Annotated in this window: 74 protein-coding genes, 1 tRNA gene and 1 pseudogene; 35 read left to right on the top strand and 41 right to left on the bottom strand. The window is 73.9% G+C overall.

Annotated features, from left to right (window positions below):
- The first annotated feature begins 122 nt into the window (after positions 1-122).
- The 3 genes from MLV88_RS15575 to MLV88_RS15565 are packed head-to-tail and all read left to right on the top strand — an operon-like array spanning position 123 to position 8,101.
- Positions 123-1,019, top strand: coding sequence for an ExeA family protein (locus MLV88_RS15575; protein WP_242340535.1), 897 nt, complete (start codon positions 123-125; stop codon positions 1,017-1,019).
- Positions 1,020-1,067: 48 nt separating this feature from the next.
- Complete coding sequence (locus MLV88_RS15570) at positions 1,068-5,003, top strand: translocation/assembly module TamB domain-containing protein (protein ID WP_243337917.1); 3,936 nt, start codon at positions 1,068-1,070, stop codon at positions 5,001-5,003.
- Positions 4,985-8,101: a POTRA domain-containing protein gene (locus MLV88_RS15565; protein ID WP_243337916.1), complete on the top strand. Its 3,117-nt coding sequence runs from the start codon at positions 4,985-4,987 to the stop codon at positions 8,099-8,101. The genes MLV88_RS15570 and MLV88_RS15565 overlap by 19 nt, the downstream gene beginning before the upstream one ends.
- Before the next feature lie 193 nt (positions 8,102-8,294).
- Here the strand turns inward: MLV88_RS15565 and MLV88_RS15560 are convergent, their stop codons facing one another.
- From MLV88_RS15560 to tolQ, 7 genes are all read right to left on the bottom strand, one after another.
- The gene (locus tag MLV88_RS15560) at positions 8,295-8,948 is read right to left on the bottom strand and encodes an MtnX-like HAD-IB family phosphatase (RefSeq protein ID WP_242340538.1); all 654 of its coding nucleotides are present in this window, start codon (positions 8,946-8,948) and stop codon (positions 8,295-8,297) included.
- A 13-nt stretch (positions 8,949-8,961) separates the two neighbouring features.
- Entirely contained in the window at positions 8,962-9,624 is a 663-nt protein-coding gene (locus MLV88_RS15555) for a class I SAM-dependent methyltransferase (RefSeq protein WP_242360645.1), read from the bottom strand.
- Positions 9,621-10,544 (bottom strand): Ppx/GppA phosphatase family protein, encoded by a 924-nt coding sequence (locus MLV88_RS15550; protein WP_242360644.1) that lies wholly within the window; start codon positions 10,542-10,544, stop codon positions 9,621-9,623. The genes MLV88_RS15555 and MLV88_RS15550 overlap by 4 nt, the downstream gene beginning before the upstream one ends.
- Positions 10,545-10,607: 63 nt before the next feature.
- Positions 10,608-11,909: a DPP IV N-terminal domain-containing protein gene (locus MLV88_RS15545; RefSeq protein WP_242360643.1), complete on the bottom strand. Its 1,302-nt coding sequence runs from the start codon at positions 11,907-11,909 to the stop codon at positions 10,608-10,610.
- Positions 11,910-11,933: 24 nt separating this feature from the next.
- Positions 11,934-12,692, bottom strand: a complete 759-nt coding sequence (locus MLV88_RS15540) for an energy transducer TonB (RefSeq protein WP_242340542.1) — start codon at positions 12,690-12,692, stop codon at positions 11,934-11,936.
- The gene (gene tolR / locus MLV88_RS15535; protein WP_242340543.1) at positions 12,693-13,151 is read right to left on the bottom strand and encodes a protein TolR; all 459 of its coding nucleotides are present in this window, start codon (positions 13,149-13,151) and stop codon (positions 12,693-12,695) included.
- Positions 13,152-13,163: 12 nt separating this feature from the next.
- Positions 13,164-13,901 (bottom strand): protein TolQ, encoded by a 738-nt coding sequence (gene tolQ, locus MLV88_RS15530; protein WP_242340544.1) that lies wholly within the window; start codon positions 13,899-13,901, stop codon positions 13,164-13,166.
- A 263-nt stretch (positions 13,902-14,164) separates the two neighbouring features.
- Here tolQ and MLV88_RS15525 point away from each other — a divergent pair, with 263 nt between their 5' ends.
- From MLV88_RS15525 to MLV88_RS15490, 8 genes are all read left to right on the top strand, one after another.
- Positions 14,165-14,953 (top strand): hypothetical protein, encoded by a 789-nt coding sequence (locus MLV88_RS15525; protein WP_242340545.1) that lies wholly within the window; start codon positions 14,165-14,167, stop codon positions 14,951-14,953.
- 81 nt (positions 14,954-15,034) lie between these two features.
- Positions 15,035-15,814 (top strand): glutamate racemase, encoded by a 780-nt coding sequence (gene murI, locus MLV88_RS15520; protein WP_242340546.1) that lies wholly within the window; start codon positions 15,035-15,037, stop codon positions 15,812-15,814.
- Between the two features lie 171 nt (positions 15,815-15,985).
- Positions 15,986-16,534: a hypothetical protein gene (locus MLV88_RS15515; RefSeq protein WP_242360641.1), complete on the top strand. Its 549-nt coding sequence runs from the start codon at positions 15,986-15,988 to the stop codon at positions 16,532-16,534.
- A gap of 22 nt (positions 16,535-16,556) precedes the next feature.
- On the top strand, positions 16,557-17,240 hold the full coding sequence (ftsE, locus tag MLV88_RS15510) for a cell division ATP-binding protein FtsE (RefSeq protein WP_242340548.1): 684 nt from the start codon (positions 16,557-16,559) through the stop codon (positions 17,238-17,240).
- A gap of 1 nt (position 17,241) precedes the next feature.
- The gene (locus MLV88_RS15505) at positions 17,242-18,126 is read left to right on the top strand and encodes a cell division protein FtsX (protein ID WP_242340549.1); all 885 of its coding nucleotides are present in this window, start codon (positions 17,242-17,244) and stop codon (positions 18,124-18,126) included.
- Positions 18,127-18,129: 3 nt separating this feature from the next.
- On the top strand, positions 18,130-19,236 hold the full coding sequence (locus tag MLV88_RS24640) for a murein hydrolase activator EnvC family protein (protein WP_243337914.1): 1,107 nt from the start codon (positions 18,130-18,132) through the stop codon (positions 19,234-19,236).
- Between the two features lie 73 nt (positions 19,237-19,309).
- A complete protein-coding gene (locus MLV88_RS15495; RefSeq protein WP_242339595.1) occupies positions 19,310-20,644 on the top strand; it encodes a S41 family peptidase in 1,335 nt (444 codons plus the stop codon).
- A gap of 225 nt (positions 20,645-20,869) precedes the next feature.
- Complete coding sequence (locus MLV88_RS15490) at positions 20,870-22,375, top strand: cellulose synthase family protein (protein WP_242339597.1); 1,506 nt, start codon at positions 20,870-20,872, stop codon at positions 22,373-22,375.
- 92 nt (positions 22,376-22,467) lie between these two features.
- Here MLV88_RS15490 and MLV88_RS15485 read toward each other — a convergent pair whose 3' ends face one another.
- The 3 genes from MLV88_RS15485 to ftsY all read right to left on the bottom strand — a co-directional run bounded on the left by MLV88_RS15485 (position 22,468) and on the right by ftsY (position 25,232).
- Positions 22,468-23,007 carry a GNAT family N-acetyltransferase gene (locus MLV88_RS15485; protein ID WP_243337913.1) on the bottom strand — a complete coding sequence of 180 codons (540 nt, stop codon included), beginning with the start codon at positions 23,005-23,007 and terminating at the stop codon, positions 22,468-22,470.
- 76 nt (positions 23,008-23,083) lie between these two features.
- The gene (locus MLV88_RS15480) at positions 23,084-23,782 is read right to left on the bottom strand and encodes an HAD family hydrolase (RefSeq protein WP_243337911.1); all 699 of its coding nucleotides are present in this window, start codon (positions 23,780-23,782) and stop codon (positions 23,084-23,086) included.
- Positions 23,783-23,840: 58 nt separating this feature from the next.
- A complete protein-coding gene (ftsY, locus tag MLV88_RS15475; protein WP_243337910.1) occupies positions 23,841-25,232 on the bottom strand; it encodes a signal recognition particle-docking protein FtsY in 1,392 nt (463 codons plus the stop codon).
- 570 nt (positions 25,233-25,802) lie between these two features.
- On the opposite strand from ftsY, the gene MLV88_RS15470 reads away from it, so the two are divergent.
- Positions 25,803-26,672, top strand: a complete 870-nt coding sequence (locus tag MLV88_RS15470; RefSeq protein WP_242360634.1) for a C-GCAxxG-C-C family protein — start codon at positions 25,803-25,805, stop codon at positions 26,670-26,672.
- Positions 26,673-26,897: 225 nt separating this feature from the next.
- Here MLV88_RS15470 and smc read toward each other — a convergent pair whose 3' ends face one another.
- The 17 genes from smc to rho form a co-directional block, all read right to left on the bottom strand.
- Positions 26,898-30,497, bottom strand: coding sequence for a chromosome segregation protein SMC (gene smc / locus MLV88_RS15465; RefSeq protein WP_243337908.1), 3,600 nt, complete (start codon positions 30,495-30,497; stop codon positions 26,898-26,900).
- 175 nt (positions 30,498-30,672) lie between these two features.
- A complete protein-coding gene (gene gspN / locus MLV88_RS15460) occupies positions 30,673-31,590 on the bottom strand; it encodes a type II secretion system protein GspN (protein WP_242372206.1) in 918 nt (305 codons plus the stop codon).
- A 5-nt stretch (positions 31,591-31,595) separates the two neighbouring features.
- On the bottom strand, positions 31,596-32,156 hold the full coding sequence (gene gspM / locus MLV88_RS15455) for a type II secretion system protein GspM (RefSeq protein WP_242339611.1): 561 nt from the start codon (positions 32,154-32,156) through the stop codon (positions 31,596-31,598).
- The gene (gene pilM / locus MLV88_RS15450; protein ID WP_242339613.1) at positions 32,157-33,758 is read right to left on the bottom strand and encodes a pilus assembly protein PilM; all 1,602 of its coding nucleotides are present in this window, start codon (positions 33,756-33,758) and stop codon (positions 32,157-32,159) included.
- A 3-nt stretch (positions 33,759-33,761) separates the two neighbouring features.
- The gene (locus MLV88_RS15445; RefSeq protein WP_243337906.1) at positions 33,762-35,225 is read right to left on the bottom strand and encodes a type II secretion system protein GspK; all 1,464 of its coding nucleotides are present in this window, start codon (positions 35,223-35,225) and stop codon (positions 33,762-33,764) included.
- Positions 35,225-35,872, bottom strand: a complete 648-nt coding sequence (locus MLV88_RS15440) for a type II secretion system protein GspJ (RefSeq protein WP_242339618.1) — start codon at positions 35,870-35,872, stop codon at positions 35,225-35,227. The genes MLV88_RS15445 and MLV88_RS15440 overlap by 1 nt, the downstream gene beginning before the upstream one ends.
- Complete coding sequence (locus MLV88_RS24635) at positions 35,869-36,459, bottom strand: prepilin-type N-terminal cleavage/methylation domain-containing protein (RefSeq protein WP_242339620.1); 591 nt, start codon at positions 36,457-36,459, stop codon at positions 35,869-35,871. The genes MLV88_RS15440 and MLV88_RS24635 overlap by 4 nt, the downstream gene beginning before the upstream one ends.
- Positions 36,456-37,229 (bottom strand): pilus assembly FimT family protein, encoded by a 774-nt coding sequence (locus MLV88_RS15430; protein WP_242339622.1) that lies wholly within the window; start codon positions 37,227-37,229, stop codon positions 36,456-36,458. The genes MLV88_RS24635 and MLV88_RS15430 overlap by 4 nt, the downstream gene beginning before the upstream one ends.
- Before the next feature lie 18 nt (positions 37,230-37,247).
- Entirely contained in the window at positions 37,248-37,661 is a 414-nt protein-coding gene (gene gspG, locus MLV88_RS15425) for a type II secretion system major pseudopilin GspG (protein WP_242339624.1), read from the bottom strand.
- Positions 37,662-37,663: 2 nt separating this feature from the next.
- Positions 37,664-38,893 (bottom strand): type II secretion system inner membrane protein GspF, encoded by a 1,230-nt coding sequence (gene gspF, locus MLV88_RS15420; RefSeq protein WP_242355897.1) that lies wholly within the window; start codon positions 38,891-38,893, stop codon positions 37,664-37,666.
- A gap of 3 nt (positions 38,894-38,896) precedes the next feature.
- Positions 38,897-40,696 (bottom strand): type II secretion system ATPase GspE, encoded by a 1,800-nt coding sequence (gspE, locus tag MLV88_RS15415; RefSeq protein ID WP_243337904.1) that lies wholly within the window; start codon positions 40,694-40,696, stop codon positions 38,897-38,899.
- Positions 40,697-40,730: 34 nt separating this feature from the next.
- Positions 40,731-43,472 (bottom strand): type II secretion system secretin GspD, encoded by a 2,742-nt coding sequence (gene gspD, locus MLV88_RS15410; protein ID WP_243337902.1) that lies wholly within the window; start codon positions 43,470-43,472, stop codon positions 40,731-40,733.
- A gap of 20 nt (positions 43,473-43,492) precedes the next feature.
- On the bottom strand, positions 43,493-44,524 hold the full coding sequence (gene gspC / locus MLV88_RS15405; RefSeq protein WP_242339631.1) for a type II secretion system protein GspC: 1,032 nt from the start codon (positions 44,522-44,524) through the stop codon (positions 43,493-43,495).
- 146 nt (positions 44,525-44,670) lie between these two features.
- Positions 44,671-46,095: a sigma-54-dependent transcriptional regulator gene (locus MLV88_RS15400; protein WP_242339633.1), complete on the bottom strand. Its 1,425-nt coding sequence runs from the start codon at positions 46,093-46,095 to the stop codon at positions 44,671-44,673.
- A 58-nt stretch (positions 46,096-46,153) separates the two neighbouring features.
- Positions 46,154-46,324 carry a hypothetical protein gene (locus MLV88_RS15395; protein WP_242371803.1) on the bottom strand — a complete coding sequence of 57 codons (171 nt, stop codon included), beginning with the start codon at positions 46,322-46,324 and terminating at the stop codon, positions 46,154-46,156.
- A 122-nt stretch (positions 46,325-46,446) separates the two neighbouring features.
- Complete coding sequence (gene rpmE, locus MLV88_RS15390; RefSeq protein WP_242339637.1) at positions 46,447-46,818, bottom strand: 50S ribosomal protein L31; 372 nt, start codon at positions 46,816-46,818, stop codon at positions 46,447-46,449.
- Positions 46,819-46,951: 133 nt separating this feature from the next.
- Positions 46,952-48,265 carry a transcription termination factor Rho gene (gene rho / locus MLV88_RS15385; RefSeq protein WP_242339639.1) on the bottom strand — a complete coding sequence of 438 codons (1,314 nt, stop codon included), beginning with the start codon at positions 48,263-48,265 and terminating at the stop codon, positions 46,952-46,954.
- Positions 48,266-48,565: 300 nt separating this feature from the next.
- On the opposite strand from rho, the gene ligA reads away from it, so the two are divergent.
- The 6 genes from ligA to MLV88_RS15355 all read left to right on the top strand — a co-directional run bounded on the left by ligA (position 48,566) and on the right by MLV88_RS15355 (position 58,197).
- A complete protein-coding gene (gene ligA, locus MLV88_RS15380) occupies positions 48,566-50,665 on the top strand; it encodes an NAD-dependent DNA ligase LigA (protein WP_242355893.1) in 2,100 nt (699 codons plus the stop codon).
- On the top strand, positions 50,665-50,946 hold the full coding sequence (locus MLV88_RS15375; RefSeq protein ID WP_242341392.1) for an acylphosphatase: 282 nt from the start codon (positions 50,665-50,667) through the stop codon (positions 50,944-50,946). Before ligA ends, MLV88_RS15375 begins: the two co-directional genes overlap by 1 nt.
- Before the next feature lie 209 nt (positions 50,947-51,155).
- Positions 51,156-53,846: a TIGR03960 family B12-binding radical SAM protein gene (locus MLV88_RS15370; RefSeq protein ID WP_243337901.1), complete on the top strand. Its 2,691-nt coding sequence runs from the start codon at positions 51,156-51,158 to the stop codon at positions 53,844-53,846.
- Positions 53,847-54,034: 188 nt separating this feature from the next.
- Positions 54,035-56,380, top strand: a complete 2,346-nt coding sequence (locus MLV88_RS15365) for an Rne/Rng family ribonuclease (protein ID WP_242355890.1) — start codon at positions 54,035-54,037, stop codon at positions 56,378-56,380.
- Positions 56,381-56,385: 5 nt separating this feature from the next.
- Positions 56,386-57,687, top strand: coding sequence for a YhjD/YihY/BrkB family envelope integrity protein (locus tag MLV88_RS15360; protein WP_242355889.1), 1,302 nt, complete (start codon positions 56,386-56,388; stop codon positions 57,685-57,687).
- A gap of 147 nt (positions 57,688-57,834) precedes the next feature.
- Positions 57,835-58,197 carry an HU family DNA-binding protein gene (locus MLV88_RS15355; RefSeq protein WP_243337920.1) on the top strand — a complete coding sequence of 121 codons (363 nt, stop codon included), beginning with the start codon at positions 57,835-57,837 and terminating at the stop codon, positions 58,195-58,197.
- Between the two features lie 81 nt (positions 58,198-58,278).
- Here MLV88_RS15355 and MLV88_RS15350 read toward each other — a convergent pair whose 3' ends face one another.
- The 11 genes from MLV88_RS15350 to MLV88_RS15300 form a co-directional block, all read right to left on the bottom strand.
- A complete protein-coding gene (locus MLV88_RS15350; RefSeq protein WP_243337899.1) occupies positions 58,279-60,303 on the bottom strand; it encodes a flagellar biosynthesis protein FlhA in 2,025 nt (674 codons plus the stop codon).
- Positions 60,300-61,331 carry an EscU/YscU/HrcU family type III secretion system export apparatus switch protein gene (locus tag MLV88_RS15345; RefSeq protein WP_243337898.1) on the bottom strand — a complete coding sequence of 344 codons (1,032 nt, stop codon included), beginning with the start codon at positions 61,329-61,331 and terminating at the stop codon, positions 60,300-60,302. Before MLV88_RS15345 ends, MLV88_RS15350 begins: the two co-directional genes overlap by 4 nt.
- Positions 61,328-62,104, bottom strand: a complete 777-nt coding sequence (locus MLV88_RS15340; RefSeq protein ID WP_243337896.1) for a flagellar biosynthetic protein FliR — start codon at positions 62,102-62,104, stop codon at positions 61,328-61,330. Before MLV88_RS15340 ends, MLV88_RS15345 begins: the two co-directional genes overlap by 4 nt.
- On the bottom strand, positions 62,101-62,367 hold the full coding sequence (locus tag MLV88_RS15335; RefSeq protein ID WP_242341604.1) for a flagellar biosynthetic protein FliQ: 267 nt from the start codon (positions 62,365-62,367) through the stop codon (positions 62,101-62,103). The genes MLV88_RS15340 and MLV88_RS15335 overlap by 4 nt, the downstream gene beginning before the upstream one ends.
- A gap of 5 nt (positions 62,368-62,372) precedes the next feature.
- Entirely contained in the window at positions 62,373-63,047 is a 675-nt protein-coding gene (locus MLV88_RS15330) for an EscR/YscR/HrcR family type III secretion system export apparatus protein (RefSeq protein ID WP_242341603.1), read from the bottom strand.
- Entirely contained in the window at positions 63,044-63,400 is a 357-nt protein-coding gene (locus tag MLV88_RS15325; protein ID WP_243337894.1) for a flagellar biosynthetic protein FliO, read from the bottom strand. Before MLV88_RS15325 ends, MLV88_RS15330 begins: the two co-directional genes overlap by 4 nt.
- Complete coding sequence (locus tag MLV88_RS15320) at positions 63,397-64,377, bottom strand: FliM/FliN family flagellar motor switch protein (protein WP_243337893.1); 981 nt, start codon at positions 64,375-64,377, stop codon at positions 63,397-63,399. Before MLV88_RS15320 ends, MLV88_RS15325 begins: the two co-directional genes overlap by 4 nt.
- 120 nt (positions 64,378-64,497) lie before the next feature.
- Entirely contained in the window at positions 64,498-64,824 is a 327-nt protein-coding gene (locus MLV88_RS15315) for a hypothetical protein (protein ID WP_242356211.1), read from the bottom strand.
- Positions 64,821-65,540 (bottom strand): secretion protein, encoded by a 720-nt coding sequence (locus MLV88_RS15310; RefSeq protein ID WP_242340350.1) that lies wholly within the window; start codon positions 65,538-65,540, stop codon positions 64,821-64,823. Before MLV88_RS15310 ends, MLV88_RS15315 begins: the two co-directional genes overlap by 4 nt.
- An 11-nt stretch (positions 65,541-65,551) precedes the next feature.
- The gene (locus tag MLV88_RS15305; protein WP_242340349.1) at positions 65,552-65,896 is read right to left on the bottom strand and encodes a hypothetical protein; all 345 of its coding nucleotides are present in this window, start codon (positions 65,894-65,896) and stop codon (positions 65,552-65,554) included.
- Positions 65,897-65,903: 7 nt separating this feature from the next.
- Positions 65,904-66,326, bottom strand: coding sequence for a hypothetical protein (locus MLV88_RS15300; protein ID WP_242340348.1), 423 nt, complete (start codon positions 66,324-66,326; stop codon positions 65,904-65,906).
- 143 nt (positions 66,327-66,469) lie between these two features.
- On the opposite strand from MLV88_RS15300, the gene MLV88_RS15295 reads away from it, so the two are divergent.
- Together MLV88_RS15295 and MLV88_RS15290 are read left to right on the top strand one after the other, a co-directional pair.
- Entirely contained in the window at positions 66,470-67,783 is a 1,314-nt protein-coding gene (locus tag MLV88_RS15295; protein ID WP_243337891.1) for a flavohemoglobin expression-modulating QEGLA motif protein, read from the top strand.
- Positions 67,784-67,915: 132 nt separating this feature from the next.
- Complete coding sequence (locus MLV88_RS15290) at positions 67,916-68,596, top strand: hypothetical protein (RefSeq protein WP_243337889.1); 681 nt, start codon at positions 67,916-67,918, stop codon at positions 68,594-68,596.
- A gap of 39 nt (positions 68,597-68,635) precedes the next feature.
- Here MLV88_RS15290 and MLV88_RS15285 read toward each other — a convergent pair whose 3' ends face one another.
- A complete protein-coding gene (locus MLV88_RS15285; protein ID WP_242340345.1) occupies positions 68,636-69,754 on the bottom strand; it encodes a VIT1/CCC1 transporter family protein in 1,119 nt (372 codons plus the stop codon).
- 98 nt (positions 69,755-69,852) lie between these two features.
- Here MLV88_RS15285 and hisD point away from each other — a divergent pair, with 98 nt between their 5' ends.
- From hisD to MLV88_RS15215, 14 genes and pseudogenes are all read left to right on the top strand, one after another.
- A complete protein-coding gene (gene hisD, locus MLV88_RS15280; protein ID WP_242340344.1) occupies positions 69,853-71,262 on the top strand; it encodes a histidinol dehydrogenase in 1,410 nt (469 codons plus the stop codon).
- Positions 71,259-71,876, top strand: coding sequence for an imidazoleglycerol-phosphate dehydratase HisB (hisB, locus tag MLV88_RS15275; protein ID WP_242340343.1), 618 nt, complete (start codon positions 71,259-71,261; stop codon positions 71,874-71,876). Before hisD ends, hisB begins: the two co-directional genes overlap by 4 nt.
- A complete protein-coding gene (gene hisH, locus MLV88_RS15270; RefSeq protein WP_242356206.1) occupies positions 71,873-72,487 on the top strand; it encodes an imidazole glycerol phosphate synthase subunit HisH in 615 nt (204 codons plus the stop codon). The genes hisB and hisH overlap by 4 nt, the downstream gene beginning before the upstream one ends.
- A gap of 9 nt (positions 72,488-72,496) precedes the next feature.
- Entirely contained in the window at positions 72,497-73,213 is a 717-nt protein-coding gene (hisA, locus tag MLV88_RS15265) for a 1-(5-phosphoribosyl)-5-[(5-phosphoribosylamino)methylideneamino]imidazole-4-carboxamide isomerase (protein WP_242340341.1), read from the top strand.
- A 9-nt stretch (positions 73,214-73,222) separates the two neighbouring features.
- On the top strand, positions 73,223-73,984 hold the full coding sequence (gene hisF / locus MLV88_RS15260) for an imidazole glycerol phosphate synthase subunit HisF (protein WP_242340340.1): 762 nt from the start codon (positions 73,223-73,225) through the stop codon (positions 73,982-73,984).
- A pseudogene (locus tag MLV88_RS15255) lies at positions 73,981-74,289 on the top strand (phosphoribosyl-AMP cyclohydrolase); the annotation flags it as partial. The gene hisF and the pseudogene MLV88_RS15255, both read left to right, overlap by 4 nt.
- Positions 74,290-74,342: 53 nt before the next feature.
- Positions 74,343-74,684 carry a phosphoribosyl-ATP diphosphatase gene (gene hisE / locus MLV88_RS15250; RefSeq protein WP_242340339.1) on the top strand — a complete coding sequence of 114 codons (342 nt, stop codon included), beginning with the start codon at positions 74,343-74,345 and terminating at the stop codon, positions 74,682-74,684.
- Between the two features lie 132 nt (positions 74,685-74,816).
- Positions 74,817-75,011, top strand: a complete 195-nt coding sequence (gene rpsU / locus MLV88_RS15245; protein WP_242340338.1) for a 30S ribosomal protein S21 — start codon at positions 74,817-74,819, stop codon at positions 75,009-75,011.
- A gap of 20 nt (positions 75,012-75,031) precedes the next feature.
- Complete coding sequence (locus MLV88_RS15240; RefSeq protein ID WP_242340337.1) at positions 75,032-75,481, top strand: GatB/YqeY domain-containing protein; 450 nt, start codon at positions 75,032-75,034, stop codon at positions 75,479-75,481.
- Between the two features lie 51 nt (positions 75,482-75,532).
- Positions 75,533-77,407 carry a DNA primase gene (gene dnaG, locus MLV88_RS15235; RefSeq protein ID WP_243337887.1) on the top strand — a complete coding sequence of 625 codons (1,875 nt, stop codon included), beginning with the start codon at positions 75,533-75,535 and terminating at the stop codon, positions 77,405-77,407.
- A complete protein-coding gene (gene rpoD / locus MLV88_RS15230) occupies positions 77,404-79,863 on the top strand; it encodes an RNA polymerase sigma factor RpoD (protein WP_242340335.1) in 2,460 nt (819 codons plus the stop codon). Before dnaG ends, rpoD begins: the two co-directional genes overlap by 4 nt.
- Before the next feature lie 38 nt (positions 79,864-79,901).
- Positions 79,902-79,974: transfer RNA gene (locus MLV88_RS15225), tRNA-Ile, on the top strand.
- A 21-nt stretch (positions 79,975-79,995) separates the two neighbouring features.
- Entirely contained in the window at positions 79,996-80,736 is a 741-nt protein-coding gene (locus MLV88_RS15220) for a zinc ribbon domain-containing protein (RefSeq protein WP_242340334.1), read from the top strand.
- 8 nt (positions 80,737-80,744) lie between these two features.
- Positions 80,745-81,506, top strand: a complete 762-nt coding sequence (locus MLV88_RS15215) for a ribonuclease HI family protein (RefSeq protein WP_242340333.1) — start codon at positions 80,745-80,747, stop codon at positions 81,504-81,506.
- A 54-nt stretch (positions 81,507-81,560) separates the two neighbouring features.
- Here MLV88_RS15215 and MLV88_RS15210 read toward each other — a convergent pair whose 3' ends face one another.
- Positions 81,561-82,928, bottom strand: coding sequence for an FAD-dependent oxidoreductase (locus MLV88_RS15210; protein WP_242340332.1), 1,368 nt, complete (start codon positions 82,926-82,928; stop codon positions 81,561-81,563).
- A 126-nt stretch (positions 82,929-83,054) separates the two neighbouring features.
- On the opposite strand from MLV88_RS15210, the gene MLV88_RS15205 reads away from it, so the two are divergent.
- Positions 83,055-83,405 (top strand): rhodanese-like domain-containing protein, encoded by a 351-nt coding sequence (locus MLV88_RS15205; RefSeq protein ID WP_255821495.1) that lies wholly within the window; start codon positions 83,055-83,057, stop codon positions 83,403-83,405.
- Positions 83,406-83,417: 12 nt separating this feature from the next.
- On the opposite strand, the gene MLV88_RS15200 is transcribed toward MLV88_RS15205, so the two are convergent.
- Positions 83,418-83,639, bottom strand: a complete 222-nt coding sequence (locus tag MLV88_RS15200) for an anti-sigma factor family protein (protein ID WP_242340331.1) — start codon at positions 83,637-83,639, stop codon at positions 83,418-83,420.
- Positions 83,640-83,811: the final 172 nt, after the last annotated feature.

The following is an 83,811-nucleotide window of genomic DNA, read 5'->3' as shown; positions in this document are numbered from 1 at the left end:
CGGCCCGGGCCGTCCGCCCGCCGACGCCGCCCGCGGCGCGCGCCCGCCCGCCGCGCCGCCGCGCCCGCCCGCACCGGGCGCCAAGAAGAACATCGGGTACCTGTAGCGCCGAAGGACGTCGCGTGAACTATCTCGAGTACTACGAGCTGTCGCAGGAGCCGTTCTCGAACGCGCCGGTCTCGCGCTTCTACTACTCGTCCGCCCAGCACGCGCAGGCGCTCCTGCGGCTCACGCACGCCGTCTCCGGGATGAAGGGGCTCGCCGTGCTCGTGGGCGACATCGGCGCGGGCAAGACCACGCTCGCGCGGCGGATGCTCGACGCGCTGCCGGAGGAGGAGTACGAGGCGGCGCTCCTCGTCATCATCCACTCGGGCATCACGGCGAGCTGGCTGCTCAAGCGGATCGCGCTCCAGCTCGGGGTCGAGAGCCCCGCGGACGAGAAGCTCGCGCTCCTCTCCCAGCTCTACCAGCGGCTCGTCCGGATCTACGAGCAGGGCAAGAAGGCCGTCGTCCTCATCGACGAGGCCCAGATGCTCGCCACGCGCGAGATCATGGAGGAGTTCCGCGGGCTGCTGAACCTCGAGGTCCCCGAGCGCAAGCTCCTCTCGTTCGTGTTCTTCGGGCTGCCGGAGATCGAGCAGAACCTGAAGCTCGATCCGCCGCTCGCGCAGCGCGTCGCGCTCAAGTACCGGCTCGAGCCGCTGTCGGGCGAGGCGACCGACGCGTACGTCCGGCACCGGCTGCGGCTCGCCGGGGCCCCGCGCGTGCCGTTCTCCGCGGGCGCCCTCGCGCGCATCCACGCCTACACGCGCGGCACCCCGCGCCTCATCAACACCCTGTGCGACAACGCCCTCTTCGAGGGCTTCGTGGCCCGCGCGCGAGAGCTCGACGAGCGGTTCGTCGACCGCGTCGCCCGCGACCTCGGCATCGAGGCCCCCGCGGCGGACGCCGGTCCGGTGGAACGCCCGGCGCGGCTCGACCTCGCCGAGATCGATCGCTACCTCGAGTCGCTCGAGTAGCGGCCGCGCGCTTGGTCCTGCGCGGATCGCGGTGGAGAATCGAGGCAGGTGAAGAAGCGCACCGTCGCCCTGGCGTTCCTCGCGCTCATCGTGGCCCTGGTGGGCGGCACGATCGCGGGGCTGCGCACGCGCTGGGCGGCGGATCGCATCTGCGCGCTCGCCGCCGAGCGCGTGGAGCGCACGACCGGCCTCGAGCTCGCCGTCGCGGCGTGCCGGATCCGGCCGCTCGCGCTGGAGCTCGAGGCGGAGGGCATCCGGCTCGGGCCGGCCTCGGCGCCGCTCTTCACCGCCGACGCGCTCGCCGCCCGGCTCGCGCCGATCCAGGCGCTGGGGCGCCAGCTCCACCTCGCCGAGCTGCGCCTCGTGCGTCCGCGGGTCGTGGTCCCCCCGCGCTCGCCGCGCAGCGGGGCGGGCGCCGCCGACGCCTGCCCGCCCCCGCTCCTCGCGCGCTTCGAGGTCCGGCACCTGGACGTCGAGGCGGGGGCGATAGACGTGGCGCTCGCGGGGGGCCGCCGCCTCGTCGTGGACCGCATCGACGTCCGGTCGCGCCCGCCCGCGCGCTCGCTCCGGGCGTTCGGCGCGGCGCACCGGCGCGCGCGCGTGGAGATCTCCGCGGGGCCGGCGCGCCTCACGGGGCCGGGGCGCGCCTTCGACGCCTCGTCCGTCTCCGCCGACGTGGAGGTGGCGCTCGATCTCTCGCGCCTGGTGGTGAACGGGGCGGAGGCCGACATCGGCGGGGTGCGCCTCTCCGCGCGCGGCGAGGTCCGCGACCTGTGCGACCCGTCGTTCGAGCTCACCGCGACCGCTCACGGCGGCGTCGCCGACGCGCTCGCGCTCGCGGGCGTGAACGCGGACGCGGAGGGGAGCGCCGAGGTCGTCGCGAGCGTGCGCGGCCCCGCGAGCGCGCCGGAGGTGTCCGCGACCGTCGCCTGGACGGGGGTCCGGATCGGCGCGCAGCGCGCCGGCGCCGGCCAGGCGGCGCTGCGGCTCGCCGGCGAGGACGTCGTGTTCGACCGGATCGAGGTCCCGCTCGCCGAGGGCAGCGCCCTCGCGCGCGGCACGCTCCGCCTCGCGCGCGGCGCGCCGATCGCGGCGGAGGTCGAGCTGCGCGGGGCCGAGCTCGCGGAGGTGCTCGATCGGCTCGGCGTCCGCGATCCCTGGGTGAGCCTCAAGCTCGACGGCCGGGCGGCGGTGTCCGGCACCCTGTGGCCGCCGGCGCTCGGCGGCGAGCTCGGGGTCGACGTGCGCGACCTGCGCGCGCTCACGCGCCCGTACCGCCAGGCGAAGGGCGACCCCGGCGTCGTGGCGTTCGCGGCGGGGCGGCTCGAGTCCAAGGTCCGCGTGGATCGGGAGGGGCTGTTCTTCGACGCGGGCCGGCTCTCGGTCGGACGCGGCACGGTCAGCGCCGACGCGGCGGTCCACTTCTCGGAGGCGCGCGGCTTCTCGGTCCACGCGCGCGGCGAGGCGGACCTCGACGCGCTCGGGCGCGTGGCAGACGTCCCCTGGGCCGGGCTCGCCCGCGTGGACGCGACGATCGAAGCGGCGCCGTACGGCAACCCGCACGTGGTCGGCCGCACCCGCATCGAGCGCTTCCGCTTCCTCGACGTCGATCTCGGGAACGTCTCGTCGGACTTCCGCTACGACGACTTCCTCCTGCGCTTCTCGGGCGCCGAGGGGGCGCGGAACGTGTCGCGCTGGAAGGGCGAGGGCGTCGTGGACCTCGACCGCACTCCGGCGCACGTCGTCTCCTCGCGGTTCGAGGCGAAGGGACGGATCCGCGACCTGCTCGACGCCGTGCGCGACTGGCTCCCGCGGTCGCGCTGGATGCGCGAAGTCGTGGACGGCGACGTGGAGGTGTCCGGCACCGCGACCGGCCCCGCGGACGCGGTGGACGCCGAGTTCGAGGCCCGCTTCGGCGCCGGGACGATCTACGGCCGCCGCTACGACTCCGGGCGGGCGGAGGGCCGCATCCACAAGGGCGTCGAGACGCGCCTCGATCGCGCGGAGCTGCGCCGCGGCACCGGGGTCGCGCGCGCCACCGGCACGTGGAGCGCCCTGCCGCCGTTCCCCTGGGACGTCGACGTCTCCTTCTCAGGCGTGCCGATCGCGTCGCTCGGGCTGCCGGGCGGCACGTGGTCCGGCACCGTCGCCGGGACCGCGACGCTGGAGGGCTCCGTGGACCGGCCGCGCGTGCGCTTCGCGGCGAACGGCGACGCGGTGCACGCGGAGGGGTTCGGCCTGGGGACGGTGCAGGTGGGCGGCACGCTCGAGGGCGAGCGGCTCGTCGTGACGGGCGGCGCCGAGGGCGTCTCGTTCGAGGGAGAGTCGACGCTCTCGGGACGCATGCCGTTCCGTGCGCGCGCGCGGCTCGCGATGCACGACGTGACGCGGCTGCTCCCCGACGGCGCGCCGGCGGGCTTCCGCGCCCGCGTCGCGGGGGAGGGGACCGCGGAGGGCGAGCTCGCGGACCTGTCGCTCGCGCGCGCGCGCGTGCGGCTCGACGAGGTCCAGGCCGGGTACGCGGACTTCCGCGTGCAGTCGGCCGGCCCGGCGGTGCTGGACCTCGACCGCGGCCGGGTCGAGGTGCAGGGGCTCGTCCTGCGCGGGACGAACACCGAGCTCGCGCTCTCCGGCGCGCGCGCGGCCTCGGGTCAGCTCGACGTCTCCGCGCGCGGCAACCTCGATCTGCGCCTCCTCGGCGGGCTCACGCCCGCGCTGCGCCGTCCGGCGGGGCGGCTGACGCTCGAGGCGCACGTGGCCGGCACCGCCGAGGAGCCGGTCCTGGTCGGCGCCGGACGCGTCGAGGACGCCGGGTTCGAGCTGCGCGAGATGACGCTCGCCTTCTCGGGCCTGCGCGGCGATCTCGCCTTCTCGCAGAACCGCATCCTGTTCGACGGGCTCGAGGCCGCGGTGAACGGCGGCCGCGCCCGGCTCGAGGGTGAGGTGCAGCTCTCGTCCTTCCGCCCGTCACGCCTCCGGGTCGAGGCGAAGCTCGACGAGATCCCGCTCGCCGTCCCGGCGTACCTCCCGGTCACCCTCTCCGGCCGGCTGGAGGCGACGGGCTCCCCGGACGCGACCACGCTCACCGGGCGCGTCCACGTCCTGCGCGCGCGCTACACCGCCGACGTCGACCTCGAGCGAAGCCTGCTCGAGGTGCGCCGGCGCGCGGTCGCGCCGCCCCGCGCCTACGATCGCGCGGGCGAGTGGCTCCGGTTCGACGTGCAGGTCGCGGTCGACGGCGACGCGCGGATCGACAACGATCTCGTGCGTGGCGCCCTCTCCGGCGAGCTGACCCTCACCGGCTCCCTCGCGGCCCCCGGCCTCGTCGGCACGCTCTCGATGGCCGAGGGGAGCCGCGCGATGTTCCGCGGCAACGAGTTCCAGCTCACGCACGCCATCCTGGAGCTCACCGACCGGAACCGGGTCGCGCTCGCGCTCGACGTGCACGGTGAGTCGCAGGTGCGGGACTACCAGGTCTTCATGCACGTCTTCGGGCCGATGAGCGACCCGCAGATCACGCTCACGAGCGCGCCCGCGCTCGCGCAGCCGGACATCATCACGCTCCTCTCGCTCGGGTTCACCCGGCGCGACGCGGCGGCGGGCGCCGGCGTGGGCGGCGTCGCCACCGCGGCGGCGGCGCAGGCGCTCTTCTCGGCGTCCGGGCTGGACGAGCAGGTGAAGCGCTTCCTGCCGCGCACCGGCGTCATGCGCGATCTGTCGGTCCGGATCACGAGCGCGTACTCGGAGGGGAGCGGCCAGGTCGAGCCGCGCGCGGAGTTCGAGTCGTGGTTCCTGCGCGACAAGCTGCGGCTCCGCTACCAGGCGCCGCTCGCCGGCGCGCGGGGGCAGAAGGCGCAGGCGGAGCTCCGGCTCGGCGATCACACCGCGGTGCAGTACCAGTGGGACAACGACAACCCCGACGTGGCAACCGGCGATCACGGGGTGGACCTGAAGCTGCGCTGGGAATGGACGGATCAGAAGTGACGGTCCGCGTCGATCCCTGCTCGCTGCGCCGCCTCGCGTGCCTGCTCGCGGCCGTGCTCGCCTGCGCGGCGCTCCCCGCCGCGGCCGCGCCCCCTCCAGCGCCGGCGGACGTGTCCTCGCCGCCGCGCGTGGTCGGCGTCGAGCTGCGGGTGCCCGAGACGGAGGACCGCGTCGCGCTCGCCGCGTTCGTGGACGTGCGGCCGGGGGAGGCGCTCTCCACTCGCGCGCTGCGCCGCACCGTGCAGCGCCTCTACCAGACCGGCCGGTTCCGCGACGTGGTGATCCGCGCCACCCCGGCGGCGCCGCCACCGAACCAGCACGGCGAGTGGGTGTCGCTGGTCATCGAGGCCCTCCCGGTCCGGATGCTCGCGACACTCGAGGTGCGGATCGAGGGGCCCGCGGTGCTCGACGCCGCCGGCGTGCGCGCCGCGGCGCGGCTCCCCACCGGCGAGCCGTTCGACGCCTCCGACCTCGACGCGGCCGCCGCGCGGGTCCGAACCCTGCTCGCGCGCCGCGGGTACCCCGAGGCGGCGGTGGAGGCGAGCGCGCTCCGCGACGACGCGGCGCTGCTCCGCGTCGCGGCGGGGGAGCCCGTGCGGATCCGCTCGGTGCGGCTCTCGGGGTCCGGCGAGGCGCCGCGCCTCACCTCCGCGCTCCGCTCGCGCGCCGGGGCGGTGCTGGATCGGGACGTCCTCGAAGCGGACGTCCGCGCCGCGCGCGCCTCCCTGTACGAGGGCGGATACCGGCGCGCTCGCGTCGGCACCCCCGTCGTGCGGGTCGAGGGTCGGCTCGCGGACGTGGAGCTCCCGGTCGACGCCGGGCCCAGGCTCGCCTTCGTCTTCCGCGGCAACCAGGAGATCGCCTCGCAGGTGCTCGCGAGGCAGCTCGCGTTCGAGGACGGCCAGCCGGTGGACGCGCCGGCCATCGCCGCCGCGGCCGACCGCATCCGGGCGTTCTACCGCCAGCGCGGGTTCGCGGGCGCGCGGGTCGAGCCGGAGGAGACCCGCCACGGTCGCCTCGCCGCGGTGGTCTTCCACGTCGAGGAGGGGCGCCGCTACCGGCTCCGGGAGGTCCGGCTCGACGGGGTGGAGCAGCGCGACGCCGCCACGCTGCGCGCGCAGCTCGCCGCGATCCTCGACGAGGAGGGCGGCAAGCGAGACGAGACGGAGGCCGACCGCGGGCGCGCGCTGCTCGTGTCGATCCCGGGCGTGCGGCCGCCGCGCGCCCCGCCCGCCGCGCTCGCGCCGAGCGAGGTGTGGGACGAGGCGTCCTGGGCGCGCGCCGCCGAGCGGATCGTGGACGACTACCGCGCCGACGGGTGGCTCGAGGCGGTCTACCTCGGCGCCTCCGTGTCGCTCGACGCCCGCGAGCGCGTGGCGGACGTGACGGTCCGGCTGCGCGAGGGCCCGCGCACGCACGTCGAGGCGATCTCGTTCGAGGGGAACCGGATCGTGTCGCTCGCCGAGCTCGCGCGCGAATCGCGCCTCGCGCCCGGCGATCCGCTCGTCTTCGAGCGGATCGAGGAGACGCGCGCCGCGATCCTCCGCCGCTACCTCGCGCGCGGTCACCTCTACGCCCGGCTCGACGCGCGCGAGGAGCTCGACCCCGAGCGTCACACGGTGGCGATCCGCTTCGTGGTGGACGAGGGGCCGCAGGTGCGCATCGGGCGCGTGCTGCTCTCGGGGAACCGGCGCACCCGCGACGACGTGGTCCGCGGCGCGCTCGCGTTCGCGGAGGGCGACGTCTACGACCCGGAGCGGATCGCGAAGAGCCAGGCGGCGCTCCTGCGGCTCGGCGTGTTCCGCTCGGTGTCCATCCGCGTGCAGGAGCCGGAGGCGCCGCACGCGACGAAGGACCTCGCCGTCGAGCTCGCCGAGCGGCCGTGGGCGACGCTGTCGCAGGGCGTCGGGTTCTCCATCGCGGACGGGCCGCGCGCGTTCGTGGAGTACGGCGAGCCGAACATCCTCGGCCGCGCGCTCGAGCTGGGCGCGCGCGCGAAGGTGAACTACCCGCTCGAGACGCCCTGGGTCGAGCGGCCGGACCTCGCGGGCAAGGCGCCCTCGGATCGCGTGGAGGGGCGGGCGGAGGTCGGGCTGCGCACCCCGACCCTCGCCTTCCTGCCCATCCCCGCGAGCGTCCGCACGAACGTCATCGGCGAGATGCTGCACCGCAAGGCCTACGCGCTCCGCCGCGCCTCGGCGATCGCCGGCGTGGACGCGGGGCTCACCTCCCGGCTGTCGGCCTCGCTCCAGTACGAGATCGAGGTGGACCGCATCGACCGCACGAACGCGGTCGGCTACCTCACCCAGGCGGACCTCGAGCGGCTGCGGTTCGACGAGGGGATCACCACGCTCCACGCGCTCCGGCCGTCGATCTCGATCGACGACCGCGACAACTCCGCCCACCCGCACTCCGGCTGGGCGGCCTCCGGCGCGCTCGAGTACGCCCGCTCGCTCGGCGCCGAGCGCGAGGGCCCGGACGACCGCGCCCTCTTCGGCCTGCTCCCCGCGAGCGGGATCCACACGAACATGCTGAAGCTCTCGGCGTCGTCGTCCGGCTACCTGCCGGTGGGGCGCGGCAGCGTGGTCGCGCTCTCCCTGCGCGGCGGCCGCGTGTTCCCGCTCGACCGCCGCTCGCAGACCATCATCCCGCGCCGCTTCTTCCTCGGCGGCGCGTCGTCGATGCGCGGCTACGGCGAGGAGGAGATGATCCCCGAGGACGTCCGCAGCGACCTCTCCGCCGAGGCGCGCCACTGCGCGACGAGCCCGACGAAGGTGGGCTGCACGGACCGCGGCAGCCGCATCGCCGCCGGTGACCGGCCGGTGTCCGAGGGCGGCGAGGCCTTCCTGCTCGCCAAGACCGAGCTGCGCATCCCCCTGCGCCGGAGCCTCGAGGCGGGCCTCTTCTTCGACCTCGGCAACCTGTGGCTCGACCCGATGCGCTACCGGCTCGTGGACCTGCGCGCCAACGCCGGCGTGGGCCTGCGGTTCGTGACGCCCATCGGCCCCGCCGCGCTCGACCTCGGGTTCAACCTCGACCCCGACCGCGCCGTGAACGAGCGGATCTTCGCCCCGCACTTCACGATCGGGTTGTTCTGAGCTGCCCGGCCGCCTCGGCGCTGCGCGAGCTCGCCGAAGGACGGAGCGCCTTCGGGGTGAGGCTCCGCGCGAAGCGCGGGGAGGGGCGAAGCCCCTCCCGGCGGGGAGCCGTCGCGCGCCGCCGAATTCGGGCGCGACGGCTCACGGGCCCCGCCGAGCAGGGGCGGGGGCGCACCCCCCGCGTGATCTCGGGTCAGCGCGGAAACCGCGCCATCACCTCGTCGAACGTCTCGAACACGTCGTGCCGGATCCCGCGCTCCGCGCAGTAGCGCACGAGGCTGGACCCGGCGCGGGCGAAGACGTGATCGGCGGCGTCGGCCGCGTGGCGGTCGCCGGTGCCGTCGCCGCAGAGGACGACCTTGTTGCCCGCGCGCTGCAGCTCGCGGACGACGTCGCCCTTGCAGAACCCGCAGAAGCCGCAGTCCGCGCCGTGGAACTGGACCGAGAGCCCCGCGGGCGAGAGCTCGGCGCGGTTGGCGCGGACCTCCACGTGCGCGCGCAGCGCGGGCGGGAGCCGCTCGAGCACCGGCTCGATGTAGGCGTCGAGGCCCGAGGAGACGACGAGGAAGGGCCGGCCGCTCGCCCGGCAGGCCTCGACGAGGGCCTCGAAGCCGGGCCGCAGCACCGCCCGCTCGCGCGCGAACGCGGCGATCTCGCCGCGGGAGGCCGTGATCGGCGCGAACACCTTCGCGAGCAGCACGCTGAAGGGGAACTCGCCGCGCTGGTAGTCCGCCGCGGCGGCGCGGTAGTTGGCCTCCCCCGCGAACCGGTAGGCGACGAGATCGCCGAGGTCCTCGGTCAGGGCGGTGCCGTCGAAGTCGCAGACGATGGCCCAGGGCGCTCGCATCGGGGCCGACGTTCTACTCCGGCCGCACGGCGATTGCCATCACCCCGAACCCGGAGAGCACCGGCCACGCGCGCGCCTCGGCGAACCCGGCGCGCGCGAGGAGCGCCGGGAGGCTCGCCTCGTCGTAGCGGCGGTGGAGCCGGGACATGCTGCGCCAGAGCGCCATCGCGAGGCCGTTGCGGGGGCTCGCCCGCAGCGCCTCGCGGAGCCGGGCGCGCCCGTCCCGCGGCTCGAGGAACGCGATGTGGCCGCCGGGCCGCACCGCGCGGCGCACCTCCCGGAGCGCCGCGGCCGGATCGTCGAGGAGGTAGAGGAAGCTGTGGCCGGTGGCGGCGTCGAAGGCGCCGTCGCGGACGGGGAGGGCGAGGGCGTCGCCGCGGACGAGCGGCAGCGCCACCCGCGCCGCGCGGGCGTGGCGCGCGGCGCGCCGCAGCATCGGCGCGGAGGTGTCGAGCCCCACGTGCCGGCGCGCGGGATCGGCGCGCGCCATCTCGAGCGCGCTGGTGCCGGGCCCGACGCCGAGGTCGAGGACGCGCGGCCCGCCGACGAGCTCGGCCATCGCGCGGCAGTCGCGGCGCCACGCCTCCTGGTCGGTGAGGAGCTCGTAGATCGCCGCGGCGCGCCCGAACGCGAACGCCGCGTAGACGCGGCCGGCGCGGGCGCGCAGGCGGCTCATGCCGGGCCGACGCGGTCGTGGAGGAGGCCCCAGCGGACCCCGCGGTCCGAGACCGTCAGCCGCTCGAACCCCGCCGCGCGCATCGCCTCGACCACGATGACCGCGCCGGCGAGGATCACGTCGGCCCGCTTCGGCTCCATCCCGGGCAGCGCCGCCCGCGCGCGCACCGTCAGCGCGGCGAGCCGGGCGAGGAGCGCGTCGGCCGCGGCGAGGGTGAGGGTGGCGCCGTGCACGCGCTCCGCGTCGTAGGCGGGCAGCGCCTGCTCGACGGCGGCGAGGGTCGTGACGGTGCCGGCCACGCCGACGAGGCGCGCCGGCCCGAGCCCCGCGATCATCTCCCGGAGGGGGCCGAGCGCCTCCCGCGCCGCGTCCCGCAGCACGGCGAGCTCCGCGCTCGACGGCGGGTCGCCCCGCACGTGCCGCTCCGTGAGCCGCACCGCGCCGACCTGCAGGCTCGTGCGCGCGCGCGGGGCGGGACCTTCGCCCACCGTGAATTCGGTCGACCCGCCGCCCACGTCGAGCACGGCGAGCGGGCCCGCGCCGCCGAAGTCGCGCCACGCGCTCGCGTAGACGAGCCGCGCCTCCTCGTCGCCCGAGATCACCTCCGGCACGAGCCCCGCCGCCGCGCGCGCCGCCGCGAAGAACTCCGCCCCGTTGGACGCGTCGCGCGCCGCGCTCGTCGCCACGCAGGCGACGATCTCGGCGCCGAGCGCGCGGGCCTCGGCGGCGTAGGCGGCGAGCGCCGCGACCGTCTCGCGGATGCCTGCCGCGTCGAGCCGCCCGCTCGCGTCCACGCCGCGCCCGAGCCGCGTGATCTCCGCGCGCTCGACGACCGGCGCGAGCGTCGCGCCGCGCCGCTCGGCCACGGTGAGGAGCACCGTGTTCGTCCCGACGTCGATCGCCGCGAACCGCTCGGTCAAGGCGTCCCCCCTGGACGACGGCTCGCGCCTCCGCGGTCGTCCCCGCGGGCTTGCGGGGCCGGGCTACTCGGCGAGCGGGCCCCAGGCCGGCGCGGAGAGCTCCCCGCCGCCGCCGGCGGAGATCACGGTCTGCTTCTCGCCGCGCGCGTCGGACACGACGAGCTGGAACCCGGCGCCGGCGCGATCGGTCTTGATCGCCAGCAGCCGCCCGTTGGGCGCCCAGGTCGGCTCCTCGTTCGTGCGCCCCTGGTCCTGCGTCACGCGCTGGATCTTGCCGTTGTCGGGCGAGACGACGAACACGTCGAACACCTTGCGCTCGTCGCGCGCGGTGAACGCGATGGCGTCACCGCGCGGGCTCCAGGCCGGCGTCTGGTTGTAGTTTCCCTGGAAGGTGAGCCGCTTCGGGCTCGAGCCGTCCGCGCCCATCAGGTAGATCTGCGGCGTGCCGCTCCGGTCGGAGACGAACGCGAGCCGCTTGCCGTCCGGGGACCAGGAGGGCGAGAGGTCGAGGGCGGCCTCGCGCGTGAGCCGCCGCGCGCCGGAGCCGTCCGCGTTCATCACCCACACGTCGCTGTTCGCGCGATCCGTGATGGTGAAGGCGATCTGCCTGCCGTCCGGCGAGTAGACCCCGCCGTAGGCGTTCGGGATGGCGGCGAGGCGCCGGAAGCCCTTGTCGGCGAGCGTGTAGAGCCACAGCTCGGGGCGGCCGTTGCGGTAGCTCGTGAGGAGCACCGCGCCGCCGTCCGGGCGCCACGCGGGCGCGAGGAGGATGGTGCGCTCGGAGAGGAGGACGCGCGGGTTCTTGCCGTCCGCGTCGAGCATCACGAGCTCGTAGGCCCCGCGGATCTTGCGGATCGCCACGAGCTTCGTCGAGAAGACCCCCGGCTCGCGCGTGTAGTAGCGGACGATCTCGTCGGAGATGCGGTGGGCGAGCCCGCGCGGATCGGACGCCTGCGCGCTGACGCGCTTCACCAGCACCTCGCGCCCGGCGCGCACCTCGTACAGGTGGAGCTCGCCCTCGAGCGTGCCCGCCACCTGACGCATGCGCGCCTTCACGAGCCCCTCCGCGCCGACGTCCGTCCAGCGCGCGAAGCGGATCGTCGGGGCGGCCCAGCCCTCCGAGGGATCGGCGAGGAAGCCGCGCGGGTCGAGCACGTCGAAGAGGCCGGAGAGGGTGAGGTCGCCCCGGACCACCTCCGTCACCTCGCCGGCGCGGGCGTCGCCGCCCTCGCCCTGGAACTGCGCCACGGCGATGGGGAGCGGCTGGAAGTTGGGCGAGCCGATGGTGAGGGTCGGGCGCTCCTGGGCGAGCGCGGGCAGCGCGGCCGCGAGGGCGGCGAGCGCGAGGGTGCGTGTGAGGGTCATGGGGGCAGTCATCACAAGCAGTCATCACAAGGTGAACTTCACCGGCTGGCCGGAGCGGCGATAGGACTCACGCGATGCGGCGGGGGGCGGAGGGAAGCGCGTCTTGCGGAGCGTCCGCTCGAGGGCGGCGTCGAAGGCGGAGTTGCCGGACGGCGTCTGGACCTGCCATCGGCCGATTCGTCCGTCGGGCTCGATGAAGATGACGACGATCGCGAAGAGGTGCATCCGCTCGCGCTCGGAGATCGTCGACGGCACGTCGTAGTTCGCGTGCAGCTCGCGGACGATCGACGCGAGGTACAGGTCGCCCTCCTCTCCCTCCTCGGAGTCGCCGAGGGGATCCCCGTCGGGATCGCCGTACTGCGGCTCCGCCTTCGCCGCGGACGCGCGCACCTTCGAGAGCACCGACGCGAGCGAGTTGCTGGTCGCCTTGCCCGGGTTCGGGCTCTGCGCCTTCGGCGGCGCGGGCTTCGGCTCGGCCTTCGCGATGGCGACGGAGGGGGCGGCGGGCGCCGGCGGCGCGGGGGCGGCGACCGGCGTCGGGGCGGCCTCCGCGGGCGCGGGAGGCGGCGGGGCCTCCTTGCGCGGGAGATACTCCTGCGGCTTCTTCGGGCCCATCCGGACGAGCTTCGCGACGATCGGCTTCTGCTGGAGGTCGATCGTGGGCGGCGGTACGCGCACGACCACCCAGACGATGAGCGCCGCGTGCACGGCCACGGAGAAGGTCGTCGCGGGCCAGAGCCGGTCCTTCCGGCGGAGCGCGGTCGTGACCGGGATCGCCGCCATCTACCGCCGGCCCTCCTGCCTCGCCTCGCGCACCTTGTCCGCGGCGGGGTTGGTGATCATGCCGACGTTGGTGATGCCCGCGCGCTGGACGGTGGCCATGACGTCGACGACGAAGCCGTAGGGCAGCGTCTTGTCGGCCATGAGGTAGAGCTCGCGGTCCTTCATGGCGCGGGCGTTCGCGCGCAGCTTGTCCTCGAGCGACTCGAACGGGATGCGCGCCGCGTCCTCGCTCGAGCCGAGGTACAGCGAGTGATCGGACTTGATCGAGAGGACGAGCTTCTGGTCCTCCGCCTCGACGGCCTTGGCGCGCGCCTCGGGGAGGCTCACCTCGACGCCCTGCTGGATGAGGGGCGCGGTGACCATGAAGATGATGAGGAGCACGAGCATCACGTCGACGAGCGGCGTGACGTTGATCTCGGTGAGGGTCTGGCGGCCGGAGCCGCCGCTCGACGCAGCCACGGGCGTTGGCTCCTAGCTGAAGAAGTGACGCCGGACGATGTTGAGGAAGTCGTTCGAGAAGTTCGTCATCTCGCTGTCGAGGACGCGGATCTTCGACACGAAGTAGTTGTACGCCACGACCGCGGGGATGGCCGCGAAGAGGCCCACCGCCGTGGCGATGAGCGCCTCGGAGATCGGCTTCGCGACGGTGGCGAGGTTGGCGTTCCCGGCCTGGTAGATGTCGTGGAAGGCGCGCATGATCCCCCACACCGTGCCGAACAGGCCGACGAACGGCGCCGCGCTCGCCGTGGTGCCGAGGAACGGGACCTGCGCCTCGAGGTGGGTCACCTCGGACGCGGCGGCGCGCTTCAGCGCGCGCTCGACGTTCTCGATCCCGCCGAGCTCGTCGCTCATGTTCACCTCGCCGCCGGCCTCCTTCTTCTGCGCCGTGACCTTCGAGAGCTCGACGTAGCCGGCGCGGAACACCTGGCTGATCGGGGAGGCGGAGAGGGACTCGGCCGCCTGGTAGATCGCGTCGAGGCGCTTCGACTGCCAGAAGGTCTCGAGGAACTTCACGGACTCGTCCTGCGCGCGCCGGATCTGGAGCCACTTCTTGACGATGATGGCCCAGGACACGGCGGACGCGCCGAGCAGCAGGAGGAGCACTCCGATCCCGATGGGGCCGGAGTTCTTGGCGATCTCGAAGTAGTCGAGACCGTCGCCGCCGGCGGCGGCGAGAGGGGCGGGCAGGGGCAGGATGAGGTTCGTCATGAGCACCGATAGAGTGGTCGCTTGTTTAGCACGGGCGAGCCCCGCAAGAAGGAAACGCCCCAGCGAGCGAATTCTGCCCCGTTCGTGCGCCTACATGTCGGGTCAGGGGAGTGTGAGGACCTGTCACGGCGTCGCCCCCTGGCAACCCGTCCGCGGGGGGCACGATTGCATGAAATCGCGCCCCCGCGCGTCCGCATCGCGTGGCACATCGGTTGCTCGGTCTCTCGCTCGACTGCCTCGCGCGACCTCGCCCGGAGAATGACATGAGACGCCTCGCCCTGATCCTCGCCACCGCCGTCGTCGCCTCCGGCTGCATCGTCGGCGACGACAACCACCGCACCCTCCCCCCCAGCGGAGTGGGGTCCGCGATCGTCTACTGGGACTTCCTGAGGAACACGCAGGGGGGCACCGTGCTGTACGACGACGCGACCCTCACGCACACCGGGACCGGCGCGTGCGCGCAGTCGGCGGTCGAGGTCGTCACCATCGACGCCGCCGGGCTCCCGCAGTTCGTCGTCGACTGCGTGTACCAGGGCGTGCAGGGTGCGACGCTGGACGGGCTGCCCGCCGGCTCGCCGTCCGCCCGCATCCGGGGCTGGCGCGGCAACTACGCCGTCTACGAGACCACGGTCGCGCTGCACGTGATCGCGGGCGCGGAGACGGATCAGGGCATCGTCGACCTGGACGCGGTGCGCGCGCCGATGGACCTCTTCGCGTACCTCGCGCTGGGTCCCGCGCAGGCGCCGACGGACTACCGCAGCTGCGCCGAGGCCGGGTGGCCGAACGTCTCGTACGAGGTGCGCGACTCGTACGGCACGCGCGTCGACGCGAACGTGGTGGGCTGCTCCGATCCGCTCCCGACCACGGTCTTCGCCGGTGATCTGGACCTCGACAACTACACCGTCCGGATGCAGGGCATCGCCACGCAGGGGCCGAGCAGCGGCCAGGTGGTGCTCGACTCCTGCACCGTCCCGTTCGATCACTTCGCCGCGCAGATCGGCGACGCGGGCTTCGCGCCGACGCTCGTGACGCCGCCGCCGAGCTGCCCGTAGCTCGCGCGCACGCCTTCCGCGAGGCGCGGGCCCCCGAGGCCCGCGCTTCGCATTTTTCGGGGAACGAGTAGACTCCGCGCCGTGTCACGCATCGGCATCTTCGACTCGGGGGTCGGCGGCCTCACCGTCCAGCGCGCCATCCTCGAGGCGCTCCCCTCGGTGGACACCGTGTACCTGGGCGACACCGCCCGCGTGCCCTACGGCACGAAGTCCGCCGACACGGTCACGCAGTACTCGCTCAGGAACGCCCGCGTGCTCGCCCGCCGCGGGATCGATCTGCTCGTGGTCGCCTGCAACACCGCCTCGGCCGTCGCGCTCCCCGCGCTGCGCGCGGAGCTCGCCGTCCCCGTGCTCGGGGTGGTGGAGCCCGGCGTCCGCGCCGCGATCCGCGCCTCGCGCGGCGGCCGCATCGGCGTGATCGGGACGCAGGGCACCGTCTCGAGCGGCGCGTACCAGGCGGCGCTCCGCGCGGCGCGGCCCGACGCGGAGGTCGTCGCCCGGGCCTGCCCGCTCTTCGTGCCGCTCGCGGAGGAGGGCTGGACCGATCCCGACGATCCGGTCGTGCGCGGCGTCGTCGCCCGGTACCTCGCGCCGCTCCGCGACGAGCGCGTCGACACGCTCGTCCTCGGCTGCACGCACTACCCGCTGCTCCGCGCGGCGATCGCCCGCGAGCTCCCCGAGCTCGCGCTCGTCGACAGCGCCGACGCCATCGCAGCGGAGGTCCGGGCGCGCCTCGGAGACGAGGGCGGCCGCCAGGGCGCGCACGCGTTCCTCGTCACCGACGCGCCGGAGAAGTTCCTCGCGGTGGCGGGGCGGTTCCTGGGCCGGACCGTCACGTCGGCGGAGCACGTGGATGTCTAGCGGGGACCCCGCCCCAGCCGCGGAGCTGCCGGGGCCCACCCCTGCTCGCCGGGGCGAGTACCCCGCGCGTTCGCATTCGCGGGATCGCGCGTACCCTGAGTTTTGACGCGGGTTTCCGCCCGGCCGTCGGCTTGATGGCGCGTGCGCGCGGCGGTAGTCTCGGAGCCTCGAATGGCCGGCGACGCGAAGAAGATGGTGGTTGGCTTCAACCACAACATCAAGCACAAGGGGAAGCCGTACCACATCCAGACCGAGGACTCCGGCCTCGACAACCCGCACATCATCACGCACCTGTTCGTGGGCGGGAACATCCTCGCCTCGAAGAAGACCTCCTACGCGGACATCGTCGGGGCGGACAACCTCGCCCAGGTGGTGCGCGAGCTCATGGAGGAGCAGCACAAGGAGATGCTGCGGAACCTCGTGAACGGCGTGTACGACGACATCGACGCCGTCTACAGCGCGCAGGCGCAGGCGTTCCAGCCCGGCCAGATCCAGGCGGAGCGCGCGCCCGCGGTGAAGCTCCGCGACGGCGTCGCGCTGCCGCGCCCGCCCGCTGCGCGGTCGCTCCCTCCCGAGGTGGTCGCCGCCCGCGATGCGCCCGTCCCGGCGCTCCGTGGCGCCGGCGCCGAGACGCTCTTCGGCGAGGACCTCGTCAGCGAGAAGAGCCTCGACGAGGTCATCCTCTCGTACCTCGCCGACGACCTCGGCGATCGCAAGTGATCCGGCCCCCGCAAGCTCCCCCGTGATCCAGCTTTTTCACGTCACCAAGGAGTACCCGGGCGACGGCCCGGCGCTCCAGGACGTGTCGCTCGAGATCGACAAGGGGGAGTTCGTCTTCCTCACCGGCGCCTCGGGCGCCGGCAAGTCGACGCTCCTCAAGCTCATCTTCTGCGACGAGCCCGCCACCGCCGGGCAGCTCCTCCTCTTCGGCAAGAACGTGGCGAAGATCTCCGCCTCCGCGATCCCCTTCGTGCGGCGCAACATCGGGGTGGTCTTCCAGGACTTCAAGCTCCTCGCGAACCGCACCGTCGCCGAGAACGTGGCGCTGCCGCTCGAGGTGCGGGGGCTCGCGCAGAAGGAGATCCGCCGCAAGGTGCGCGGGCTCCTGCGCTCGGTCGGCCTCGAGCACCGCGCCGACAAGTTCCCGCCCTCGCTCTCCGGCGGCGAGCAGCAGCGGGTCGCGGTGGCGCGCGCGCTCGCGCCGGACCCGGCGCTCCTCCTCGCGGACGAGCCGACGGGCAACCTCGATCCGGAGCGCACGCTCGAGGTGATGGACCTGCTCTACGGCGCGAACGCGCGCGGCACCACCGTGGTGGTGGCCACCCACGACCGCTCGCTGCTCGAGCGCTACAAGAAGCGCGTCGTGGTGCTCCAGGCGGGCCGCCTCCTCTCCGACGGCGACTCCGTCCGCCGCGCCGTCTCCTGACATGGCCCTCCGCCCGCTCCGCGCCGCGCGCCGCGCGCTCGAGTCCATGGCCCGCGGGCCGTACGTCGCGCTGGTGGGGGCGGCCACCGTCTTCGTGGCGGTGTTCGCGACCGGGCTGTTCGCCGGCGCGCTCGGCGGCGCCGAGCGGCTCCTCGCCGCGTGGGCGGGCGAGGTGCGCGTCTCGGTGTACCTCGCGCCGGGCGCGGATCTCGAGCGCGCCCGGGCGGCCGCCGCCGCGCTCGCGCCGGGGCGGCGGGTCGAGGCGGTGCCCTCCGAGGTCGCGCTCTCGCGGCTCGCGGACTCGCTCGGCGAGCAGGCGCACGTGCTCGAGGGCGTCGGCCCTGGCGCGCTGCCGGACGCGGTGGAGATCGAGGCGCCCGGGCTGTCGCTCGAGGGCGCCCGCGAGCTCGCGGCGCGGCTCCGCTCGGTGCCCGGCGCCGACGACGTGGACTACGGCACCGCCTGGCTCGAGGGCGTCGAGCGCTTCGTCTCTCGCGCGCGGACCGCGGCCGTCTTCCTGTTCGGCGCGCTGGCGCTCGCCACCGCGATCCTGGTCTCGAACACGCTCCGGCTCGCGGTGTTCGCCCGCCGCGAGGAGATCGAGATCATGAAGCTCGTCGGCGCCACGGACGCGTTCGTCGCCACGCCGTTCCTCCTCGAGGGCCTGCTGCAGGGGCTCCTCGGCGCAGGGGCGGCGGTGCTCGCGCTCGCGGGGGTCCACGGGCTGCTCGTGCCGCGCCTCGCCGCCGCCGTGTCGGCGGCGCGCGCGCTCACGCTCGCCGACACGCTGCCGCCGGCGCTCGTCGTCGCCCTCGTCGGCGGCGGGGCCGGGATCGGCCTCCTCGGGAGCGCCCTCTCCGTCGCCCGCGCCCTGCGGCGGACCTGACCCGTGCCCGCCGCGCTCGCCCTCGCGCTCGCGCTCGCCGCCGCGGATCCCCGGGCCCAGCTCTCCGCGCTCGAGGCCCGGCGGCGCGCGGAGGAGACCGCGGCGCGCCTCCTCGCGCAGCAGGAGCGCTCGGTCCTCGACACGCTGGGGGAGGCGGAGACGGCGCTCACCACCGCCCGCGCGGAGCTCCGCCGGGTCGAGGCGGAGCGCGCGGAGGCGTCGGCCGGGCTCGCCCACGCGCGCGAGGTGGAGGCGGGCGCGCGGGCGAGGCTCCGCGCCCGCCTGGCGGAGCTCCGGCCGCGGCTCGCCGCGCGCGCGCGCATGGGGCCGGCCGGCGAGCTGCGGCTGCTCCTCGCCAGCGCCTCGCTCGCCGACCTCGTGAAGCGCAGCTACCTCATGGACCGGATCCTCTCGCGGGACGCCGGGCTCCTCGCCGACGCGCAGGCGGCCGCGCGGGAGGGCGAGGCGGCCCGGGCCGAGCGCGCCCGCGAGGCGGCGCGGCTCGACGCGCTCGCCGGCGAGGCGGTGGAGCGGCGCACGCAGGCGGAGGCGCGCCGCGAGGAGCGCGAGACGCTGCTCACGGCGCTCCGCAGCGCGCGCGGCTTCCACGAGCGCGCGGCGCGGGAGGCGGCCACGCAGGCGAGGCGGCTCGCGGACTTCGTGGCCACCCTCCCGCCGCCGCGGGTGGGGAGCGCGCTGCCGGGCGGGTTCGCCGCGCGCAGGGGGCGGCTGCCGGCGCCCACCGTCGGGGCCATCGCGGTGGGCTTCGGCCGCATCGTGAACCCCAAGTTCAACACCGTCACGGTGCAGAACGGGCTCGACATCGCCGCCCGCGCCGGCGCCCCGGTCCGCTCGGTCGCGCCAGGCCGGGTGGTCCACGCCGGCTGGTTCAAGGGGTACGGCAACCTCGTCATCGTGGAGCACGGGGAGGGCTACCACACGCTCTTCGCGCACCTCGGCGCGATGCAGACCGCCATGGGCGAGGTCGTGGACGCGGGCGCGGTGCTCGGCACGGTCGGGGACTCGGGCTCGCTCAAGGGGCCGTACCTGTACTTCGAGCTGCGCGAGCGCGGGCGCCCAGTGGATCCGCGCCCCTGGCTCGCGCCGTGACCGGCCCCGGATCGCTCAAAGACGCCCGGCGGCGGCGCTCCAACCGGTCGCGCGCCTCGGGTATGATCGCCCCATGACGCGCCGGCCCTTCCTCCCCCGCATCGCGCTCGTCGGCGCGCTCGCGGTCGCCTTCCTCGCCGGGCTCGGCGTGGAGCACGTGGCCTCGGCCGCGCGGCGCGGGGCCGCCGCGCCGTACCGCCCGCTCGACGTGTTCGCCGAGGTGCTCGAGAAGGTCGAGAACGACTACGTCGAGGACGTGAAGGAGCAGGAGCTCGTCTACGGCGCGATCGACGGGATCGTCGGGCGGCTCGACCCCCACTCTTCGTTCATGCGGCCCGACGTGTACCGGCAGCTTCGGGAGGACACGACCGGCGAGTTCGACGGGCTCGGGGTGGAGGTCGCGATCTCGGGCGGCGCGCTCACCGTGGTCGCGCCCCTCGCGGACTCGCCCGGCGAGCGCGCGGGCCTGCGCCCCGGCGACCGGATCCTCGCCATCGACGGGACGCCCACGAAGGACCTGCCGCTCGCCGAGTCCATCCGCCGCATGAAGGGCCCGGCGGGGACGCGGGCGGTGCTCGAGGTGATGCGCGACGGGTTCTCCGCGCCGCAGGCGCTCACGCTCGTGCGCGACCACGTCCGGGCCCAGAGCGTCGAGCTCAGGATCCTCGACCCGGAGCGGCGCTACGCGTACGTGCGCGTGAAGGCGTTCCAGGAGCGGACCGATCGCGGCGTGAAGAAGGCGCTCGACGACGCGCGGGCTCGGCTCGGCGGCGAGCTGCGCGGCCTCGTGCTCGACCTCCGCGGCAACCCCGGCGGCCTCCTCGATCAGGCCGTGCGGGTGGCGGACCTCTTCCTCGCCTCCGGGATCATCGTGACGACCGAGGGGCGTGGGCGCCGCGACGTCCAGGTCGAGAAGGCGCGCGAGAAGGACACCGAGCCGCCGTACCCGATCATCGTGCTCGTGAACAAGGGGACCGCGAGCGCGAGCGAGATCGTCGCGGGGGCGCTGCAGGACCACGGGCGCGCCGTGATCATGGGCACCCCCACCTTCGGCAAGGGCTCGGTCCAGACCATCGTGGAGCTCGAGGACGGCTCGGGGCTGAAGCTCACCGTGGCCCGCTACTTCACCCCGAAGCACCGCTCCATCCAGGAGCGGGGCATCACGCCGGACGTGGTCGTCGGCGAGGGTGTCCCCCCGGCGGTCGCGGACGCCTCCCCCGGTGAGAAGGACCTGAAGGGTCACCTCCGCAACGAGTCGATCTCTCCGGACGCTACTTCCGGGGCGGGTGCAGGGGCACCGGGGAGCGAAGACCACCCGCTGCACACCGCCCTCGACTACCTGCGCGCCGTCGACATTCTGAAGGCCTCCGCGCCGCCTTCTCCAGGCCTCGCGGTGAAGCGCGAATGACGTTTGAGGCGGACCGCGCGGGGGCCGTCTCCGAGGTCGCACCTGCCGCGCGGGAGGGCGCCCGGGTGCGAGGAGGTAACCTGCGCGGAACAATCCCGTTTTCGCCTGTCGGGGCGCAGGTTTTGGCTTGATTGACTTCGCGGACGGGGAGGCTATAGTCCGCCCGGTTTTGCAGGTCCCCGCCAGGGGAGCGGTCGCCCTGCCGCATCCCGAAAAAACGGACAGATGAGCGCCATCGAGCTATCGGTCGTCGTCGCGTACGCCCTCCTGCTGCTCCTCCTCTCGGTGTACGGCTCGCACCGGTACGCGATGGCGTACCTGTACTACCGGCACAAGTACCGGCTTCCGTCGCCGAAGGGCCGCTTCGAGCAGCTCCCGCGCGTCACCATCCAGCTGCCGATCTTCAACGAGATGTACGTGACGGAGCGGCTCATCGACGCCGTCGCGAAGATGGACTACCCGCGCGATCTCCTCGAGATCCAGGTGCTCGACGACTCGACCGACGAGACGCAGGGCATCGCGCGCGCGTGCGTCGACCGGCACCGGAAGACCGGGCTCGACATCGCCTACGTGCACCGCACGAACCGCAAGGGCTTCAAGGCGGGGGCGCTCGAGCACGGGCTCACGCTCGCGAAGGGCGAGTTCGTCGCGGTGTTCGACGCGGACTTCATCCCCGAGTCGGACTTCCTCCGCCGCACCCTCGACTTCTTCACCGACCCGCAGGTCGGGATGGTCCAGACGCGCTGGGGCCACCTGAACCGCTCGTACTCGCTCCTCACCGAGGCGCAGGCGATCCTGCTCGACGGCCACTTCGTCATCGAGCACACCGCGCGCAACCGCTCCGGCCTGTTCTTCAACTTCAACGGCACCGCCGGGATCTGGCGCCGCGACGCCATCGCGAGCGGCGGCGGCTGGCAGCACGACACGCTCACCGAGGACCTCGATCTCTCGTACCGCACGCAGATGAAGGGCTGGAAGTTCGTCTACCTCCCGCACGTCGTGACCTCGGCCGAGGTCCCGGTCGAGATGAACGCGTTCAAGAGTCAGCAGCACCGCTGGGCGAAGGGCTCCATCCAGACGGCCCTGAAGCTCCTCCCGCTCATCCGCCGCGCGGACGTGCCGAGGGCGGTCAAGCGGGAGGCGTTCATGCACCTCACCGCGAACCTCGGGTATCTCATGATGATCCCGCTCGCCATCCTCCTGCCGATCACGGTGGTGGTGCGGGTCTCGCACGGCGCGCTCGAGGTGCTCTTCCTCGACCTGCCGTTCTTCGCGGCCGCGACCTTCAGCGTCGTCTTCTTCTACATGGCGAGCCAGCGCGAGCAGGGGAAGACGCGCTGGGAGCGGGTGAAGTACCTGCCGTTCGTGATGGCGCTCGGCATCGGCCTCGCGGTGAACCAGGCGCGCGCCGTCGTCGAGGCGCTCATGGGCTACGAGACCGCCTTCACCCGCACGCCGAAGCACGGGGTGAAGTCGGCGGGCGACTCGGTCGTGAAGAAGCGCTACAAGGCGGCGGTGACCTTCCAGCCGATCGTCGAGCTCGCCCTCGCCGCGTACATGACGTACGGCGTGCTCTACCTCGTCGAGCGCGGCGTCTACTACTCGCTGCCGTTCCTCGTGCTGTTCCAGGTCGGCTTCGGCTACGTCGGTCTCGCGAGCCTCTACGAGGGCGTGCGCGGGTACCTCGCCCGGTCCGCCCGGCAGATGGCGCCGCAGCCCTCCGCGGAGTAGCCGTCGCCGAGCACCGTGCTGGACCGAGCGCGGCCTCCGGGCCGCGTTCGCCGTTTCGGGGGCGCCGCCGCGCGAAGCGCGCCGGGGGCGGGTCAGCTCACCTCGACGAACGGCCGCTCGTACACGGCGACGCCGCCGTCGAGGCGCCCGACCTCGCCGAACCCGATCCGCTCCCAGAACGCCTGCGCTCCAGGGTTCTCGTCGCCGACCGAGCAGCGGAGCGCGGTGAAGCCGGCGCGCTGCAGGGCGTGCTCCAGGGCCGCGACGGTCTCCTTCCCGTAGCCGATGCCCTGGCACGACTCGCGGAACAGCAGGAGGCCCACGTGCGCGACGCCGGGCTCGGGGTGGTGGAGGTACAGGTCGAGCACCCCGACCGCCGCGCCGCCGCTGTGCGGCACGAGGCAGTACACGCGCCTGGCGTCGTCCGCCTCCGCCTCCTCGACGAGCCGCAGCGCCGCGTCCGGCTCGGGCAGGCGGCCCTCGGTGCGCTGGAAGTAGTCGGTGGCGCCCTCCAGGCAGGCCTGCAGCTCCGCGACGTGCGAGCGATCGACGGCGACGGCGCGGAGGCGCGGACCGTCGATCGGCGGGAGGAGCTGTCGCGTGGGAGCGGCGGGGGACGTGCGCGTCGCCATTGGGGGTCCCTCTCTCGAACCGGCCATACCCCGGGCCGCGCGGGCGGGTCAAGGCGCGGCCCCGCCCGGCGCCGGTTCACCCGAGCAGCAGCCGGAGCGCGGCGGGATCCTCGAGCGTGGCCGAGACGTGGTCCGCGCCGCAAGCCGCGAGCTCTCCGGCGGCATAGCGCCCGGTCGCCACCGCGAGCACCGGGCAGCCGACGTGCCGCGCCGCCGCCACGTCGCGGGGGGTGTCGCCGACGACGAGCGCCTCGCGCGCGTGCACGGTGCGGCCGAGGCGTGCCGAGGCGCGGGCGAGCGCCGCAGCCACCACCCGCTCGCGCGCCTCGCCGTCATGGGCGAAGCCGCCGATCGCCCCGGGGCCCCACTCGAAGTGGTGGTCGAGCGCGCCGCGGGCGAGCTTCACACGGGCGCCGTCCACGAGGTTCCCCGTGCAGAGGCCGAACGGGAGCGCCCGCGCGCGCAGCGCCTCGAGCAGCGACGCGACCCCGGGGAGCACCTCGTAGCGCGGGTCGGCGATCTCCTCGCGCAGGTGAGACAGGTAGCGTTCGAGGACGCCGTCGCACGCCGCGTCCGAGAACCCGTGGCCGAGGAGGCCGAGCGCCTCGCGCACGATGAGCCGGTCGGTCATCCCGTCGAGGCGGAGGCCCGCGAGGCGACCGGCGAGCGGACCGCAGCGCTCCTCGAGCGCGCGCTCCAGGGCGCGGCGTCCCGCCCCGCCCGCGGAGACGAGCGTGCCGTCGATGTCGAACAGGATGACCGCGAAGGGCTGCATGAGCATCTCCGACGAGCTTGGCCTGGTCAGTGCTCAGCGAGCGAGCCGCCGCCCCGTTCTAATCAAACAGCGCCTCGACGAACTCGCCGGGCAGGAAGGGCCGCAGGTCCGCGACGCTCTCGCCGACGCCCACGTAGCGTACCGGGATCCCGAGCTCGTCGCAGATGCCGATGACGACGCCGCCCTTGGCGGTGCCGTCGAGCTTCGTGAGCACGATGCCGGTGACGCCGAGCGCCTCGTGGAACTGGCGCGCCTGCGCGATGGCGTTCTGGCCGTTCGTGGAGTCGAGGACGAGCAGCACCTCGTGCGGCGCGCCCTCGGCGGCCTTGCCGATGACGCGCTTCACCTTCTTCAGCTCCTCCATGAGCGGCGCCTTCGTGTGGAGGCGCCCGGCGGTGTCGCACAGCACGACGTCCATTCCGTCCTGCGCGCCGCGCTGCACCGCCTCGAAGCAGACGCTCGCGGGGTCGGCGCCTTCCTTGCCGCGCACGATGGGCGCGCCCACGCGCTCGGCCCAGATCTCGAGCTGCTCTCCGGCGGCGGCGCGGAACGTGTCGCCCGCGCCGAGGAGGACCCGCTTCCCGTCCCCCTGGAGCTTCGAGGCGAGCTTGCCGATGGTGGTCGTCTTCCCCGACCCGTTCACGCCCACGACCATCACCACCCACGGGCGCGCCGCCCCGAGCTCGAGCGGGCGCGCCGCGGAGGGATCGCCGCCCAGCGCCAGGATGCGCGCGATCTCCTCGCGCAGCGCGTCCTTCAGCCGCTCGGGATCCGAGAGCTCGCGCCGCCGGACCTTCTCGCGGGCGGACTCGAGGAGCTTCGTCGCGGTCTTCACGCCGATGTCGGCGGTGAACAGCACCTCCTCGAGGTCGGCGAGCACGGAGTCGTCGACGAGGCGCCCGCCCGAGAACAGGGCGTTGAGCCGCGCCATGAAGCCGCCGCGCGTCTTCTCGAGCCCGGCGGCGAGCGTCTTGCCCGCCTCGGCCTCCGCGCGCCGCCGGCGCTCCTCCTCCTCGCGGCGCTTCGCCTCCTCGGCCTCGCGCGCGGCGCGCGCCGCCTCCTCGCGCGCCCTCGCCTCGCCCTCCTCGCGCTCGCGCTGCCGGCGCTCGCGCTCGAGCCGCTCGGCCTCCTTCTTGCGGCGGTAGTCCTCCTTCTTGCGCGCCTCCTCCGCCTCGCGGGGCAGGCCGGGCTCGCCTCGCGGCGCGGGCACCTGCGGCGGCGGGGCGACGGGCGGCGGCAGCTTCGCCGACGGGGGCGGGAGCGCCTCCGAGCCGGTGAGCTCGCGCTCGATCTCGTCGGCCGGGACAGGCGGCCCCGGCGGCACCCGGCGGCGGCGCGCGATCCGGATCGCGGCGACCACGATGAGGAGGGCGAGGAGGACGACGATCGCGATGGCGATCCAATCGTTCGGGGTCAGCGTCTCGAGGAAGGACGGGGGACGCGGCGGCACGCGGGGCTCCGTTCGAGCTTTGGGGGCGGAAGCCTCCGGCCCCCGGACTCCGCGCGCCCCGGGGCGGCTCGTCCGCCGGACCCGGCGCGCGCCAGGAAAGTCGGCACTCTATAGAGGCCGGCGGAACGGCGTGTCAACGCGCAGCCTTCCGGCGGAGCTTTCCCGACGCCGCGAAATCGGTTCGCGCCTCCCCCGGTAAGGCAAGGCCGGAGGTCCCCGGGAGCGTGCGACCGTCCAGCGCATCCGGCGGCGCAGTCGTGACATGAAATCAACTCGGAGCGCGGTCGCTCGCCGCAGTGGCCGCGCGGCGGCGCGCGGGCGCGGCGGTCTGTCGCGAAATCACGAGCCAGACGCATCGTTTACGCAGGGCGTTAACCCTTCCCTCGAAGGTCAGCGCGATCTCCCCGGGTCGGCGCGGGGTTACGGATTCTTCAGCGAAATCATTGACTTAACGCCGGGGCCGTCCGGTACGGTCGCGAACGGCGTGTCGACTGATCCCGCCGCTGCCGTCAGAGACCGCGCGAGGCGCGGCACGCCGGATTCAACTCGCAGTCATCGAAGGAGCTCATCGTGACCAAGGAACTCTCCCGTAGAAACCTGCTGGGTCGCGCCGGCCTCGCGCTCGGCGGCGCCGTGACGCTCGGCGTCCTTCAGGCCTGCGGCTCGGACTCGGACCCGGCCCCGCAGCAGACGCCACAGGAGCCGGCGGGACCGCAGGTCGCCGACTTCCCGTACGAGCAGCACCTTCCTGCCGGGTACCGGCTCGATCCGACGCCGATCCGCGAGGCCGCGTACCAGGGGTACTACGCCGGAGGCTGCTGCCACGGCGCGTACAGCGCTCTCCTGGGCCACCTCGCCCAGACCGCCGGCGCGCCGTTCACGCTGCTCCCGCTCGACTTCGGCAAGTTCGGCGGAGGCGGGATCGCCAGCTACGGCAGCATCTGCGGCGCCCTCCTCGGCAGCGTGCTCGTGACGAACATGGTGGTCGCCGACGCGACCGCGCGCGCGGCGATCATGACCGACCTCATGCGCTGGTACGAGGGCGCGAGCTTCCCGCAGTACACCCCGCAGGCCGTGAACGCGGGCGAGACCGGGCTCGTGAAGGACTTCAGCGCGGGGAACCTCGTGAACCTGCAGCAGGTCCCCGGCGCGCACCTGTGCCACGCGTCGGTGTCCGGCTGGTGCGCCGCGAACGGCGTCTCCGCGACGGGCGCGGACAAGAAGGCGCGCTGCGCCCGCCTCACGGCGGACGTCGCCGGGAAGGTGGCCGAGCTGCTCAACACCTACCTCGAGACGAAGGCGTTCACGGCGGCGCCCATCGACGACGCGTCGAAGACGTGCCTCGTGTGCCACCCGGGCACCAGCACGACGGAGCCCGTGGCGAGCGGCATGACCTGCACGACCTGCCACTCCGACAAGGCGACGGGGCATCCGATGTAGACACGGGGGCTGCGCCCCCGCCCCGCCGACGGCTGGCCGCCGTCGTCGGGGTCCCCACCCCTGCTCGGCGGGTCCCGTGAACGGTCGCGCCCGCGTTCGCGGGCTCGCGACCGTTCCCCGCCTGAGGGGCTTCGCCCCTCCCGCGCGCTGCGCGGGGCCCTCCCGCGAACGCCGGCCGCCGTCGCCGGGGGCCCTGGCAGCTGCGCGGCTGCGCGACGGTGACGTTCAGGCCGCGGCGGCTTCCTTGGTGCGCTCGGAGAGCCGGACGGAGACGAGCTTCGAGACGCCCGGCTCCTGCATGGTGACCCCGTAGAGCGTGTCCACCATCTCCATCGTGCGCTTGTTGTGCGTGATGAGGATGAACTGCGAGGTCTTCGACATCTCCTTCACCATCTCGTTGTAGCGGCCGACGTTCGCGTCGTCGAGCGGCGCGTCGACCTCGTCGAGGAGGCAGAACGGCGTCGGCTTGATGAGGAAGATGGCGAAGATGAGCGACACGGCGGTGAGCGCCTTCTCGCCGCCGGAGAGCAGGTTCACGCTCTGCAGCTTCTTGCCGGGCGGCTGCGAGAAGATCTCGACGCCCGCCTCCCCGTCGCCGTCCGCCTGCGTGAGCACGAGCCCGGCGCGGCCGCCGTTGAACAGGCGCGGGAAGACCGCCTGGAACTTCTCGTTCACGAGGTCGAACGTCTCCTGGAAGCGCTCGCGCGAGGCGCGGTTGATCTTCACGATGGCGGCCTTGAGATCGGCGAGCGAGCGCTCGAGGTCCGCCTTCTGGGTGCTCATGAACTCGTGGCGGCGGGCGAGGTCGTCGTACTCCTCGATCGCGGTCAGGTTGATGGCGCCCATCCGCTCGGACTGCGCCTTCAGGTCGTCGAGCCGCTCGCGCTCGGCCTCGCCCGGCGGCCGCTCCAGGTGGAAGCGCGCCACCTCCCACTTGAGCTCCGCCTGGCACCGCTCGCGCGTCTGCTCCTCGAGGTGGGTGAGCTCGAGGGCGTGCTCGCGCGCCGTGAGCGCCGCCTCGCCCATCGCGCTCCGGGCCGCCTCGGCGCGGGTGCGGAGCTCGCGGGCCTCGGCCTCGCGGCCGCGCGAGGCGGCGGCGCGCCCCTCGTGCTCGGCGCGGGCCCGGGAGAGCTCCTCCCGGACGCCGGCGAGGTCCTGCGACAGGCGGTCGAGATCGACGCGCGTGCCGTCCAGCCGGCTGCGCAGCTCGGCCGCGCGCGCGTTCGCCTCGGACAGCGCCGCGAAGAGGCGCGCCCGCCGCTCGTCCACCTCGCGCCGCGCGTCGTCGATGCGCTTCAGCGCGGCGCCGATCCCCTCGCGGCGCTCGGCGTCGGCGGCGACCTTCACCTTGAGGTTCATCAGCTCGGCGGTGAGGACGTCGCCGCGCTGGCGGGTCTGCTCGAGCCGGAGGACGGCGTCGCGGGCGCGCTCCTCGGCGCGCGAGACCTCCGCCTCGGCGGTCGCCGCGGCGACGCGGTGCTCCTCCTCCTCGCGCGAGAACGCCGCGAGCGTCTCCTCGAGCTGCGAGCGCTCGATCTCGAGGGCGCCCATCCGCTCGCCCACGCGCTCGAGCTCCTCGCCGACGCGGGCCAGATCCTTCTCCTGGTCGAGGAGCGCGAGCTCCTTCTCGCGGCCGTCCTTGTCGAGGCTCTTCAGCGCCGCCTCGAGCTGGAGGAGGCGCGCCTGCAGGGTGCGGTGCCGCTCCTGCGCCAGCGAGAAGTCCGCCTCGAACCCGCGGACGACGTCCTCGAGCTCCTGCGCCTCGCGCCGCCGCTGCAGCGCGCCGTGCCCCTCGCCCTCCAGCGGGCCGCCGGTGACGACGCCGTAGGGGTCCAGCACCTCGCCGTCGAGCGTCACGAGCGTCCGCTTGTCGCCGCTCTGCTGCCAGAGCTCGAGCGCGGCGGGGAGGTCGCGCACGATGAGCGCGTCGCCGAGCAGGAAGCGGACGACCTTCTCGTACGAGGACTCGAAGCGGATGACGTCGAGGCAGCTCGCGACGACCCCGGGGTGGCCGCCGAGGTCCGGCGCGGGGCCGGCCGTGGCCGCGTCGCGCAGGCGCGCCATCGGGATGAGGGAGGCGCGCCCCTCGGCGGCGGACTTCAGGTAGTCGATCGCCTCGACGCCCTGGGAGTGGCTCTCGACGATGACGTACTGGAGCCGCTCGCCCAGCACCGCCTCGATGGCGTTCTCGTACTCGGCCGGCGCGGACACGACGTCGGCGACGAGGCCGAAGACGCCGCGGTCGCGCGCCTCCGCCTGGCCGGCGCGGGTCATGAGGCTGCGCACCCCGCGGCCGTAGCCCTCGTAGTTGCGGACGATCTCGAGGAGGCTGTTGAGGCGCGAGCGCTTGTCGGCGAGCTCCTCGCGGATCGTGATGAGCCGCGCCTCGTTCTGGATGAACTCGGCCCGCGTCCGCTCGAGCATCTCCTCCTGCGCGCCGCGCTGCTCGTCGAGCCGGAGCTTGAGCTGGCGGGTCTGGCCGAGCTTCTCGACGAAGCGCGAGCGCGAGCCGTCGAGCTGGGAGGCGCGCTGGGCGAGGTCGTCGGCCTCGCCGCGGTTCTTCTGGATGCGGCCGCGCAGGTCGAGCCGCTGCCGCTCGAGCTGCGCGAGCTGGCTCTTGTGGCTGGTCGCCTCGGAGAGCGCGGCCCCGGCCGCGGCGCGCGCCCGATCCGCCTCGCCCTGCAGCGCGCCCTGCTCGCGGCCCGCGTCGCGGAGCGCGGCCTCGGCGTCCACGAGCCGGGTCTCGTCGGTGGTGACGAGCGACTGGAGATCGTCGCGCTGCTGGAGGAGCGCCTCGCGCTCCTGCGCGAGCGCCTCCGCCTGCGCCTTCAGCGCCTCGACCTCGGCGGCCTGCGCGCGCGTCCGCTCCGCGATCTGCTCGAGCTCGCGCGCGGCGGCCTCGACCGAGACCTCGGAGACCCGCGCCTGGCTCTCGAGCGCGTGCTCCTTGGCGCCGAGCTCGGCGAGGCGCCCCTCGCTCTCGGCGAGCAGCGCACGATCGCCGTCGATCCCGCCGTCGAGCTCGGCGAGGCGCGCCACGACCTCGGCCTCCTCGGCCTTGAGCGTCGCGTGGCGATCCTCGGCGGCGCGGCGGGTCGCGGTGAGCTCGAGGTAGCGCGCCGCCGCCGCCCGGAGCTCGAGCTCGCGGATCTGCGCGCGCAGGGCCTTGTACTTCTCCGCCTTGCGCGCCTGGCGGTTCAGGCTCTCGAGCTGCTTGCCGAGCTCCTGCACGATGTCCGCGACGCGCAGCATGTTCTGCTGCGTCGCCTCCATCTTCCGCTCCGCCGCCTCGCGCCGCTTCTTGTACTTCGTGATGCCGGCGGCCTCCTCGATGATCGCCCGCCGGTCCTCGGGGCGGGCGGACACGATCTGGCCGATGCGGCCCTGCTCGATGATCGAGTACGCGGTCCGGCCGACGCCCGAGCCGAAGAAGATGTCGTTCACGTCGAGCAGCCGCGACTGCACGCCGTTCACGAGGTACTCGGACTCGCCGCTGCGGAACAGGCGGCGCCCGACGGTGATCTCGGAGTACCCCTGGTACTGGGTCGGCAGCTCGCTCGGGCGGTCGTTCTCGAAGGTGAGCAGCACCTCCGCCATGGAGAGGGGCGGCTTCGTCTCCGAGCCGTTGAAGATCACGTCCTCCATCGAGCGGCCGCGCAGGTGCCGGGCGGACTGCTCGCCGAGCACCCAGCGGATCGCGTCCGCGACGTTGGACTTCCCGCACCCATTTGGGCCGACAACGCCGGTGACGCCCTCGTCGAAGGCGACCACGGTCTTGTCCATGAACGACTTGAAGCCGACGATGTCGAGCCGCCGGATGCGCATGGCGAACCCGATATCACGACCCCATGGGCGGCTTCAAGGGAAGCCCTTGATCAGAGGGAGGTTTTCCCCCAGTCCGGCCCGGACCACGTGGGGCCCGGGTCCGATTTCGCCCATGAGAACGCGGCGTTGCGTGACGAGGCATGTATCGCCACGCCGCCAGGCCCTCGAAGGCTGGCTACTGGCCCCCTTGGACGGGCCGGAGCTGCGGCCTCGAGACGCTCCCCGCGATCTGGAAGTTCCATGCGCCGTCGCGACCGCGCGAGGAGGCGAGGGCCGCCTCGGCGACCCCCTTGAACGCCTGCGTCTCGCGGCGCGCCCAGAAGGCGTCCTTCACCTTGAGCTTCGCCTTGCCGGAGATGGGGGCGTACTCGATGCGCGGCTGCAGCACGGCGTAGAGCCCGTCGGCCGTGAAGTCCGCGTCGCCGCCTCTCGCCTCGAGCTTCTCGAAGGTGGCCTTCCCCTGGTCGAGCTTCACCGCCGCGACGAGCTCGCCGAGCCCGAGCTTCGGGAGAACGAGGCCGCTCGTCATCCCGGGGACCGGGAGCTGCCCCCCGTTCACGCCGGCCTCCGTCACCGTCACGTCGATCCGGCCCTTCGGCTGTCCGTTCGGCGCGGCGGGCACCGTCAGCGCCACCTTGCCCGAGAGCTTCCCGGTGAGGTCGAGGCCCGAGGCCTTGCGGAGCGGCAGCGCGCGCGCGAGGTCCACCCCCCTGGCCGCGAGGGCGATCTCCCGCTCGTCGCCGGACAGGTCTGCCGTTCCCTCCACCTCGCCGTCGTACAGCCGCGCGTCGAACGCGACGCTGCGCCTGCCCGTGAGGAGCGGCAGGAGCCTGAGCGACGCGGTGAGCTCGTCGAGCGGGACCTTGAGGCCGGAGGCGGCCTCGACGGTCACGCCCTCCGCGTGGATCCCGGCGATCCCGCCCGGCCCCACGTCGGCCATGTCGACCTGCCAGCCGCGCGCGGCGGCCTCGAGGACGATGCGCTGCTTCACCGCGTCGGCGGGGAAGGTGAGCCGGAGGGCGAGGAGGAAGGCGGCGAAGGTGAACGCGCCGTAGAGGAGGCGCGGGCGCCAGCGGTTCCAGTCGATCGTCATGGCGCTCAGGTCCGGAGCTGGTACGTGGAGACGACGAGGGTGGCGTCGACGAGGGCCGGATCGTCCGAGCGGGTGGAGACCCGGATCCGGCGGACCTTGACCACGCCGGCGCCGCGCTCGAGCGACTGGAGGAGGCGCGCGAGCCGGGGGAGATCGATGCGGGCGAGGTTCACCTCGACCGACTCCTCGCGGATCCCCTCGAGGTCGGCCGGCGCGCCGGTCGGCCGCAGGTCGTTCACCTCGATCCCGAGCGCCGCGCCCGCCTGGGAGATGTGGCTCATGAGCTGGATGGGCTGGCCCTTGAGGCGCGCCTCCAGGGCGCTGCGCTCCGCCTGGTTGCGGCGGTAGCCCTCGGCCAGCTTGCCGAACTGCGACATCACCTTGGTCTTCTGGTCGATGCGCTCCTCGCGGGCCGCCATGCCCGAGGAGATCTGGAACGAGACGAGCCAGACGACGAACGCGACCACCGCGACCGCCGCGGCGGTCACCATCACGCGCTCGCGCTGAGACAGCTTGGCGAGCCACGCCTCCGCGTCGGCGCGGAGCTTCCGGAGCCGCTCCAGCATCTATCCCCTCCCGCCCGGCGCCGCCGGGCCCGACTCGAGGCAGGTGATCCCCGCGTCGATGGAGAACTCGAACTTCCCGTCGGACCCGCGCCGGCGCGCGCCGCCGGAGCGCGCGTCGCCGAAGCACCGCGAGGCCTGCAGCGCCGAGACGATCTTGTCGACGTTCTCGGCGGCGTCGGTCGTGCCCTGGAGGTGGAGCTTGTCCTTCGTGACCTCCATGCGGTCGAGGCGGAGCGGCACGTCCGGCACGCGCTGCGCGAGCTCGGCGAACACTTCGACCGCGGAGACCCGCGGGATGGCCGCGCCGGGCGTCCCGCGGCCGCGCAGGATGGCCTGCGCCTCCTCGAAGCTCGCGTAGCACTTGCCGAGGATGCGCTGCTCCGACGCGCACAGCGCGTCGTCGAGCGCCTTCTCCTGCCGGGCGAGCGCGAAGAGCCGCACGCCCGAGCTCATCACGGCGAGCACGACGAGCAGCGCCGCGAACACGCCGAGGCGCGTGACCTTCCCCTTCACGTGCTCGAAGTCGCGCGTGTAGGCGAGCGCGCCCCGGCGCAGGTTGAGGCGCGGCGCGCGCGCGCCCTGGTGGCCGCGCAGCGCGAGGGCCAGGGCGAGCGCGAGGCCGGGCGCGTCCTCGGGCGCGATCCGCTCCGCGGCGGGGCCGGCGAGCTCGAGCGGCCCGATCGCCCCCTCCGCCTCCGGCGCGACCGCCTCCGCGAGCGCCGGGAGGCGGGCGAGCTCGCCGCAGAGGACGAACCGCCGGACCGGGCGCGCGCCGGCGCGCGCGCGCCACGCCCGGAGCGTCGCGCGCAGCTCGCGCACGAGGGGGGCGAGCGCGCGGGGCAGCGCCTCGTCGACGCGGGGGTCGCGGGCGTCGCGGGAGACGACCGCCGCGAGGGCGTCGGCCTCGGAGAGCCCGAGGTCGCGGCTCACGACGCGGGCGAGGTGGGCCGCGCCGAACGGGAACGTGCGCGCCGCCTCGGCCAGGCCGCCCGCGACGACGCACACGCTCGTCCGCTCGTGCCCGACGTCGAGGATCAGGTCCGCGGGGACGAGCGCGCCGGGCTCGGCGGGCGGCGCCTCCTCGCCGGCCACCGCGCCGGTCGCGAAGAGCGCCGCGTACGCCGGGCCGGCCGGCACGACGGCGCGCGGGTCGACGCCTGCGTCCCCGAGCGCGGCCACGAGCGCGGCGAGCTCCTCCTTGCGGACGACTGCGACGTGGAGGTCGGTCTTGCCGTCGTGCGCGTGGAGCGGCTGCCAGTCCCACGCGACGTCCTCGAGATCGAAGGGGATCTGCCCCTCCACCTCGAACCCCACGGTCTGCTCGATCCGGCGCGGATCCGTGAAGGGGAGGGTGAGCACGTGCGAGGAGGCGGCCGCGCCCGGGAACGCGGTGATCACCGCGTCGGGCCGCCAGCCGCGCTCCGCGAGCAGCGCGCGCACGGCCTCCGCCTGCCGCGCCACGAGGGGCGGGCCGCCCTCCGTCGCCGCCTGCACCGGCACGCGCGCCGTGTCCACCACGGCGTAGCCGCGGTAGGTGCTGTCGAGCAGCACCCCCTTCACCGCGTGGGCCCCGAGATCGAGGCCGAGGTTCCTCTGCGCCATCCGTCACTCCTCGCGCCAGCGCAGGAACCGGCTCGGCTTCACGCCGGTGGCGGCCGTCTGGAGCTGTTGCGCCTGGGTCTGCAGCTGCGCCAGCGCCTGGGCCTGAGCGGGGTCCTGGCCCTGGAGCGGCGCCTGCGTCTGCGTCTGCGTATCGCGGTTCTGGCTCGGATCGAAGCTCACGACCGCGTCGACGCTCTTCGTCACCGCGCCGGCGGTGCCGGCCGAGCGGATGCGGAACACGTACGAACGGTCCGTGAGGAACTGCTTGCCGCTCGACGGGGAGAGGGCGGCGGTGTTGACGCTCACCTGGAGCCCCCTCACGATCTCGGCGAACTGGAGCGGCGTGATCGTCATGAGGCCGTTCAGGGTCAGGTCGGCGATGGCCTTCTGGAGCTTCGCGCCGAACTCCGGGTCGAGCAGGAACGGCTGGGAGGGCGGATCGGCGATGAGCCGCGCCAGCTCGACGAGGTCGCGCCGGTCGAGGGTGTTCACGTTCCGGGGGGCCTCCACGGGGAGGTACACCGTGAGACGGTTGCCGAACGCCGCCATGAACACGTCGGAGACGCCCGCGACGAGGTACAGCTCCTCGATGGAGTCGAGCCGCGCGTTCTTCGCCCGGTAGCGATCCTCGCCCTTGTCGTAGGGGAAGTTCTCGTCGCCGAAGCCCGGCTCGAACGGCGGGTCCCCGGCCTCCATGAGGCAGGCCGCGCCGGGGAAGCCCGCGACGAGCGACGACGAGACCTTGTCGTCGTCGATCCAGTCGCGCAGGTGGACGATGAGGTCCTGGCGGCTCGTGCGGACCCCGTTCGCGTCCTCGCGCTCGAAGATCCGGTCGAAGCGCGGATCGCAGATGAGCTGGTAGAGCCCCTGCACCTGCATGCGCGCCGGGCCGCTGATCTCGCGCGCGTCGAGCTGGGCGTTCACCTTGCGCCCCTCGTCCTCGATCTTGGCCTCGAACGCTCCCTCGAACTCGCCGAACGCCGCCGGCGGGCGCGCGCCGCCCGCCGCCCCTGCCGGCGAGGCTCCCGCCGCCGGAGCCTCCTGACCGGCTCCGCCGAACAGCGACTGCACGAGCGTCGAGCTCACCGGCACCGCGCTCCAGATCTGCGGTCGCGGGCAGGCGGCGGCAGGCGGGTTCGCGCCGCCGGGCCGCTGCTGCTGGCCCGCCGGCGTGCGCGCGCCGGGCAGCCCCTGCCCGAGGAGCCCGCACGCGGCGCCCGCCGCGTCGTCGAGCTGCTGCTGGAAGCCGAGCACCATCCGCGACAGCGCGACGCCGCTCTTCGCGAGGTAGGTGGCGCGCAGCTCGTCGCGCGCGTTCGCGGCGATCTCGAGCGAGACGCGGCTCTCGTAGGCGAGGTTCGCCGCGAGCGCGGTGAGGATCGCGACCGAGACGATCACGACGAGGAGCGCCGCCCCCCGCTCCCCGCCGCCGGGCCGCCCGCGGCCCGCTGTCGTGCGCGCGCGCATCAGAAGTCGAGCGGCCGCGAGATCGCGATCCGCGCCTCCGTCGAGAGCTTCTCGGTCCGTCCGTCGGGCAGCTTCGTCTCGAGCTCGATCCGCACGCGCTCGGGCAGCTCGCTCTCGTGCTCCGTGGCGCGCGTCGACCACTCGCGCACCCACTCCTTGCGCTTCGGGTCCCAGTAGCCCAGCCGGAAGGCGGTGATCCGGTCCGCCACGACGTCCTTGCGGCCGCCGCGCTCCGGGTCGGCGTCGACGCGCGGCTTGGAGCGCCGGAACAGCGCCTCCTCGCCGGCGTGGTCCGGGTCCGCCTCCAGCACGTACTCGACCACCGCCTCGTCCGACTCCTTCACGTCGGGCGACACCCGCTCGTGCGCGAGCGTCGCGAAGAGCACCTGGTCCTCGCGGCCGCGGAACAGGGTGGGGCGCTCCCGGTGCTCGTTCCGGTCGTAGTGATCGGACAGGTACGCCATGGTGAGCTCGCGCGAGAGCCGCGTCAGCGCGACGCGCACGGCGGCGTAGCGCTCCGCCTGGCCGCGGACGATCTCCGAGGCGCGGTCCACCTGGCGGAAGCTGCCCACCGTCATGGCGCCGATGATGGCGGTGATCGCGATGGCGATCATCACCTCGACGAGCGTGAAGCCCGCGTTCCTCACGCGCCGGGCTCCCGGGGCGCGAGCACCACCATGTGCGTCACCACCGTGAAGGACTCGTCGCGCTTGCCGTCCTTCCACGCCACCTTGAGCCGCACCTCGCGCACGCCCTTCTTGATCTGCTCGCCGAGCTGGGTGATCGGCGCCTGGAGCCCCTGCGCGAGGGCGCCCGCGCCCGGGCCGACGGTCTTCGGCCCGCCCTTGCCGGCCTGCGGCGCGGCGGCGGCGAGGAGGTCCTCGAGCGCGCCCTCGCCGCCGGTGAGCATCTGCAGGATCCGCTCGGCGGAGAGCTCCACCTGCGGCTTCACCACCTCGGTCGACCAGCGCACCTCGGGGTGGCCGGCGTCCTCGAACGTCCCCTCCGCGCTCTCGTCGAAGTCGCGGAAGCCCTTCCGCTCGTACTCCGACTCGAGCTCCACCATCTTGCCGCGCGCGAGCAGCGTCGCGACCTCGAGCTGGCGCGCGCGCACGTGGTTGCGCAGGGAGCCGCCGACGATCTCGGAGACGGTGAGCAGCGCCGCGGCGAGGATCGCGAGCGCGATCATCACCTCGAGCAGCGTGAAGCCGCGCCTCGCGGCCCGGCGGGTCACTCCTTCACCTCCACGTCGCCGGGCACGACCCGCGCGCGGCCGGTGAACGGCTCGAGCACGATCGTGTAGCGGTTCGAGCCGTCGACGATCGGCACGTAGGCGCGCTGCGCCTGCCCGCCCGCGAAGAACTTGACGTAGGCCTTCCCCTCCTCGATCGCGCCGCGCCGCCCCTCGACCCTCACCGGGCCGAACCGCGCGCTCCCGGGCAGCGCGTGCTTCTTCACGACCCGGTCCGGGAGCCCGCCGAGCTCGGTCCGCGCGAGGAGGCGCCGCATCTCCTCGTCGCGCTCGTCCGGGAAGCGCTCCTCGAGCGACTCGGCCCCCTCGCCCTCTCCGGCGGCCGCCGCGCGCGCGCTCCCGGCCCGCCCCGTGCCGCAGTCCGCCCACCACGCCGCGCCGTCGAGGTCGAGCGTCAGGGCGCACCGCGCGTGCCGCAGCGCAGCCATGTCGAAGAGCGCGCGCATCGACCCGGCGAGCTCGCCCGCGGCCTTCCGCGCGTTCGCGCCGGAGACGGACTGGAGGGCGGGCACCACGAAGGTGGTCGCGAGCGCGATCACCCCGAGGACGATGAGCAGCTCGACGAGCGTGAACCCCCGCTGCGCTCGCGCGCACGCCGCCATGCCGCGAGCGCAGGCGCAGCCGGACGAGGCTGCGCCGGAGCGAGCCGGCGGTCCGGGGGGCGCGTCGCGTGCGCCCACCGGCCAGAGGACCGGCTTCGCCGCCATCGCATCGGCGCCCCGGAGGGCGCGCTTCGCGCGTGAGGTGCTCACGAGGTCGGGGAGACGTCCTCAGTAGTTGACGATGTCGTCCTCGGTGCCGGGCTGGCCGTCCGGCCCGTTCGACTTCACGTCGAAGCCGTCCGGGTTCTTCTGGCCGGGGTAGAGGTAGACGTAGTCGTGCTTCCACGGATCCTTGATGGAGCCGTCCGGCTGGTTCGCCTTGAGGAACCCCTCCTGGATGAGGATGCGCAGGCCCTCCTCCGTGGAGGGGTAGCGGCCGCGCATCACGCGGAACGCGTCGACCCCCTGGTTGGCGATGTTCTGCACGTCGGTCGTGGCCTTCTTGATCTCGGCCTCCTTCTGCCGGCCGATGACGTTCACGGCGACGGCGGAGGCGATGAGGCCGATGATCACGAGGACCACCATGATCTCGATGAGGGTCATGCCACGCGCGGCGGCGCGGGCGAGCTTCGCGGACTTCACGGTCAGCCTCCTACGAGGTTGTTGATCTGGAGGATCGGCATGAGGACGGAGAAGACGATGAAGGCGACGACGCCGCCCATCGCGACGATCATCACCGGCTCGAGCAGCGACGTGAGCGCGGCGATGGTCGTCTCGACCTGGTCTTCGTAGGCGTCGGCGACGTTCGCGAGCATCTCCTCCAGCGCGCCGGAGCGCTCGCCGATCGCGACCATGTGGTGCACGAGCGGCGGGAACTCGCCGGAGCGCTTGAGGGGCGCGGCGATGGACTCACCCTCGCGGATGGCGTCGCGGGCCTGCTCGATGACCTCCGCGAGGCGCGTGTTCCCGAGGATGTTCTTCACGATGTCCATGGCGGTGAGGAGCGGGACGCCGCTCTTGAGCAGCGTCGAGAGCGTCCGCGCGAACCGGCCGATGGCGATCTGCCGGATGATGGGGCCGAAGATGGGCGCCCGGAGCGCGGCGCGATCCCAGGCGGCGCGCCCGGCCGGCGTCCGCCGCCAGCGCGCCAGGCCGTAGACCGCCGCCACGCCGGCGAGCAGGATCGCCCACCACCAGCGCGACGCGAACGACGAGATGCCGATGGTCACCTGGGTGTACCAGGGGAGGGTCGCGCTGGTGTTCTCGAAGATCGAGGTGATCTTGGGGATCACGACGGTGAAGAGGATGCCCATGATCCCGGTCCCGATGACCATCATCGCGATCGGGTAGGCCATCGTGCCCGCGATCTTGGAGCGGAGCCGCGCCTGGCTCTCGGTGAACTCGGCGAGCCGCACGAGGACGATCTCGAGCGCGCCCGAGCTCTCCCCGGCGCGGATCATGTTCACGTAGAGCGTGGAGAAGACGCGCGGGTGGACGGCCAGCGCGTCGGCGAGGGAGCTGCCCTCGTTGACCCGCTGCTTCACGTCGCCGAGCACCCGCTTCAGCCGCTCGTGCTCGACCTGGTCGACGAGGGCGGTGAGGGCCTCGACGAGCGGGATGCCGGCGTGCGCGAGCACGGCGAGCTGGCGGGTCGCGACGGCGAGGTCGCGCGCGCCGACGCGCCCGAGCACCCAGCGGCGGACGTTCACCTCGCGCTTCGCCTGCTCCTTCGCCTGCGCCTCGCCGAGCACCTCGGTGAGGAACACGCCCTCGCGGCGGAGGTTCGCGCGGAGCGTCTTCGGCGAGTCCGCCTCCTTGAGCCCCTGCACCGCCTTGCCGGCGGCGTTGAGCGCCTTGTACTGGAAGACCGGCATGGCCTAGTGGAGGTCCTCGGCGGTCACGGAGAGCACCTCGGCCGCCGTGGTGATGCCGCGGGCGACCTTGTAGGCGCCGTGCTCGAGCAGGGTGACCATGCCGTGGTGGACGGCGGCCCTCTTGATGGTGGTGGAGTCGACGTTCTTGAGGACGAGCTGGCGGACGTCGTCGTCCACGAGCATGAGCTCGTAGATCCCGGTGCGGCCCTGGTAGCCGGTGTTCTGGCAGGCCGGGCAGCCCCGCGCCTTGAACACGGCCTGCGGGCTCCCCGCCTTGCGCCAGATGGCGTCGGTGAGGCCCACCTGCGCGCGCTCCTCCTGCGTGGGGACGTACGGGACGCGGCACTCCGGGCAGAGCACGCGCACGAGCCGCTGCGCGAGGACGCCCACGAGCGACGACGCCACGAGGAACGGCTGCACGCCCATGTCGACGAGGCGGGTGATCGCGCCGGCGGCGTCGTTCGTGTGGACGGTCGAGAGGACGAGGTGGCCCGTGAGCGACGCCTGGATCGCGATCTCCGCGGTCTCCAGGTCGCGGATCTCGCCGACCATGATGACGTCGGGATCCTGGCGGAGGAACGAGCGGAGCCCGCCGGCGAAGGTGAGCTCGATCTTCGGGTTCACCTGCACCTGGCCGACGCCCTTGAGCGGGATCTCGACGGGGTCCTCGATGGTGAGGATGTTCAGGTCGGGCGAGTTGATCTGGGCGAGCGCGGCGTAGAGCGTCGTGGTCTTGCCGCTGCCCGTGGGGCCCGTCACGAGCACGATGCCGTGCGACCGCGTGATGAGCCCGTCCATGATCTTGCGCTGCCAGTCCTCGAACCCGAGCTGACCGAGGTCGAGCACCACGTTCGACTTGTCGAGGAGGCGCATCACGATCCGCTCGCCGTTCGCGGTAGGCACGGTCGAGAGGCGGATGTCGACGTCCTTGCCCGCGATCTTGATGCGGATGCGGCCGTCCTGCGGGAGGCGCTTCTCGGCGATGTTGAGCCCGCCCATGATCTTGATGCGGCTCGAGATGGACGCCTGGAAGCGCTTCGGGGGGCGGATCACCTCGCGCAGCACGCCGTCGATGCGGTAGCGGACGGAGATGTCCTTCTCCTCCGGGTTGATGTGGATGTCGCTCGCGCGCTCCTTCACCGCGCGGAAGAGGAGCGAGTTGACGAGGCGGATGATGGGCGCCTCGTCGTCCGCGTCGAGGAGGTCGGTCGGCTCCTCCAGCTCGTGCGCGACCGACTCGAGGTCCTCGGTCTCGAGGTCCTCCATGAGCCGCTCGTGCTCGTCGGCGGCGCGGTCGTAGACCGCGTTGATGGCGTCGACGACCACCGCGCCCGGCACGACCTCCGGCGCGATCGCCGCGCCGAGGAGCATCGCGAGCGAGTCCTGCGCGGCCGTGTCGAGCGGGTCCGCCACCGCGACGCGCACCGCGTCGCCGTCGTGGCCCACCGGCAGCACCCGCGCCTGCTTCGCGAAGTTGATGGGCACCTTCTTCAGCAGCTCGGGCGGGATCCGCTCCGGGTCGATCCGCTCCAGGAACGGGAGGTCGAGCTGCGCCGCGAGCGCGCGGAGCACCGCCTCCTCGCTCACCGCGTGGGCGCGGACGAGGATCTCGCCGAGGCGCATCCCCGCGTGCTCGCCGCGCTGCGCGAGGAGCGCCTCCTCGAGCCGCTCCGGCGCGATCACGCCGGTGGCGACGAGGATCTCCCCGAGCGGCCTCCCGCAGAGCCGAGCGGGCGCGGCGCCGGGGAGCGGCGGCGGGACGGGGAGGCGGACTGCGTCGATGCGGGCTTCTTCGTCGGACATGGCAGATCTCGTGCAACGGGCGCGGCGCGTCCGATCATTCCTCCGGCGGCTGCGGCTGCGGCTGCGGTTGCGGCTGCTGAGGCTGCCCCGCGGGCGGCCCACCGCCGTACGGCGGCGCGGGGGGCGCGGCCTCGCCCGGCGCGGGCGCCTCGGGCTGGACCTCGAGACGCTCCCCGGCGCTGGGCTCCCCGTCGCCGGGCGCGACGCCGGACTCGGGCTCGGTCGGCGCGCCGTCCTGCTCCCCGGGCGTCGCGGGTGCCCGCTCGGGCCGGGGCGCTCCGGTCGGCGGCGCGATGAGCCGCTCGCCCGGCGCGCCCGTGCCGCCGTTCTCGAGCTTCAGGGACTCCTCCGACACGCCCGCCCGGATCTTCGAGTACGGCCCGGCCTTGCGCGTGAAGTCGACCGCGACCTGGTAGCTCGGCTGCCGTCCGTAGAACTGCTCGATGAAGTCCTGCTGCTCCTTGCGCTTGCGCTCGTAGATGCGCCGGTAGTCCGTCTCGTCCCGGATGATGTACGGCGTGAGGAAGAGGAGCAGGTTCGTCTTCTGCTTCGTGGTGGTCGTGTCGCGGAAGAGCCAGCCGAAGATCGGCAGGCTGCCGAGGACCGGGATCTTCTTGACGCTGCGGACGTTCCGCTCCTGGATGAGGCCGCCGATGACGATGGTGCTCTGGTCCTTCGCCACGATGAGCGTCTTCGCGCTGCGCTTCGCGGTCGTGGGGCCGAGCTGCGTGTCGCGGTCGACGATCTCCTCGGTCTGCTCCTCGATCGCCAGCCGGACGTTGCCGCCCTCGTTGATCTGCGGCTTGATCTTGAGCCGGAGCTCCACGTTCTGCCGCTGGATCGGCGCGTAGAGCGAGGAGAGCCCGCCGATGCCGAGCGTCGAGCCGAGCGCCGACGTCCCGCCGGTGGTCCCGGACAGCAGGTTGGAGAGCCCCTGCGGCGCGAAGCCCGCCTGGAACGGCACGTTCTGTCCGACCGTGATCTCCGACTCCTCGTTGTCCGAGGCGAGGATGTGAGGGGTCGACAGCACGTTCACGTCCGAGCTCGACTGCAGCGCCTGGACGAGGATCCCGAGCGACGGGAGCTTCACGCCGAGGAGATCCTCGACGACCCCGGAGGAGGGGCCGTTGAAGCCGGTCAGGAACCCGCCGAGCGAGATGACGTTGTTGAGGTTGAAGGAGGAGACGCGCCCCGGCTCCGACGCCAGCGGGATGAAGCCCTTCTCGCCCTTGTAGTCCACCGGGACGACGCCGTGCGCCCCCACGCCGAACTGGGTCGAGTCGTTGAGGTTCACCTCCATGATCACGGCCTCGACGAACACCTGCCGGCGCGGCCGGTCGAGCTTCTCCACGAGCCGCTGGATGGCCTGGAAGTCGGCGCCGCTCGCCTGCACGAGGAGGGCGTTCTGCGCCTTGTCCGCGGTGACCTTCACGTCGCCGCTGAAGAGCGACGCGGTCACGTCCGAGGCGCCGCCCGGGCGCGCGGACGGCGGCGCCCCGGGCTGCGTGCCCATGGCGGTGGGGACGGGCGTCGGCGAGAGCCCGCCGGGCGCGCCGGGAGCGCCGGGCGCGGTGGTGCCGGTGCGCTTCCCGGCCGCCGTGCCCTGGGCGAGGTTCGACAGTGTCTGCGCGAGCTCCTCCGCGTTCGCGTTCTTGAGGAACACGACGTGGATGCCGCCCTCCGCGCTCGTCGGCACGTCGAGCTGCTCGATGAGCTCCATGAGCCGCTGGAAGCTCTTCTCGTCCGCGATCACGATGAGCTTGTTCGTCCGCTCGTCGGGGAGGACCTTGGAGACCGACACCTCCACGGAGCCGGACACGTCCGGGGCCGCCTGCGGCGGGCGCGGCGGGATGGCGCCCGGCCGGGCCGGCGAGGTCGGCGAGGAGAGCACGGTGCGGCTCCGCCCCGCGCCGCGCGCGCCGCCCTGCTGCGCCTGGAAGATCTGGTTCACCTTGTCGGCGATGTCCTTCGCCGACGCGAAGCGGATCTGCACGATGCGCACGAGCTCGCCCGCGCCGGCGCGGTCGATGGCCTCGATGAGCCGCTCGATGCGCCGGATGTTGAGGCCGATGTCCGTGACGATCAGCATGTTGGGCGGGATCGCCTGGATGTCCGCGCCCTGGGGCGAGATGAAGTTACCCATGATCCCGCGGAGCTGATCGGCGTCCGCGAAGTTCAGGCGGATCACCTTCGTGATCGGCTGCTCGCTGTACGGCGTCGCCTGATCGCCCACGTAGGTGGGGATCGGGTTCTTCTTCGCGTCGGCGGTCCGGACGAGCTTGAAGTACTTGCCCGTCGGGTACACGCTGATGTTGTTCGAGTTGAGCGCCGCGATGAACGCCGCGTACGCCTCCTCCGCGGTCACCGGCGTCTTCGAGAGGAGCGTGATCTTCCCGCGCGCCACGTCCTCCGTGAACATGAAGTTCCGGCAGGTCCAGCGGCTCGCCTGCTCGAGCACGTCGGCGATGTCGGCCTTGTTGAACTGCAGCATGAAGCGCCCCTGCATCGGGACGCAGCGCTCCGCGGGGCGGAACGTCTGCGGCTGCTGGGGCTGCTGCGCCGCCGGGCGAGCCGGGCGCCCGTTCTGGCCCTGCGCCCCGGGGGGCGTCACGGGGGGCGTCACGGGGCGTGGCGCGCCGGGCGTGGCCGTCGCGGGCGGGCGGGGGGGCGCGGGGCGCGGGCCGGCGGTGTCGCCGCCGGGGGGAGGACGGATCGGCACCTGCGCGGAGACGAGGGCCGGGACGAGGACGAGCAGCGTGGCGAGGCGGTTGCGCATGGAAGGCTTTCGACCCTGCGTCACGGGCCGCTGATGGAGTACTCCTTGCGGATGACCTGTCCCCCGCGCTCCAGCTCGATCGTCACGCGCTGTGACTCGCGCAGCTTCTGATAGAGCTCGAGCGCCTTCTCGGGGGAGTTGATCTCGTATCCGTTCACCCGCTGGATGACGTCGCCGTTCTCGATGCCGATCGAGGCGTAGAGCGAGTTGGGCTGGATGGAGAAGAGCTTGAACCCGTTCGCGGCGCCGTTCTTGAAGGACGGCACGATGCGCGCCTGGGTCGCGATGGTGTTGAGGTTGCCGAGCGTCGAGTCGATGACGCCGCGCTCGATCTCGTACTTGTTCTGGCCGACCTCGCGCACGCCCTCCATGGGCGCGCGGCCACCCGGCGCGGGCCCGCCGCGCGTGGGCGGCGGCACCGGCGCGAAGCCGAGGTTGCCGGAGGCCTCGCCGCCCGAGGCGAACGCCGAGCCGCCCTCGAAGTCGAGGTACTCCTTCGTCCCCTTGTTGCAGACGATGGCGACGAGGCGGAACCCGTTCCCGGTGGCGTCCGCGTCGTCCCGCACGCGCTCGAGCCCGAGGAGCCTCGCTCCGCCGACCTCGTCGCCCACGCCGACGACCTTCGCCTCGCGCGTGTTGAGGTCGAGGATCGTCGCGAGGGACTGGCGCGCCCGCTCGGCGATGACGCCGACCACGAGCTGCAGGCGGAGGTCGCTCTTCGTCGGCGCGGCGTGCGGATCGTCGCAGTTCTGGGGGGCGAGCGGCGCCTGCGCGACGTCGGCCTCCACCTCGCGCGGCGGCTCCTGTCCGATGAGCTTGAAGAGCTTGTCGACGTCGAGCGTGGCGGGGAGGGTGGGGCGCGGCGGCGCGGTGGGGAGGCTCGCGACGTCCGCCCGGGGCTCCGGACGGATCGCGGCGCCCGCGAGCGTGTTCACCGTCTTGGCTGCGAGCCACGCCGCCACGAACAGCAGCGCGAGGTTCGCCGTCCAGGCGTACTTGCGGAAGAAGAGGTCGAGCATGGGAGCGCCGCGCGGGGAGGGAGCAACGGCCATGCCACGCCCTCGTGCCGGATACCCTGGTCAACCCCTGGATGCCACAGGGAAATCCCGGCTGCTCGCCCACCGCACCGGCGGCGTGGCGGCGCTGGATGCCAATTTGGCAAACGCGACCCGCGGGAGCTGGAGTCGCTGCCAGTTTGTCAGCGCTCGGCGTCCGGCTCGTCGCCCCCCGGAACGGGCTCGACGAGGCGCCCTTCCTCGTCCCGATCGAGCTTCCGGTAGATCGTCCGGGCGGCGATGCCGAGGAGCTGGGCGGCGAGGTTCTTGTCGCCGCGGGTGTGCTCGAGCGTGCGGCGGATCACCAGCCGCTCGATCTCGTCGAGGGTCGTCCCGAGGGGCACGGCGAGCGTGGCCGGGGCGGCCGCCGGCGCGCCGGCCGGGCCCGCCGCGGCCCGCACCGCCTCGGGCAGATCGCCGAGCTCCACCGCCTCGCCGCGCGTGAGGATCACCCCGCGCTCGACGGCGTGCAGGAGCTCGCGGACGTTGCCGGGCCAGGCGTACCGCTCGATCGCCGCGACCGCCGCGGGCGAGAACCCCGAGATGGGCTTCGCGTTCGCCTCGGCGAAGCGACGCAGGAACGCGCCCGCGAGCAGCATCACGTCCTCCCGCCGCTCGCGGAGCGAGGGCAGGCGCACCGAGACCACGTCGAGCCGGTAGAACAGGTCCTCGCGGAAGCGCCCCGCCTTCACCTCCGCCGCGAGGTCCTTGTTCGTCGCGGCGACGACGCGCACGTCCACCCGGAGGGGCTCGGTGCCGCCGACGCGCTCGAGCACCCCGTCCTGCAGGAAGCGGAGGAGCTTCACCTGCACCGACGGCGACATCTCCCCGACCTCGTCGAGGAACAGGGTCCCGCCGTGGGCGCGCTCGAAGCGCCCCTCCTTGCGGGCCGCGGCGCCGGTGAACGCGCCCTTCTCGTGCCCGAAGAGCTCGGACTCGAGCAGGCTCTCCGGGATCGCCGCGCAGTTGATGGGGACGAACGGGCCCGCGGCGCGCGGGGAGAGGTCGTGCACGAGCCGCGCGGCGAGCTCCTTGCCCGTGCCGCTCTCGCCCGCGAGGAGCACGGTCGCGGAGGTCGGGGCCGCCTGGCGGAGCGTGTCGAGCACGGCGCGGAACGCGGGCGCGTTGCCGAGGAGCCCGCCCACCGCGCCCGAGGAGAGCTCGGCGAGCTGCGCGCGCAGCGCGCGGTTCTCCGCGACGAGCGAGGCGCGCTCGATCGCCTGCCGGACCGACTTCACGATCGCGTGCCGCTTCACGGGCTTCGTGATGAAGTCGTAGGCGCCCTCCTTCATCGCGGCGACCGCGGTCTCGACCGTCCCGTAGGCGGTCATGAGCACGACCTCGGTCTCGGGCGAGAGCGCCTTCACCGCCCGGAGCAGCTCCTCGCCGCTCATGCCGGGCATCATGAGATCGGTCACCACCGCGGAGACGCGCTCGCGCCGCAGCACCTCGAGCGCGGCGGCCCCGCTCTCCGCGAGCGCGACGCGCCAGCCCTCGCGCTGGAAGATCCGCGCGAGAGAGTCGAGGTTGGGCTTCTCGTCGTCGACGATGAGGACGAGCGGGGTCACCGGGCGAGGATAGCAGCGCGGAGGGCCTGGGGCCCACGTGCGCGCGGCGCGGCGGCCGTCAGGGCGCGGGCGGCGCCGCGGCGGGGGGCTGGGCGGAACGGGCCGTGGCGGGCTGCGGACGCACGCCGAGCGCCACGCGCAGCTCGTCGCCGTAGAGCGCGATCGCCCCGGCGGCGAGCGCGACGAGCGCCCCGGTGATGACCGCGTACTCGACGAGTCCCTGCCGCACGACGGCGACCTGTAGACCGTCCCCCCGTGCGCGTTCAAGGTGCGGGGTGTGCCCACCCCTGAAATGCGAGAGGCGGCGCCCGGGGGGACGCCGCCTCGTCGCTGCACCGGAGCTCTCGAGGGCTACTCGCCCTTCGCCTCGGCGGCCGGCTCGGCGGGCGCCGCCTCGGCCTTGGGCTTCGCCGACTTGCCCGCCTTGGCGCGCTTCGCCGCGCGGTTCTCCTTCGGCGCCTCGGCCTTCTTGGCCGGCTCCGCCTTGACGGGCTCGGCCTTCTTCGCCGCCTCGGCCTTCGCGGGCGTCGCCGCGTAGCGGGTCTTGAACTTCTCGATGCGGCCCGCCGTGTCCATGATCTTCTGCTTGCCCGTGAAGAACGGGTGGCACTGGGCGCAGATCTCGATGTGGAAGTCGCCGCGCGTCGAGCGGGTCTCGATGACGTTCCCGCACGCGCAGGTGACCTTCGCGGGCTTGTAGTCGGGGTGGAGCGCTTCCTTCATGGTGACCTCGGGGCCGCTTGCATCGGGCAGGTCTGCCGATGGTCCGGGCCCGGTGATGATGATGTGGAACTGGGCGATCTAGTCGGATCGGGGGGTTGCGTCAACCCCGGCGTGCGCGCGCCGCCTCGGGCGGCTACTTGCCCCCGCCCACCATCATCTTGAAGAACTCCTCGTGGTTCTTCACCTGGCGGAACTTGTCGAGGATGAACTTCATCGCCTCGACGTTGTCGAGGCCGTTCAGGATGGTCTGGCGCAGGATGTAGATCTTCGAGAGCCAGTCGGCCGGCAGGAGCAGCTCCTCCTTGCGCGTGCCGCTCTTCCCGATGTCCATGGTGGGGAAGATCCGCTTCTCCATCATCTTGCGGTCGAGCACGATCTCGGAGTTCCCGGTGCCCTTGAACTCCTCGAAGATCACCTCGTCCATGCGGCTGCCGGTGTCGACGAGCGCGGTGCCGATGATCGTGAGCGAGCCGCCCTCCTCGATGTTGCGGGCCGCGCCGAAGAAGCGCTTGGGCTTGTGGAGCGCGTTCGAGTCGACGCCGCCGGACAGGATCTTGCCGGAGGGGGGGACGACCGAGTTGTAGGCGCGCGCGAGGCGGGTGATCGAGTCGAGCAGGATCACCACGTCCTTCTTGTGCTCGACCAGCCGCCGCGCCTTCTCGATCACCATCTCGGCGACCTGCACGTGCCGCGTGGCGGGCTCGTCGAAGGTCGAGGCGACGACCTCGCCCTTCACGGTCCGCTCCATGTCGGTCACCTCCTCGGGCCGCTCGTCGATGAGCAGCACGATGAGGGTGCACTCGGGGTGGTTCGTGGTGACCGCGTGCGCGATGTTCTGGAGGAGGACCGTCTTGCCGGCGCGCGGCGGCGAGACGATGAGGCAGCGCTGGCCCTTGCCGATGGGCGAGAACAGGTCGACGACCCGGGTCGTCATCTCGTTCGGATCGTGCTCGAGCGCGAGGCGCTCGGTCGGGTAGAGCGGCGTCAGGTTGTCGAAGAGGACCTTCGACTGGTTCTCCTCGGGCTGCTCGCCGTTGATGGAGTCGACCCGGAGGAGCGCGAAGTACCGCTCGCCGTCCTTCGGCTGGCGCACCGTCCCGCGCACGGTGTCGCCGGTGCGCAGGTTGAAGCGGCGGATCTGGGAGGGCGAGACGTAGATGTCGTCCGGACCGGGCAGGTAGCTGAAGTCGGGGCTGCGCAGGAAGCCGAAGCCGTCGGGGAGCACCTCGAGCGTGCCCTCGCCGCCGACCTCCATGTCCTCCTTCTTCTCCTCGGCGACCTTCGACTGGGCCTGGAGGATCGCGAAGATGAGGTCCTGCTTCTTCATCGCCCCCGCCGCCTCGATCTCCAGGCTGCGGGCGAGCTTCGCGAGCTCCGCGACCTTCATGTGCTTGAGATCGGTGAGGCTCGACGGGGGAGACGCGGCGGGCTGAACGGCGGCGGGCATGTCTGTCTCGGGGAGGCGGGGCGCCCGGTCGGGAGGCGCGCGGCGCGGGTGCGCGACTGCGTGCGGTCTCGTGAGGAAACCGGAGGAGAGGCAGGAAACCTATGCGGCCCGTCCCGAGGTGTCAACGGCGCGGCCGGCCGCCGCCCGCTCCGGTCGAGGGCGCCCCGCGCGGCGCCCCGGGGCGCCCCGGCAGGCTCGGGAGTCCCGCGGGCGTCGCGGTTCACCTCGAGCGCGCCTTCGCGAGGCGCGCGCGCCAAGAAGCGATTGAAAGAGGGGCCCGTCGGTCGTAATCCTGGCGCCATGCCGGCCGATGCCGACAGGGACGCCGCCGCCGTCCGCGCCGCGGAGCTCCGCGCGCGGATCCTCTCCGCCGATCACGCCTACTACGTCCTCGATCGACCGGTCCTCTCCGACGCCGAGTACGACAGGCTCGTGCGCGAGCTCGCCGAGCTCGAGGCGGCTCACCCCGAGCTCGCCACCTCCGACTCGCCGACCCAGCGGGTGTCGGGCACGCCGAGCGAGCGGTTCGAGCGGGTCGTCCACCGCGAGCCCATGCTCTCGCTCGGGAACATCCAGGCCGACGAGGAGCTCGACGAGTTCGACGCGCGCGTGCGCCGCCTGCTCGGGCTCGGCGAGGAGGTCCGGGTGGGCTACGTCGCCGAGCCGAAGCTCGACGGGCTCGCGGTCGAGCTCGTGTACGAGCGCGGCCGCCTCGTCCAGGGCTCGACCCGCGGCGACGGCGTGAACGGCGAGGACGTCACGGCGAACCTGCGCACGGTCGGCCGCACGGGCGCGAACCGGGGGATCCCGGAGCGGCTCCTCGGCGAGGTCCCGCCGCGCGTCGAGGTGCGCGGCGAGGTGCTCCTCTTCAAGGAGCACTTCGAGGCGATGAACCGGCAGATCCTCCGCGCGGGCGGCGAGCCGTTCGCGAACCCCCGCAACGCGGCGGCGGGGTCGCTCCGCCAGCTCGACTGGCGCGTGACCTCGCGCCGTCCGCTCTCCTTCATCGCCTACGAGGCGCTCGTGCCCGGCGCGGAGCCCGGCGGCGCGCGCGCCGCGCCCGGCGCGTGGCGCACGCACATGGAGAAGATCGAGGCGCTCGGGCGCTTTGGCTTCGAGACGAACCCGGCGAACGCGCGCTGCGACGGCATCGCGGAGGTGAAGGCCTACCGCGATCGCATGGCGCAGGGGCGCTTCGCGCTCCCGTACGACACGGACGGCGTCGTGGTGAAGGTGGACGACCTCGACTGGCGGCGCCGGCTCGGCGCGGCGTCCAAGTTCCCGCGCTGGGCGGTGGCCTACAAGTACCCGCCGCAGGAGGAGGCGACGCGCATCCGGCGCATCTGGGCCTCGGTGGGGCGCACCGGGATCCTCACGCCGGTCGTGGACTTCGAGCCCGTCCGGCTCTCCGGCGCGATGGTGTCCCGCGCGACGCTGCACAACGAGGACGAGATGCGGCGCAAGGACGTCCTCGAGGGAGACTGGATCCTCGTGCGCCGCGCGGGCGAGGTCATCCCCGAGGTCGTCATGCCGCTCAAGGAGCGGCGCACCGGGGAGGAGCGCCCGTTCACGTTCCCGACCGCGTGCCCGGTCTGCGGCGCGAAGGTGGTCCGCGAGGAGGGGGAGAAGGTCTACCGCTGCACCGGCGCGGCCTGCCCCGCCCAGCTCGTCGGGCGGCTCACCCACTTCGCCCAGCGCCGCGCCATGGACGTGGACGGGCTCGGGGACAAGCTCGCCGCCGGGCTCGTCGAGCGCGGCCTCGTCCGCGACTTCGCGGATCTGTACGGCGTCCCCTTCCGCGCCTTCCAGGAGCTGTTCAGCCGGCCGCGCAAGGAGGAGCGGGACGCGAAGGCCGAGCTCCCGGAGAAGAGCGCCCAGAACATGCTCGACGCCCTCGAGCGCTCGAAGGACACGACGCTCCGCCGCCTGCTCTTCGCGCTCGGGATCCCGCAGGTGGGCGAGGCGACGGCGGCCACGCTCGCGCGCCACTTCGGCGACCTCGCGCGCTTCATGGACGCGAGCGAGGAGGAGCTCCTCGCGGTGCGCGACGTCGGCCCGGAGACCGCGCGCGAGATCCGCGCCTGGACCGCCGAGCCGCAGAACCGGCGCGTGGTGGAGCGGCTCCTCGAGGCGGGCGTGAGGCCCGCGCAGGAGGCGATCGAGGCCCGCGGCCCGTTCGCGGGGAGATCGGTGGTCCTCACCGGCGGGCTCGCCGCCATGAGCCGCGACGACGCGAAGGCCGAGATCGAGCGGCGCGGCGGCAAGGTGTCGGGCAGCGTCTCGCGCAAGACCGATCTCGTCGTCGCCGGCGAGGACGCCGGCTCGAAGCTCGAGAAGGCGCAGTCGCTCGGGGTCAAGGTGGTGGGCGAGGCGGAGTTCCTGCGGATGCTGGAGGAGTGATGGCCGAGCTCGTTCGCGCGCACATCCTCGTGAGCGGGGACGTGCAGGGGGTCTCGTTCCGGCAGGCGACCGTGGACGAGGCGCGCCGGCTGGGGATCCACGGCTGGGTGAGGAACGTGGCGGACGGGCGCGTCGAGGCGGAGGCGGAGGGCGAGCGCGCGAAGGTGGAGGCGCTCGTCCGCTGGTGCGGGCGGGGGCCGCCGGCGGCGCGGGTCGAAGGGGTCCAGGTCTCCTGGAGGCCGCACGCGGGCGACCTCGGGCCCTTCTCCGTCCGCCGCTGAGAGCGTCGAGGCGCCGGGAGGGGATCGGTTCACGGCCTCTCGAGGCGCCGTCGGGGCGGGCGCGTCCCCGGCCGGACCTTCGCCTCGAGCGTTGCCGCCGGCGGCGCGGGTGTGCTACGAACGCCAGCCCTGCCGGATTCGTCAGTCGGATCCGGGAGTTCCACACGACGTTGGGCGAGGCGCGGTTCGAACCCGCGGCCCGGCGAACCATGACGACCCCCTACGCGAACCTCCCGTCCGCGCTCGACGAGTTCGTGCTCGCCGCGCAGAAGCCGTCCCGCTACGTCGGCGGCGAGTTCGGCAGCGTCACCAAGGACCTGTCCGCCGCGCGCGTGCGCTTCGCGCTCGCGTTCCCGGACACCTACGAGGTCGGCATGTCCAACCTCGGGTTCCGGCTCCTCTACCACCTGCTGAACGACCGGCCCGAGATCGCCTGCGAGCGGGTGTTCCTGCCCTGGCCCGACATGGAGGGCATGCTCCGCGCCCGCGGCGTGCCGCTCTTCACGCTCGAGTCGCGCGCGCCCGTCCGCGCGTTCGACCTGCTCGGCGTCACGCTGCAGTTCGAGCTCGCCTACACGAGCGTGCTCGCGATGCTGGACCTCGCCGGCATCCCGCTCCACGCCCGCGAGCGCGGCGACGGGGATCCCATCGTGGTGGGCGGCGGCCCCTGCGCCTTCAACCCGGAGCCCGTGGCCGACTTCTTCGACTGCTTCGCCGTGGGCGAGGGCGAGGAGGTCGCGCTCGAGATCGCCGACGCGGTCGCGGAGAGCGGGTTCCGGCGCGGCGGCGCCTCGCGCGCGGAGCTGCTCCGCAGGCTCGCGCGCATCCCCGGCGTGTACGTCCCGTCGCTGTTCCGCCCCCGCTACGACCCCGCGACGCGCACGCTCGTCGAGCTCGAGCCCCTCGTGCCGGGCTACGAGAAGATCGAGCGGCGGGTGATGCCGGACCTGAACGCGCTCCCGACGACCGCGTACACGCGGCCGCTCGTGCCGTTCATGCAGACGATCCACGACCGGCTCCCCATCGAGCTGCAGCGGGGCTGCACCCGCGGCTGTCGCTTCTGCCAGGTCGGCATGATCACGCGCCCGACCCGGCAGCGCGACCCGAAGCAGGTCCTGCGGCTCGCCGAGACGGGGCTCGACGCCTCCGGCTACGAGGAGGTGGGGCTCCTGTCGCTCTCGTCGGGCGACTACGCGCCGCTCAACGGGATGCTCGACGACTTCCTCGTCCGCTGGGAGGGCGAGAAGATCGCGATGAGCCTGCCGTCCCTGCGCACCGAGACGATGAACGACTCGCTCGCGAAGAAGATCGCGCGGATCCGGAAGACCGGCTTCACGCTCGCGCCCGAGGCCGCGACGGAGCGGATGCGCGCCGTCATCAACAAGGGCAACCGCGAGGAGGACCTGCTCCGCGCCGTCGAGTCGGTGTTCCAGAACGGCTGGTCGCTCCTCAAGCTCTACTTCATGATCGGGCTCCCCGAGGAGCGGGACGAGGACGTCGTCGCGATCGCCGAGCTCGCGAGGAGGTGCCTCGCCACGGCGCGCCGGGCGCTGCCGAAGGGGCAGGGCTCGGCGGCGATCCACCTCGGCGCCTCCACGTTCGTGCCGAAGCCCTTCACGCCCTTCCAGTGGGAGCCGATGATCCCGCCCGAGGAGACCCGGCGGCGCCAGGCCCTCATCACCGCCGCGCTCGGCGGCCGGAACGGCGCGATCCAGTTCAAGCCGCACGACTCGCGCCAGTCGTCCATCGAGGGGGCCCTCGCCCTGGGCGATCGGCGCGTCGCGACGGCGGTGCTCGCCGCCTACCGCAGCGGCCAGCGGCTCGACGGGTGGTCGGAGTGGTTCGACGAGGGACGCTGGCTCGCCGCGTTCGAGGCGTGCGAGCGCGAGCACGGCGTCGGCCTCGACTGGTTCGCGCACCGCCGCCGCCGGCTCGACGAGGTCCTGCCGTGGGACCGGATCGACTGCGGCGTGACGAAGCCCTACCTCGCGAAGCAGCTCGCCGCGGCGCGGAACCTCGCCGAGGTGGAGGACTGCGTGCTCGCCCCGTGCAGCGTGTGCGGCGCGTGCGACTACGAGGTCGTGAAGAACCGGACCTACGAGGCGAGCGAGTACGTCCCCGAGCCGCCCCGGCCGCCGCGCCCGCCCGAGCCGGCGCTCCGCACGCGGGTGCGCGTCCGCTGGGCGAAGCTCGGCCGGCTCGTGGCGCTCTCGCACCTCGAGACGATGCACACCCTCCTGCGCGCCATCCGCCGCGCGGGGCTCCCGGTCGTCTACTCGCAGGGCTTCCACCCGAAGCCGCGCGTCTCGTTCGGCCCGGCGCTCGCCGTGGGCGTCGAGAGCCAGGCGGAGTTCATGGATCTCGAGCTCGCCGGCGAGCTCGACCCCGCCGAGGTCGCCGCCCGGCTCGCTCCGGAGCTGCCGAAGGGGCTCGAGGTGCTCGACGCCCAGCGGGTGGAGGCGAGCGCGCCGTCGATTTCCGAATCACTCCGCGCCGTCCATTATCGCGTGGAGTTCGAGGGGGATGGCTGGGATGAGGTGACCCTTTCGGATCGCGTGGCGGGGTTCGGGGAGGCCGACCAGGCGGTCGTCACCCGGGCGCCCCCCCCCAAGAGCCGGGGGCGTCGGCGACAGAAGGTCGCGGAGACGAAGGGAAGAGAGATAGACTTGAAAGAAATTGTGACCCACCTGGCCGTCGAAGGCCCGGGGACGGTCGCGTTCAGTTTGCGGGCGGATCCCTCCGGGAGCGCGAAGCCAGCCGAGGTGCTGGCGGCGATCTTCGGCGACGGGGAGCCGCCCAGGGGAGTGAAGGTTTTGAAGGAAGGCGTCAGCTTCGCGAGGGCGGGCGAGGGTCAGGATTCTGGCCGTCAGCCGCGCGCGCCTCGCTACCTGGACGCCTGAACTACAGCGCGCCCCGCAGCGCCGCGACGAACCGCGGCCGCCGGGCGCGAGGAGCGCGACGCTTTGAGCGGAAGCTCGACAGCCGATCCGAGACGCCCGGCACCGCCCGGACGCTCGCGGTCGCGGCCCATCGTGATGACGGGCCTCGCTCTCCCCGCGCCTTCCCGGGGCGAGAGAGGACCATCGCCATGGCGGGCAACAGCATCCTCGTGATCAACGCGGCCGGCGCGGAGACTCGCGTCGCCCTCGTCGAGAACAACACCATCCACGAGTACTACCTCGAGCGAAAGCGCGAGAAGGGGATCGTCGGCAACATCTACAAGGGCAGGGTGGTTCGCGTGCTCCCGGGCATGCAGGCCGCCTTCGTCGACATCGGGCTCGACAAGGCCGCGTTCCTGTACGTCGGGGACGTCTACGGCGACCCCGAGTTCTCGGAGGAGTTCGAGCTCACCGAGGGCGAGCACCGCGTCGAGGTGCCGGAGGTGCCCACCGAGCAGGAGGCGGAGGCGGAGGAGGCGCGCGCGCGCGCCGTGTCCTCCGAGCCGCCGGCCGCCACGCCGGTGCCCATCGCCGAGGAGGCGCCGCTCGCCATCGGCGAGCCGGCCGCCGGGACCGACGAGGCGGCGCGCGCCTCCGCGGAGGCGGTCGCCGCTCCGCTCACGCCGGAGCCCACCGAGGCGGCCCCGGCGGCCGCGGAGGTCCCCGACGTCGCGAGCAGCGCCATCGACGCGCCGCCGGCGCCGCTCACGCCCATCCCGCTCACGCAGGAGATCGGCATGGCGGCGGTGCCGCAGCCGCCGCCCCTGCCCGTGCCGCCCCTCGCGGACGTGCCCGCCGAGACCCCGGCGGCCGAGCTCGCGGCGCCCACCCCGCCGCCCGTCGTGGCCGCGCCCGAGGGCGCCGCCCCGCTCGCCGACCGGATCCAGGCGCCGCGCGAGAAGGCCGACGCGCGCGAGGCCAAGTCCGACCGCGAGCCGCGGGAAGGCAGGGGCGACCGCGACCGGGAGCGCCGCCGCGATCGCGACGATCGCGGGCGCCGCGAGGGCCGCGAGGGTCGGGATCGGGAGAACCGCGAGGGCCGCGAGGGCCGCGAAGGCCGCGGCCGCAACGGCCACGACCGCGAGAAGCGCTCCAAGGAGCCGAAGAACATCCAGGACCTCCTGAAGGAGGGCCAGGAGGTGATCGTCCAGGTCGCGAAGGATCCGATCGGGACGAAGGGCGCGCGCATCACGAGCCACATCTCGCTGCCCGGGCGTCACCTCGTGTTCATGCCCACGGTCGATCACATCGGCATCTCGCGCCGCATCGAGAAGGACTCCGAGCGGCGCCGGCTGCGCGACATCGTCGATCGCATGCGGCCGGACGGGACCGGCTTCATCGTCCGCACCGTGGCGGAGAACGTGGAGGCGGCGAAGCTCGAGGCCGACATCCGCTTCCTCATCCAGGTCTGGAACGAGATCATCCGCACGAAGGACAAGGTCTCCGCGCCGGCGCTCCTCCACGGCGACCTCGACCTCATCCTCCGCGCGACGCGCGACCTCTTCACCGCCGACGTCGGCAAGCTCGTCATCGACGATCGCGACGAGTACGAGCGGATCCTCCGCTTCGTGCACGAGCAGGCGCCGCACCTCGAGAGCCAGATCGAGTACTACCGCGGCGAGGAGCCGATCTTCGACGCGTACGGCATCGAGCAGGAGCTGAAGCGCGCGAGCCAGCGCAAGGTCTGGCTGAAGAGCGGCGGCTACATCATCATGGACCAGGCGGAGGCGCTCACCGCCATCGACGTCAACTCGGGCCGCTACGTCGGCAAGAAGAACCTCGAGGAGACGATCACCAAGATCAACGTCGAGGCCGCGAAGGAGATCGTCTACCAGCTCCGCCTGCGGAACATCGGCGGCATCATCATCATCGACTTCATCGACATGGACAAACCCCAGAACCGCGACAAGGTCTTCAAGGCCTTGCAGGACGCGCTGGGGCGGGACAAGGCGAAGACCAACGTCCTCAAGATCTCCGAGCTCGGGCTCGTCGAGATGACGCGCAAGCGCGTGCGCGAGTCGGTCACGCGCGTGATGAACGAGCCCTGCAGCTACTGCGAGGGCAAGGGGCACATCAAGTCGAAGATCACGATCGCGTACGAGATCTTCCGGGAGATCCGCCGCGAGGCGGTTCACTTCCCCGAGCCCGTACTCGTGGTGAACGCCCACCCCGAGGTCGCGCGCATCCTGCAGGGCGCGGAGCGCGAGGAGCTCCGCTACCTCATGGATCGCTTCAACAAGACCATCGAGGTGAAGGCGCAGTCCGGGTATCACCAGGAGCAGTTCGACATCTACGGCCGCCAGCAGCGCGGGGATCAGCCCCGCGAGCGGGAGCGCGAGCGCGGGCGCGGCCGGGACCGCGGCGGGGATCGCGGCGGTGATCGCGACCGCGGCGGCGATCGCGGCGGGCGCGGCCGGGCGCCGGAGGAGCCGCAGGCCTCGGCGCCGTCGGACGCCGCGGGCAGCGCCGGCGGCTCTGGCGGCGAGGAGCGCTGACGAGGATGACCGGCCCGGCGGAGACGCGGGAGCGCGTGGTCCGCCTCCTCCGGGCCGGCTGGAGCGCCGTCGGGACCGCCCTGCGGGTCCTCGACAGCGACGCCGTGCGCCTGCGGGCCATGGCGCTCACGTACATCACGCTGTTCGCGCTCGTCCCGGCCCTCGTCGTCGCCTTCTCGGTGGTCCAGGCCTTCACCGGGATGGAGAAGATCTCCGAGCTCGTCCACGAGTTCCTGATCTCCAACCTGGCCGTCGGCGCGCGAGACACGCTCGAGCCGTACCTCCAGCGCTTCGTGACCAACGCGCACGCGACGAGCGCCGGGATCGTGGGCGGCGCGCTCCTCGTCTGGTCGGCGATCTCCCTCTTCACGAACGTCGACGCCGCGCTGAACGACATCTGGGGCGTGCAGCGCCGGCGCCCGATCGCGCAGCAGGCGGTGATCTACTGGATGGGGATCACCCTCGGGCCGCTCCTGCTCGCGGGCTCGCTCACGCTCGCCGCCACCGGCCGCGCGTTCCTCGCGAGCAGCGGCTTCCGCGCGCTCGCGGTCGCGGGCGGCGCCCTCCTCACCTGCACGTTCTTCTCGCTCATCTACCTCCTCGTCCCCTACACGAAGGTCCGCATCAAGTCGGCCGTGATCGCCGGCCTGGCCGCGGGCGTCGCCTGGGAGCTCGCCAAGTGGGGTTACGCGCTCGGGATCGGCGGCATCGTCCGGTACCACGCGATCTACGGCTCCGTGGCGGCGATCCCGATCTTCATCTTCTGGCTGTTCGTCTCCTGGACGATCCTCCTCTTCGGCGCGCGCCTCGCGTTCGTGATCCAGTACGCGACCGCGCTCATCCACGGGGCTCCGCAGCCGTCGTCGCCGACCGGCAAGGAGATCCTCGCGGGGCAGGCCATGCTCCAGATCGCGAGGGCGTTCGACCGGGGAGAGCCCGCGCCCGACGCGGGCGACGTGGCGAGCAGGCTCGGCTCGGGCGCCGAGGAGGCCGGGGAGGTCCTCGCGGCGCTCAGGAACGCGGGGCTCGTCGTCTCCCTCACGGATGGGGGGCTCGTCCCGTCGAGGCCGCTCGAGCGGCTGACGTTGCTCGATGTGCGCCGGGCCATCGTGGGGCGCTCGTCCGACCTCCCCCACTCCCGCGGGCCGGTCGCGGGGATCGTCCGCGAGATCGAGGAGCGGGCGGAGGAGCGCCTGGCCGCAGTGGATTTCCGCGCGCTGTGCGAACAAAAGCCCGCCGCGCAGGCCTTGCCGGCGCCGGCTGCTCCCCCCGGGGAAGCGGGCGAGCTGCCGGCGCGGCGCGCGTAGTCAGGGGCGCGATTCGCGCCGCCCCAGTGCGCAGAACTGCGCATGCCGTTGGAACCCTTGCTGATTTCGGAGGCTTCGGCTAGGCTCCCCTCAACCTCGAGGGGCTTGCCGAGCCTTGCGGGCCCTCAGCTTTCGTCCGGAGTGCCGATGCTGAAGTCGGATCTCATCAACATCCTCGTGGTCAAGCGCGGCGTCACGCAGAAGCAGGCGGAGTCCACGATCGAGACGATCTTCGACTCGATGAAGGACGCGCTCTGTCGCGGAGAGAACATCGAGATCCGCGGCCTCGGCGCCTTCCACGTGAAGCACTACGACGGGTACCAGGGCCGTAACCCCAAGACCGGAGAGGTGATTCCGGTGAAGCCGAAGCGCGGGATCCTGTTCCGCACCGGCAAGGAGCTCCGGGATCGCGTGAACCGCCCGGAGGCGCTCGCGAAGCCGCTCGAGCCTGACGACGAGGACGAGGGCAGCGAGGGTGACGGCACCCCGCCGGTGGCCGCCGGCGCCTGAAGCTCGGCGCTCTCCCGGGTGGCAAGCTCGCGGGCCGCGGCCAACCTGCCGCGGCCCGGCGCGTTTTCGGGATCGCTCCGCTCAGGCGGCGAGGGCGAGCCGCCCCACCGGACGCACCTCTTGCTCGGGCGGGAGCTCGTCGAAGGTGAGCACCGCGACCTGCGGGAAGCGCGGCGCCACGAGCCCGCGCAACGCCCGCCGGACGTCCGCACTCGCAAGGATCACGGGCGCTTCGGCGCCGCCGCGCGTCTCCGCGTCCAGCGCGTCGAGCAGCGCGCGCGCATCGGAGGGGTCGAGGGCGAGCGCCTCACCGGCGAGGGCCTCGCGGATCGCGCGCTCGGCGGCGGGATCGACGAGCAGCGCGGCGAGCGGGCCGCCCCGGCCGAAGCGATGCGCGATGTGGCGCCGGAGCGATCGGCGGCACGCCTCGGCGAGCGCTGCCGCGCCGCGCGCGGGCCCGCCGGCCTCGAGCATCGCCTCCAGGATCGTCCGCAGCGGCCGGATGGACACGCCCTCCTCGACGAGCCGGCGCAGGACCTCGGCGAGGAGCGCGGGCGGGAGCTGGCGGCCCGCCTCGCGGACGAGCGCGGGCGCGGTGGGCTCGAGCGCGTCGAGGAGCGCCTGCGCCTCCTGCACGCCGACGAGGTGATGCGCCGCGCCGCGCAGCGCTCCGCCCGCCTCGGCGACGATCCGCTCGAGGTGGCCGAGCACCGGCCCGAGCGCGGACGCGCGGGCGGCGTCCGCGGCGGCGACGAGCGCCGCGGGGCGGCCGCTCGCGGGGTCCGTCGCCGCCGTCGCCCCGACGCCGACGAGCGCGAGCTCCTCGGGCGCCACGAGCGCGAGGAGCTCGCCCTCGGGAGCGGAGCCCGACGCGACCGGAACGTCGTCGACGAGGAGCGACCAGCCCGCGCGCGGGAGCGGCGCGGGACGCAGGACCACGCCGGGGACCTGCACCCCGAGCTCGCGCCAGAGCTGGTCGCGGAGCGCCGCGAGCGCCTCGCGCATCGCCCGCCCATCTTCCGCGCGCGCGGCCGCCACGAGATCGTCGGCGAGCTCGAGGACGACCGGCGCGGGCGCGGCGAAGGGATCGGCGGGGCTCGCGGCCGCCTCGGCGGGAACGGCGGCGGAGCGCCGCGCGCGCCGGCGGGCGAGCTGGAACGCACCGCCCGCCGCGGCGGCGGAGAGCGCCGCGAAAGGCGCCGCCGGGAGGCCGGGGGCGAGCGCGAGGGCCGCGAGGAGGGCCGACACCGTCCCGAGCGCCGCCGGCTCGGCCGCGAGCTGCCGCCCGATCTCGCCGCCGAGCGAGCCGCCCTCGTCCTCGGCGGCCACCCGCGTGACGGCGACGCCGGCCGAGACCGCCACGAGGAGCGCGGGGAGCTGCGAGACGAGGCCGTCGCCGATGGCGAGGAGGGCGTACCGGCGCGCCGCCGCACCGACGTCCATCCCGCGGAGCGCGCCCGCCACGAGCCCGCCGGTCACGTTCACGAGGACGATCGCGACGCCCGCGATGGCGTCGCCCTTCACGAACTTGAGCGCGCCGTCCATCGCGCCGTACAGCTGGCTCTCCCGCTCGAGCGCCCGGCGCCGCCGGCGCGCCTCGCCCGCGTCGATCGCGCCGGCGCGCACGTCCGCGTCGATCGCCATCTGCTTGCCGGGGAGCGCGTCGAGCGTGAAGCGCGCCGCGACCTCCGCCACGCGCTCCGCGCCCTTGGCGACGACGAGGAGCTGCACGAGCGTGAGGATGGCGAAGACGACGGCGCCCACGACGTAGTTGCCCTGGACGACGACCCGCCCGAACGCCTCGATGACGCGCCCGGCGTCCCCGCGCGAGAGGACGAGGCGCGTCGACGAGACGTTGAGCGCCAGGCGGAACAGGGTCGTGAGGAGCAGGAGGGTCGGGAAGCTCGCGAACCTGAGCGCGTCCCGCGCGAAGAGCGTCACGACGAGGATCGTCGCCGCCACCGCGAGGTTCAGGGCGAGGAGCGCGTCGAGCGCCGCGGGCGGGACGGGCGCGACGAGGAGGAGCACGACGGCGAGGACCGCGACGGCGAAGGCGGCGTCGCCGGCGCCGCGGACGCGGGCGAGGATCGAGTGCAGGCGGGTCATGGCGTCTCCGTGTGGCCGTACAGGTGGGCGAGGACCGCGGCGGCGGCCTCGTAGAGCTCCTCCGGGATCTCGTCGCCGACCTCGGCGAGGCGGTGGAGCGCGCGCGCGAGCGGCACGTCGCGCACGATCGGCACGCCCGCGCGCCGCGCCGCGGAGCGGATGCGGGCGGCGGCGAGCCCGGTGCCCTTCGCGACGAGCCGGGGCGCGGCCTCGCCGTCGCGGTCGTGGCGCAGCGCCACCGCGACGTGGGTCGGGTTCACGACGACGACCGTCGCCCGCGAGACCGCGCCGGCCTCGAGGAGCGCGCGGTGCAGGCGGCGGCGCTCCGACCGGTGCGCGGGGTCGCCCTCGTCCTCCTTGTGCTCGCGGCGGACCTCGTCCCGCGTCATGCGGAGCGCGCGCCGGTGGCGGAAGCGCGCGAGCGCGAGATCGGCGAGCCCGAGGAGCGCGTAGGCGACCCCGAGCCGCACGGCGAGCCCGAGGAGGAGCGGCGCGGCGCCCCAGAGCGCGCGCGCGTCGAGGCGGGAGAGGCCGGCGAGCGCCGGCGCGGCCGCGCGGAGCCACGCCAGGGCGACGGCGAGCAGGACCGCCCCCTTGGCGAGCCCGAGCGGCACGGCGAGCAGGCTCACCGGCGAGAGCAGGCGGCGCAGCCCCGCCATCGGGCTCACGCGCTCGGCCCGGGGCGCGAGCGCGCCCGGCGCGAAGGTGAAGCCCGCCTGCAGCGCGCCGGCGATGGCGGCCGCCGCGAAGGCGCCGGCGGCCGGAAGGAGCGAGAGGCGCGCCACGGCGGCGAGCCCGGCGTGGAGCGCCGCGGCCGGGACGGCGGCGGGGTCGGCCGCCTGCGCGAGCTGGACGCGCAGCAACGTCGCGAGCTCGCGCGCGATGGCGCCGCCGGTCGCGGCCACCGCGGCGAGCCCGCCGAGGAGCGCCGCGGCGCCGGTGAGCTCGCGGCTCTGCGCGACCTCGCCGCGCCGGCGCGCCTCGCGCAGGCGCCTCGGGGTGGGCGCCTCGGTCCGGTCGCCGCTCACGGCGCCACCCCCGCGACCGCCTCCACCGTCCTGCCCGAGAGCGCGACCATCGCGGCGAGCCGACCGCCCGCGACGCCCGCGCTCGCGGCGAGGGCGAGGAGCCCGAGCGCCGCGCGCGCCGGCTGCGCCGCGTTGACGGCGCCGAGCTGGGGCGCGACGCGCGCGACGAGCGCGACGGCGAGATCCGCGGCGAGGACGCCCGCGGCGGCGGGCGCCGCGATGGCGACCGCGGCGGCGACGAGCTCGGCGGCCGCCGCGAGGACCGCGGGGAGCGCCCTGGCGAGCGCGAAGGGCGCCCCCGGCGGCACCGCCACGAAGGTCGAGAGGAGCCCGTGCACGACGAGCCGGTCGCCGCCCGCCCACGCGGCGAGGACCACCACCCAGTGCGCGAGGAGGTCTCCCGCCGCGCTCTCGCGCTGCCGGATGGGCGCGACGTGCAGCTCGGACAGCGTCGCGCCCCGGAAGGTGTCCGCGAGCCGGCCCGCCGCGCGCGCCGCCTCGACGGGCGCGCTCACGAGGAAGGCGAGGACGGCCCCGAGCGCGAGCTCGCGAACGCCGCCCGCGGCGAGCGAGAGCGCGTCCGTCGCCGCCGGGGCCGCGCCGGCCGCGGAGACGGCCGCGCCGAGGCCCGCGGCGAGCGCGACGCGCACCACCGGCGGGACGAGCGGGCCGCCGAGGAAGGGTGACGCCAGGGCCACCGGGAGGAGGCGCAGGGCGGCGAGGAGCGCGCCCGGGGCGCGGGCCGCGAGCTCGGGAGGGAAGGGCGGGGTCACGAGGCGATCCGGGGCAGGAGGTCGAAGCAGCTGCGGGCGAACTGGACGACGCGCGCGCCGATCCAGGGCGCGGCGACGGCGAGCGCCAGGAACACGGCCGCGAGCCGCGGCACGACGCCGACGGTGGGCTCCTGGATCTGCGTCGCCGCCTGGAGGACGCCGGTGACGAGGCCCACGGCGAGGGCGGCGAGGAGCGGCGGCGCGGACACCGCGAGGACGAGGAGGAGCGCCTCGCGGCCGACGTGCAGGAGGGCGGGGTCCATGGCGATCACCCGGCGTACGAGAGCGCGAGCGCGCGCGCGAGGAGCTTCCAGCCGTCGACGGCGACGAAGAGGAGGAGCTTGAAGGGCAGGGCGACGGAGGTGGGGGAGAGCTGGGTGAGCCCGAGCGCCAGGAGCACGTTCGAGACGACGAGGTCGACGACGAGGAACGGGACGAACACGAGGAAGCCGATCGTGAACGCCCGGCGCAGCTCCGACACCACGAAGGCCGGGGCGAGGACCGCGAACTCCTGCTCGCCCGGCGGCGTGGCGCCCGGCCCGCGCAGCCGGCGGGCGACGTCCACGAACGCGGCGCGATCGTCGGGCCGCGCGAACCGCGCCAAAAACCCGCGGAGCGGCTCGGCGCCGCGCTCGACCTGCGCGAGCGTGCCCGCGATCCCGCGCTCCGCGGGGGCGGCCTCGCGCATGGCGGCGACCGCGCGCTCGCCGACCGGCGCCATCACGAGCGCCGTCAGCACGAGGGCGAGGCCGGTGACCGCCGTGTTCGGAGGGACCTGCGGCGCGCCGAGGGCGGAGCGGGCGATCGAGAGGACGACGACGATCTTGAGGAACGAGGTCAGCATGACGAGCGCGGCGGGGACGACGGCGAGCGCGGCGAGCAGGACGAGCAGCTCGGCGGGCCGGTCCGCCACGGGGCCGGCGGCGAGGGCGAGCGGCGTCACGGCGCGCTCCCTTCCGGCGACGCCCTCCGCGATTCGGCGAGGAGCTGGACCCCCGAAGGTCCGTAGCCCACCACGAGTCGCCGACCGTCCACCTCGACGAGCGCGACGCCGGCGTCGCGGGCGAGCGAGGCCCGGGAGACGAGCGCGAGCGCGGTCGTCGCCGGAGGGGCCACGCGGCGGCGCGCGAGGACGGCCGCGGCCGCGAGCGCGGCGGCCACGAGGCCGGCGCGGGCCGCGATCGGACCGAGCCCGCCGGGCGCGAAGGCGAGCGCCGCGGCGACCACCGCCGCCCCGGCGATGGGCAGCGCGAGCCGGCGAGACCTCCCGGCCGCGAGGCGCAATGCGGCGATCACGGCGCCACCTCGAGGCTCACGATCCGGACGCCGATCGCGCCGTCCACGTCCACGAGCTCGCCGCGCCCGAGCGCGCGCTCGCCCGCGCGCAGGGTCACGATCCCGCGCCGATCGAGCGCGAGCGGCAGGGTGGCTCCCGGCTCCAGCCGGGCGAGCTCGGCGAGGGTCACCTCCACCCGGGCGAGCTCGACCTCGAGCACCACCGGGAGCTGCGCCATCCGATCCGTCATGTCGATCTCCTCCACGTGAAAGGCTCCATCCTCGAGACGTCCCGCGAGCCGCGCGCCGCCCGGGAGCACCAGGGCCCTGGGCTCCGCCGTGCCGTCGAGCACCACGACGTCCCCGGTCGCGAGCGCGGCGAGCTCCTCGCGCCCGAGCGCGGCCTCGCCGCCGCGCAGCGAGGCCACCATCCGCAGCCCCGCGGCGGCGCCGTCCCAGGCCGGCGCACCGCGCAGCGCGCGGAGCGCGGCGGGCGGCAGCAGCAGCCGCGCGCGCCCGGAGACGTGTCCGGCGGTGACCGTGAGCTCGATGGCCAGCGCCGCGGCGGGCTCCGACGCGGCGCGGCCCAGGCGCGGCGCCAGCGCCTCCTCGACCCCCGAGACCTCGCAGGCCCCCTCGAGCGCCGCGAGCGCGAAGAGCTCCAGCGCCGCGGCCTCGACGCCGGTGAGCGTCGTCGCGCCGTACGTCTCGCCGATCCCCCCAGCGAGCCGGTCGACGAGCGCGACGACGAGAGCGGGCTCGACCTCGAGGGCGGCCGTCCCCGGGAGCGCGGGGAGGTCGAGGCCCACGCGCGCGACGCCGCCGCGCGGGAGCGCACGGCCGGGGACCGCTCGCGCGCCGACGGCGATATCGAAGCCGAGGAGGGACCCGAGCGTCCGCGCCGCCGCCGTGGCGACCTCCGCGCCGAGGGCGCGCGCGGCGACGGTCAGCTCGGCGTGACCGCGTGAGACGGACGGCAGCTCGAACGGAAAGGGCATGGACCGCGGACAGTCCACGGCCCATGCCAGCGCGAGCTGGCGCGGAATCACGGCGTTTTCCGCCCTCCGGCCGGCCGCGGCGGACCGCGGCCCGAACGGGCGGGTCGAGTCGCGGACCGCTCAGAGGCAGCCGAGACGCTCCCGGCAGAGCCTCGCCAGCGCAGGGGCGGCCGTCGGCGCGGGCAGGCCCCGCCGGACCGCGCGCAGGATCTCGGCGACGCGCGGACGCTCCGCCGGAGCGGGCGGGGTGGGCGCGCCGCGGTGAGCGGCTGCGAGCGCGGCCGCGAGCGCCGCGAGCCGCTCGGCCCGCGAGCCCGGCGCGAGCCGCTCCGCGTGGGCGCGCACCTCCCGGAGGTCGGCGGAGCCGAGCCGGGCGAGCAGGGCGGCGGCGCGCTGGGGCGCGAAGGCGGCCGCGAGGGACGCGAGGAGACGGTCCGCCGGGTTCACGGGGCTCCTCCGCCCCGGAGCCGTCCGGAGACGGCGACGCCGGCGAGCGCCGCACCGCCGAGCCCCGCCAGCGCGGCGAGCCCGAGGAGCAGCGGTGAGCGACGGGCCGGGGGCGCCGGGGGCGCAGGTGCCTCGGCGCCGGGCGCGATCACCACCGAGATGGCCGACGGCTCGAGCCCGTCGGCCGCGCCCGCGACGAGCGCGCGGATCCCGGGCTCCAGGGCTCGCACCGAGGCGCAGGCCGCAGGCCGGCACTTGACGAGGACCGCACCCCGCGGCGGTGGGCGCTCGCCGGGGCGTAGAGGATCGGGCTGCGGCAGGCCGAGGTGGACCCGCGCCTCGACGACGCCGTCGATGCTCTCCACGCTGCGCGAGAGCTCACCCGAGAGCGCGTGCAGGTACAGCGCGTGCTCCTCCGTCGCGGTCGGGACCATCGAGCCCTTGCCGAACACCTCGCCGAACCCCGCCGGGCGCGGCCTCGGCAGCTCCCGCTCGGCGAGGATCCGGTGAGCCCGCGCCGCGTCGCGCCCGCTCACGGAGACGGTCCACCGCCCCTCCGAGCCTTCCTCGCGCGCCTTCGTCGCGGACAGCCCGCCCTCGTCCAGTGCGACGAGGATCTCGTTCGCCTGGGCCTCCTCCAGGCCGTGCAAGAGCTCGTCGTCCCCGCAGCCGGCGAGGAGCGTGGCGAGGGCGAGGAGCGGGAGCGCACGTCGCATGGAGATCTCCTTCAGACCTGGGTGTTGAGGGCCTGCTTCACGGACTGGGCGCCCTGCTCGACGAGCTTCGAGGCGAGATCGACGGTCTGGACCACGCGGTATGCCTCGGCCTGCAGGCCGAGGAGCTCCTGGGCGCTGAAGGTCCTGCCCTGCCGCGCCGCGGCGAGGACGCCCTCGAGGCGCCGCTGCGCGCGCTCCACGCCCTCGAGCGCGGCGAGCGCCGGGCTCGGTCGCGGGGGTGGGGCGCTCGCCGCGGGCGCCCGCGGCTCTAGCAGCGTGGAGAAGCTCGGCTTGTCGGGCCTGACCGGCGCGGGCCGGATGGCCGCGCCGGCAGCGCCCACGGGCGCGATGGGCATGGCGGCCTCAGTGGATGTTGTTGATCGCCGACTTCGCGCTGTCGTGCTTCACCTTCATGACGTTCGAGAGCGCGGCGAACTCGCGGCTCTCGCGCTGCATGTTCTCCTGCAGCTGCAGGTACTGGAGGTTGAAGCTCTGGGACTGCTGCTGCAGGGCGCGCGTCGCGGCGACGATGTCCCCCTCGGCGCCGGCGGTCTCCGCGACGTGCGCCCCGCCGGTGGCGCCACCGCTCGCGAGCGTGCCGGCCGCGGAGCGCAGGGCCCCGGAGACGACGGTGCCGCCGGGCACGAACGGCGCGGCGAGCTCGACCGACGCGGCGACCCCGCGGGCCGCGCTGGCCGCGGCGGTGCGGAGGGCCGCGCCGAAGCGGTCCGGCTCGGTCTTGCGCTCGGTGGTGTTCGCGACGTGGATGGACGGGATCGGGTTCATGGGGTGGCCTCCTGGCAGGGCGGTGAGCAACCGGCGTGCCGCGCCGCATCTCCTGCGAGCGCTCGCCCTTGCGGCGCGCGGGGAGGGACGCAGCACGGCCCCTCGCGGCCGGCGCGCGGACGCGGCCGTGGTAGGGTCGCCCCGTGTCGCGCGAGTACCTTCGCCGCCTCAGCGATCAGATCGTCCACGCCCAGCGGCCGATCCGCGTCCTCCGCGCCATCAACTGGTCGGCGCAGGTCCACGAGCGGTTCTTCCGGCACGGGGCGAAGGAGCTGCCGCGCCCGGAGTACCCGGCGCTCGGCTTCGTCCCCGCGGACAAGGTGAAGGAGCTCCGCGGCCTCCGCCGGCAGATCCGCGGCAAGAACCCGGTCGAGGACCTGCTGCGGAAGAAGTGCGACGAGTTCATCGCCCTCGCGCAGATGCTCGCCGCTCGCGGGACGCGGCGCTTCTACGAGATCTCGCGGCGCGTCTACGGCGACCCGCGCGATCGCTTCCCCGACCACAACGTCGACAACCTCGCCATCGCCCGCATGTGGGCGTCGCGGCCGCGGGCGCGCGACGAGCAGCAGGTCTACTCGGCCGAGGAGGCCGCGAGGCGCATCGTCGAGCTCTGCACGCCGCTCCTCGGGGGGAACGTGTCCGCCGTCGTGACCAGCCGGCTCACCGCGAACGCGGCGGCCGGCGCGACGCGCATCACGCTCAGGACGGGCGCGCGGTTCTCGGAGCGGCAGGTCCACGCGCTCGCCCACCACGAGGGGCTGTGGCACGTGCTCACCTCGCTGAACGGCTTCCGCCAGCCGGTGCTCACGGTGCTCGGGGTGGGGCTCCCCCGGTTCACCGAGTCGCAGGAGGGCGGCGGCATCGTCGCCGAGTTCCTCACCGGGCACATCACCGACGAGCGCTACATCGAGCTCGGCGAGCGGACCATCGCGATCGACATGGCCGCGCGCGGGGCCGACTTCCTCGAGGTGTACCGCTACCTCCTCGCGCGCTTCCCGCCCGAGAAGGCGGCGCTCATGAGCGAGCGCGTGTTCCGCGGCGGGATCCTCGAGGGCGGCGCCCCGTTCACCAAGGACGCCGCCTACCAGCGCGGCTACTGCCGGACCTTCAACTTCCTCCGCGCCGCGCTCGAGCAGCGCGACGTGGAGCTCGTGCGCGCGTTCCTCGCGGGAAAGATGAGCGTGGACGACGCCGAGCTCGTCCGGGACCTCGTGGAGGACGGGCTGTGCGTCGGGCCCGTCTTCCTGCCGGAGTGGTTCATCGACATCGATCGCCTGAACGCGCTCGCGACCCACAGCGTCACCATGAACCGGTTCAGCCTGCCGAGCGTGTCGCGCTACTACGCGGCGCGGCGGAAGGAGGGGCGGCCCGCGGTGGAGCTCGCCCCGCCGCTCCGGGAGGACAGCGAGGAGCGCGCAGGGACGGTGGGCGAGGACGAGGGGGACCAGGGGGAGTAGCGGCGCGCGGGGCGGCCCCCAGTGCGGGGTGCCAGTGCGGGTCGAGGTGGCCCCAGCGCGATTCGACGCACGGTGACGATTCGCTCGACGTGCGGCAGCGCTCTGCTACGCTACGCGTGAATGGACCTCCTCATGCGCCGACTCGCCGCCCCCTTGTTCCTGGCCGCTCTGCTGACACCCACCCTCTCCCTCGCCGAGGGTGCCTCGCCAGCGGAGTGGTCGCTCGGCGGCGGTCTCAGCTGGACGCTCGTCGGCAACCCGATCTCGGCGATCCTCCTGCCCTCGGGCGCGTACGTGACGTCGATCGACGCCTCGATCCCGAGCGTCAACGCCTCCCTCGAGCGGCGCGCCGGCGAGCGCACCTGGATCGTCCTCGGCCTCGCGGGGGGCGGGGACCGGCGTGAGATGGATCCGCCGTCCGGCTCGACCTATTCGCCCACGGACCAGACCGTCACGGGCGCGTTCGCCTCGGTCGGCGTGCGCCGCGTCCTGACCCCTGGCGATGCCCCCGTCGACTTCTCGATCGTCGGGGCGATCGAGGGCGGCTTCGTGCGCGCGAGCGAGACGACGCCCTCGCCGGCCGGGGGCGACCTCGAGGAGACCTACCGGTCCCGGCTCGTCGGCGTCAGCGGCGGGATCGCGCTCGACCGCACGCTCACCGGCTCGCTGTCGCTCCGCATCGCGACGCCCCTCGTCACCGCCTCCTACGCGAGCGTGAGCAGCACCGCGACCGGCCAGGCGGACCGCAACGGGAGCGCGCTGGGCGCCCACGTCGTCCTCGCGCCGCGGCTCGAGCTCCGGATCGCGTTCTAGCGAGCGCCGCGCCGGGCGGCGCTCCGGGCGGGGTTCCGCTCAGCTCACGGTCGCGCCGAAGAGCCGCCCGACCGCGTAGGTGACGCCCGCCGCGACCGCGGCGAGGCCGACCATGCGCGCCGCGGAGCGGAAGACGCTCGTGCCGGACAGGAACCCGAGCAGCCCGCCCACCGCGGCGAGGAGCCCGCCGGCGAGCGCGGAGGCGATCGCCACCGCGGGCGTGCCGGTGGTGAAGAGGAAGGGCAGCACCGGGACGAGCGCGCCCAGCGAGAAGAGGACGAACGACGCGACGGCGGCGTGCATGGGGGAGCCGAGGTCCTCGGGGTCGAGCCCCAGCTCCTCGCGGACGAGGGTGTCGGCGGCGCTGTCGGGGTTCTTGAGGAGCTCGGCGGCGGTGCGGCTCGCCTGCTCCGTGGAGAGCCCCTTCTGCTTGAAGATGAGGGTGAGCTCCGCGGCCTCCTCCTCCGGCGCCTCGACGATCTCGCGCTTCTCCAGCTCCACCTGACGGAGGAGCAGGTCGCGCTGGCTCGCGACGGAGGTGAACTCGCCGGCCGCCATCGAGAAGGCGCCGGCGAGGAGCCCGGCGAACCCGGTGATCACCACCGTGCCGGGCGCGACGCCGGCGCCGGCGACGCCGAGGATGAGCGAGAGGTTCGAGACGAGCCCGTCGTTCATGCCGAACACGGCCGCGCGGAGCGACCCGGCGCTGCGTCCGGCGCGGTGCCAGCGCTCGCGCGAGGCGATGATCTCCCGCGCGTCCGTGGGGGCGCCCTCGCTCATGCCCACGAGCGCCTGGCGGTGCGCGCGCTCCTCCTCGGCGATGGCGCGTGCCTCTCCACCCTGGCGATCGTACTTGTCCGCGTCGCCCGCCTCCGTCTCCAGGACCATCGGCACCACGGCCGCGGAGCCGAGGCGCCGCGCCAGCCAGACGAGCGCGCGGACGCGCGAGCTCGGCCGGTCCGGCGGGACCGCGACCCCCTCGCGCTCGAGCTTCCGGAGCCAGAGCTCGGCGTGCCGCCGCTCCGCGATCGCGAGCTCGCGGAAGCTCTGGGCGCGGGCGGGGTCCTTCTCGTGGCGCGCGAGCCCCTCGTACAGGGCGGCGCCGTCGCGCTCGTCGAGCAGGTTCTGGAGCCAGAGATCGGTGCGCGGGGCCGTCATGGGGCCGGAATGTAGCAGGGCCGTGGTCCCCCGGGCCCGGAAGGCTCGCCACGGACGGGGCGGGTGGTCTATAGAAATGGACCCCCGGAGAACGCGCCGTGCAGAAGCTCGATACCCGTGAACCGTCGTTCGCCGAAGCGTGGGCGCGCGTCTGCGCGCGCGGCTCGGACGAGGACGAGGCCCCCGTCCGCGAGGCGGCGCTGGCCATCGTGCAGGACGTCCGCGCCCGCGGCGACGCCGCGCTGCTCGAGTACACCCGGCGCTTCGACGGCTGGGAGCCGGGCGGACCGGAGGGGCTCGTCCTCGGCAAGGACGCGTTCCGGGCGGCGTTCGAGGGGCTGCCGGCGGACGGGAGGCGGGCGCTCAAGCTCGCGGCGGGCCGGATCGCGGACTTCCACCGGCGCGAGCGCGACGCGGAGGTGCCGGCGCGCCGCGACGCCATCGGCGCGACGCTCGCGCAGGTCGTCCGGCCGCTCGCGCGCGCCGGGCTCTACGTGCCCGGCGGCACCGCGCGCTACCCGTCCTCCGTGCTCATGACCGCCATCCCGGCGAGGGTCGCCGGTGTGCGCGACGTCTACGTCTGCTCGCCCGGCGTGAAGGGGACCGGGGAGATGGACGCCTGGACGCTCGCCGCGTGCCACGTCGCCGGCGTCTCGCGCCTGTACCGGGTCGGCGGCGCCCAGGCCGTCGCGGCGATGGCGTACGGGACCGCGTCGATGCCGGCCGTCGACAAGATCTGCGGGCCGGGCAACGCCTACGTGGCGGCGGCGAAGCGGCTCGTGTTCGGCCAGGTCGACATCGACATGATCGCCGGACCGAGCGAGATCCTGGTCCTCGCCGACGCCGCGGCCGATCCCGCCGAGGTGGCGAGCGACCTCATCGCCCAGGCCGAGCACGACGCGCGGGCGGTGTCGGTCCTCGTCACCCCCTCGGCGCGGCTCGCCGAGGCGACGCTCGCGGAGCTCACCCGGCAGCTCGCCGATCTGCCGCGCCGGGAGATCGCGCGGCGGTCGCTCGACGACCGCGGCGCCGCCGTGGTGACGAAGGATCTCGCCGAGGCGGTGCGGCTCGCCGACGCGTTCGCGCCGGAGCACCTCGCCCTGCACGCGCGGAACGCCCCGGCGCTCGTCTCGAAGCTCTCGCGCGCGGGCGCGGTGTTCGTCGGGACGAGCACGCCCGAGGCCGTGGGCGACTACCTCGCCGGCCCGAGCCACGTGCTGCCCACCGCCGGGACGGCCCGGTTCGCCTCGCCGCTCTCGGTCGCGACGTTCCGCCGCCGCATGAGCGTCCTCGAGCTCTCGCCGCGCGCGCTCGCGAAGGTCGCGCCCGCGGTGGAGGCGCTCGCCAGGGCCGAGGGCCTCGAGGGCCACTGGCGCGCGGTGGCGGTGCGGGTCGGGAAGCAGGCGGCCCCGGCGGCGCGCGAGCGCGCCACGCGGCGGACGGCGAAGCGGCCCGCGGGCGCCGCGAAGCGGGGTTCCCGCGCGGCGGCGGGGAGGAGGACGCGGTGAGGCGCTCGGGGGGACGGAGCGGCGCGGCGAGCGCGCGGCGCGGCCAGGTGGCGCGCAAGACGAAGGAGACGGACGTCGCGGTCGAGCTCTCCCTCGCGCCGGGCGAGTCGAGCATCGCCACGGGGCTGCCGTTCTTCGATCACATGCTCGACCAGATCGCGCGCCACGGCGGGATGACGCTCGCGATCCGGGCGAAGGGCGATCTCGAGGTGGACGCGCACCACACCGTCGAGGACGTCGGCATCGGGCTCGGCGAGGCGCTGCGGCAGGCGACCGCCGACAAGGCGGGCCTCGCCCGCTACGGCCACGCGGTGGTCCCGCTCGACGAGGCGCTCGCCGAGGTGGTGGTGGATCTCTCCGGCCGGCCGCACCTCACGTTCAACGCGAAGCTCCCCTCCGGGAAGAAGTTCATCGGCGGCTACGACGTGGACCTGACGCAGGACTTCCTCCAGGCGCTCGTGAACCACGCCCGCATCTGCCTGCACGTGAACGTGCGCTACGGGCGGAACCTGCACCACGTGGTGGAGGCGATCTTCAAGGCGACCGCGCGCGCGCTCCGGGCTGCGACCGCTCGCGAGGGAACTGCGCTCCCGTCCACGAAGGGGCTGCTGTGAGCAAGCCGCCCGGGACGATCGCCCTCGTCGACTACGGCGCGGGGAACCTGCGCTCGGTGGAGAACGCGCTGCGCGAGGTCGGCGCGGAGGTCGTCGTGACGCGCGATCCGGACTTGGTCCGGCGCGCGGATCGGGTCGTCGTGCCGGGGCAGGGCTCGATGCCGGAGTGCGCCGCGGCGATGCAGCAGAGTGGGGTCGCCGACGCGCTGCGCGAGGCGATCGGCCGGGGCGCGCCGGTGCTCGGCATCTGCGTGGGGCTGCAGCTCTTGTTCGAGGAGGGCGAGGAGGCGGGCGGGGCGAAGGGGCTCGGCATCATCCCGGGCCGCATCCGGCGCCTGCCGGAGGGCGTGAAGCTGCCGCACATCGGCTGGTCGCCGGTGCGCCTCGTGGGCGCGCGCCCGGCGATCTTCGCGCCCATGGACGGCGCCTACGTCTACTTCGCCCACTCCTACGCGGCCCCGGCCGACGCCCCCGGCGTCGCCCTCGTCGCCACGCACGGCACGACCTACTGCGCGGCGCTCGCGCGCGAGAACCTCTTCGCCGTCCAGTTCCACCCCGAGAAGAGCCAGAAGGTCGGGCTCGCGCTGCTCGAGCGGTTCGTCTCGATCTAGGAGCCCGCCATGCTCGTCATCCCCGCGATCGACCTCATGGACGGCGAGGCCGTCCGGCTCGAGAAGGGCGACTTCGCGACGAAGACGGTCTACGCCCGGCGGCCCGCCGACAAGGCGGCGGAGTTCGCGAGCGCCGGGGCGACGCTCCTCCACGTCGTGGATCTCGACGGCGCGAAGGCCGGCTGGCCGGTCAACCTCGACGCGGTGCGCGCCATCTGCGAGGTGCCGGGGCTCGAGGTGGAGCTCGGCGGCGGCCTCCGGTCGCTCCCCGACATCGAGAAGGTGCTCGCGCTCGGCGTCCGCTACGTGGTGCTCGGGACCGCGGCGGTCGAGCGGCTCGGGCTCGTCGAGCAGGCCTGCCAGCGGTTCCCGGGCAGGGTGCGCACCGGGATCGACGCCCGGAACGGCGAGGTGAAGATCGCCGGCTGGCTCGAGGGGACGGGGCTCTCCGCGGTGGACGTCGCGCGCCGCGTGAAGGCGGCGGGGGTCGGCCTCGTGGAGTACACCGACGTCGCGCGGGACGGGATGTTCACCGGCGTCGACGCGGCCGGCGCGGCGCGCATCCAGGCGGAGGCAGGGATCCCGGTGGTCGCCTCGGGCGGCGTCGCGAGCCTCGCGGACGTCGAGGCGTGCCGCGCGGCCGGCCTCGCGGGCGTCATCGTCGGCAAGGCGCTCTACGAGCGCCGCATCGATCTCGCGGCGGCGATCGCCGCGGCGGTCTCCTAGGATCCGGACATGCCCGCGAAGCGCATCATCCCCTGCCTCGACGTGAAGGGCGGCCGCGTCGTGAAGGGCGTCAAGTTCGAGAACCTCCGCGACGCCGGCGACCCGGTCGAGGCGGCGCAGCGCTACGACGCGCAGGGCGCCGACGAGGTCACCTACCTCGACATCGCCGCCACCCAGGAGAACCGCGGGACGCTGCTCGACCTCGTCACCCGCACCGCCGCGCGCGTGTTCGCGCCGCTCACCGTCGGCGGCGGCGTGCGGAGCGAGGAGGAGTTCGTCGCGCTCCTCCACGCCGGGGCGGACAAGGTCTCCGTGAACTCGGCGGCGGTGAAGGACCCGTCGCTCGTCGACCGGCTGTCGCGCATCGCGGGCGCGCAGGCGCTCGTGGTCGCCATCGACGTGAAGCGCCGGCCCCACACCTCGCCGCAGGAGTGGGAGGTCTACGTGGCGGGCGGGAGCCGTCCGACCGGGCTCGAGGGCGTCGCCTGGGCGCGCGAGGTCGCGCGGCGCGGGGCGGGAGAGCTGCTCCTCACCAGCATGGACCGGGACGGGACGCGGGCGGGCTACGACCTCGAGCTCCTCGAGCGCGTGTGCGAGGCGGTGACCATCCCGGTGATCGCCTCCGGGGGCGTCGGCACCCTCGAGCACCTCGCCGAGGGTTTGCGGATCGCCGACGCCGCGCTCGCCGCGTCGATCTTCCACGACGGGCAGCACACCGTGCAGGAAGCCAAGGCGTACCTGCGCGAGCGCGGCATCGAGGTGCGTCCGTGACGCGGCCCGTGGCGCCCGTCGCGGACCCGGCCGCGCTCGAGGCGCTCCTCGGGCGGGTGAAGTTCGACGATCGCGGGCTCGTGCCGGTGGTCGCTCAGGAGGAGGACGGGACGGTCCTCATGGTCGCCTGGGCGAACCGCGAGGCGCTGCTCGCCACGGCTCGCACCGGGCGGGCGACGTACTGGTCTCGAAGCCGGCAGTCCATCTGGGTGAAGGGCGACACGAGCGGCCACGTGCAGGAGACCCGGTCGATGGCGCTCGACTGCGACGGGGACACCGTCCTCTACGTGGTCCGGCAGACCGGGCCCGCGTGCCACACCGGCGCCCGGAGCTGCTTCTCGGAGATACTGGAGATCCCATGGCAGACGAACGCTTCCTCGCCCAGCTCTGGGCGACCATCGAGTCGCGCAAGGCCGACCTCGGCGCGACCGAGAGCTACACCCGGCAGCTCCTCTCGAACCCGTCCCGCATCCGCCGGAAGATCATCGAGGAAGCGTACGAGGTGAACGAGGCCCACCAGGCGCTCGAGGCCGGCCGGGACACGAAGGACCACGTCGCCCATGAGGCGGCCGATCTGCTGTATCACCTCTACGTGCTCCTCTCGGCGGCGGACGTGACGCCTGCGGAGGTGTACGCGGTGCTCGAGCGGCGCCACGGCGGGCCTCGCCGGCAGAAGGCCGGCGGGGGCGGAACCCCTTGACAGGGGTGAGGATTTCGTCTAATAGCCGCCCCTCAGCCGCACGGAGGGCCGGGCGTCCGAGGGTGCCCGGCTCGTTTTGCGTTTCGGCGGTAAACCCGAGATCGAAGTAAACAGAGAGCGGAGACGAACTGGATGACCGGCGTGCGCGTCAAGGACGGCGAGTCCTTCGAGAATGCGATGAAGCGCTTCAAGAAGCAGTGCGAGAAGGCGGGGATCCTCTCGGAGATCCGCAAGCGCGAGCACTACGAGAAGCCGTCCGTGAAGCGCAAGAAGAAGGCCCTCGCCGCCAAGAAGCGCGCGATGAAGAAGATGCGCAAGACCTTCTAGTCGCTCGGGAGGGGTCGACGATGGCGCTCAAGGAGACGCTCGACGCGGACATGAAGGCCGCGATGCGGGACAAGGACGCGCCGAAGCTCAGCGTGATCCGGATGCTGAAGAGCGCCATCAAGTACCGCGAGATCGAGGTGATGAAGCCGCTCGACGACGCGGGCGTGCTGGCCGTCATCGCCACCGAGATCAAGCGGCGCCGCGACTCGGTCGAGCAGTACCGCGCCGGCAACCGCGCGGACCTCGCGGACAAGGAGGAGGCCGAGATCCTCGTCCTCCAGGGCTACCTGCCCGCACAGCTCGGCGAGGACGAGCTGCGCGCGAAGGTGGACGCCGCGATCCAGAAGACGGGGGCGCAGGGGCCGAAGGACATGGGGGCGGTGATGAAGGCCCTCCTGCCGGAGGTCCAGGGGCGGGCGGAGGGGAAGACGGTCAGCGACATGGTGAAGGCGCGCCTCGCCGCGAAGTAGCGCTCACGTTCCGCCGGGTGCGCGGACGGGCGCGCATCCGCATCGAAGAGGATGCTCCTGATCCCCGAGGCGCTCATCGAGCAGGTCCGGGATCGCGTCGACGTCGTGGCGGTGATCGGCCGCCACGTGGAGCTCAAGAGGTCCGGACGGACGTGGAAGGGCTGCTGCGTCTTCCACGGGGAGCGCACGCCGAGCTTCCACGTCTACCCGGAGGACAAGCACTTCAAGTGCTATGGCTGTGGCGCGTACGGCGACGTGTTCTCTTTCTTGCAGCGGCTCGAGGGCAAGGAGTTCCCCGAGGTGGTGAAGGCGCTCGCGCAGGAGGTGGGCGTCGAGATCCCCGAGGCGGCGGAGGAGGACAGCGCCGAGGCCCGGCGGCGCCGCAAGGAGCGCAACGAGGTGCTCGCGGCGTGCGACGCGGCCGCTCGCTACTGGGCTGCGCGCCTGCAGAGCCGGTTCGGCGCGCAGGCGCGGCGCTACCTCGAGGAGCGCGGCATCGGCGAGGAGGCGATCCGGCGGTTCCGGATCGGGATCTCCGCGGACGGCTGGGGCGACCTCGTGCCGCGGGTCGCGGAGAAGGGCATCGGCCCCGACGCGCTCCTGCGCGCCGGGCTGCTCGTCGAGAAGGAGAAGGGTGGGGCCTACGACCGGTTCCGCAACCGCCTCATGTTCCCCATCGCCGGCATGGACGGGCAGGTCATCGGCTTCGGCGGCCGCGTCATGCCCGGCGAGGCCTCCGACAAGGCCGGGGCGAAGTACATCAACACGCCGGAGACCCCCCTCTACAAGAAGTCGAAGGTCCTCTACGGGCTGGAGCTCGCGCGCGAGAGCATCCGCAAGACGCGCACCGCCGTGCTGGTCGAGGGCTACTTCGACGTGATCGGGCTCCACCAGGCGGGGATCGCGAACGCGGTGGCGGTCTGCGGCACGGCGCTGACGGCGGAGCACGTCGAGCTGCTCGGTCGGTGCGACTGCCGCGAGGTGACGATCCTCTTCGACGGCGACGTCGCCGGCCTCGCCGCCCCCGCCAAGGCGGCGGCGGCGCTCTTCCCGGCGGGCGTCTCGGGCAAGGTCGCCCTCCTGCCGTCGCAGGGCGGCAAGACCGATCCGGACGAGTACGCGCGCGCCCACGGGCGGGCGGGGATGGAGGCGCTGCTCGCCAAGGCGACGCCGCTCTCCGAGCACCTCATCGACAGGGCCGTCGAGCGGGCGTGCGGGGGCGCCCCGCGGGACGCCGCCCTGGAGGCGAAGCTCGCCGCCGTCCGCGAGCTCACGCCATTCGTGCGGATGATGCCGGAGGGTCTCGCGCGTTCTGTCTTCGAGGACGCGATCGCGAAGCGGCTCGACCTCGACCTGGGCGCGCTCCGGGCCGAGCTCGAGGGGGAGCAGCCGAGGAGGCAAGCGCCCGCCCGCCCGGAAGCGGCGCCCGTGCCGCCGAGGCCCCCCGCGAGGACGGCCCCGGCGAGCCGGGTGAAGCTGCTCCTTCCGGGGCCCGCCGCCGACGCCCTGGGGCTGCTGGTGGCGTTTCCGGCCGAGCTGGCCGGTGTCGCGGAGGAGGAGGGGCTGCCCGGGCTCATGCCCCCAGGGCCCCTCGCCGAGCTCGCGCGGGATCTCATCCGCGAGCCGATGCCGCTCGACGCGGCGCTGGCGCGTGTGCGCGCAGCGGGGGACGAGGACGCGTTCCGGCGCGTCCGGGACATCGTCGGGCCGGCGCGGCCTCCGGTGGAGGGCGCCGTGACCGAGCTGCGGAAGGCGGCGGTGAAATCGAAGCTGGAGCGGCTGGGGTTGGAGATGGGTGAGGCGGAGAAGCGGGTCGCCAGGGCGGGGAGCGCCTCCGTCGACGACCTCTCGACCCGCTACCAGCGGCTCGTCAACCAGAAGCGGGACCTGCAGCGCCGGCTGCAGTCGCTGGAGCGCAGCGGATGAAACGCAAGCTGCGGAGCATTCTAGGGAAGTTCGCCGGGCTCGCCCGCCCCAGGCACGTTAAGGAAGCGCCACCTCGAGCAGCCGAGCCGTTGAAGGAGCCGAAGCACATGACCACGAAGGCCGCGAAGAAGCCGCTCAAGAAGGCTGTCGCCCGTACGAAGGCGAAGCCGTCGCCGCGGGAGAAGGAGCGGCTCGCGAAGGCCGTGAAGGCCAAGCCCGCCGCGAAGCCGGCGGCGAAGGCTGCCCGTCCCCCGGCGAAGGCCGAGAAGGCGGCGCACGCGCGCAAGGCCGAGAAGGCGGCGCCCCCGCAGCGGGCCGACAAGGTCGCGGCGCGCCCCCCCGAGAAGGCGGAGAAGGCCGAGAAGGCCCCGAAGAAGAAGCTCGACGCGGCCGCGGCCGTCGAGGCCGGCCCCGCGCCCAAGACCAAGGGGCCGAAGCTCCGGAAGGCCGCGGTGCCGTTCGACGAGGCGGAGGCCGACGGGCTGGAGGAGGGCGAGGAGGCCGAGGCCGCCGCCGACGACGACGACCTCGACGAGGATCTGCCGCAGGACGACATGAGCGACATCACCGAGCGGTCCGAGGTGAAGGCGCTCATGGCGCGCGGCCGCGAGAAGGGCTTCCTCACCTACGACGAGGTGAACGACGCCCTCCCGTCCGACATCGGCTCCGAGCAGATCGACGACGTCATGTCGATGTTCGGCGAGCACGACATCGAGGTCGTGGACGGCGCCGAGAAGAAGATGAAGCTCCCCGACAAGCCGCCGGAGCCCGAGGGCAAGGCGGAGGTCGAGGAGGAGAAGGATCCGGACGAGGACGCCGGCTACGGCAAGTCGAACGACCCGGTCCGCATGTACCTGCGGAAGATGGGGTCGGTGTCGCTCCTCACGCGCGAGGGCGAGGTCGAGATCGCGAAGCGCATCGAGGAGGGCGAGAAGGAGATCCTCGCCGCGGTGCTCTCGTCGAGCATCGCGATCCGCGAGATCCTCGAGCTGGGCGAGCGGCTGCGCAAGGGCAAGATCCGGGTCCGCGAGATCATCAAGGACGCGGGCGACGAGCAGCAGGCCGAGCGCGAGGAGGAGAGCGAGGAGGAGTCGCTCGAGGCGGAGGTCGAGGGCGGCGCCGAGGTCGAGGGCGACGAGGTCGCCGCCGACCCCGTCGCCGAGGGCGCGCCGGTCGAGGGCGCCGAGCCGGAGCGCCCGAAGATCCCGAAGGAGGAGGAGCGCAAGGTCGAGCACGTGCTGAAGCACATCGACCTCATCCGCAAGCTCGAGGGCGACGTCGCGAAGGTGAAGGAGACGCTCGCGACGAAGAAGCTGTCCGAGCCGAAGCGCAAGGAGCTCCGCACCGAGATCAAGGCGATCGAGGGCGAGATGATGGAGCACCTCGAGGCGATCCAGCTCAACAAGAAGCAGATCGACCGGATCGTCCTGCGCCTCAAGGGCTTCATCAAGCGCGTGGAGGAGGCGGAGCGCGAGCTCGCCGACTGCGAGCGCGCGACGTCCGTGCCGGTGCGCGAGCTCCGGCGCCTGCTGCGCGAGGCCCGCGAGGACGAGGGCGCGCGCAAGAAGCTCGCGAAGAAGCTCGCCTGCTCGGCGGAGGAGGTCGAGGAGCTCGACCGCACCGTGCGCTCGGCCTACCGCAAGATGCTGCGCGTGCAGGAGGAGGCGGAGGTCCCGGTGGACGAGCTCCGCCGCACCTACCGCACGATCAGCGACGGCGAGCACAAGGCGGAGCGCGCGAAGACCGAGCTCGTCGAGGCGAACCTGCGCCTCGTCGTGTCGATCGCGAAGAAGTACACGAACCGCGGCCTGCAGTTCCTGGATCTCATCCAGGAGGGCAACATCGGCCTCATGAAGGCGGTCGACAAGTTCGAGTACAAGCGCGGCTACAAGTTCTCGACCTACGCGACGTGGTGGATCCGCCAGGCGATCACGCGCGCCATCGCCGACCAGGCGCGGACGATCCGCATCCCGGTCCACATGATCGAGACGATCAACAAGCTCATCCGGACGAGCCGCTACCTCGTGCAGGAGCTCGGCCGCGAGCCGACGCCCGAGGAGATCGCGGAGAAGATGGAGCTCCCGCTCGACAAGGTCCGCAAGGTCCTCAAGATCGCGAAGGAGCCCATCAGCCTGGAGACGCCGATCGGCGAGGAGGAGGACAGCCACCTCGGGGACTTCATCGAGGACAAGTCGCTCGTCTCGCCGTCCGACGCGGTCATCAACATGAACCTGGCCGAGCAGACTCGGAAGGTGCTCGCCACGCTGACGCCGCGCGAGGAGAAGGTCCTGCGCATGCGCTTCGGCATCGGCGAGAAGAGCGATCACACGCTCGAGGAGGTCGGTCAGGACTTCGAGGTGACCCGCGAGCGCATCCGCCAGATCGAGGCGAAGGCGCTCCGGAAGCTGCGTCACCCGAGCCGCTCCAAGCGGCTGAAGAGCTTCGTGGAGAACTAGGTCGTCGTGATGTGGTAGACGGTGCCTGCTGGGACCCTGGGCCCATAGCTCAACGGTCAGAGCGGTCGGCTCATAACCGATTCGATCCAGGTTCGAATCCTGGTGGGCCCATCATTCGAGGGAGCGAGAGCCTTGTCGTTGCGTGAGAAGCTGAAGGCGCTGGAAGAGCTGCAGCAGATCGATCTCGAATCCAACGAGGTCCGGGGAGCGCTCGGCGCCATCCCCGCGAAGAGGACGGCCGTGGAGGCGGCGATCGTCGAGGCCCGCAAGGCCTACGACGACGAGAAGCTGCGCCTCGAGGGCAACGAGCGCGAGCGGCGCCAGCTCGACAGCCTCCTCGGGATGGAGCGCGACAAGGTCAAGAAGTGGGAGGGCCGGCTCGGCGAGATCAAGACGCCCCGCGAGTACGCCGCGCTGTCCCGCGAGATCGACATCGCGAAGAAGTCGAACGAGACGCAGAGCGATCACGTGAAGGAGCTCACCGCCCAGGCGGGCGAGATCCGCAAGACGCTCGACGCGAAGGCGGACGCGCTCTCCGAGCGTGAGCTCGCGGCGCAGGGCGAGCTGCAGGAGCTCGACCAGCACACCGCGGCCGCCGAGGAGAAGCTCCGCGAGCTCGACGCGCGCCGCGCCGAGGCCGCGAAGAAGGTCGACCCGGGCCTCCTCGCGAAGTACGAGAACATCAAGCGGCGCCGGGCGGGCGTCGCGGTCGCGCCGGTGGTCGGCATGACGTGCAAGGGCTGCCACCGGAACATCCCCCCGCAGCTCGCCATCACGCTGCAGCGGGCGAACTCGATCGAGACCTGCCCCAACTGCCACCGCATCATCTACTCGGCCGACGCGGTGAACCCGCCGGCGCCGTCGCCGGCCTAGGGCGCCCCGTGGCGAAGTCCGTCCTGGCCGAGCTCCTCCGCTTCATCGCCGCGAACGAGCAGCTCCCCCGGACGCTCCAGCGCTACTCGGGGTACGACCGCGACACCCTCGGCAAGCTCATCGACGCCGCCGCCGATCGCATCGAGGAGGCGGAGAAGGCGCGAGAGGCCGCCGCCCCCGGCGGCTCGAAGGGCATCAAGGTCCGCAAGCAGACCGACGTCGAGAAGGCGGCGGCCCGCTCCGCCGCGGAGCTCGACGAGGCGATGGACCTCTCGAAGGCGGAGCGCGAGCAGCGCCGCCGCGAGCGCGCCGCTCAGGCGGAGCGCGAGGCGGCCCAGGCCGCGGCGGCCGTGGTCGAGGAGCGCGAGAAGCGCACCCGGCTCTTCACCGACGGCGCGGCGCGCGGCAACCCCGGCCCGGCCGGCGCCGGCGCCGTGATCGTGAGCCCCGACGGCCACATCGTCGCGAAGGTCGGCAAGTTCCTCGGCGAGTCCACGAACAACGTCGCCGAGTACATGGGGCTCATCCTCGGGCTCCGGCGCGCGAAGGCGATGGGCATCAAGGAGCTCGAGGTGTTCGCCGACTCCGAGCTGCTCGTGAAGCAGCTCGCCGGCGACTACGCCGTGAAGGCCGAGCACCTGAAGCCGCTCCACGACGAGGCGCAGGCGCTCCTCAAGGGCTTCAGCTGGATCCAGGTCCGCCACATCCCGCGCGAGGAGAACGGGCAGGCGGACGCGATGTCGAATCGCGCCATCGACGAGCGGCTGTAGCCGCTGCGGTGCACCCTCCCGCCCCCACGGCGGCGGCCTCGCGCGCCCCTGACGTCAGGAGGGCCGGCGGCCCTTCGCGAGCTCCTTCGCGGTCACGCCGGCCGCGACGAGGATGGGGTCGTACACCGGAGCGAGCGGGGGTGCGTAGGCGAGATCGAGCTGCTCCAGGTCGGAGACCGTCATCCGGGCGGTGAGCGCCGTCGCGAGCACGTCGACGCGGCCCGTGACGCCCTCGGCGCCGACCAGCTGGGCCCCCAGCAGCCGCCCGGACCCGCGCTCCGCGACGAGCACCGTGGTGAGCGTGCTCGCGCCGGGGTAGGCGTGACCGCGGCTGCGGTGCGTCGAGGTGGCGGTGACGAAGTCGAGGCCCGAGCGGCTCGCGTCCGCGGGGCCGAGCCCGGTCCGCCCCACCTCCAGCCCGAAGACCTTGAACGCAGCGCTCCCGACGATCCCGCCGAACCGCTCGTCCGCGCCGGCGGCGTTCGCGCCGGCCACCTTGCCCTGCTTGTTCGCGGTCGTCCCGAGCGGGATCCACGCGGGGCGGGCGGTGACGAGGTGCCGCGCCTCCGCGCAGTCGCCCGCCGCCCACACCGCGGGCGCGCTCGTCCGTTGCGCGTCGTCGACGGCGATCGCGCCGCTCGCGCCGAGGACGATCCCCGCCGCCTGCGCGAGCGCGGTGTTCGGGCGCACGCCGACGGAGACGAGCACGAGCTCGGCCGGGAACGCGCCGCGATCGGTCGCCACGACGAGGCCTCGGCCCTCGCGCCGGATCTCCTGGACCGCGAGGCCGGTGTGGGCCTCGACCCCGTGCCGCCCGAGCTCGGCCGCGACCTCGTCCACCAGCGGGCGTGCGAAGCCGGGCAGCAGCTCTTCGAGCTTCTCGAGCACCGTGACCTCGAGGCCCCGCGCGCGCAGCGCCTCCGCCATCTCCATGCCGACGTACCCGGCGCCGACGATCACCGCGCGCCGCGGCGCGGCCTCCGCGAGGAAGCGCTTCATCGCGGCGCCGTCGGTGAGCTCGCGCAGCACGAACACGCCGGGGAGCTCCATCCCCGGCAGCGGCGGCCGGACGGCGCGCGCACCGGTCGCGATCACGAGCGCGTCGTAGTGGAGCTCGTAGGGGCGACCGGACGCGAGGTCGCGCCCGTGCACGACGCGGCGCTCCACGTCGATCCCGGTCGCCGCGTGCCCGGTGCGGACGTCGATCCCGCGCTCGCGGCGGAAGCGCTCCGGCGTGATCACCACGAGGTCCTCGATCGGCCGGGACGGGTCGAGGAGGTTGTAGGGCATGCCGCACGCGCCGTAGGAGACGTGGGGTCCGCGCTCGAGCACCACGACCTCCGCCTCCGGCGCGCGGCGCTTCGCCTGGCTCGCGGCGCTCATGCCCGCCGCGACGCCGCCGATGACCACGATTCGTGCCATGGCCCCTCCCCCGTGCGAGCCAGCCGGCACGCGCGCCGGTTCGCCGGGAGGGCGAGCCTCGCCCGGATGGCGGCCGCGGATGGCGGCCGCCGAACCCGCCCGCGACGGCGCGGCTCTCATGGCGGCATGAAGCTCCCCTGGTGGTTTCCCTTCGGGCGCGTCCCGGAGATCGCGGCGCACGAGCTGAACGACCGGATCTCGAAGAAGCCTGCGCCGCACCTCCTCGACGTCCGCTCGGCGGCGGAGTTCGCGGCGGGGCACATCCGCGGAGCCGTGAACGTCCCCATCACGGCGCTCGTCTCGGGGCTGGAGGCGCTCGCGCTGGATCGCGCGCGCCCCGTCGTCGCGATCTGCCTGTCCGCGCACCGCAGCCCGCCCGCGGTCCGCCTGCTGCGAGAGCGCGGCTTCGACGCCGTACAGCTCGCGGGCGGCATGCTGGCGTGGCGCGCGGCGCGGCTGCCCGAGTCCCGCCGCTGACGCCCGAGCGGCCTAATGAAGCGCGCTCGGCGGCGGGCGTACGAGCCGGGAGAGCCCGTGCATCGCCTCGACGGTGGCGAGCAGCTCGAGCGCGAGCCGCGCGCACGGGGGACAGCGGGCGACGTGGAGCCTGACGCGGACCAGGACGGCAGGATCGCGCTCTCCGTCGATCAGCTCGGAGAGCCGTTCTGAGAGCTCGTCGCAGCGCAGCGGGGCGAGCGTGCCGGAGAGCATGGCGGGCACCTCCCGTGACTCGCCACGTACGAGCCCCGCGCCGCGGCCTGGAGCCAGGCCCTGCGGGGGCTAAACGGCCGATCATGATTCGCTAACAGGCGAGCGAAGCGAGCCCGCCGGGGCGGCGGCCGCGGGGCGGCCGAGCCCCCCCCCCCGGCGGCCCCGGGCCCGC

Origin of the sequence: Anaeromyxobacter soli, assembly GCF_022808855.1 — a bacterium.
GTDB classification, from domain to species: domain Bacteria; phylum Myxococcota; class Myxococcia; order Myxococcales; family Anaeromyxobacteraceae; genus Anaeromyxobacter; species Anaeromyxobacter soli.
Note: the sequence above shows the minus strand (reverse complement) of the source record. Positions and strands in the feature narration are given on the sequence as shown.

Coding starts and splice junctions, on each gene's coding strand:
- MLV88_RS15285 (WP_242340345.1), bottom strand. CDS start 69,754: ATGACGGCCCCGCGCACCGATCTCTGGCTCCAGAACCTGCTCGACGAG.
- MLV88_RS15210 (WP_242340332.1), bottom strand. CDS start 82,928: ATGGCACGAATCGTGGTCATCGGCGGCGTCGCGGCGGGCATGAGCGCC.
- gspC (WP_242339631.1), bottom strand. CDS start 44,524: ATGGCCGTTGCTCCCTCCCCGCGCGGCGCTCCCATGCTCGACCTCTTC.
- MLV88_RS15375 (WP_242341392.1), top strand. CDS start 50,665: ATGGCCGAGCTCGTTCGCGCGCACATCCTCGTGAGCGGGGACGTGCAG.
- MLV88_RS15310 (WP_242340350.1), bottom strand. CDS start 65,540: ATGCGACGTGCGCTCCCGCTCCTCGCCCTCGCCACGCTCCTCGCCGGC.
- MLV88_RS15290 (WP_243337889.1), top strand. CDS start 67,916: ATGCGCCGACTCGCCGCCCCCTTGTTCCTGGCCGCTCTGCTGACACCC.
- MLV88_RS15205 (WP_255821495.1), top strand. CDS start 83,055: ATGAAGCTCCCCTGGTGGTTTCCCTTCGGGCGCGTCCCGGAGATCGCG.
- MLV88_RS15350 (WP_243337899.1), bottom strand. CDS start 60,303: ATGACCCGCCTGCACTCGATCCTCGCCCGCGTCCGCGGCGCCGGCGAC.
- MLV88_RS15525 (WP_242340545.1), top strand. CDS start 14,165: ATGAGACGCCTCGCCCTGATCCTCGCCACCGCCGTCGTCGCCTCCGGC.
- rpmE (WP_242339637.1), bottom strand. CDS start 46,818: ATGAAGGAAGCGCTCCACCCCGACTACAAGCCCGCGAAGGTCACCTGC.
- MLV88_RS15540 (WP_242340542.1), bottom strand. CDS start 12,692: ATGGCGGCGATCCCGGTCACGACCGCGCTCCGCCGGAAGGACCGGCTC.
- hisF (WP_242340340.1), top strand. CDS start 73,223: ATGCCCGCGAAGCGCATCATCCCCTGCCTCGACGTGAAGGGCGGCCGC.
- rpoD (WP_242340335.1), top strand. CDS start 77,404: ATGAAACGCAAGCTGCGGAGCATTCTAGGGAAGTTCGCCGGGCTCGCC.
- gspE (WP_243337904.1), bottom strand. CDS start 40,696: ATGTCCGACGAAGAAGCCCGCATCGACGCAGTCCGCCTCCCCGTCCCG.
- smc (WP_243337908.1), bottom strand. CDS start 30,497: ATGCGCATCCGGCGGCTCGACATCGTCGGCTTCAAGTCGTTCATGGAC.
- MLV88_RS15200 (WP_242340331.1), bottom strand. CDS start 83,639: ATGCTCTCCGGCACGCTCGCCCCGCTGCGCTGCGACGAGCTCTCAGAA.
- rho (WP_242339639.1), bottom strand. CDS start 48,265: ATGCCCGCCGCCGTTCAGCCCGCCGCGTCTCCCCCGTCGAGCCTCACC.
- gspM (WP_242339611.1), bottom strand. CDS start 32,156: ATGCTGGAGCGGCTCCGGAAGCTCCGCGCCGACGCGGAGGCGTGGCTC.
- MLV88_RS15370 (WP_243337901.1), top strand. CDS start 51,156: ATGACGACCCCCTACGCGAACCTCCCGTCCGCGCTCGACGAGTTCGTG.
- gspN (WP_242372206.1), bottom strand. CDS start 31,590: ATGACGATCGACTGGAACCGCTGGCGCCCGCGCCTCCTCTACGGCGCG.
- hisE (WP_242340339.1), top strand. CDS start 74,343: ATGGCAGACGAACGCTTCCTCGCCCAGCTCTGGGCGACCATCGAGTCG.
- MLV88_RS15360 (WP_242355889.1), top strand. CDS start 56,386: ATGACCGGCCCGGCGGAGACGCGGGAGCGCGTGGTCCGCCTCCTCCGG.
- MLV88_RS15480 (WP_243337911.1), bottom strand. CDS start 23,782: ATGCAGCCCTTCGCGGTCATCCTGTTCGACATCGACGGCACGCTCGTC.
- MLV88_RS15560 (WP_242340538.1), bottom strand. CDS start 8,948: ATGCGAGCGCCCTGGGCCATCGTCTGCGACTTCGACGGCACCGCCCTG.
- rpsU (WP_242340338.1), top strand. CDS start 74,817: ATGACCGGCGTGCGCGTCAAGGACGGCGAGTCCTTCGAGAATGCGATG.
- MLV88_RS15485 (WP_243337913.1), bottom strand. CDS start 23,007: ATGGCGACGCGCACGTCCCCCGCCGCTCCCACGCGACAGCTCCTCCCG.
- MLV88_RS15495 (WP_242339595.1), top strand. CDS start 19,310: ATGACGCGCCGGCCCTTCCTCCCCCGCATCGCGCTCGTCGGCGCGCTC.
- MLV88_RS15505 (WP_242340549.1), top strand. CDS start 17,242: ATGGCCCTCCGCCCGCTCCGCGCCGCGCGCCGCGCGCTCGAGTCCATG.
- MLV88_RS15320 (WP_243337893.1), bottom strand. CDS start 64,377: ATGCCCTTTCCGTTCGAGCTGCCGTCCGTCTCACGCGGTCACGCCGAG.
- MLV88_RS15335 (WP_242341604.1), bottom strand. CDS start 62,367: ATGGACCCCGCCCTCCTGCACGTCGGCCGCGAGGCGCTCCTCCTCGTC.
- dnaG (WP_243337887.1), top strand. CDS start 75,533: ATGCTCCTGATCCCCGAGGCGCTCATCGAGCAGGTCCGGGATCGCGTC.
- tolQ (WP_242340544.1), bottom strand. CDS start 13,901: ATGACGAACCTCATCCTGCCCCTGCCCGCCCCTCTCGCCGCCGCCGGC.
- MLV88_RS15445 (WP_243337906.1), bottom strand. CDS start 35,225: ATGCGCGCGCGCACGACAGCGGGCCGCGGGCGGCCCGGCGGCGGGGAG.
- gspF (WP_242355897.1), bottom strand. CDS start 38,893: ATGCCGGTCTTCCAGTACAAGGCGCTCAACGCCGCCGGCAAGGCGGTG.
- MLV88_RS15565 (WP_243337916.1), top strand. CDS start 4,985: ATGGACGGATCAGAAGTGACGGTCCGCGTCGATCCCTGCTCGCTGCGC.
- MLV88_RS15355 (WP_243337920.1), top strand. CDS start 57,835: ATGCTGAAGTCGGATCTCATCAACATCCTCGTGGTCAAGCGCGGCGTC.
- MLV88_RS15300 (WP_242340348.1), bottom strand. CDS start 66,326: ATGAACCCGATCCCGTCCATCCACGTCGCGAACACCACCGAGCGCAAG.
- ligA (WP_242355893.1), top strand. CDS start 48,566: ATGCCGGCCGATGCCGACAGGGACGCCGCCGCCGTCCGCGCCGCGGAG.
- hisA (WP_242340341.1), top strand. CDS start 72,497: ATGCTCGTCATCCCCGCGATCGACCTCATGGACGGCGAGGCCGTCCGG.
- MLV88_RS15365 (WP_242355890.1), top strand. CDS start 54,035: ATGGCGGGCAACAGCATCCTCGTGATCAACGCGGCCGGCGCGGAGACT.
- gspD (WP_243337902.1), bottom strand. CDS start 43,472: ATGCGCAACCGCCTCGCCACGCTGCTCGTCCTCGTCCCGGCCCTCGTC.
- MLV88_RS15515 (WP_242360641.1), top strand. CDS start 15,986: ATGGCCGGCGACGCGAAGAAGATGGTGGTTGGCTTCAACCACAACATC.
- pilM (WP_242339613.1), bottom strand. CDS start 33,758: ATGGCGCAGAGGAACCTCGGCCTCGATCTCGGGGCCCACGCGGTGAAG.
- MLV88_RS15305 (WP_242340349.1), bottom strand. CDS start 65,896: ATGCCCATCGCGCCCGTGGGCGCTGCCGGCGCGGCCATCCGGCCCGCG.
- MLV88_RS15490 (WP_242339597.1), top strand. CDS start 20,870: ATGAGCGCCATCGAGCTATCGGTCGTCGTCGCGTACGCCCTCCTGCTG.
- MLV88_RS15555 (WP_242360645.1), bottom strand. CDS start 9,624: ATGAGCCGCCTGCGCGCCCGCGCCGGCCGCGTCTACGCGGCGTTCGCG.
- MLV88_RS15240 (WP_242340337.1), top strand. CDS start 75,032: ATGGCGCTCAAGGAGACGCTCGACGCGGACATGAAGGCCGCGATGCGG.
- MLV88_RS15545 (WP_242360643.1), bottom strand. CDS start 11,909: ATGACCCTCACACGCACCCTCGCGCTCGCCGCCCTCGCGGCCGCGCTG.